The sequence below is a fragment of the Prevotella sp. HCN-7019 genome, from assembly GCF_037890215.1.
In the GTDB taxonomy this organism is placed as follows: Bacteria; Bacteroidota; Bacteroidia; order Bacteroidales; family Bacteroidaceae; genus Prevotella.
In genome coordinates, this window is the sequence record NZ_JBBKBO010000003.1 from 1 (window position 1) to 115343 (window position 115343).

A 115343-nucleotide genomic window follows, 5' to 3' on the forward strand; every position below is an offset into this window, starting at 1 on the left:
CAACTCTTACCGCTTCATCTTGATGACTACACGGAAGAAGAATCTGTCTCTGTCCAGGACCGCCGTATCTCTCGGTTCAAAAAGCACCTGACATCTATTCAAATAGACGGTTCGTTTACCTCTGATCCTCAACTCCTGAAAAGAAGAAGAGAACCGTGCTCATTGTACTACTTCTCTGTCTTTTATGTAATCTTCTTCAAAGAACTCTTTTCTTGTTGTCTCAGGACTTACTTCCTGAAAGCGGATGCAAAGGTATACACTTTTTTCACTTATTCCAAATATTTTCGAAAGAATTTTGCAATAATCATGAATTTTTATTGAATAATTGATTATAATCAAGTTTTAGGGCACTATTTGCCATGAAAAAACACGATTTTAGCAAAATCGTCATTTAAGATAAAAATGAAGACTAAACAACAAATAAAGACATAAACAAGAGAAAACTATGAACAAAATTTTATAACGCCACAAATCGATCACAATATAAAAAGGAACTGCATTATTTGTACATATCGCTATAACTGTGTATATTTGTAATGGATTTTCATGAATGGCGGTCTTACAGATTGATAAAAAACCGACACTAAAAATCAAGGCCACATGAATATATGGACAAAGCAATGCCTACAAAACATCACATTATAGCTTATACATTATTATATTATATATGGAATCATTAAAAGAGCTGTACAGAATCGGAAAAGGTCCATCAAGCAGTCACACAATGGGCCCGCAGAAAGCAGCAAAAATATTCAACGAGCACTATCCTGATGCAAAAAAAATAGAAGTCGTACTGTATGGCAGTCTTGCCGCAACCGGACGCGGGCACATGACTGACGTCGCCATAAAAGAGGTATTCGGCGACGATGGTCGACTCAACATCGTATGGCAACCATCCATATTTCTGCCCTATCATCCCAACGGAATGAAATTCACTGCATACGACGAAGCAGGCAATACCTGCGGAGAATGGACCGTATACAGCGTGGGAGGCGGTGCACTGTCGGAAGGTAACAATCCGAAATGGTTGCAGGACTCGCATGAAGAAGTTTACGAAAAAAACTCCCTAAGTGAGATAATGGACTGGTGCAACAATAACGGACGCAACTATTGGGAATATGTAAAAGAAAGCGAGAACAGCGACATATGGGACTACCTGATGGAAGTATGGAAAATGATGAAAGAATCTGTGGAACGAGGAATTGACCACGAGGGTGCTCTGCCAGGTCCGCTCAAGTTGCCGCGCAAGGCACCGACATACTACGTAAAGGCAAGAGGATACAAACAGTCGCTTCAGACCCGCGGACTCGTATATGCATACGCACTGGCAGTGAGTGAGGAAAACGCATCGGGAGGCACCATAGTCACCGCTCCCACATGCGGATCGTGCGGAGTGATGCCAGCCGTACTATATCATCTGTCGAACGGCCACAACTTCAGCGACACCCGCATACTCCACGCCCTTGCCACAGCAGGAATATTCGGTAACGTTGTGAAGACCAATGCCTCCATCTCCGGTGCCGACGTAGGATGCCAGGGAGAGGTGGGCGTAGCATGTGCGATGGCCTCTGCCGCTGCCTGCCAGTTGTTCGGAGGCAGTCCGTCTCAGATAGAATATGCCGCCGAAATGGGATTGGAACACCATCTGGGAATGACATGCGATCCGGTATGCGGCCTCGTACAGATTCCATGCATAGAGCGCAACGCCTTCGCCGCCACACGAGCTCTCGACGCAAACTTGTACGCTGCGTACTCCGACGGCAAACACAGCGTCTCGTTCGACCGCGTTGTAGAAGTGATGAAACAGACAGGTCACGACATACCTTCACTATACAAAGAAACAAGCGAAGGAGGTCTGGCAAAAGACTATAAACTCTGAAACAAAACAACATATACGCCTACCGGCATAATAACCGGAGGCGTATATGTTCCCAACAGCACAACCGGAGTTGTGCAAAATACGACATGTAAAAATCCGGATTTGTTAAAACAAAGTGCTCTGAAAATAGATTTTACAGCAACGACGCTACCGCAACGCAAATTCCTCGAAAATCACAAAACAACGCAAGCACACTGATAGACAACACGTTACATCGTCAGTATATTTTCATATATCATTTCACCAATTACAAAAGAGTGCTTTTTACCATGCGAAACACGCTATTTCACACCATGAAACAGACCAAACCGGCACCCAAAACAGACTATAATAGGAGCCAATAAGGCCTATTTCACACAACAACGGCAAGCAAAACACCCGACAGTCTCCTTTTCCCTAAACCAGAAAAGGCTTTAATGCCTGCTGCGACTTTCCAGAAACAGAATTACTGACGCAGAAAAACATGCGGCAGATTTAACTTAAAACCGTTAAATAAAAAACAACGAAAACAGCGTAGAACGTCTATCTCAACACAGCAACGACATACTCCGAACTCGTGCCGATGCGAAACTTTCCGCCCCAAATGCCAATGCCGCTGCTGACATAAAAATCGGTATTGCCCTTGCGCATCGAACCGTACGCGTTCTCATAGAGAGCATCCTCTATCCAACTGACGGGCCACACCTGTCCATAATGAGTATGTCCGCTAAACTGAAAATCGACTCCAGCCCGCGCACTGCGGTCGAGATGATAAGGCTGATGGTCGAGCAATATGGTATACTTGGTCTTCGGTGCCTCTTTCACAAGCTGTGCCACACTCTTCCGTCCTGCACGCGATCGGTCGTCGCGACCTATTATCGTGAGTTCTCCTCCGATAGTCACACTGCTGTCGCACAGCAAAGTGATGCCCGCCTCACGGAAGAACTTCTTAGCATCGGCAATGCCGGCATAATACTCATGATTGCCAGGACAGGCATACACCGGCGCTTTGATGCGTCTGAAACAGGCAGCCATATTCTCCTCGCGCAGCGGTTTCATACTGCCGTCTATTATGTCGCCCACAATGAGCACCACGTTCGGCGACGCCGCATTTATCATGTCCACCCACCTCTCAATTTCTTTCGCCGTGTTGTGATAGCCGATATGCATGTCGCTCAACATCACAATCCTCAACGGCGAAGCCAACGGACGGGCGGCGCGCAGCTCCATAGTGCGCATCTGTTTGTCACGATAGTTGGCGTTAGCATAAATGAAAAGCACACAGACAAACAACATAATACCCACACTACCCGTCACACTATGATGCAGAAACGACGACGGCACAAGTCTCACCAGACGTCCTAAATCAAGAAACAGGAAAATCATGACAAGATAGAGCAGCACAAAGAGCGAAGAAGTGCCGACCTCATAAACAATACGTCCGGCCACCAGCGGCAGTGAGTCCGGACCTATAAGGAAATGAGAGAAAAGACACACAACGGGCAACGACATCAATGCTACCGCAGCACTCTTCCATACCGGCGACAGCGGCAATATCTGCCAGACATGCCACACGACATAGACAAAGCCCAGCAGTGGAAGAAGGAAAAATATAAAAAACCAAAGTTTCATATATGCAAAATTAAATGACACTGACGAAAGAGGAAAATATTTTTGCATCATTTTAGAAATACACCGATGCCTGAAGACACGTTACGCACCGCACGAAAGCTCCACAAAGAATCAAACAGGCAAATAAAAACAAAAGTGTACATGCATCAGCCATTACGATGCATGTATACTTTCTTATAAACCAAAAGCCTTCCGACGACAGAATAAAATGTGTCACCGGAAGGCTTTATGTAATAAAACAGGCCCTATATATAAACCTTTTTTCAGTTCATTCAGATCCTCATAGCCGTCATTTCACGACCGTAGCCTTTTCTATTCTTATATCCTCCAGAGGTCGGGCATTGGCGTCGGTCTGCACACTCTGTATGGCTTCCACCACATCCATCCCCTCAGTCACCTCGCCGAACACAGTGTATTGTCCGTCCAGATGTGGCGTACCACCGAGAGTCTTGTACGTCTCACGCATCTCCGGCGTCAGTTTCACCTTGCCTCCCGTGGCTACGTCGAGTTTCTGCTGAGTTCTGTCCAACATGGCATCACTGTAGCGTATGCCGTAAACTATGTAGAACTGACTCATCGACGAGTTGCGTTCCGGATTGTCAGCATCGCCCTCGCGCGCAGCAGCCACCGCTCCACGCTTGTGATATATCTGCGGACAACGGAACTCAGCCGGCACTGTATAAGTCTCGGATGTCTCACCGAGGAGTTGCCCAGGCTGAGCATGGCGGCTTGCAGTGTCGCCTGTCTGAATCATAAACTTGCTTATGACTCTATGAAACAACTGTCCGTCATACCATCCCTCACGCACGTTTTTGAGAAAATTGTCGCGGTGGAGCGGCGTCTCATTGTAAAGTGCAATGCGTATGTTTCCCTTGTTTGTCTCAAACAGAACCTCGTGGCGCAGAGTATCCTGCGCCACGGCCGGCATGCCAACAAGCAATGCCACAATACATAATAATATATGTCTCATCATTTGTTTTCTTCAAATGTTATATCGTACACGACTGTATTTCACATCAGCCGTGTACATAATCGTCAATACATCTCGTCGGTTCCAAGCTCTGCCTTGTCTATCTTTTTTCTGTCCATGGCATGCCACACATAGGCAATATAGGCCACAACAAAAGGCACAAGCAGCGACACCACAGCCATGACAGACAGAGTGAATTCACTGCTGCAGCTGTTGGCTATGGTCAGCGAACTCTGCAAATCAGCGTTCGACGGATAGTATGCTGTTCCGTTCCAGCCGGCACATAACAATAGGGCAAGAACCGTCATCACCGTACCGATACCGGCAGGCCATATTCCTTTTATGTAAGTCTTACTTACAATGGTTCTGACAATAGCATAAAGCACAAGCACTACACCTATAAAGAACAGTGCGAAGACATACCACATGGTGATGATGTTGTCGAAATACTTACCCGGCACAACACTTATCACACCAGTCGCGGCATCATAGGCATAGCCATCCTTAATGAGAACATGTATTACAAACGCCACGAAAAACAGCAGGAACGGCACCGCCGCACCCAGAAGTCTGACGCTGCAACGGCAGCGTATGTTCTCGTCGTTCACATTATTCATCACATAGAGAGCTCCAAGCACACGGGCAAGAAAGAATACGGCGAAACCCAGTACGAGGTTCCATACATCGAGCAGAGCGTCCAGTCCACCGCTTCCGTTGGCCCAACGACTTATAACAGGCTGCATGCCGTCGGCTATGTTGTTCTTGTCCACAATGAAGTTCGAGCCATTGAAGAATGTGGCTACAGCTCCTCCGAGAAGCAGCGGACCGATAATGCCATTCAGTACAAGAAACCATCGGAATGTACGCGTACCCAGCATGTTGCCCAGTTTGTTCTGGAACTCATAACTCACTGCCTGAAGCACGAACGAGAATAAGATAAGCATCCACAGCCAGTAGGCACCGCCGAAGCTTGTACTGTAGAACAACGGGAACGAGGCAAAGAAAGCACCACCAAATGTTACGAGTGTAGTGAAAGTCAGTTCCCACTTACGACCTGTACTGTTCACCACCATGCGTCGTTCCTCCTCCGTACGTCCGAGACTGAATATCATGGAGTTGGCTCCCTGCACAAACATGAGAAAGACAAGCAATGCTCCTAGGAGCGACACCACGAACCACCAATAATGTTGCAAAAATTCGTATGACATAATTTTCGTTTGTTTAATGTTTAATATTTTGTGACTCCCCCGCCACAGACACTTTTCTTCCGTTCTGTGGTTTCAGGCGACACATCCGGAATACGTGTATGTATCAACGCGACGTGTATTCCGGACCTTTCTTTATCTGTTTGCAGAGAATGTTCACCTCGACAGCAAGCAATGTGGTGAAGAGAGCAAGGAATATGAAGAACGTGAGGGCAACCGAACCCGAACTTATGTCGGATACTGCCGCGCACGTAGGCATCAGATCCTGTATTGCCCACGGTTGGCGTCCCATTTCAGCAACAATCCATCCTGCTTCGCTAGCGATATAGGCCAGTGGCAGAGAGCACACCCCTATCCACAGCATGTAGCCGTATTTCTGTATGTCACGACGATAGAGCAGGAATATAATTACAGCAAAAAGAAGTATGAAATATGCGCCCAGTCCCACCATGACACGGAATGCATAGAAGCACAGAGGGATATAAGGCACAAGCTCCGATTTGTCTTTGATATAACCATAACCGAAATACGGCATGTTGGCCTGCAGTCGGGCATTCAGTCCGGCTAGCTCACTGCTGTCAGCCGATGCAGCCTTACGTTCCCGATAGAGCGCAAGCGTGTTTATCGCAATTCTGCCCTTCTCCATCTTCTCTTCAGCCGACAGTTCTTTGGTTCCGTCGGGGCGGACATACCCGTTAAGTATGTCGTTAACTCCAGGAACATAGCCCTGCGGATCGTGTGTGGCAAGAACGGAAAGCCCGTATGGTATGCCTATACGCAATGGCGGTTCACCACCCTTGGCATAATCGGGTTGCTCAAATGGATTTACAGCCGCTATGGCAGTGAGGCTCACACCGGTACCTCCGTCGTAGAGCGCCTCCATGGCTGCCAGCTTCATCGGCTGTACCTTGGCAACCTTCACAGCAGAGAGGTCGCCGGTGAACGCAGCTAACAATGAAGCAACAAGTCCGAACACCGCACCTATTTTCATACTCGCACGCGCGAGTTCCTGGTCACGTTTCTTTATCAGATACCAGCAACTTACGGCTACTACAAACACGGCTCCCACTATCCATGAGGATATGACCGTATGGAAGAACTTGTCAATGGCGAACGGCGACAATGCCACGTCGGCAAAGCTTATCATCTCGTTACGCACAGTGTCAGGGTTGAACTCACAGCCTACCGGATACTGCATCCATGCGTTTGCCACAAGTATCCACCAGGCCGATATCGTGGCACCGATACCCGTGAGCCATGTAGAGGCAAGATGAAATCCGGGCGACACTTTTTTCCATCCGAAGAACATCACAGCCACAAATGTGCTTTCAAGGAAAAAAGCCACGATGCCCTCTATGGCAAGAGGCGCACCGAATATGTCGCCTACAAACCACGAATAATTGCTCCAGTTGGTACCAAATTCGAATTCAAGAATAATTCCGGTAGCCACACCCATAGCAAAGTTAATACCGAAAAGGCGCTGCCAGAATTTGGCCACATCCTTCCAGAAAACATTCTTCGTGCGATAATAGCACGTTTCCATGATTCCCATCACGACGGCAAGCCCCAGAGTCAGCGGCACGAAAAGCCAATGATAAATGGCAGTAAGTGCAAACTGAGCCCTCGACCAATCGATCGCAGCAGGATCAACAGACATTAAAAGATTGTACATAAGCTTTATTTTTTATTTGTTTTTAATTCATTTATGATGTATTCCCCTTACCGTCCCGTGAGTTGTCCTGACACAAATTCGGCCTCCTCACCCGGAGACGAATGTTCTCCTATAAAGTCCGGAAAGAAAAACAGTTTGAGTATAACGAATATAATGAACAGCTTTATCAGTATGACAAGCCATAAAGTACGGCCGAGCCTCATGTTTCTGAAGCCGTCGTAATAAAGATCGAACACCTTATATAAAAATTTCCTCATAAGTAGTTGCTACAACAAAAACAATATTGCACGCCCTTCATAAACATAATTCCAGACAAATGCAAATATACAATATATATATCATCGATTTTTATTTATCTTATTGTTTTTTATGTAAAAATCCTGCTAAAAGACTTTTTCTACAAACTTACGCCATTACAGAACACTTCTGACGGTATGAAAACTCGATGTCATAAAAACAGACAAAGAGTCATAAACGGTGATTGTCAATCATTTAAAATGCCGTCCAACTCTCCTGTTTTTCGGCAAATAGCATCTTTTTAGATATATTAAGAAATGCAAGATGAATTTTGTTGCTTATTTAAGATAAAAGGCATAAATTTGCAGAATATTTTTCAACTGTAAAATAAAAAATATACATACATGAATAAGAAAACCTGGATAATATTAACAATAGCCGGAATCGTACTCATCGGAAGCATCGCATATCTCGTAATATCACTGCAGAAACAGAAGCAGGAAAACAAAGCCATGCTCGAACTTGCCGAACTCGACAAGAAGGAAATGGAAAACGAATATATGCAGTTTGCCAATCAGTACAGCGAGATGAAGACTCAAATAAGTAATGACTCCATCGTCGCACAACTTACGGCAGAACAGGAAAAGACACAGAAACTGCTGGAAGAACTCAGGCAAGTGAAAAGCAGCGACGCAAGAGAGATAGCACGTCTGAAAAAAGAACTTGCCACTGTAAGAGCCGTCCTGCGCAGCTATGTTCTGGAAATAGACTCCCTGAACAGACTGAACCAGAATCTGATGGAAGAAAACTCAAGAGTTAAGAGTCAGTATTCTGAAGCTACCAGACAGATCGAAGGCCTGAGCTCGGAAAAAGCATCGCTCTCTGAGAAAGTGGCAATAGCGGCACAGCTCGATGCCACAGGCATAAGCATGACATTGAACAACAAACGTGGAAAATCCACAAAGAGCATAAAGAAATGTAAGACTGTACAGGTGAACTTCACCGTAAGCAAGAATGTCACTGCACAAAGCGGCATGAAGACATTCTACGTAAGAATAACATCCCCTACCGGCGCACTGCTCGGTAACGCAGGCTCTTTTGCTTACGAGAACCGCAATCTTAACTGTACAATGAAGAAGACCGTTGAATACGGCGGTCAGGAACTTGCGCTCACGACCTACTGGGACGTAACGCAGACACTCGTTGCCGGCACATATCAAGTCAGCATATTTGCCGATGGAAACATGATTGGTTCAAGAAGTTTTACATTTAAATAAATGGTAAGATTATCCAACATAATATTCTTCCTATGCATTGCATCATCTGCATCAGCACAACAGGTACTTAGTCTTGACAGCTGTCGGGCTATGGCAATCCGTAACAACAAACAACTCAGCATATCGAGACTGAAACAAGAGGTTGCCAAAAACACCAGAAAAGCCACCAAGACAAAGTATCTGCCAAAGATTGACGTGCTCGGCGGCTATGAATATACAAGCAAGGAAATATCCCTGTTGAGCGATAAGCAGAAATCAGAAATAAGCAATATCGGCAATAAGGCGAACGGTATAATAGGCAACGAGGTGACACCTATTATATCAAGCCTCACACAACAAGGCATCATTACACCCGAACAGGCCACTCACCTGGGCAATTTCATTTCACACTTCGGTTCTTCCATGGGTGAGGTTTTGAATCATGCCGGCCAGAAAATAGTGGATGCCTTTGAGACAGATACAAGAAACATGTTCATGGCTTCCGTCATGCTGAAACAGCCCATTTACATGGGCGGTGGCATAATTGCGGCAAACAAGATGGCCAGAATAAATGAAGAGCTCACCCGTAACAGCACAGAAACGACAAGACAGAAAACCCTCTATGACATCGATCAGGCCTATTGGACCGTCGTTTCGCTCAAACACAAACAGAAACTGTCGCACAGTTATCTTGATCTTGTGCGCAGATTGGACGATGATGTGGCAAAAATGATACGTGAAGGTGTGGCCACACGTGCAGATGGACTGAGGGTCAACGTCAAAGTGAATGAAGCGGAAATGATCGTAACACAAGTGGAAAACGGTCTGTCGCTTGCAAAAATGTATCTTTGCCAGTTGTGCGGTCTGCCTCTCGACAGCGACATCACTCTTGAAGATGAAAGCAGAGAAAACATCATAACAGAAAACATACAGGAAGACGCCGACACGCAGACTGCCATAAGTAACCGCCCGGAACTGAAAATGCTTGAGAATGCTGTAGGCATCAGCGAGCAGTCAACCAAGATCACAAGAGCCGCATATCTGCCGCAGGTAGCCCTGACAGCAGGATACACCACAACCAATCCCAACATATACAACGGATTTGAAAACAAATTCTCCGGCGTATGGAATGTGGGCGTAATTGTAAGAATACCCGTATGGAACTGGTTTGAAAGCGAATATAAAGTCAAATCGAGCAAGATTGCAACAAGCATTGCCCGAATAGAATTAAGCGAAGCTCAGGAAAAAGTAGAGCTTCAGGTAAGCCAGAGCAAATTCAAGATAAAAGAAGCCAACCGCCGTCTAAGCATGGCAAACAAAAACATAAAGAGTGCTGAAGAAAACCTCCGCAGTGCAAACCTCGGCTTTAAGGAAGGTGTGATGCAGACCACAGACGTGATGGAAGCACAGACGGCATGGCTTCAGGCTCAGTCGCAAAAGATAGATGCAGAAATAGATGTCAAACTAAGCCAAATCAATCTCAAGAAGGCACTTGGTATATTAGAATAAAATCGTTATGTCAGAAAAAACACAGAGAAAAAATATAATCATAGCAATTGCAATAAGCGTTGTTGCAATTGTGATAGCTGTAATAATTGGCACCATTGCCATGGCAAGAGAGCCGGAAATAATTCAGGGACAGGTCGAAGTGTCTGAATACAGGGTTTCGAGCAAAGTGCCAGGACGTGTACTTGAGCTACGCGTGAAAGAAGGCGACTATGTAAAAGCCGGAGACACACTGGCCATTATTGATGCGCCAGACGTAAAAGCCAAGATGATGCAGGCAGAATCGGCCGAGAACGCTGCCGCAGCCATGAGCGAGATGGCCAATAAAGGTGCACGCAAGGAACAGATACGTGCTGCATACGCACTGCTCCAGCAAGCAAAGGCAGGACTTGACATAGCGAAAAAATCATACGAACGCGTACAACGTCTGTTCGACGAAGGCGTGATGACAGCTCAGAAACGCGACGAAGCCTTCGCAAACTACAAAGCCCTCGAAGCACAGACAAAGGCTGCACAAAGCCAGTATGACATGGCTGTGAACGGTGCACGACTCGAAGAGAAGAAGGCAGCCGCAGCACAAGTGAACAGAGCCAAAGGTGCTGTAGAGGAAGTAAACTCATACATAAACGAAACGATGCAGATCGCCCAGATGGAAGGCGAAGTGAGCGACATATATCCCAAGACCGGCGAACTGATTGGTGCCGGCTCACCGATTATGTCAATATCTCTCCTAAACGACATGTGGGGCACATTCAACATACGCGAAGACCAGCTTGAAGGCATGAAAGTAGGAAGTGTGTTCAAAGCATTCCTGCCTGCATTCAACAAGGAAATCAGAATGAAAGTGTACTACATTAAGGACCAGGGTTCGTACGCAACATGGAAAGCTACGAAATCAAACGGTGAGTACGACCTGAAAACATTTGAAGTGAAAGCACGTCCTTTGGACAAGATAGACGGTCTGCGTCCGGGCATGTCCCTGATAATAAAGAAAAAGTAAGTGCAGAGTGACAGATTCATAGACCGTGTTTACCGCCTTGCAGCAAGAGAATGTTCCAGACTGAAATCAAATCCGGTTTATCTCTTGTGCATGGTCGTATTCCCTTTGTTCGTGACCATATTCTTCACCTCGCTTATGAACGAAGGACAGCCGCAGGATCTTCCTGTAGGCATTGTCGACCTTGACAACACCTCCACAACGCGCAAACTTGCAAGAACACTCGATGCATTTTCCGGCACAAGAGTAGCGAAACACTACAAAGACTTCAACGAAGCACGCCGGGCGATGCAACATAACGAGATATACGGTTTCATGCTTTTCCCAGAAGGCACTACCGACAAACTACTGTCGGCACGCCGTCCGGAGATTTCATTCTACTACAGCAACACCTCTCTCACGGCCGGTTCGCTTGTGTTCAAGGACATGAAAACCATATCGATGCTCGGTTCGGCATCGGTCGGTTCGGCCACAATGTCGGCAAAAGGATATACAGGTGAGCAGATAAGCACTTTCCTGCAACCTATAACACTCGACTTTCATGCAGTGAACAATCCTTGGGTGAACTACAACATATATCTCAGTACGACACTTATCCCAGGAAGTTTCTTTCTGTTCATTTTTCTCATAACGGCCTACTCCGTCGGCTATGAGCTGAAACAGGGCACAGCCCGCAAATGGCTTGCCGCAGCCGGAGGAAACATAATGACAGCCATATTTGGAAAGATGCTTCCACAATTCATCATCCATCTTGTCATGATATATGCCTACATGTTCTATGTATTCGGAATACTTGATTTTCCACATCCCGGAGGCATTCTGCCCATGGCCATACTCGGTCTGCTAAGTGTACTATCGGCACAAGGACTGGGCCTGTTCCTCTTCGGCATATTCCCATCCATGCGTATGTCAATGAGCGTGTGCTCACTCCTTGCAGTCATCGGTTTCTCGCTCGCAGGTACGGCATTCCCGACATTTGCCATGGACCCACAACTTGAAATGCTCGCAGCCATATTCCCGCTGCGCCATTTCTTCATGATATATCAGATAAGCATCTTCAACGGTATGCCTATGGCCGATGTATGGCCAAATATCGTTGCTCTCATCATATTCGCGGCACTGCCCATTTTTGTACTTCCACGCCTCAATAAGGCCATTTCGGAATACGTATATATTTCATAACTTCTATGAAAGGACACATGAACAAGATAAGCGGCACCATAAACGACATATGCACAATATGGATAGACGAGACAAAGAAAATCTTCAGAGACGAAGGTTTGCTCATATTCACAATATTGCTGCCTCTGCTTTATCCGCTGCTCTATTCATGGATATACAACAACGAAGTAGTGCGTGACGTTCCGTTTGCCATAGTGGACAAGTCAAACAGCGAGTTGAGCCGCAAACTGATAAGCAGGCTTGATGCATCGCCCGACGTAGAGACGGCCTACCGCTGCGGAAGTCTTGAGGAAGCACAACGCCTTGTCGGTCTGCAGGAAGTTTACGGAATTGTATATATACCAGAAAACTTCGACACACGCATCAACCGCATGGAACAGTCGACCATAAGTCTTTACTGCAACATGGCACTGATGCTCACATACAAAGCCATATATCAGACGTCAACAGCTGTCATCGCAGGAATGAACTCCGACATACAGAAAAGCCTGACAGGCAACTATACCGACCGCGAAGACGAGATAACTACAAGTCCCATCGACATTGAAGAAGTGGCAATGTTCAACTCAACCGGCGGCTACGGAAGCTTTATTCTCCCCGGTGTGCTCATACTCATCATACAGCAGGTGTTGCTTCTTAGCATAGGCATGCGCAACGGCACAATAAACGAAAGACGCCCGTCAAAGCAGCGTCGCGACTTCACTCCCAAACCCACAGGGCTTGTTCCGGTAGTGGCAGGTAAGACAATGTGCTATCTTGCACTGTTCACCATTCTTGCCACATACGTGCTGCTGGCCATCCCACGTATCTTCAACTTTGTACACATACTTCATGCCGGCGATTTCGTCATGTTCCTCCTGCCCTATCTTCTGGCATGCATATTCTTTGCAATGACAGTCTCCGTATTCATCAAAGAACGTGAGAACGTCATGCTGCTGGTTGTGTTCACATCAGTGCCGCTGCTTTTCATCTCCGGCATATCATGGCCAACAAGCAACATACCCGAATTCTGGAAATACGTGTCCTACATATTCCCTTCCACATTCGGCATACAGGCGTTTATCAAGATGAACAGCATGGGAGCGACATTCTCCGACATAACGTCAGAATATGTCTGCCTATGGATACAAGCTGCCGTATATCTCATCACGGCATGCCTGGTATACAGAAGAATGGCAGCAGCTCCGAAAGACAGCCAAGGCCATAAAAAGGCAACACCGGAAACTGCCGACTGACAAACGCCCAAAACAACCCGACAGAACACAAACACACGTGCATAAATATGCAATCACACATTATGCCGCCGCATATTTATACACCCATAACGTCAATATACCGCAACACATCCATACAGCAGACCTTATACCACCAGCCCCACAATTCTCGGACTGTTTTGCAAAGACGCCACCATTCAGCACACTAAACAATACGCTACGTCACAGCTGTCTCCTCCATCACACAGAACAGCCATTCCCGTCATGCCATAAAGCCTTTTTCATCCGTTGGAAAGAGGCATGCCGCCAAGCAATAAGCATCGCTCCGGAAGACCAAAGCACACAGAACGCATACGAGACAATACTCTTTCATACAAGTCTGAAACGCAGAAAAGCTTTCCGACATCATACGTGGCAAGCACAATCAACATGTCCTTATATTTCCGAAAGCCGGTCCACAACCTGCAGCTTGTCTGTTTTGCATTTTCCCTATGTCAGACTTTTTACCGCTAACAATGTTCTGTAAAAATTCAGCGACGGTTGATTTCAAAAAAAAGCCTGCGTCTTCAATTCCTTATCTACGTTGCTGTCTTATGCTGAAAGCTAACCGATATGGGCCACTTTCAGTTTTTCTGAATTCTGTGATTTTTCATCTGAGTTTTCTGTTCTACCCCAAACAATAAGCAAGTATTTGCGCATAGACACTCCTTCTGACGCAAATACGCAAGGGATAAGAGTCATATTCAAAATACTGAATATCAAAGACTTACAACAAAGAAGATTTTCTTTGTCATGCAATAAGCACCATTTCAGCATGTGATATGGCCCGTTTCAGGGGCTGAAACGCACCATATCACACCCTAAAATGGACGAGAACACAGGCTGAAACGGGCATAATCGGAGTGCATTATCAACCAGTCGTCACTCTACCGCAGGGTATATGACAAGACGATCGGGCCGGGAAAGACCTCCGATACGTCTGATTTAACATTCCTTCACATCTCTTTTGCGATTTTCTTTTGTCAAAAAAAAGTCAAGAAAATCTGTAAGTTCTCCGCCCGAGTTTTCTTTCAAAACACAGATTTGAGGCATAAGGAAGAATACAGAAGAAATGCATCATTCCTGCGGTGACGACCCACCGATTATGGCAACACGGATCTGTCAAATATGAAGCAATGCCTCTCACAGTTTATCCTCTCATATATTGTACGTAAGTTTTACGTTATTATATTTCACACCATTAATAAAACTGATTCACATAGAATTCTTCCAAGACCCACAGACTCTGCATAAATATAAATTGTAAACAATGCAGACATGCATAATACTGATTACACGGGTTTGAGCCAAATATCAGTCATGTACCGGAAATAAAACGGATAACGCATTTGATAAATGAAAAGAAATATATAACTTTGCCATAAAGCAAACCTGAAATCTATGAGAGCCTACACAAATAAAATGTTCTTACTTTTTGTGTTCACGCTATGGACACTCCACCCTCTGTCACTCCCGGCCCAGTCTATTTCGGTATTGAAATTCGGAGCTGTGCCCGACGACGGCAAGGACGACACCCGAGCCCTGCGCCGAGCAGCCGAATACTGCCGCAAACATCCAGGCACCACCCTGACCATACCGCCGGGCACATACCGCCTGCGCGACTCCAAGGCCGAACAACTGAAACATGAAGTATTGCAAGGAAAAATGGGCGGCGACCCGGAGAAAGTGATCTTCACTCCGTATTATCCATACGTACGCGGTCTCGATTTCGACGGCTCTGACTCCGTGACAATAGAGGCTTCAGGTGCTACACTGATGTGTGAGGGATGGATGGAACCTCTGTCCATAACCAACTGCCGCAACGTCACCGTCCGTGGACTGACTATCGACTACAAGCGCAAACCTTTTTCGCAAGGCACGGTGCTGGAAGTGAACGAAAACTCCTTCGTAGTACAATTTGACGACAGACGCATAATAACCAACGAGATACCCATAACACGCATCACGCTATGGGATGACGCCATAAGCGGATTCTACGCAGAACCGCTCTATTTTCCCAAACGCAGACTACTTGGCGGCAACCGCGTGGAGTTTGAAGGCCGTATCCCGAAACGTCTGCAGGGCACATACATGGCCGCCCTCCATTCATTCCATTTCCGTCCGGCCATATTCATAGGCAACAGCATTTCTACAAAACTCGACGGAGTAACCATACACTCGCAACCGGGCATGGGCATAGTAGGATTCGACAGCACCGACATCACCATATGCCGACTGTCTGTCAGTCCGGCTCCAGGATTTCTGTTCTCCACCAATACTGATGCCACGCACTTCGCATCATGCCGAGGAAAGATAAGTTTCGACCAATGCTGTTTCCGCGGACAGGGCGATGACGCCACAAATGTGCACGGATACTATCACAACATTGCCTCAGTAACAGACGGCACTGCCACACTGCAACTGCAATCGCCTACATTCACCCATGCACAGATGGCAGACGTTCCGTGCATAGGCGACAGTATGGAACTTGTGCGCATAGCTACACTTGTGCCTGAAAAAACATTTGTGGTAACGGCCGTGGAACACAAAGAGAAGGAGAAAGACGTGAGGATAAGACTCGACGGTGAGCTGCCGGAAAACTACGGCGAGTATTATCTTCTGAACGCATCAAAGCTTCCACAACTCAGTTTCTGCCGCTCCACGGTGTGGGGACAGCTGGCACGCGGAGTGCTTGTGAAAACCCGTGGCGTGGAAATAAAAGGCAACACATTCCGCGGTTGTACTGGCACAGCCATACATGTGGGTGCAGAATCAGGATGGAAAGAAGGCAGCCACGCAAAGGACGTAACCATATCTGACAACGTGATAGTGAACTGCGGCCTCGGTGCAGGCACACAGTTCGGTGCATCAGGCATTGCTGTTGTGATAGACGCACCGGAGACTGACAATACATTCCTGCATGAGAACATACGCATATATGGCAATACCATCATTGGAAACGGATCAAACGGATGCGGCATAGCCATACGCAACGCCAGACACGTGGAGCTTGCAGGCAACCATATAGAGGGATGCGACAAAGCTGTAATAATCCACTCTACTGACGACATAAGTATAAAATAGTAAATCAAAAGAACGGACACAACAGCAACATCTATCACTGCATCGGGCAATATTTCCTGTAAACCAGATGCGTCACCTATCTTTCTATCTCCCGGAAAAAGGACCACAATGCCTTCCATACCCGTTAATACGCACAAAGACCGCGTATTTAATATTTATTTATATTGCTTTAAGAAAATATACATATATTCAAAATAAAGCCGTAACTTTGCAATACATATACCAAAACATTGGAATATAATACTAATACAGAAACAAACAGCCCAATAATACTGACATTTATCCAAACCACAGATACGGTCTGAACAAATGAATAGAAGTCGGACAACTCATCTTAAAACTAAGTGATGTAACAAAATAACGGACAGTACACACTGTAAACATATTGAAAGACGAAAGCAATGGCATAAGAAAAGTACGTGATATTTTCAACAATGGCATTACACACAAGAATTCTATAACAAACAAAAATAAATAATCTTTACACAAAGAATCCCACTCTGTCGATACAGCAAACAGGATTCGATTATCAAAGAAAGAATATGGTAAGAAAATTTTTTTACTTTCTTCCCCTCATACTGCTGGCAATGAGCACGTTGTCGGGATGTACTGAAAGCGAAGAGGACAAAGCTCCTAAAGTTGAGAAAATTGATGACGAGGATTTGGTGAACTATGGATGGAAATGGGCCATCAGGTTTGACAACTATCTGAGGATGCAGGCCTCGCCCGACATACGCAATGGAGGGTATTTCGCACAGATAGACGACATGGACAGCTATGACGCCATATTCATGTTCGACGACAAATGCCGTTTGAGCCAGGCATGTATCAACAGAGTGTGGTACTACTTCTTCACTCAAGGCAGCAAAATGTATGTGTCATACTGCAACGACACATGGACCCACAGTTCTTTTGACTTTCAATACACAAACCCTACAGGCACAAACGCTTTTGAGAAAATGGCAGCATACCTCAAGGCTGTGTATAAGACTGTGTCTTTCCTGCCGAAACCCGCTACAAGCAATCTCAACGATATATTCGCAGGCGTGAGTCGTGGTAAATACAACACTTCTTCCGCATCGGACAACGATGAAGCCATGCAGCAGTTCTGTGAAACCGCTTACTATTATGAAGATGCAACTCCCACTCTGCGTAAAGACCTTTTCTACACATACATGTTCGTACACTATGCACATGAACGCACAGGAGACTACAATCAGATCGGAATAATGGCATCGCCTATACATAACACAACATTCATCCGCGATTATAATGTAGGAAATTATGGCGATGAGATTGAGAATAAAGTGTATTGCGGATTGGTTTTCGGAACATCACCTGAAGTGACACTCAATAATTGTGAATATGTATCTAAGTTGGTTCCGCTGGATCCGGTGGACGATTATGTATGGGTGGATGTGCCGGAAAATATGGAGCACAAAACATATTATGTGCGTGCATTCATGGTGTCTGAACAGGAAAAGAAGAAAGTGGAACAGGGCGAATACATCCATCCTCACCTTGTATATTATGAGCAAGGTTGTCCTGACAGTATGGAAAAGTTCTACAACAGCGAAATGCAGATAGACAATATCAACGTCACTATCGAGTCTGTCATAAACAGAGTATTGACAGTAAATCTTACAGGCGAGTTGTCATTACCGGGAGAACTTTCCGGAGAATTTCACGAGGCACTCTATCTGAAGACAAAACCTTTGGGAGAGAAATCATACACTGAAATCGGCATGGTGGATCCGGGAAACTTTAATAAACATATTTATGTAGATAGACGTGACTTCAAGGAACTGGACACGGAGAACTTCGTAGCCCGTGGAGAATGGGAACTTGCCGTATATGCCGGATGGGTGTGCATAGGAAAAGTACCCTTTACCATAGTTTATGACAAAAAGCCCTCCATACGCTATACTGATTTCAGCTCTGACGGAACAAAGGTGAAATATAAGAGAATATACGAAGGCGCGTTTTGGTTCGACGATAATGTACTCGGTATGATGGAATACAGCAAAGGCTCTTTTGAATATTTCTCATCCTTCGCCATTGATACCACATACGACGACGAAGAAGATATAGACGACACCGGCCTTATCTCACACCAACTTAAAACAACCGGAGCATACATGCAGACCACTGTCAACGGTAAAGTTCTGAAAAGCAACCGGCTTGTGTATGTAAGAGATGCCGATGGCAAACGAATAAATATCTATCTGGAATAAATGATAAAACAGACGGACCGACCACTGCGTGATTGCAGCAATATTATTACGCCGTACATCAGTCCGATGAAGAGACGTTAATTAATAATAAAAGAAAACTCCGTGGTGATCATTTCACAGATCGGTCACCACGGAGTTTTTCATATCGGGTATTACACGTTTGTATTTCAGTTCTTAACTTCCACTATCTTAGTCGGCCCCATTTCCTTGTTCCTGCGATTGACAACTGTCACCACAGCCTGGGCCAGATTAAGGAATACCTGTCCGAGAATAGAGTCACTGTTGAGAGCGGCAGGTTTGCCGTCATCGCCACTTTCACACAATCCCTGTACTATAGGAATCTGAGCGAGCAGCGGAATGTTCATCTCCTTGGCCAGTTTCTTGCATCCTTCCTTACCGAAGATGAAGTATTTGTTTTCGGGAAGTTCGGCAGGGGTAAACCATGCCATGTTCTCCACAAGACCGAGAATAGGCACATTCACCTTATCATTCGTGTACATGTCAATACCTTTGCGGGCGTCGGCCAAGGCAACATCCTGTGGTGTGCTGACTATTACAGCGCCGGTAATGGCGAGTGTCTGCAACAGTGTGAGATGGATGTCGCTTGTTCCCGGCGGTGTGTCGAGAATGAAATAGTCGAGTTCGTCCCAGTCGGCATCAGCTATGAGCTGCTTCAAAGCGTTTGAGGCCATACCGCCACGCCAGAGCGTTGCAGTATCCGGATTGACGAAAAATCCGATGCTGAGCAGCTTTACTCCGTATTTCTGCAGAGGCTCAATAAGTGTACGACCGTCTTTCTCGACGCTGTATATACGTTCTTTCTCCACATCAAACATCTTAGGCAGTGACGGACCGAAGATATCTGTATCGAGTATTCCGACCTTGTAGCCGAGTTTTGCCAGCGCTATGGCAAGATTGACTGCTACGGTACTCTTGCCCACTCCGCCCTTACCGGAGCTCACAGCAACCACATTCTTGACCTGCGGCAGCATCTTACCGGGCTTCGGACGTGCCTTCGATGTGAATTCAGTGTCTATCGTCACTTCCACTTCTTCTGACACATAGTAATGGATTGCATGCTCGGCTGCCTTGACAACTGATTTGAGAAAAGGATCTGTCTCGCGCGGAAAAATGAGCGAGAACGACACCTTCATGCCGTCTATTCTCAGGTTGTCGGCAAGCATCTCACTCTCCACGATGTTCTTTTTCGTACCTGGATAGATGACGGTTGCCAGCGCCTTCTTTATCATTTCAGGATATAATACCATAAATATCTTGTTTTTTTGATTAATATTCGTTGCTTATAATTATTCTTATCAACTGCAAAAACCGTGCCCTAAAACGCTATTTCTTCCGCATTACTCGGCAGCATTAAACCAATACTTCGGTCTGAACCTAAACACACGGCTTATAAAGAGCCGATTGCAACGGCAAAGTTACAACAAATATTATAATGCCACAAACCGCATGAAACAAAAAGCGGGAAGGAGGATAAAACATAACAAAAACGTGGTTCTCACCAATTCATGTAATATTAAAGCCTATATTGGGTTGTAATAAAGCCCATATCGTCCCATGAAATAGGCCGTTTTGCAGTCTGAAACAGCCCATATCACAGCCTGAAACAGTACGTTTCATAGCTCAAAAAGCACCAAATCAGAACCGGCGCTGCCAAACATTACAGTTAGAACAATAAACAAGGGCAGGTTATGATTCCCGCAACATTATGTCAGAATCATTTATGATACAATACCGATATTTTAATCTTACACGGCATATATCTGCCTACAAAAAAGGAGAACAGCCATCAGCGGGCCGTCCTCCTTAGAGTATAAAAATAATGAATGAATCAATCTTAAAGTTGCATGCCGTGCTTGTATGCTACGGTCTTGCCGTCAGTCGAAACCGAAGGAGCAATATCTTCCTTGGCGACGGCCCACTTCTTGTTAGGCTTCTTGCTCATGACAAACTCTATGTCGATGCCGTTCTTCACATCGTCCCATGTCAGATACGACTTGGTGTAGAGATTTCCGTTAACATATACTTTATTAATATATACGGCATCCTTGCTCCAGTTCTTGGTTGTCATTCTGATATGGCGTCCGTTGCTCATCCTAACGTCAACAGCAGGCAGTGCCGGTGAACCGAAGTTATAGTATCCACTGCCCGGACATACAGGATAGAAACCGAGACAGTTGAATATATACCATGCCGACATCTGACCACAGTCGTCGTTTCCGCAAAGCGAGCCCGGCTTGTTGCCATAGAATCTGTCGACAACCTCACGCACCCACTTCTGGCATTTCCAGCCTTCTCCGATGTAATTGTAGAGATAGGCCACGTGGTGGCAAGGCTCGTTTCCGTGCCAATAAGCACCTATACGTCCGTGAATGTCGTGAGCTCCCGGGATGTTCTCCGGCAGCTCATAAAGGAACAATGAGTCAAGACGTGAACGGAATAGGTCGCGTCCCATCAGGTTGATAAGTCCCTGAACGTCCTGCGGAACAGTCCAGTGATACTGAACAGTAAAACCTTCTGTGATGTCACCCCAGCCATTTACTGAACCAGGTCCCTGATAAGCCACAGGAGCAAACGGTGTGCGCCACTTGCCGTTTATGTCCTTACCACGCATATATCCGGTCTGGCTGTCGTAGAGATTCTGATAGCTCATGGCACGGTTCATGAAATATTCGTACTCCTTGTTCTTGCCGAGTTTCTTTGCTGCCTGAGCGATGGCGTAATCGTCGTAAGCGTATTCCAATGTCTTTGATACAGATTCCGCCTCCTTGTCGAACGGCACATAACCGAGAGAGCGGTATTCCGGCAGACAGTCGTAGTTATTGTTCATTGCAGTCGTGACCATTGCTTCGAAAGCACGTTCGTAATCAAAACCTTTAACGTCCTTGCATATCATGTCGGCCAGTATGGCTGCTGCGTGATAACCTATCATACACCACGTCTCGTTGCTGGCAAACGACCAGTAAGGCAGCATCTTCTCAACACTCTTGTCGTAGTGTGCAAGCATAGAGTTGGCCACGTCGGCCTGTATGTCCTGATGCACAAGATTCATCAGCGGATGGAATGCTCTGTATGTGTCCCAGAACGAAAACTCGGTGCGGTTTGTAAAGCCGCTCTCCTTCTCAACGTTCTTGTCAAGTCCGAGATAAGAACCGTCAGCGTCATTATATACAAACGGACACAATGCGGCATGATATGCCGATGTGTAGAAAGTTTCCTTCTGTTCCTGTATTCCCTTTATGGTATATGTGGAGAGTTCCTTCTCCCATTTCTGTTCGGCAAGTGCCTTAACACTGTCGAAAGTCATGCCGTCGAGCTCACGCATGTTGAGAGCCGCACCGTCGGTACTGATGGCCGAGATGGATGTCTTCACCGTAACCACCTCATTATCGTCAGTTGCAAACGACGCAGTAAACATAATGTTAGGTCCCCAGGCCTCACGGTTGCTGCGGAAACGTGATGTGTTGTATATCACCGGTTTCTTGTCCTGATATATCATAAAGTTCTTCAGAGGCTTTGAGAATACTGCTCTGAAATATATGTGACGCTCCGGTCCCCATCCCTTTACGAGCTTATATCCTGTCACAACACTATCATTCTCTACGCGAATGTTCGACCAGATACATTTCTGCCACAACGTATGGTTGAAATCAATAAGGATGAATGATTTGTCTGATTTCGGATAGGTGAAACGGAAAATGCCGCTTCTCACTGCCGAGGTCATCTCTGCCTTCACGCCATAATCCTTGAGCATCACACTGTAATAACCCGGAGTGGCTTTCTCCTCTTCGTGAGAGAAACGGGAGCGATAACCTTCATCAGGATTCTCGTCTGTGCCTGGATCGAGTTTTATGTCCCCGGTACCGGGCATGAAAAGGAAGTCACCAAGATCAGGAATACCTGTTCCACTAAGATGGGTCAGCGAGAAACCTTGTATAGACTGACGGTTCCACTTGTATCCGGAAGCGCAGTCGTAGAAATGCTCATCTGTGTCCGGACTTATCTGTATTCCGCCGAAAGGAATCTGCGCGCCCGGATATACATTGCCGTATCCGTCTGTTCCGACAAACGGATTGACATAATCTATCAGCCGTTCGGCCTTATCCTGTTTTGCATAAACAGTCATGGACAAAGCCATGACTGCCATTAAAAAGTATTTTCTCATTCTGATTAGTTTTTTATTCCTTTATGTCGCCAACAGCAACCTGATATTCGTGCCACAGTCCGTCGATAGTATATTTATCGCCAAGAATGTGTTTTATGGCTCCATCCCATGACCATGGAACGATCTCAAGAGTAGAACGGTTGAACTTGCGCAGGAAATCAGGATCCTTATGATCTCTTATCCATACGAAGAAATATCCAGCATGACGATATCCGTCCATATAATTGCCGCCTTTCGGACGATCCTGTTCACCATGGAAACCGCCATTGGCAACACGCACAGCGTCGGCCATTCCCTCGATGAATGCCCATACGGTCTTGCTGTTTCCGTAATTACCTATACCCTGCGGTTCAAGCTGGAAGGCATGTGTTAGTTCATGAAGCAGCACACCTCTTGTCTCGAAATCAACACGCGCAGTATCATTGTTGGCGAACGAATGTTCTACATGGCGGGTGCTGTAGAAGATGTCCACGAAACCGTTGCCACCACCTTTAGCTGAAATACCGTCTGTATCCTCAAGTTTGTAATGCAGTCTGTCCAGAGCGGGAATACTGTCTTTCGGAGAGAAATACAGTGTATTGAGAACCTCACGCGATACTTTGTTTATGTATGCTTCGGGATCAGGTATTATGGCATGATAAATCTTAGAACCCTTGCTGTCCGGAGTCTGATCATCAAAATAGATGTCCTTTATCTTAAAACTTTCCCACTGATCGGCTGAAGCAGCCTTTTTGGATGTTCCGCACGCAGTGAACATCATAAGGCCACAAGCAAGAGCAGCCACTGTAACTGTTTTTCTGATTTTCATAGTTTTCTGTTATTAATGTTCTTTATTTATCCTTTGAATATCTCTTCTTAAGATTGATAAACCATTATTCACCCTTTGTCATAGAATAAGGCTTGTCTGTTGCAGCCAATCCGCGCTTTTTATTCGGCTTGCTACTCATGACAAACTCTATATCACAACCATCAGTAAACATCTTATGAGTTACGTACAACTTCGAATATGGTTTGCCGTTTATCTTCACACTTTGCACATATCTGTTCTTGTCGCTTACCTTCGGGGCCTTTATAGTTATGTGCTTTCCGTTTGAAAGAGTAACGTTCATATAAGGAAGATAAGGTGCGCCAAGCACATACTGGTCACTGCCGGGACATACCGGATAGAATCCCATTGCAGAGAATATGTACCATGCTGACATCTGACCGCAGTCATCATTTCCTCCAAGACCACGTATATGGTTACGGTACATCTTGTTCATGATTGTTCGCATCCATGTCTGTGTCTTCCATGGCTGTGATGTCCACGCATAGAGATAAGGGATGTGGTGGCTAGGTTCATTGCCATGAACATATCCGCCGACAAGACAATCGATGGTAACATCTTCGTTGTGTTCATAATATTTCGCAGGAAGATCCATTTCAAAGAGCTTATCCAATTTTCCGACAAATGCCTTCTCGCCACCGAAAAGATTTATAAGTCCGAACACATCCTGAGGTGCCTGGAAAGAGAAATTCCATGAGTTGCCTTCAATGAATCCCTCACCAGATGTCTGATAAGGATCCAAGTCTTTTTTGAAAGAACCGTCAGAATAACGAGGACTTGCAAATCCTACGTTCTTATCAAATGTATTGCGATAATAAAGTGCGCGTTTCTCAAACTGTCCGGCAACATCACTCATACCCAGTTGCTTTGCTGCATTGTATATGGTCCAGTCGTCAAAAGAATATTCCAATGTATTTGAAGCCGCCGTACCATTTTTGTCAAACGGAGCATAACCGAGCTTCATATAATCTCCCAGACTCTCATAATAAGGACATGTTGCCGTTTCCACCATTGCCTTCATCGCAGCATCACGATCAATGTTAGCACCTTTCACAAGCGCATCGGCAAGAACTGTAACAGCATGATAACCGGTCATACACCATCCCTCATTTGCCATAAGACTCCATATAGGCAACATATGATGAACACTTTGCTGCTGATGGGCAATCATTGATTTCACCATGTTTGTATTACGGTCCGGCTTTATAAGTCCGAGCAACGGATGTAACGCACGGTATGTGTCCCAAACTGAGAATATTGTATAATTGTCAAAATCTTCGGCTACATGTATATTACCATCAAGTCCGCGATATTTTCTGTCCACATCCATGTATATGGACGGATTTATCATTGTGTGATAAAGTGATGTATACAACATTGCTTTCTGATCATCTGTACCTTCACACTCTATCAGACTTAACTCATGATTCCACAATCCTTCTGTCTCCGTACGTATCTGATCAAACGATTTTCCTCCTACTTCTGCACGGAGATTCTTCAAAGCACCGTCTGTTCCTACGGCAGACAAGGCTACCTTTATAGTAAGCTGCTGAGAGTCGCTATTGTCGAAATTGAAATAGGCAACGATATCTCGTCCTGCAATCTCCGGGAAATTACGATTGACATTAAACTTCCGCCAGAATCCCTGATACTTCGGAGTCTTCATGTCCTTATAGCCATAATCCTTTATCGGTTTGCTGAGCGATATGGCAAAGTAAGTATAGTTGCAGCGTGCCCAGCCGTTAGTGATGCGATAACCAGTTATCAACGTATCATTCTCAACTCTCAAACTGCTCCAAAGCACTTTACCGTCATAATTGTAAATACCGTGCAGCAAGTCAAGAATAATGCGACAATCGTCGCCTTTAGGGAATGTGTAACGATGCACACCGACTCTCTGTGTGGCTGTCATCTCGGCTTTAATATTATAATCACTGAGAGTAACACCATAATATCCCGGTTCTGCAACCTCCGTATCATGCGAGAAACGCGAACGATAACCGTTTTCAGGTTTATCAGCCATACCAGGATTAAGTTTCAACGCACCCGTCTGAGGCATTATCATGATGTCTCCGAGATCAGAGTGTCCGGTTCCGCTCAAGTGTGTATGACTGAAACCGACAATTGTCGGATCCTCATGCTGATAACCAGCGCAATAAGCATAGACTTTTCCGACATATCGGCCGTTGATATTTTGGGGGATAGTGTCTGTCTCCGGACTGAGCTGCACAATTCCGAATGGAGCACACGCTCCAGGAAAAGTATGTCCCATGCCACTTGTTCCAATCATAGGATTGACATACGACACAGGTTCCTTTTTCGTGTCTGCCCAAGAACCGGACAATCCGGTCAATAGCAATAGAGATGCAATAAATAAAAATTTCCTGTTCATGCCGTGTAAGAATTTAGCTTTTACTTTATTAATAACAATTCAATATTCTTGATAATCAAACCAAATGTCACTGTATATCACGCTTGCAAGTTTATTATGCAGAAATACAGTGACACTGTAATATTATATTAAAAATAAATTCCTGAATATAAAATATAAAGAATTATTCCAACTTAATGCTGTCATTTCGCAACAGTGAGACTACTGCGTTTGGTACGTTTATAGCTGCGGTACTCGTCAAGTGGGATTTCCACATCCGGTTCATGCAACTCACCTTCATGCGGGAGTCTGAATTTCATATATCGAATATTAAGGCCACGCTCAATCCACTGGCTCTCATAATATGTTTTTATTCCCAGAATACTCTGTGTCTGTTCGTCAAGTCCATCTGTATGGTACAGGTCTTCAGTGGAGAAAAGCAATTGAAGACTATTTCTCTGAACCATATATGATGTATACGTAAAAAGGAAATTTGAATCCGTCTTCAAATGTATCAGCCCTCCATCCGTGAGAAACTTGCGATAACGTTCCATGAAATACGTACTCGTAAGACGTTTTCTGACGCTCTTCATCTGAGGGTCACTGAATGTCAACCAAATCTCCTGCACCTCATCAACATCAAAGAAACGGTCTATTATCTCAATATTGGTACGCAAAAATGCCACATTCGGCAGCTTCTCTTCAAGCGCCTGCGTTGCTCCGCTCCACATTCTTGCACCCTTTATATCAACACCAATAAAGTTTATCTCAGGAAAACGCTTTGCCAGTTCAACCGTATATTCACCGCGTCCACAACCAAGTTCAAGCACTATAGGACCATCATTCTTAAAATACTGCTCACGCCAATGTCCTTTCATATCAAAAGGTTTCTGCTCCACAACGGAATACGGATATTCGAACACGTTCTCATATCGTTCCATATCAGCAAACTTTGCTAATTTTCCCCTGCCCATATTTTCGTATATAATTTTGTTGGCAAAGTTACTGTAAATCGAACACAAAACAAAACAAAAACAATCCGTTTTCACATTCATATACATTATTAATATCAATAGTTGGTATCAATGGCAAGGAATATAACACATCGCACCCATTTACTAAAAATAAAAGTTAAATTCCATCGTTTACTAAAAATTTAATAGATGGTTATTTGTCCTGTGTTTCCTTAATATCTATATTTGTAAAAAAGTTTCACACAAACAATCTTACTTATGGACAAAAACAGAAAGATGACCCAACATGAAAAGCAGATAATGGGGATGTTATGGAATTCGGAGAAACAAAAAGCCACTATCAGTGAACTTCTCGAAATGTTTCCCGAGCCAAAACCGGCATATACAACATTAGCCACATTTTTGAGAATCATGACACAAAAAGGATTTGTCAAATACGAAAAACACAAAGGAATGAAAAACTTTGTTTTCTATCCATCCATAAGTAAAAGAGAATATCTGAAGTTTGAAACCAATGAAATGAAGAACACCTTTTTCGGAGGATCATTCAAATCGCTTGTTTCATTTTTTGTGGAAAACGAAAATCTTAGTAATGACGAATTACAAGAGATTATCGAACTGATAAACAGTAAATAAAAAAATCCACGCGAACCTGTAATTAAAAATAAGAACAATCATTATCATTTTGCCTATGGTGTCTCTTATTATTTATTCGATAAAATCGGCATTTTGTCTAACCCTGCTATACCTTCCGTTTTCTCTATTCCTACGGAATGAAACAAGACATCGTATGAATCGAATTGTATTGCTTTCAATACTTGCAGCATCGTTCATCATACCCTCAATCCGCATAGCATGGGGAAATCCGTCTGCGATGAACATCAGTGCAAACAGCGCAAGATTAGAAGTAATCACATCCGGTTATCTTGACCAGGCTTTATTACGCGAGCCTATAATGTCACAGGAGAATGAAATCTCCAACACCCAAACACACATTGAATACGAAAACACAATAACAACAAACATTCAGAATACAAACACTCATATCGCTGCATCATCAGAACGTCATGATAATAAAAGTCTATGGCCGACAATCCTGCTTATAATGTATGCAACCGGCACATTCTCTATTTTTATCCTACGCACTGTACAAATAATATCGCTGTATCTTTACATACACCGAAACTGTGTCTGGAAGCGCAAACTCAACAACACGACAATATATTGTCACAAGGGCGACATTCCCCCTTTCAGCTGGATGAAAAGCATTGTAATCGGTGAGACTGACGCAGCCCGACCTTCTTACAATGCTGTGATAGCTCATGAGCGTGCACATGTGGCTTGCCGCCATTCGGTGGATATTATAATCATTACATTCGCCGAGATTCTGCAATGGTTCAACCCCGTACTTTGGATGTTACGCCACGACCTATGTGCTATACACGAATACGAGGCAGATGAATATGTTCTACGCCAAGGCACAGATATGAAAACATATCAGCTCCTGCTTGTATCGCGTCTTGCAAAGCCACATTTCCTTAATGTAGCAAACGGCTTCTCACACACATCGCTCAAATCACGAATAATAATGATGTTGAGAGATAAATCCAAAAGATGGACTATCTGTAAATACTTTTATATCATACCGGCAAGTGCATTTGCACTGATAGCATTCGCCAGTCCGAAAATAGAAGAGGTGGCAAACAAAATGGACGAAAGCAGAAAGGAGATAATCGAAAAAATAAAAGACAATATAGATATTCCCGTATTCAGAACCGACAGTACGGCAAACAAAAATACAGAAGACATAGATCTCGACAAGCTGAAAAGCGTAAAAACCATAAGAACCATAGACACAGGCAAAGGACGTCCGGCCGAAGAAGCACAGAAAATGACACTGCGCGGCGGTTACATCGTGACATTCACCAGTAAACAAAATGAAGCATCAACAGACTATTATCTGACCGTCATCGATAAAAAAGGAAAACTGACAGACAGGAAAAAGCTCGGTATAGACGATAGCAAAACCGTATTCGGCATAGAAAGCAGATTATGCGACGAAGCCGATACACTGCTTACGTTCGACATTTCAGAAGCACGCGATGTGGATAACTGGGAATTCAACAAGCACAATAATGCGTGGAGCAATTCATGGCTGATAGAAGCGAAGGAATGTCATATAGATAAAAACGGGAAAATACATACAGGGAAATCATACATGACATCAATTAGCGTGAATAATTACACTGCAAATGAGAAAAAGCAAAGCGCATGGCCTGCCCGGTTCAGGTCAATGGCAAGTATATATAAAAGCATGGCCGGAGATAAGCGTTACAGCATTGTTACCGATGAAAAACGCGGTATAGCTAATCTGCTATCACAAGAACTGAGAAACGAGAAGGTTTACACACATGCTGACAAACTGCCTGTCTATAATGGCTCAGAACGCGAGCTTCAGGAACGCATCGGCAACATACTACGTGCAGACAACCGGACTATAGTGCGCTTTATAGTGAGAAGCGATGGCACCGTGACCGATGTACACAGCATCGGCACGCTTACAGCCGAACAAAACAAGCGCGTGGAAGACATGTTCTACACAATGTCCAAATGGCAGCCCGCACAGATTAACGGCAAAGCCGTAAGCATGATAATGACAATGCCATTGAACTGGATGAACAACAAAAAAGCAATCACCACTCCGGAACGCATGCTATACAATCTGTATTCCTCATGCATATCGGGCCTCACACCGCATGGCATAAAGATTGAAAACAGCAGCATAAACAAATATTTCACTGACAACATGATGTCACGTATGGGAGACAATATTGAGAAAGCGCTACTCGGCGACAGCGAAATAGACCATTGGGCAGAACGAACGCTGAAAATACAACCACTCGAAATGAACTGGTACATAGTGGAATATGCAAAGGCACTGTTTACTCCCGAAGCCGAATACAAGCATATAGCCGTCCATCTGTCAATAAGCGGCGGCCGTTATGTGGTTGACAATATAAACACATCACCGTCAGATGATCCGAACATCAGAAAATACATGAGTGGACTCATATTCAACTCCGACGACATGAAACAATACGAACTGCCATCCTTCAAAACCATGGCCGACGGTACAGAGAACACTGTCATGCGCAACATAAAAGGTCTGGGCGACCGGATGGCAATGATAACATTCATGGTATATGCCGACGGCAACATAGATAAAATCAACATAATCGATATCGCCGACAGAAACAGCGAGCCAATAGAAAACGAAGTTAAGCAACGTATGAAAGAAAAACTGAGAAACATAAAATGGGAAGCAGGCACGGCATACGGCATGAAAACAAACTACCGCATGTCAATGATTGCGACAAACACAAACGCGTTCCTCATAAAATAACAAACAACAAACAAGCATTAAACAGACAATTATCATAAAACACTAAAACTATGAACACAAAAAGATTAGCTGTAGCAGTAATAACATTGTTACTGACTACCGGATGCACTATTGCACAGGAAACAGACAAGACCGCACAACGCAAGTCAAAGATGGCACAGATAGAAAAAGACGCCGTCGGCATGTGGCAACGTGTAGGCAAATACATAGGTCATACCATTTACATACCGGAGTTCAAGGTATATAACGAAAACCACGAATGGTACAGCTTCCGTACAAATATGGAAAAGCCCGGGATATTTGCCGGCGGCACATGGGAGGTGGTATCACCCGACAGCATTGTCGAACACAACGACTACTCCATCGATCCTGCCTACGACGGAAACGTGGACGTTTATCTCAAAATAAACACATTCAGGCCGAATTTCCACGGCATTTCATTCGTCCCGCGCGGATACAACCAGGTTGTTTTCATGGATTACGAGAAAGTAGAGAAGAAATCTGCCGGATCAAGAGGTTTGTTTATGGGACGCGACGAAATACACTTCAATACAATGAAAGATTATCCTCACGTCGGCAATTCCATAAGATTCTTCAAAAATCACGACGACTTGTCCGAACAGATTACGCTCGCACAGATGCCGGCAAACACAAAAGAAATACTGCAACGCGTCGCCTCACAAATATCAATAAATAAAAAATGCAATATGATACTGCGCATTGCATTGACCGAAGATGGCGAACTGGCAATCTGCACACCGAAAAGTCTGTTCCAACGAATCGGCTCATGCTTCATCTGTGTTTACCATGAAGACGAAGACGCGGAAGCTGCAGAAATACTTTACAAACAGGTGAATGCCCTGCCACAGCAGCAAATTTCACCTGATGCGACCTTTTACACAGTTGACATTCCAGTCAATATTACACAAGACAACTCGACAAATCAGGGCAACCGACTTGACTTGGAGAAAGGCATATCGCTCTGAACAGAATATTCATACATAAAAAATAAGAGAAAACATAAAAGCCTGTCTTTGCACGGAAAATCCAATGCCGGAGTCCTTGACAGGCTTTATGCGACTCTGTATAAATTCTGTATGAAACAGGTTTTATTCATGAATTAACACAGAGTGTCGGAAAACTTACAGACAGCACGGGGTGATATGAACAATGACCGTTCGGGGTTAACGTGAGGATGAATCCACGTTGCGACTACAATCCATTCACGTTGATACAACCGATAAATCGTCACCGCAACCGGGAAGCATGCACCCCGTACTTTTTCTCATGCCTGATATCGGCTTTCTTAAAGAAAACTCAGGCTATGAACTTACGATTTTTCTTGACTTTTTTTTGACAAACTGAATTCGGGAAAGAGGTGTAAAGGAATGTTAAATACCGCATAAGAAAGGCTTGTTAAGGCCTTACAACCATGCGGTATATCCTATCGTAGAATGCAGAACAATCCGTCCTGCGTTCCGATAATGCCCATATCAGCCTCTGTTTACGCCCAGATCAGGGTGTGATATGGTGCGTTTTATGCTCTGAAACGGGCTGTATCACGTGTCAATATGGTGCCTATTGCGTGGCCGGAAAATCTATTTCACATATAAACTACTAATATTCAGTGCTTTACACGAAACTCTTATTTTTCGCATATTTGCGTCCGAGGAAGAGTCCGCGCGCAAATATTCGTTTATTTTTCGGGGTAGAACAGAAAACTCAGACAGAAAAACCGCAGGATACTGAAAATCTGTAACTGCCCTCTTTTGCTTCTCTTTCAACAGAAGTCAGAAATGCGGATACAGGATTGAAACCGCAGTATTCCGATTAACCTCCACTGAATTTCTACAGAACAGAAATAATAGTTAAAAAACAGGACTTCGCACAAACATTCACGACAAATATCTTGTCAAAAATCAGATTATTATTTATTTTCGCACAATGCCCTGTATATACTGATTCAAACCGGTACAGAAACAAAAGGGATTTCATATAAAACAACAGACTACCACTATTATATCTATTAACATTAAACACTAAGAAATATGAGAAACACCATCATTGTATTCGCACTTGTTTCTTCATTAAGTGCAGAATCAAATACGACTTTTACCACAAAACAGGAACCATTCCTCATAACAAACACCGTCGTCGGTCCGAACAAAACGGATGATGCCGAAGCCAAAGAACGGATATACGAGTTCTACAGACGTTATATCGCCACATTCATGGATTCCGGCGAATCTCCGGAAGAAATAAAAAAAGAATATCTCACCCCTGAATGTATAAAACAGATTGACAATGTTTCAAAGCAATCCATGGCCGACGAAATAATCCGGGCGCAGGACAGCGGCGAGGATGCACTAAAAAGTCTTGAGGTGAAACATATGGGCGACAACAGTTATATTGTGACTTACACGTTCAATCCTGGTCTGGAATATGAAACAACGACGTCCATCCCTCTTGAAACCACAACTGTGAACGGCAAGACATACATCAGCTACATCAAACCGACATACGACTACAGTGTCAAAGAGCAAGACGTTGTCATGCACGCTGATGTTCTGCCGGAGTTTCCCGGTGGCATCAGTGCATTAATGGATTTCATCAGACAAAACACCAGATATCCCAAATATGCGTGGAAAAACAACATCGAAGGACGGGTTCTTGTGAGTTTCGTAGTAAAAAAAGACGGGACCGTATGCAACAGTAGCGTGACCAAAAGCGTTAATCAATGTCTCGACCATGAAGCAGAACGTGTGATAGATATTCTTCCGAAATTCACACCGGCAACAAAGGATGGCAAACCCGTAAACATGAAATACAACCTCCCCATCACGTTCAAAAAGAAAAAATAGACTTCTGCGGAAATAACAGACAATAAACAAAGACTGACCGGCAGGAAAAAGTCACAGTATAGAATGACTTACCTGCCGGTCTGTTTTTGTATATCACGACATCACGCGTCCTTCATAACGCGGTGTCATCAGCATACCGATACATTATTTGCCTGCCAGCGGCGATGCCTGTGTGTAAACACGTGCGCCGAGTTCTTTGTCAAGCATATAGAGTCCGTAACCATTGTCCTTTATCATCTTCAGATTGTCGATAATGGTCTGTGCGGTCTCCTCTTCCTCCACCTGCTCATCGATGAACCACTTCAGCATGCTCTGTGTGGCATAGTCGTTCTCAGCCGTTGTCAGTGCGAAAAGATTGTTGATGAGCGATGTCACCTTCTGTTCGTGAGCGAGTGTGCTCTCGAATACATCCAGAATGGAGTTCCACGTTGTAGGAACCGCCTCGATGGGCGAAAGAGTCACATTGCCGCCACGTGAGATAACGTAGTTGAAAAGAATCTTGGCATGGTCCTGCTCCTCCTGGAACTGAACCTCAAACCACTTGCCCATGCCGGGATTTCCCTGCGAATGGCAATAAGCAGCCATTGACAGATAAAGATAAGCCGACCACATCTCCGCATTGATCTGTGCGTTGATTGCTTCTTCTATTTTCTGATTCAACATAATTCTTTTATATTTTTAAAATTAGACTTTATTTCTTTCCGTTTTCTGCATCAGCCTATCACGACAGTTGTCCAGTCGTGCTTGTCCTCTTCAGTGCCGTACTGTATGCCGCGCAGATGGTCGTACAGCTTCTTTGAAACAGGTCCCGGCTGGCCGTCCTTGCTGAATACGTAGCGCTTGCCTGTGTCCAGATCGTCAATGTAGGATATAGGACTGATGACAGCAGCTGTTCCGCATGCTCCTGCCTCCTCGAATGTCTCGAGCTCCTCTTCCGGTATCTGACGCTGTTCAACGGTCATGCCGTAGTCGCGTGCCAACTGCATAAGACTCTTGTTTGTTATGCTCGGAAGTATGGATGTCGACTTAGGTGTGACATACGTATTGTTCTTTATACCGAAGAAGTTGGCCGCGCCACACTCGTCCATGTATTTCTTCTCCTTAGCGTCGAGATAGAATTCGCAGGCATATCCCTTCTCATGTGCGATGGCGTTTGCCTTCAGCGATGCCGCATAGTTGCCGCCAACCTTATATATACCAGTGCCGAGCGGAGCTGAGCGATCGTAATCGCGTATGATGACATAAGGATTGGTCGAGAATCCGCCTTTGAAGTACGGACCTACCGGAGTCACGAATATCAGGAACATGTATTCCGTTGCAGGATGCACGCCCACCTGGGCTGTGGTACCGATGAGCAGCGGACGAATGTAGAGCGACGCACCGCTCTCGTATGTCGGGATGTATTCCTGATTGAGACGCACCACCTTCTTCACCATCTCGCAGAACAGTTCTGTCGGCACTTCCGGCATCATGATTCCACGGCATGTGCTCTGCAGACGGGCAGCATTCTCTTCCATACGGAACACTCTCACTTTTCCGTCCGGGCAGCGGAAAGCCTTCAGACCTTCGAAAGCCTCCTGTCCGTAGTGGAGGCAGGTGGCTGCCATATGCAGTTTCAGATATTCGTCTGAACAAACTTCAATCTCTCCCCACTTGCCGTTGTTATAGCAACAACGCACGTTATAGTCGGTCGGAACATATCCGAACGACAAAGATGACCAATCTATATCTTTCATAACAATGAATTATTTATATATCTCATATAATGAAATAACAAAAAGACAAAATTAGCAATAAAAATATTCTTCTGCAACAAAATGTCACACAAAATGGCCGGATGCTATAAAATAGAGCCGATCCGGTCTGTATTCACTGATTGTCTGTCAGTATTTTCTTTATCTCCTCGTCCGTACGGGTGAGCTTGTCGCGACACATCTTTATGAGTTTCTGCGCGGTCTTCACCTTCTCGCAGAGCGAATCCATGTCGAGATTGCCGTTCTCCATGTCCGAGACAATATTCTCAAGGCGTGCCATCGCCTCCTCGTATTTCAGTGTTTCCTTTGCCATAAAATTCTATCTTTTGTTTTTTGAAATTCTGTCAACCTTGGATATCACACGCCCGTCGGCCAAAAGCGTCTCAAGCGTATCGCCCTCACGCAGCGCCGATGCAGCTGTCACAGCCCGGCCATCGTGCAGAGTGATACTGTAACCACGCGACAACATGCGCTGCGGATCGACCGCCGCCGTACGTTGTCCGAGCATTTCCAGACGATGACGCTCTGCCGTCAGATTCTGACGTACGGCACCGGCCAGACGCATGGGCATGGCATCAAGAGCGGCTTTTGCGTCAGCCGTAGTCTGTCTCACGGCCACATAAAGACTGTCGCGCAACTGCGTGATCCGCGACATTTCCCGGCTTTTCACCGCCGCATAAAGCGAGGGCAGCACCGTGGAAAGATACTTCATGCGACTGTTCTCACGTTCTATCCTGTCCAGCGCATATTTTGAGACATACGACGCCACGCTGTCCACACGCGCAGCCACCGCAGAAAGACGGTCCACAAGGAAAGTAGCAGCCGCCGTGGGAGTCTTCACGCTCTGGTTGGCCACAATGTCCAGCACACTCTCATCTCTGTTGTGACCGATGCCTACTATTATCGGCAGGGGGAAGTTGGCTACGTTCTCCGCAAGACTGAGCGTATCGAAACCCGACAGATCGCTTGTGGCACCGCCACCTCTTATTATAACCACCACGTCGAACTTGTCGACCTGTGAGTATATAGCGTCCAAAGCTCCAATGACACTGCTTTCCGTTGCCTCTCCCTGCATCACTGCGCGGAAAAGCTTTACGGAGAAAGCAAGTCCCTTGTCGTTGCCATGCAACTGGTTACAGAAATCGTCATATCCTGCCGCATTGTCGCTCGAGATGACGGCAACACGCTGCGTAAAGAGTGGCAACACGAGTTCTTTCTGCAACTCCAGCACACCTTCCTCTTTCAATTGTGCTATTATCTCGCGGCGACGGCGCGCTATGTCACCAAGCGTATATTCGGGGTTTATGTCGGTGACAATCCACGAAAAGCCGTAAGCCTCGTGAAAGTCGGCATGCACACGCATCATAACCTTCATTCCGGCACAAAGTTCGCGTCCTGTGACACGTTCGAAAGCCGTACGTACAAGTGTCCAATAAGTGCGCCAGCATTTTGCCGACGAGCGGGCAACAGGCGTCTTCGTGTCCTCCGCCTTCTGCACAAGTTCCATGTAGCAGTGGCCGTGAACCACGCGCAGCTCCGAAATCTCGGCCTCCACCCAATATTCCTCGGACATCACCGAACTGATGACTTCCGACACAATATTGTTCAACTCATATAAGGTAAGAGCACTTATCATCTGGCAAAACGTACTTTTCTGTTTGTCTGTTTTATATGCAGGCCGTGCTTTCATCTGTCTCTGCAGAAGACGGCTCATATTATGCAAAAGTATAAAATATTCTCAACTATCGGACTTTTCCGTCACATTTTATAGTTTCCACACTTGTTTTTTCTCATAAAACAATGCCTTGTTCCGCACCGCTACACGCCCGTTCACATTTCTGACTCAAGACAGAACGCCACAGGAGAAGACTCCCATACAATGAATATTTATTCATTCCGAAAGTAAAAAATACGGACATATAGTTTTTGCAAGATAAAAAACGATAAGCAACGAAAAAAAACGGATAATAAAACAGGAAAAAGATATCCGGCCGCACGTTTTTCTGCTCCATACAGACAATGGTCCGGCGGTCTGGCATAATAAAGGCTATTCCGATATGCCATACGGCCTTCTCCATCACTCCATACAGCCCATATCAGCATGCGAAAAAGGCTTTTGCACGATGCAAAACAGCCTTTTCCACAAAGCCACACGATGTCAGACGCTCTTTTAACGCACTCAAATCTCAGACTTTCAACCAAGCATATAACATCTTAAAATTCGAGTATTTGCATCCGAATGGACCTCCGTACGCAAACACAGCTTCAATTTGAAATTCGTATTGCATATGTACGCAATAGTCAACACAATTTTCAATATATTTATGCAACGCACTACCGTTGTCACTTTCCGGCTTCACACAACCACAAAACACACATACACTATACGCAGATACCCCCGGAATGTATCACGAAATGAGCGGAACAGGCCGAAAAAACAACGCTTTTTTGTTTTGTATCTCTCCAATTTGAAGTAACTTTGCATCGGATTTTTAATTATGGATAATAAACAAGCAACTTTAGAATTAGGCACCAAACCAGTCGGCAAACTGCTCATGCAGTATGCCCTCCCTGCCATCATAGCAATGACGGCAGCCTCGCTCTACAATATGGTTGACAGCATATTCATCGGGCAGGGCGTGGGAGCCATGGCCATATCAGGACTGGCTATTACATTTCCTTTCATGAACCTCACAGCAGCCTTCGGCGCTGCCATAGGTATCGGTGCATCAACTTATCTGTCTGTAAAACTCGGCCAGAAGGACTACAAGACGGCAGAGCGCATTCTCGGCAACAACGTGACACTCAACACGGTCATCGGTATTGCCGTAGGACTGGTGAGTCTTCTGTTCCTCGACCCTATTCTTCGCTTCTTTGGCGCAAGCGCTCAGACACTTCCTTATGCTCGCGACTACATGACTGTCATTCTTGCAGCAAATGTCTTCAGCCAGATGTTCTACGGCATGAACGCCATTCTGCGCGCCATAGGCAAGCCCAAACAAGCCATGTACATGACAATTATTACCGTGGTACTGAACGCGATTCTCGACCCGATTTTCATTTGGGTGTTCGAACTCGGAATACGCGGAGCAGCCTACGCCACAATCCTTTCACAGATAGTAGCGTTAGTATGGCAGATGCGTATACTGAGCGATAAGAAAGAACCGCTCCATCTGCACAGAGGCATATACCGTCCCGACCACGACATTGCAAGGAATATCATAGCCATAGGTCTGTCGCCATTCTCCATGAACGTATGCGCATGCATCATCGTGATATTCATAAACAACAGTCTGGTGAAATACGGGGGTGACCTTGCAGTAGGAGCCTACGGCATTGCCAACCGCGTGGCCTTCATCTTTGTGATGATCAACATGGGCTTGAACCAGGGCATGCAACCTATCGCCGGTTACAACTACGGTTCGCAGCAGCTCGACCGAATGTTGCGTGTTCTCAAATATGCAGTGATAGCGGCGACCATCATCATGACCACCGGATTTGCCATTGCAATGATAATACCAGAATTGTGCGCAAGGCTTTTCACCACAGACGCCACACTCATCGGCATGTCGGCACGAGGCATACGTACCATCATGATGATGTTCCCGATAGTAGGTTATCAGATGGTGGTGACCAACTTCTTCCAGAGTATCGGAAAAGCCAAGATAAGTATATTCCTTTCACTGTCAAGACAATTATTATTCCTGCTGCCGCTACTAATTATTCTGCCTCCTATATTCGGAATAGACGGAGTATGGTACGCCATGCCGGCGTCTGACGCACTGGCCGCAGTAGTAGCTGCATGGATAATGGCCGTATATATGAAAAAATTCATGAAACAACATAGAGAGCTCACAAATGGATGACAAAAAGATAATAATAAATGTTGGCCGTCAGCTCGGAAGCGGCGGACGCATCATCGCTTCGATGCTTGCCAAAGACTTCGGATGCAAGTTCTATGACAAAGAACTGCTGAACCTTGCAGCCAAAGAGAGTGGCTTCTGCGAAAAATTTTTCGAACAGAACGACGAACAGAAGGGTTTTCTCAAATCATTCTTCTACGCACACATGCCCTTCCTCTCAGGCTCAAGTTTCTACAACAACCGGCTGTCTCAGGAGAGTCTGTTCCAGTTTCAGAGCGATGCAATACGCAAGGCGGCGCAGGAAAGTTCGTGTGTCTTTGTAGGACGTTGCGCAGATTATGTGCTGCGTGAATTTGAAAACACCGTGAACATATTCATAACAGCCGATCTTGACGAAAGAATAGAGCGCGTGGCAAAAAGACATGGATGTGGGGCTGAAACTGCCATGAAAATAATAAATGACAGAGAAAGCGAACGCTCCACATACTACAATTATTACACTGGCAAGAAGTGGGGTTACTGCGCGTCGTACGATCTGTGCATAAACTCAAGCATACTCGGAATGGAGAAGACCGAGGAACTGATAAAGGACTTCATCAAACAGAAACTCGGACTGTAAGATTCTGCCTTTTCCTTACGGAAAGAAAAGAATGTTTTTTGTCATCCGCTCCCGCTTATGCCAGAACGACACAAAACACCTATCTGCAGCAACGAGCACAATTTGCTGGAGAAAAATGATACCTATGCATTGAGAGGTGTGTGCATGATAATGATAATCGTGCACCACACATATCTCAGCGCCATAGACATGCCGCAATGTCACACAGACAGTTGGCTCAGATTTCTCGACATAGGATGGTCGTGGGGATATGACGGCACCGGTGTCTTTCTGTTTCTTTCCGGCTTCGGAATGTTTTTCTCATTGTTACGCAACCGACCTATCAGCAAAACATACATAAGGAACAAGGTAGTAAAGCTGTTCATACCATTTCTGTGGTTATGGGCAATAAGCCTTGCTGTATACATACTGTTTGACGCAAAACAACTGACACCACAGCTTTTCACTTCGTTTCTTTCACTTGACATACCACCCGACAATGAGGCATGGTTCTATAAAGTCATAATAGGACTTTACACCGTTTCTATGCTCATATTCAATACATTCAGAAGTCCACGCACATGCGTAGCTGTAGTCACGGCAGTGTGTGTAGCATATTATTGCGTGGCGAACTTCATATTAAATGCCGACCTCTGGTGGTTTATCACAGTACTCAACTTTCCGTTCGGGATGCTCGTCGCCATCTCTTACGACAAACTAAAGAATATCCGGCCGATATATCTCATATTGCCATGCGCCATATTGTTCGCATTGCTGCAGTATTTCCATCCCAATCCGACAATATCAAGCCTGCTGTTCACTGTCATCGCAATAAGCATCATACGATATGTGAACATCGACAACCATCTGCTCAGATACATCGGAACAAACAGCATACTGTTCTATTTTCTTGAGGAGCCGGCGATAAACTATCTAAGCCAATTCGCCGGTTTCAGCTTCTACACCTACTCACTCACGGCCATTGCGATGACTCTGCTTCTCGTTTTCCTTTGCCAGAAGGCCGAGAAAGCATTGCAAGGAACATGATCCAAGATGCGTTTCCATCGGATAGCCATGACAACGGGGATAAAAACAAAATACATGTTTGCTACATTTAAATAATATCACTATCTTTGCATTGTAAGATACAGAACCGTGTCATGACTGTTTTCCAAACAGTCCGATTGCAATGAAAAGGATAGGAATAATCAGCGACACCCACTCATATTGGGACGACAAATATCTGGAATACTTCGAGTCGTGCGATGAGATATGGCATGCTGGAGACATCTGCTCTACCGAGCTTGCAGAAAAGTTAGCCGCCTTCCGCCCGCTACGTGCCGTATGCGGCAACTGTGACGGAGGCGATCTTAGACGTATGTTTCCGGAAATTCTCAGATTCAGATGCGAAAGTGTCGATGTTCTGATGAAGCACATCGGCGGATATCCCGGACGGTATGATCCGAGCATAAGAAGTAAAATATATGCTTCTCCGCCACAGCTGTTCATAAGCGGCCATTCACATATACTGAAAATAAAATACGACAATACTCTCGGGCTGCTACACATCAATCCCGGAGCTGCAGGACTGCAGGGATGGCACGTGGACAGAACACTCATAAAGCTGACCATAGACGGCAGTAAGTTTAAAGATTGCGAAGTCATCACACTGGCAGATCCGCGTAAAAAGATACAAAACGGTTATGATGAATAAGATATTAAAATACGCTTTGCTCTTATTATTGTCCACAGGAGTACTTATTTCAATACTTGCCGCAATCGGACATATATGCGGATGGCAGACTGACGCCGACACATGGACAGAAATAATCGTTTACTATATAATTTTCCAGTTGTTATTGTTCTGGAGACACGAACGTAAAAAGCAAAATCATTAAAAACATATATAACATGAAGACTTATCTTGTAACAGGAGCCGCAGGATTCATTGGTGCAAACTTCATCAAGTACCTGCTTCACAGAAAGTACAAAAACGAGGACATCAAGATTATTGTACTAGATCTTCTGACTTACGCAGGAAACCTCGGAACTATAAAGGACGACATCGACAACGAGCGTTGTTTCTTTGTACGTGGTGACATAAGAGACAGGGAGCTCGCAGACAAACTCTTTGCCGAAAACGACATCGACTATGTTGTAAACTTTGCAGCCGAAAGCCATGTTGACCGGAGCATCGAGGACCCACAGCTGTTCCTATCGGTGAATATCCTTGGGACACAGAATCTTCTGGACGCGGCACGCAAAGCGTGGGTTACAGGAAAGGATGAGACCGGATATCCTACATGGAAGGAAGGAAAACGATTCCATCAGGTCGCAACCGATGAGGTTTACGGTTCACTCGGTGCGGAAGGCTACTTCACAGAGGAGACTCCGCTATGCCCGCACAGCCCGTACAGTGCATCAAAAACAAGCGCCGATCTTTTCGTAATGGCCTATCATGACACTTACCACATGCCTGTCACCATAACACGTTGCTCAAACAACTATGGTCCTTACCACTTCCCGGAGAAGCTCATTCCGCTTATCATCAACAACATATTGGAAGGAAAGAAGCTCCCTGTTTACGGAAAAGGAGAGAATGTACGCGACTGGCTATACGTGGAAGACCACTGCAAAGCCATCGACCTCGTGGTGCGTGAAGGACGTGACGGACAGGTTTACAACGTAGGTGGACACAATGAGATGAAAAACATCGACATCGTGAAACTCACAATAAAGACCATCCACGACATGATGGAAAATGAGCCGGAACTTAGGAAAGTACTCAAAAAACAAGAAATCGACAGGAACGGCAACATAAGAATAGACTGGATAAACGACGATCTCATCACATTTGTGGCCGACCGACTGGGACACGACCAGCGCTATGCTATCGATCCGACAAAGATAAAGAACGAATTGGGATGGTATCCGGAGACAAAATTCGCCGACGGCATTGTGAAGACAATACGCTGGAATCTGGAACACCAGGACTGGATAAAGGACGTGACAAGCGGCGACTATCAGAAATATTACGAACAAATGTACGGCAACAGATAATATCCCAGCCACATCCATGGAATTTCATCATGCGACACAGGTAGAACGAATCGCATGATGAAATTTCGATAATATGTCTGTCTCCACGTTGAAGGCATTTATAATACAACTGTTATAACTAGAAATATTTAATAAAACTATCCACCAGCATACCGGCATTGAATATGGATACTCTTTCTGAAGAGCTTCAAAATTTCCTTATACGACTTGGCAAAGAGCCCAACTGTGTCAGCAAGAAGGTTGAACATTACATCAAGCATCTCATACGTCTGCTTCCCGTCAACGACGAGAAAGCAATGAAAGATTATTACGGACTGTTTGGCAGTCCGGTAAAACCACTTTGCGACGTCGCACACGAACGCAAGGTGTCGGAGGATATAATGCTGAAAATAATGGAAAACAACCTGCGCAAAATCGCAGTAACGCCGGAATGGCAGATGATAAAGCAGATAATAAAATAAACGTAAACAATGAAGAAGATACTGTTATTGGGTTCAGGAGAACTCGGAAAAGAGTTTGTCATCGCAGCAAAACGCGCAGGACAATATGTAATAGCATGCGACAGATATGCCAACGCACCGGCAATGCAAGTGGCAGACGAATGCGAAGTATTCAACATGTTGGACGGTGACATGCTTGACAATATCGTAAACAAGCACAACCCGGACATAATCGTTCCGGAAATAGAGGCCATCCGTACAGAACGTCTGTTTGACATTGAGAAGCGTGGAATACAGGTTGTGCCAAGCGCAAAAGCCGTGAACTTCACAATGAATCGCAAAGCCATACGAGATCTTGCAGCAAAAGACCTCGGTCTGAAAACAGCAAAATACTTCTATGCAAAGACTCTCGACGAACTGAAAGAATACGCGAAGGAAATAGGTTTCCCGTGTGTCATCAAACCGTTGATGTCTTCATCAGGACACGGACAGACCGTAGCAAAAACTGCTGACGACCTGGAAAACTCATTCAACGAGGCAATGGCCGGCAGCAGAGGAGACGTGAAGGAAATAATTATTGAAGAGTTCATCCACTTCGATAGCGAATTCACCCTTCTCACAGTGACACAGAAGGACGGCCCGACACTGTTCTGTCCGCCGATAGGACACGTTCAGAAAGGCGGCGACTACCGCGAAAGCTGGCAGCCGTTTGCCATCAGCGACAAAGACCTGAAGGAAGCACAGCACATGGCTGACGCCGTAACAAAAGCCCTGACAGGAGCCGGAATATGGGGTGTTGAGTTTTTCCTGACACACGACAAGGGCGTCATCTTCTCCGAACTGTCTCCACGTCCACACGACACAGGCATGGTGACACTCGGCCATACACTCAATCTGAATGAATTCGAGCTTCACTTCCGTGCTGTAATGGGCCTGCCTATACCGGCCATCCATCTTGAGCACGCAGGTGCAAGCGCAGTCGTTCTGGCAAAAGAAGAAGCTGATCATGAACCGGAATACAACATGGTTGAGGCACTGAAAGAAGACAAGACACGACTGAGAATATTCGGTAAACAGCAGCAGCACGTCAACCGACGCATGGGTGTAGTACTCTGCTACGGTGACACAAACGAGGATACAACAATCTTACGCGACAAAGCCAAGCGCCTTGCATCGACAATAATAAAATAATAAAATATAATGAACTGTCCTGAAGGAAGAATCATTGAGCTGCCCAAAATAACGGATCCACGCGGCAATCTTACTTTTGCCGAGAGCACAAAACATATACCTTTTGAAGTGAAAAGGGTGTATTGGGTTTATGATGTGCCGTCGGGAGAGAATCGCGGAGGACATGCTCACAAGAAATGCCGGGAATTCATAATAGCCGTAAGCGGCTCATTCACAGTAACACTAGATAACGGACACGAGAAAAAGACTTTTCTCCTTAATCATCCTTATCAGGGATTACTTGTGGAGACAGGCACATGGCGCACACTCAATGATTTTTCCTCAGGCTCTGTATGTCTTGTACTTGCCTCAGACTTTTTTGAGGAAAGCGACTACATACGCAATTACGAAGAATATCTGGAATACATAAAATGATTCAATTTCTCGACTTAAAGAAGATCACAGCCTTACATTACGAAGAACTGCACGAAGCGCTTGAGCGGACACTAAAAAGCGGATGGTATCTGAAAGGTGAAGAAACAAGGAAATTCGAGAGTGCATATGCAGAATTCACAGGTACCGGCCACTGCATCGGATGCGGCAACGGACTTGACGCACTCACGCTTATTCTGCGTGCATACATTGAGTTGGGAATAATGAAAAAAGGCGACGAAGTAATCGTTCCTGCAAATACTTACATTGCATCTATCCTTGCCATAAGCAGAAACGAACTCAAGCCGGTGTTGGTGGAAGCCGACATCAACACTCTTCAGATGGACGACAGCAAGATTGAAGAAGCCATAACACCGCGTACTAAAGCCATTATGATCGTGCACCTTTACGGTAAATGTGCATACACCGACACTATCGGACGGCTCTGCAAGCAATACGGACTGAAACTGATAGAGGACAACGCACAGGCACACGGTTGCAAATATGATGGCAAACGCACAGGATCGCTCGGCGACGCAGCCGCTCACAGCTTCTATCCGACAAAGAACATAGGCACACTTGGCGATGCTGGAGCCGTGACAACAGACGACACAGAACTGGCAGACATGATAAGAGGACTGGCAAACTACGGTTCCGCAAAGAAATATATATTCGACCATATAGGAATAAACAGCCGAATGGATGAGTTGCATGCTGCCGTATTGTCTGTAAAACTGAAATATATTGATAAGGAAAACGAACGCCGCCGCGAAAACGCAAAATTCTATATAGACAATGTCAGGAACAATAGAATAAAACTTCCATCGCAAGAATATTGGGAAAGCAGCGTATTCCACATCTTTCCTGTCTTGTGCGAAAGACGTGATGAATTAAAAGAATATCTTTCACATAACGGTGTTCAGACTGACGTACACTATCCTCTTCCACCTTATAAGCAGAATTGCTACAAAGAAATGGCCGGTCTGTCATTCCCCATTACAGAAAAAATACACAAGGAAGAACTGAGCATTCCTGTAAGCCAGGTTCTTGAAACGGAGGAACGAGAAACCATCGCACACCTTCTCAACCAATTCGAGTGAAATGAAAATAACAGAAACAACTGCCGCCGAATATAAGGAAGTCTTCAAAAGAACCCAACATATTTACAACAGTGTGGAGTTTTCCGAACTCAACAAGTATAAAGTGAAAAAACTTCATTATCTTTTTTTTGAAGATACAAAAATCAGATTCGGAATAGTTCTGGGAGAAAACGCAGACAATCTGTTGTCACCTTTCTCTGCACCTTTCGGCGGCTTATGTTTCAACAAGCCACAAAACATTGAGCTCATAGACGAAGCTGTACTGCAGTTGAAATCGTTTGGAGAAGAACATCATAAAAAGACGATTATAACACTTCCGCCAACGATATACGAGCAATGTCAGACAGTACAATGCATCAATTCCCTTTCAAGAGCTGGAAAAATAAGTTATAATGAAATAAACTATCACTTCAATATACCATACTTCCATAATTACGAAAGCATAATTGAACGTAACGCAAAAAAGAACCTGCATAAGGCTTTGAAAGAAGAATTCACGTTCACTCATGTATGCAATGACAACACGGAAGACATAATACGTGCCTATAACGTAATAAAAGCCAATCGGAAAGAGCATGGATATCCGCTCAGAATGAGTGTGGAGAATGTTCTCAGTACAATAAAAATAATACCTGCCGATTTCTTCATTCTCACACATTCAGGATGTGATGTTGCCGCTGCACAGATATTTCATGTGGCCGACGGTATCTGTCAGGTGATATACTGGGGTGATCTCCGACAGTATAACAGCATCCGTCCAATGAACTATCTTGCGTACAGAATATTCGAATACTATTACAAAGAAGGTATCAGAATATTGGACATAGGTCCTTCAACCGAGCACGGCATTCCAAACTACGGTTTGTGTAATTTCAAGGAAAGCATAGGATGTTCTGTTTCATCCAGATTCACTTTTGAATTATAATAAAAGGTATATGTCCAGAAACAACCCGTCAAACATAAGAACCGAATATCCGTTCATACTGTATATATTCTTTGTCATCATATATTTAGGCATCCAGATGTTCCAAGGTTTTTCCCACCTTGACATCGGTTTCTACATGTCCAGTTATCAACACTTCAACGAAGAACCTTATGTTTCATATTTTCTCGGGCAGTGGCTTCTCAGCTTTCAGCTGACATCATTCCTTTGCGACCTCTTTTCCATCAACTCATATCTTGGACTGAGAGTGCTCCATCTGGTGTTTGTCATATTGTCACAGACCGTCATATATCTCTATCTGAAACAATACATAAACCGCCGCATTATAATCTTCGGACTGTTGCTCGCCACTTTCGCCCACTTCGGAAGCTATACGGAGATAAACTACAACGATTATTCCGTCGGCCTGCTTACACTTGCTGTCATGGCATATCACCACGGTTTTGCCAACAACAGTGCGAAAGCAATTCTCCTAAGCGGTCTTTTTGTCGGAACAGCCTTCTTTTTCAGAATCGTCAATATTACATTTATCGGCATACCTTTTCTTGCCTGGCTTGTTTCATATAAATACACAAGCAGACTGAAGACATCACATCAGTTTGCCGCGTTCTTCGCCGGAACAGCCATAGCATGCGCAGTTGTCACCATAATATTATACGCAACCGGCATGCTCGAAGTGTTCACCATGAACCTGCAGGACATCTTCACACGCGGCCACGATCCGCAAGACCCGCATGGAGTAAAGACAATAATAATATGCCTTTACGGTTTGTACAAAGGCCAGATACAAGGTTTCTCCGTCATCGCACTTCTGATATTCCTCATCGCTGTCAGCTATTTTAATTTACACGGCATAAAGAGAAACATCATGACAGCAGTCATGGCGCTACTCATCATACCCAACATATATCTGTGGGAAGCGCCATCCAACATCACAGTAGGTATCTGTCTTTCCGCATCAGCATTTCTTTTTATCAAACCGGAAAGCGAAAGCAAGACTGCTTCATTATATCTACTGTCACTGTTCATTCCTGTTGTTTTCCCAGTAGGAAGCAACGCCGGAGCCGATTTCTATGGGAAAGACATGTGCTTCATGACTCTGCCTGCGGCGCTCGGTATTATATACGAAGGTATTGGAAAGTTGAAACCAGAGTATAGAAAAGCAACATATCCGGCAATGCGAATAGGATATGCTTTCATATGCATAGCGATGATATACACAAACATTCACCGTCCGATGATGGAAGAAAGCGCACGTACGGAATGCCATTACACGATAAACAGCCCTTTGACCAAACATATTTATACATCAAAAGAAAACGCCGACATCAATAACTATATCATACAAAAGGTGAAACCTCTTGTTCCAGACAACAGCTATATGATCTGCGACTTCTCTATTCCGGTCATATCACTGCTCGATTGTAAACCTTTTGCCGTATATTCAACGGTTTTCACCAGCGACATGATGAACAGACGCTACATTGATGTGGCCTACCGGTACAGCGGACAACTGCCTTATCTGCTTACGGATAAAGAAAACAGGAACGAGAAAGACAGATTTGTAGAAGAATGTCTTTCACAAATAAAACCATACCGTACAATATGGACAGACGGCAGGTTCGCTCTGAAAGCGCCCGCCGTCCGCACACATATAAATCATACCAAACACTGACTATTTTATATTTAGTCTCAATCCGACCTGCAGACTGAAACTCACAGGCTTATCCTTGAAATAATTTTCAATTGCACTGCCATTATCAATATAATATTTCACACCGGGTTCCACATACACACCAAGCTGCGGTATGACGTCATACTGCGCACCGGCAGCAGCATTTACAGACCACTGCACGTCGTCTCTGTCCATCTTCCTCTTCACACCTTCGGTCTCCACCCGCGCCGAGACATTGAAATCAGCCTGGCCGCCGGCTGTGACATAAGCCTTGAAACGGCCCGTGCTCCATACATTATAATTCACATTGAGGGGAACACCTACATAATGAAGCGTCTGGCAGTCTTTGGACTCCTCACCGTTTGAAGAACGTATGAAATCAGACGATAACTTTGAATATACCACACCCGAAGTCAAAGAGATGCGATCTGTAATAGCATAAGCCGCTGTCAGACCGAACGACACAGGCAGATAATGCTTCTTGTCTTCCTTATAATTTGAGAAAGTCGTCGAGCTGGCCTTCAGCATGTTCTCTGTCATTGCATACTTCGCCGTCACACGGCTTATCACATTTACACCATTTACAGAATTGACATTGCCAAACATATTTGATGAATAGGCACTGACAGCCCACCCGCCTCCGCGTTTTCTTCTATTATAACTGCCATACGAATCTGTCTGCGGGAACAACTCATCCACACTTACATCATGTCTGTCAGGATTTTCCTTGTCGTTTTTTTCTATCCTTATTTCCTCCTCACTTCCAGCAGTATTTTCCGCAATCTTGGTTTCGTTATCCTCAGGTTGCTGTGCTTCCGGCACTACTGCCTCCGGTTTTGAGATATCCGATGCCGTCCCCGTGAGCGTACTTTTTGCACTATTGGCCGACAACATTTCCGACATCCGGTCTGTCCTTATCGCCTCAGAAGGCATATCTGCTGTAGTTTTCAGCATACCTGCCGTACGTCCTGCGGCATTATCTCTTACGCTTGCGTAGCTCTTCTCCATACTGTCAAGCTGCGAAATGGTCTTTTTGTTGAGCAGATAGCCCACTCCTGTTATAAGCAGAAGCACAGCCGCAGCGGCAGCCGTCCACACACGCATGCGCACAATCTTTGCTTTCTTCTCTCTGCTGTCAAGAGAAGTTTCTATTTTGTCCCACAAACCGACGGGAGGTTCGGCTTTATAGTCTGAAAGCCGGTCATGCAATTTGTCTGTCCAGTCGTTATGTTTCATATTATTGTCGTTTGTTATAATCGTTTATCATTTTCGCAAGCATCTTTTTGGCATGGAAAAACTGCGATGCGGATGTCCCCACCTTGATGCCTAGCTTTTCTGCAATCTCTTTATGACTCATCTGGCCGAATACATACATGTTCAGTACAACCCTGTAGCCATCAGGCAGACGTCCTATCATCTCCATCAGCACATCGTCCGGTATAGAGTCAATCTCCGGTTCCTCTTCCTCCACACCGTCCGGTATGTTGTCGGTGAAAGAGAACTTGCCGTTCTTGCGGATAAAGTCGAGCGACTCGTTCACTACTATTTTCGCAATCCACGACTTGAGCGACCCTTCTCCGCGAAACTCGAAACTATCCAACGAGGTGAATATCTTCACGAAGCTGTCCTGCATCACGTCCTGCACTTCATCCCTGTTCGGGATATACCGCAGACAGACAGCTGTGGCATATCCCGAATAGCGGTCATACAGTTCACGCATAGCTGATCTGCTGCCGTTCTTTATGTCGTTAAGAAGACGCTTCTCCGATTTCAACTCATTACTGTTTTTGTTTTCAGACACACTATCCGGCACGTCGTGACGTCCGTTATATTTTTTTCTTCGTTACGAACGTCAGTTTCATATTTCTGTCCTGCTCATACGTTCCTTCTTCCACGCTGTCGCCATATATCTCAATTCCACGCATGTGAAGCACTATCTTGTATACGCCTGACAGTTTGGAATAAGTGGCAATCGAATTAAACGCATAATCATCGTCATGGCTTACAAAATGTATTACTACGGTGCGCTCCACCCCATCTATGCGTGCCTTCACTGTCCACTGCTCCGGATGCACCGAATAGTACATTGCCTGTTCGGTATAGCCCGTCTCGTCATAAGGCACCATGTAGCCCACTTCTTCTGAAGGTTTGATATCATGTCCTGGCAGCATTGCCTTGAGCACAGCCTCAACAGGAAGCACCTTGAAACTGAATCCGGTGTCATACACTGTAACCTCCGACGGTATATTCTCCTGTCCGTCTATGCTCCACACGCCCTGATAAGAACCTTTCAATCCTCCGTTATCTATGAAGTCATTCTCCATATAGAGGGATCTGTCGTTCTCCGTACACGAAAACAGAACGAAAGCGGCCATCACCGGCAGTATATATCTCAAGAATCTCATATCTCAGTTTTGTATATGTCTGATGTTGTATGTATAATATCACAGTTCTACTATGTAAACTGCAAAACTTCAAAAATCTTGCATCACATATACATATAAATATAAAAATACTCTGTAAAAATTCCATGGAGATTGGTTTTATTCAAGAAGAACCATGGAACGAAGGAAAAATTCCGGACAACACCGTGCGTTATGAACTGTAGCAGTACTTCTCCGACGTAATAATAAATTCACATTGCCACAACCGATAAATCCCCACCACAAAAAAGATGCATGCTTCCCTCGCGTATCGTCACGCCTCATATCGGCGTTTTTCAAGAAAACCCGAGCGACGGACTTACAGTTTTTCTTGACTTTTTTTTGACAAAATAAAATCGCAAAAGAGATGTAAAGAAATGTTAAACACAGCATTGAAAAGCCCCGTTCGGACTTTACTGACTTACAGTATACCCTGCTTAGGATGCCCGGATAATTTATTTTGAGTTCCGGTTATGCCCGTTTTAGGGTCTGGTTTCGCCTGTATCAGGGTGTGATATTGTGCGTTTCAGCCCCTGAAATGGGCCATATCACATGCTGAAACGGTGCTTTTTGCATGACGGAGAAGTCTCTTGTCATTGTAAGTATTTGATATTCAACATTTTGAATAAAACTCTTATTTTTCGCGAATTTACGTCCGAAGGAAAGTCAGCTCGCAAATACTCGCTTATTTTTCGGGGTAGAACTGAAAACTCAAATGGAAAAACCGCAGGATACAGAAAATCTGTAAGTTGCCCAGATCGCTTCCCTTTCAGCTTAAAGCAACAATACAGATACACGATTGATGTCACTGTTTTTTCATTGCAACCAATCCCCACTGTATTTCTACAGAATAAAAAAATCTCTCTGCCTGATGCAAAGAGATTTTAATTACCTGTATATTCTGCATTAAAGCGTAGTCAATTTAAGATTGCGCCACACTACTTTTATTCCACCGCCATCGTGTATCTGAAGCGCTATACGTCCTTTTCCTGCACCTATCTTGGCGTCGTTTATGTTAACCATCTGCTCGCCGTTGAGCCATGTCTGCACGTTGTCGCCCTTCACTCTGATACGCATCGTGTTCCATTCGCCTTCTTTCAGAATGTTCTCCCGCTCATCAGGTATCTGTATAAGCCATCCTCTGCCGTACGATTCGTATATGCCTCCGGTGTCGTATCCCTTCGGAGCAACTTCCACCTGCCAGCCGTTCACCTTTGCTCCTTCCTCTACAAACGAACGGATGAATACTCCCGAATTGCCGTCAGCCTCCTGTTTGAATTCCAGCGTGAGGTCGAAGTCGTCGTAATAATTGCGTGTAGCCAGATATCCGTACTGCTTGTCGGGGCCGCTCTCACACACGAGCAGTCCGTCCTCAACATACCAACGCTCTGTTCCGTAAGCGTCCCATCCGTCGAGGTTCTTGCCGTTGAACAGTGTCACCTTCTTGCCACTCTTGCGCGGAAGCTCCTTTATCTTGATGTTGCGGAACGATGCCGGATAGCCATGATCCTGCAGACATATCACACCCTTGTGCGCCAATCCGTACTCAGGAGCATCTGCCCACTTGCCGCTGTTCTTCAGTTTGTGCCAATCGTCTGTCCATGCCTCAAACTCGAGTATCTTCTTTCCGTTGAGCCAATGCTCCACATGGCCGTTGTCGAACACTATCTTCGAGTTGTTCCACTCGCCGTAAGGTCTTACCTTCATCTTCGACTTGTCGGGCACATGCATGGCATAGTCGGCGCCCGTCTTCTGCCATTCTTCGAGCTTTTCGGGGAAGTTCGGCTCGTCTATGAGCTGATATTCCGGACCGGTGACATAAGGCACTGCATACTGCGGACGCTCCACCACATGATACAGCATACCGCTGTTGCCGCCCTTCGACAGTTTCCAGTCCCACGACAATATGAAATTCTCAAACTCGCGGTCGGTCACCATATATCCGCTTGCGTCGCTGCCGTCGCCCTTTGCCTGTATGCATCCGTCCACGACGTGCCACGGTTCGGTGAGCGTATTGCCGTTGTAGTCTCTCCATCCGTTCAGAGTCTTGCCGTCAAACAGCAGTTCCCAGCCGTCGGCCTTCTCCTTGGCAGTAAGCACATTGTGCTTCTGTGCCATACATTCCACACCTGCCAGCAATGCAGCTGCCAACAGAACAGACATCTGTCTTGAAAGTGTTCTCCATCTAAAATACATATACAATCAGAATTTAGGTTTATAATAGAATTCGGTATTTATTCAGATAATTGTCAAGATTAATACTTCCCTTTTTCTCACAACATTTCTATCAAGGACAAATATACGAAATAACATTCGATTATCAAACTAAACATACCTATTAGTTACATAAATTTAATACATCACAAGGCACTCATTCTATTACATATCATGGACACAGCAATTATGTTTTCCGGTGTAATAAATTTATCATAAAATTTGCATACTCAGGAGTTTTAGCCTACCTTTGCACCAACATAACGAGAAAAAGCGTTTTGTAATCCTCATCGGAGGGCAACAGTGAGTGCCGGACAAGATGACTGGGTAAAACCAATCACCTTGTCCGGCATTTTTATTTGCAACAACAATATAATGTAAAAACAGAGTACAATGAAAAGAGATGCTATTGATTTAGGAACAGTAAAAATATCCACACTGTTCAGAAAGTATTTTGTCCCCACTCTATTAGGCATGCTGAGTATGTCGGCTGTCACAGCCGCCGACGGCATATTCGTAGGTCATGGTATCGGAAGTGACGGCATAGCCGCCATCAATATATGCATTCCTCTGCTGATGCTTTTCACCGGTATCGGCCTTATGACAGGAGCAGGTGCCTCCGTTGTCGCGTCCATACAACTCTCACGTGGAAAATCAAAAGCGGCACGCATCAATGTGACACAATCAATAATATTTGTCACCATTGTGGCATCAATTCCCTCTATTCTCATGATGATCTGGCCATCTGCCACAGCCCGCTTGCTGGGTGCGTCCGATCATCTTACTCCCCTGGTCAGAGAATATCTGCTTTGGTTCGTACCTTCACTCATGTTCCAGATGTGGTGCTCTGTTTGTCTGTTCGTGATACGTCTGGACGGTTCGCCACGTCTCGCAATGATGTGCAACGTCGCTGCAGCCCTTATCAGCGTAGTGCTGGGCTGGCTGTTCATATTTCCCCTTGACTTGGGTCTGATGGGCGCAGCCTTTGCGGCAACCATCGGACTTTTCATCGGTGGCCTTATCGGTTTGATATATTTGTTCCGCTTTGCTGAGAAACTTCGTTTTTATCCTATAAAATGGAGCATCAAGAGTCTGCGTCTGTCTCTTCGCAACATCGGTTATCAGTGCCGAATTGGTTCTTCAGCCCTTCTTACAGAAGCCACACTTGCCACTCTCATGTTTGTTGGCAACAACGTATTCATGAAATATCTTGGTGACAACGGTGTGGGAGCGTTTGGCATTGCATGCTATTACATTCCTTTTGTATTCATGGTCGGCAACGCCATCGCACAATCCGCCCAACCCATCATCAGCTATAACTTCGGCCTTGGCTATAAAGACCGTGTTTCTGCAACCGAACGCATTGCGATACTTACATCTGTTGTATGCGGCAGCATAATCATGGCAATATTTTTCTTCTTCCCACATATACTCGTAGCGCTGTTCATCAGTCCTGACAACGAAGCCGCACGCATTGCCATCGACGGTTATCCATATTTCTCCACTGCGTTTGTTTTCTTCATATTCAATCTCACTGTCATAGGCTATTATCAAAGTGTGGAACAGGTAAGGCCGGCAACCATACTTGCCGCGCTCCGCGGATTCATCTTTTTGATTCCTGCATTTCTGCTTCTGCCCGCGATTGTCGGAACCAAAGGCATATGGCTTGCTCTTTGTCTTTCAGAATCAATGACTACAGTAAGTATTATAGTAATGTATTTCATAAAATCAAGAAGAACCCGGTCCTTGCAGACAACCGTATGATTATGGTTACCGACAGTGCACAGGAACAACATGGCCGGAGGAAATTATGCAATGTCCAGCGCATGACATGAAGACATTGCTCTGCCATTGTTGTTTCTGTCACACTATTTTTTCGCATGCAAAACGGCGACGTATGAGATTTTTCTTGTAATTTTGTCTGCAATTTCATTCACGCATAACAACATCCAGACATACAACATATATAAATGATAGTTTGCATCGCCGAGAAACCAAGCGTTGCCAAAGACATAGCGCGCATCATCGGAGCCAACAGCTCAAAGGACGGCTATATGGAAGGCAACGGATATCAGGTGACATGGACATTCGGACATCTGTGCACCCTGAAGGAACCGAACGATTATACCGAGAACTGGAAGCACTGGAGCCTCAGCGCCCTGCCGATGATCCCGGCAAAGTTCGGCATAAAGCTCATCGACGACGCAGGCATCAGGAAACAGTTCGCCGTAATAGAGAAACTCATGCAGGCCGCCGATGGTATTATCAACTGCGGTGACGCCGGCCAAGAGGGAGAGCTGATACAGCGGTGGGTCATGCAGAAGGCAAAAGCCAAGTGTCCGGTGAAGCGTCTGTGGATCTCGTCAATGACCGACGAGGCCATACGCGAGGGCTTCAACTCTCTGAAAGACCAGTCAGAGTACAATCCGCTATACATAGCAGGACTGAGCCGTGCCATAGGCGACTGGATTCTGGGAATGAACGCCACGCGACTCTACACGTTGAAGTATGGCCAGAACCATCAGGTGTTGAGCATAGGCCGTGTGCAGACGCCTACACTTGCACTGATAGTTAACCGTCAGAAGGAGATAGACAATTTCAAACCGGAGCCTTACTGGGTGCTGTCCACCATCTACCGCGACACACTTTTTACTGCAACAAAAGGCCGTTTCGCCTCTAAGGAAGAGGGAGAAAAGGCTTTCGAGACCATTGCAGGCAAACCGTTCAGCGTCACTGATGTACAGAAGAAGAACGGCACCGAGGCGCCGCAACGCCTGTTCGACCTTACATCTCTGCAGGTGGAATGCAACAAAAAGTTCAGCTACAGCGCCGAAACTACACTCAACCTCATACAAGGACTGTATGAACGCAAGCTCACGACATATCCTCGTGTTGACACACAGTTTCTCAGCGACGACATCTATCCCAAGTGTCCGTCCATCCTCAACGGTCTGCGCGGCTATCAGGAACTCACACAGCCGCTGCTGGCCAAGGCCCTGATAAAACCCAAACGCATATTTGACACATCCAAGGTGACCGACCACCATGCCATAATACCCACCGGTGTGCCGGCCGTCAACCTCACCGACATGGAGCGCAACGTCTACGATCTGATAGCCCGACGCTTCATTGCCGCATTCTGGCCCGACTGCAAATTTTCCACAACTACCGTACTGGGCAAAGTGGAAGACGTGGAATTCAAGGTGAGTGGAAAGGAAATACTTTCACCGGGATGGCGCACAGTATATGCCAAGGAAGAAACCCTTGCACAGGATGATGATGCTAAAAAGGGTGACGACGAGCGGACACTGCCTACCTTTGTCAAGGGAGAGAGCGGGCCGCACGAACCCACTCTGAGCGAGAAAAGCACGACACCGCCCAAATACTATACCGAAGCCACACTGCTGCGTGCCATGGAAACGGCCGGTAAATTTGTGGAAGATGAGACGCTGCGCGCAGCACTCAAGGAAAACGGTATAGGACGTCCGTCCTCACGTGCCAACATAATAGAAACTCTGTTCAAGCGCCGCTACATCAAGCGTGAGCGTAAAAACCTCGTAGCAACACAGACAGGCATTGAACTGATAGACACCATCCACGAGGAGCTGCTCAAGAGCTGTGAGCTCACCGGCATTTGGGAGAAGAAGCTGCGCGACATAGAACACAAAAAATATGACGCCGCACTGTTCATCAACGAGCTGAAAGCCCAGATCACAGAGATTGTGAACGACGTATTGCGCGACAACAGCAACCGGCGCATCACCACTACAACCGATGAGGATCTGAAGAAAAAACGGACCACACGCAGTGCACCGAAAAAGAAAGCCTCATCCTCCACAAGCGGAAAGACACAAACTGTCGCTAAACCAACCAAGGCCCAACCAACAGCCGAGGACAACATCATCGGAAAAAAATGTCCGTTATGCGGCACCGGCACAATAATAAAAGGAAAAACCGCCTACGGATGCAGCAACTGGAAAAACGGATGCAACTACAGAGTGGCTTTCGACACAAAAGACAAATGAATGAACATTTGATATACCTAAAAACCGTTGCTTCGCAATAAAGCGGCGGTTTTTTCGTTTCTTAATGAAAGAAGAAAGACTGACCGGAAATGAAAAAATACGCATATATAGCCGCAATCGTCATGGCGTGTGTCATGATTTGTTCGTGCGGAGCTGAGAAAAACCTGAAAAAAGCAGAGAAGTATCTCGCACTCGGCGAATACTATGATGCTGCCACACAATTCAAGCAGGCATACACCAAGACGTCGCCGAAGGAGCGCGAGAAAAGAGGACAGTATGCGCTGAAAATGGCTTTCTGCTATGAGAAAACAAACTCTGTGCAAAAGGCAGTAGCTGCATACCGAAACGCCATACGCTACAACCAGGCCGACATCAACAACCGTCTGTCATACGCACGTCAGCTACTCAAGGTGGCCGACTACAAGCAGGCAGCAACAGAATTCAAAGCTGTACTCGACTCCATGCCCGACAATCTGCTGGCCAAAAACGGTCTCATCTCCGCACAGAAAGCTCCGCAATTGAAGAAGGACGGTTCGAGATACACCGTGAAGCGCATGGATGTGTTCAATTCGCGTCGCGCAGAATTCTCACCGGTTCTTGCAGGCGACCAGTACGAAAAACTATATTTCACATCTACACGCAACGAAGCACAGGGCAACGAACTGAGCGGTATCACAGGCACTAAGCCCGGAGACATATTCGTATCTGAAAAGGACGACAAGGGCAAATGGGGCAAGCCGGAGGCAGTGGAAGGCGGACTCAACACTGAGTTTGACGAAGGTGCCTGCGCACTGTCGCCCGACCAGCGGGAGATGTATCTCACACAATGCCTGACAGATCCGTCATATCCACGCTATGCACAGATAGTCACATCGTCAAGAGCGGACGCATCGTGGGGAAAGGCTTCGCTGCTTGAAATCACTCGCGACACTCTATCAAGCTACGCTCACCCCGCAGTGTCGCCCGACGGACAATGGCTCTATTTTACATCGGACATGCCGGGAGGAGTCGGCGGACTCGATATATGGAGGGTGAGGCTTACGTCTGCCGGACTGGGCGGAGTGGAAAATCTCGGTGAACCGATAAACACGCCGGGCGATGAGATGTTTCCTACGTTCAGACCTAACGGCGATCTGTACTTCTCGAGCAACGGACATCCGGGCATGGGTGGCCTCGATATCTACATTGCCAAACCTGACAAGAGCGGCCGTTACGTATTGGAGCATCCGGGTTATCCGCTCAACTCACAGGCCGACGACTTCGGAATGACATTTGAAGGAGTGCACAACCGTGGCTATTTTTCCTCAAACCGCAACGACGGACGAGGCTGGGACCACATATACAGCTTCGAAAATCCTGAGATAGTACAGAATGTCAAGGGCTGGGTTTACGAACAGGACGGTTACGAACTGCCGTCGGCACAGGTTTACATGATAGGCGACGACGGCACCAACCTGAAACTGAGCGTAAAAGGCGACGGCTCATTCGAACAGGTGATAAAACCTGACGTGCAATACATATTCCTCGCCACGTGCAAGGGCTTCCTCAATCATAAAGAAGAACTGAAGGCTGAAAAGACTGAGGAATCAAAAGAATACGTACTCCAGTTCCCGCTGGCATCAATCACGGCACCCGTACTTATCGACAATATATTCTACGATTTCGACAAAGCTACGCTCCGACCGGAATCCACAAAGGCACTCGACGAACTGGTAAAATTGCTGAACGAGAACCCCAACGTCACCATAGAGCTGAGCGCACACTGCGACTACAAGGGCTCGTCTGAATACAACAAGGGACTGGCACAGCGCCGTGCCGAATCAGTAGTGAACTATCTTACAAGCAAAGGCATCGCCGCCGACCGACTCAGTCCGGTGGGATATGGCAAAGAGAAACCGAAGACCATACGCAAGAAACTCACTGAGAAATATGACTGGCTGAAGGAAGGCGACGTGCTGACTGAGGAATTCATAAAGAAACTCGACGAGGAAAAGCAGGAGATATGTAATCAGCTCAACCGCCGTACAGAGTTCATTGTGCTGCGCACCACCTACGGTATGTTCGACGAGAAAGGCAACCTGAAGACACAGCCTAAGACTCAGTCAACCACGACAGAAGACAAAGAAGAGGATGACTTCGACATTTTCATCGAATGAAAATGAGTCGAAGCCATCCGCGGCAAATATACATTTCTATTATGTAAAAATATTATGCACAATCTTCGAGTATCGTATATAATTATACTAATGTCTTCTATGAAATCATATCAGACAGATTAGTATTCCTTCATACAGCATCTGCATTTTTCCATTTTCTTATATGTTGTATCAAGCAGTCCTTTCTGATTCATCATAACATAAATTGACTTTGCCCTCAAATACGACGGACTAAGATAATAGCAACCGTCTAATCCGAAATCAACACCCCAGGAATTTTTGCACTTATAATATAAATTACCATCCTTATCTCTCACTTTACCAATAATATGCATATTGTGATCGTCCGTCGTAATAAAATTTTCAAAATCGCGTTGACGCGTTTCAGGAGAAACAACACTATCTGAAGTCATACGTGCAAATCCTTGTATTTCCGATAATTCAGGACCAGTAAGATCCATTGCGACAGCAAGCGAAAATCCCTTAGACAGCGCATTATCTATATTTTCCATATATTCGTCCAAACTGATATTAAAATACCTCATACTTGTCCAGTTTGCCGGAATCTGCAATATGACATATTCGTTTAAAGGTTCATGAATAAAGGACGTGAGATTAACATAATGTTCTTTATTTAATTCTGTAAATTCCCAAAATTGTTTTGGAGTAAATTCCGTGCCCTTATAAATGAATTTTGTGGGAGGACAGCCCAAATACGCATCCAAAACATGCTTTATCTTTCCACGCCAGTTACCTTCAATTTTTCTGTTTGCAAAAGCATTTACAAGCGGCAACATTTCAGCCATAAGTTTCTGATGTGACGGAACTGTATCACCATGATATATTCCAGACGGCATAATCCCGACAAAATCGACATCGATCAAAGGATCATAATTACAACCGCCTTCAGAAAAGCGTGCCGTTCCCTGTCGAAGAATAAAGTTCTCCGATTTTCGGATATAAGCATTATATACAAAATACATCGGAGAAAGTTCAATGAAATATCCTTTAATACGATATATTTCTGATTCAAGGAAAGATGCAGTGGAGTATGCCCAACAAGTTCCGGATATCTGTTGTTTTATTGGAGTTGCCGGTATTTCATAAATGGTAGAAAAATGGAAAGTATCCTTTAACTCCACAGAAACATCTGTTTTCGGATTTGCATTGTTACATGAAACCAAAGAAAATAATAAAGCGAATAATCCTATACCGAACAGTAAAATATGAATGATAAAATTCCTTATAATAACTTTTATCTTCTCAATAACACTACAACCAGTGCCCTCCTGTCGTACAAGATCTGTGTCCAAATGCTGATGATAATGGCTCTGTGTTATATCCATGGGTACAACATTCAATGCTGAAAACATCATCACCACCGAAAATAGCTGTTTCATTGTTTTATCTTTTTCTTTTAATTATCACTATTGATTAGACACATCACCCTGCCATTTCGTTGCAAATAAAATGATTTTCTGCTCTGATATAAAATACAATCTATTTGGAATGTTTTACATCTGAAGACAAATTTCACAAAGACAATAGGCAAAGAAGAGGATGACTTCGACATTTTCATCGGATGAAAATGAGTCGAAGCCATCCGCGGCAACTATACTTTCTATTATACAAAAATGCTAATTGTCGGACGTTATCATGTTGTATATGGCCACATATACAAAGGTGAGGAACATCATGGCCAGCATCACAAACGACACACCACTCACATCTATTGATATGGCGGAGGTGAATACATCAACCACAAAATTGGCAGCGAGATGTTTCAACACGGCAACACTGTCAGTCAAGACAAACAGTGCGATGCCCGCAATGGCGCATACGGCAGTCCATATTCTGTTGAGACGCTGTTTATAAACATAGTCCGACGACGGAAGTCCGCGCATAACACGCTGCGAAAAACCGTCATCCGGTATTTCATTCCGGCCATATTCCTCAAAAAAAGATATTATCCTCTTATCTTCGTTTTCAGTCATATCCGTTCTGCTTTAAATAGTTCGACAATTTCTTCTTTCCCCTGAAGATGTGCGATTTCACCGTTCCCTCAGCCATTCCGGTGATTTCCGCAATGCGGTTTATCGGATATCCGTCTATCAGCTGAAGGCTTACACAGGAACGTTCACTGTCGTTCAGGCGTGAAAGCGCATCGTATATATCCATCTTCAGATTGCTGTCACCTGTAGTCTGACGCATCTTTACACCCAGCACACCATCAATGTCGCATGCGGTCTTCGACCTTCTCCTGTAATCATACAGCACATTGTATGCGATCTTGTAAAGCCAGGTGGAGAACGCTGCCAGCCCGCGGTACTTCGTTATATTCACGTAGGCTCTGATGAACGTGTCTTGAGCGAGATCATCACTCAGCTGTTTGTCACCCAAGGTCTGGTTCATGAAAAACCGCCTTATAGGTGACTGATATTTCACCACAAGGCGATCGAAAGCACGCCTGTTATGAAATACAGCCACCTGAGTGACAAGAGAGATGTCGTTCAAATTGTTCACGGCCGGCCAGCTTATTGATTATCCTTTGTTTCGTCCTGCTTACCGGCAGATGCGTCCGGTCCGACCGGAGTGTCAGAAGGCTTCTCATCCTTCATATTCTGCCCGGGAATATAGCTGTCCTGCTTCAGTCCGGAGCCACGATAATAACCACCGGCCTGCACATTCTGTCCGTTCGGTGCGTCATAAGGGCGGTCGTTTCTTCCAGAATTCTGTCCAGGGATATAGCTGTCCTGTCTCAAACCGGAACCACGGTCCTGCTTGCGGCGTCCACCCGGCACAGTACGTGCGATGACCATCTGTCCGATACCAAAACACATCACGAGCAGACCTACACCGACAAGAGCCTCTGCGCCCCAACAACCGAACATCAGTACAAGGCCAAGACCAAGGGCAACGTTCTGTATTCCACGCTTCCACATGTAGTCGTCACGTACTTTCTCATAATCCACCTGACGGTATTCTTTATGTTCATAATTACGTTCCATCTCCTTCTCTCTGAGCAAGACTCTGTCGTTATGACGCTTGAAAAGATATCTTATCAGCAACACTACGATAACGATCGGAGCCAAGATGAAAATAAGGAACAAAAGCGTAAGCAGTATGGCTATAATCACTCCACCGGCACCTACCGTCCACAAGGCATTATAGAAAGTGAACGGATCACCGTAATCCGCCGGATTGACACTGTTTGCAGGAATACTTACAGTCGGTGTCGTTGCGTCGTTATCAGCCTCATAAGTTGTTGTGTCCGAGTAAGCCTCAACCGCTTCGTAAGCCGTATCCACCTGCTGAACCTGTACAGCATCATCTACATGCTGGTGACGATGACGCGGAGTAGTGTCCACGGCTACTGCATTCAATGCAGAAAACATCACCAATCCCAATAATAAATGTTTCATTGTTTTATCTGTTTTTTAATTGTTTCTGTTGGTTAGACGCACCGCGTTGCCGTTTCGTTGCAAAGAAAATGATTTTTTTCATAACCACTGTATATTTTTAAGACAGATTGTCTTATTCCAGACTCCAACCACCAATATATTTCATGGAAAGTGAACACGATCTGCTTCAGTTGGATGAATATAAAACAACGTATCCAATAAAAACATCATATAACAATAAATATACTCCGTCATACTATCATCTACAACGAACAATGAAACAGAAACCCTATGTAGATATGTCCTTTTCGCATTCCACACGGCATGTGTATAAAATGATACATATCACGATTATTTTGCATATTTATGCAGTTTTCACAGTAAAAAATTTTGACAAAAATTTTTCTCAAAATAGAAAAACGGAGGACAACGAAAAAGGCTTTATCACATGAAGACGGTCATGTTGTCCGACCACTTTATCAGCCACAGCAAGCGTTTCCGGCGACGGACTGAAACAAAAGAGTCCGAATCGAGTCCTGATATAGCCCGAATCAGCACACGATATCGCCTGTTTCAGCCCCTGAAATGGGCTGTTTTGCCCCCTGAAAAAGACTGTTTCGCAACACAAAATAAGTCGGTCCGCGATGCGATAATCCGTAAGCTGTTGATTGTCAGACAAATGCGCAAAGTGCTCAAAACTCGCGTATTTGCGACCGAACGACCTGTTGCTCGAAAATATTCGAGTTTTGAGCACTTACGCTGAATATTTATGCATTATGCGGAACGGATAATTGTATATTTATACATAAATGTAGAGGAGACACGAACATGCGAATATTACAGAGAATATGAACTGTGCACAGCAGTCAACAACCTGTGACCGGACATACAAAAACAGGATGATGACATCACTATTGCATATAATGTAAATCCACGACATACCAGTTATGTCGTGGATTTATGTTATATTTTGATTTGCATGTCATGTCACGTTACTGTTGTATCCAAATAGTTGCGTACCTTTCATTGACACCTAAAAGAAACGAAGACTGGCATTATATACATACCTTACTTCTGTCAAAACCAACGTAAACTACTATTTGTCGCGTATGACCACGACGGGAACGGTCTTTGTAAGATCGTTTCTTGCAACATATCTGTATGTGCCCACCTGTTTGACACATTGTCCCGGAGCAACATCAATCGCCTGACCGTCGTAATAAGTCTGGCCGTCCTCGCAAAGAAACAGCACCAACAGGCTTGAGATACCATCTTCGTAAGCCAAGGCATTGCCGGAATCGAGAACACTGAGCACGGTGAACGACCGTTCACTTATGACCGGGCCATCCTCTTTCAGCATGGTTATGTCAGCTGTGGGAGACGACTGTCTGACTACAGCAACGATGAAAGAAAGCGCAAAAATGAAAACCACACCGCACACCACACCGGCAAGAAAAATCCAAATCTTTTTCATATCACCAAACGTATTTAAAGATCTTCGCCGTCAGACTTGTTGTATTCGTTATCGTAATACATAAGTATGCGGTATCTGCCATATTCCTGGTTTATCATAAACCATACAGGCTTTGATTTGGTGTTTTTAATATAATCCAACCTAAAAATCAGTTCATCGCATGAAACCTTTCCCTGCATCACCTGTGACGTATCGGCAAGCTGTTCCGCAGTATATTTCTCGAGAAGCCGGTCTCTCACGTATTTTTCCTTCTGTTCCTCGTCTGTTTTTTGGAAAAATATGGCCTCATAACGTTTATTATTTACCGTGATCTCATAACTAATGTCCTCGTCATCAGATAACGTCTGATCATTATCGCCCAGATATTTGTCATTGTTCTCGAACTGGCGGCACAGATTATTAAACCTTATTTTTATATAACCCTCATCACATGCGTACTTGTCGGCGACATAAATACGATATACCTTGTTTCTGTTTGTGACCACCGAGATCCGCACTTCCGAGCCGTTGAACTCACCTTCCAGCATATCTGTCACACTATTATAGGTAAAACCTTTTGCCTTCAGTTTCTGTATCATGGCATTCTTTGTTCCGTCAATAGGAATGCCGAGAAACTTTGTGACATCTTTCTGTGCATACATTGCAACAGACAATGTAAGCATCAGCACAACCGATAAAAATTTTTTCATGTTTAGAATACATTATGTCCTGTCACCCTGTGGGACGTTGATGTATGCGAAAGGCGTGGGTGCCGTATGCCATATCCTAATGTGAAGGTGCTAGGAAAACCTTTGTGAACAGATACAGATAACAGCTCCCACGCCTATATACACGCAGGAACCATCACGTCGCCTCTTGTTCACAGTGAGTAAAGTTTCCTAGGCTTTTCACATACAAGATGAAGACATAACGCCTCTAATTTTCCAATAAGTCGGACAGAATACTTCCATCCTGCTACAAAGATAAGATTTTTATTTATAAATAAAACTGAAAAACATAAATATCTTATTATATCGGACACGATAAAACATCAGAACATCATACAGTATAAGCGGAATGACTCAAAACATGGCACTACAGCAATCAGCCGGAGAGAATATACCGATTGTAAAATATATTTACTACATTTGCACATAAATTAATAATACAGACATGACACTGCCCGAAGAATTCATAAAATATACGCGGGAGCTGATGGGCGACGACAGGTTTGAGTCGCTCGCAACCGGCCTGAAGGATGAAGCACCGGTGAGCATCAGACTGAATCCGCTGAAGTGTGACATCGCCCACACCGCAATAACCGGAAAGAGGAGCGACGTGGCATGGTGTCCTACGGGAGTGTATCTGAACGAAAGACCGAACTTCACGTTCGATCCGCTGTTGCATGCCGGGGCATACTATGTGCAGGAAGCATCGTCGATGTTTGTTGCACACGTGTTGCGACAGACGGTGAGCGACAGTGTAAGAATACTCGATTTGTGTGCCGCTCCGGGCGGAAAATCAACAGCGTGCCGCACATTTCTGCCTGAGGGCAGTCTGCTCATAAGCAACGAACCCATGAGGATGAGGGCCAACATTCTGAGTGAGAACATGCAGAAGTTCGGCCATACGGACGTGATAGTGACCAACAACTATCCACGCGACTTCAGAAAGTCGGGGCTCATGTTCGACATCATACTGGCCGACGTGCCGTGTTCCGGCGAGGGAATGTTCCGCAAGGACGAAGGCGCGATAAGCGAATGGAGTGTGCAGAATGTGGAGAACTGCCGCCGTTTGCAGCGCGAGATTGTGAGCGATATATGGCCATGTCTGAAGCCGGGCGGCCTGATGATATACTCCACATGCACGTTCAATGCCCACGAGGACGAGGAGAACGCAGCATGGATAGCCGAAGAGCTGGGGGCGGATTTCGTTGAGATAGCCGTCAGTCCGGAGTGGAACATCACGGGATCGCTGGTAGGCGACAATCCGTCATACCGCTTTCTGCCGGGCACGAGTGAGGGCGAAGGACTGTTCATGACAGTATTGAGAAAGCACGGACAATATGACTCACCGACCAAGGTACCTGCAAACAAAAAGCAGAACAGAAAAACAGACAAGGCTGTGAGCCTTCCACTGACCGGCAGCGACGACTTCGAGACAAGAGAGAGAGGCGACCGTCTGGTGGCAATACCGAAGAAATGGGCCGACGTGTATGACGCCGCTGCAAAAAGTCTGAACGTGATTCATGCCGGAATAACCATCGGAACGCGCAAAGGAAAGGACATGGTGCCCGACCAGTCGCTGGCTCTTTCGACACGGCTCGACCGCAACAGGTTTGCCAGTGTAGACATAGACTACACGCAGGCAATAAACTATCTGCGCAAAGAGGCGGTGGCTCTACCCGACGGCACACCCAAGGGCTTTGTGCTGCTCACGTACAAAGGCTTGCCGTTGGGATTTGAGAAGAACATCGGCAACCGCGCCAACAATCTGTATCCGCAGGAATGGAAGATAAAGAGTGCGCACATTCCGGAACAAAACGAAATCATCACTGAAATAAAATGAAACAATATCTTGACCTGCTCAACCGCATCATGACGGAGGGCACAAAAAAGACTGACCGCACGGGAACGGGGACACTGAGTGTGTTCGGACACCAGATGAGATTCAATCTGGAGGATGGTTTCCCGCTGCTCACCACAAAAAAACTGCATCTTAAGTCGATAATATACGAGCTGTTGTGGTTTCTCAAAGGCGACACCAACGTGAAATATCTTCAGGAACACGGTGTGAGAATATGGAACGAATGGGCCGATGAGAATGGTGACCTCGGACCGGTATACGGCCATCAGTGGCGTTCGTGGCCCGACTACAACGGCGGAACGATCGACCAGATAAGCAATGTCATAGACCTGATAAAGCATCATCCTGACTCACGGCGCATGATGGTGAGTGCATGGAATCCGGCTGAGGTAGACCAGATGGCGCTGCCACCGTGCCACTGTCTGTTCCAGTTCTACGTGGCAGACGGCCGCCTTTCGCTGCAACTCTATCAGCGTTCGGCCGACACGTTCCTCGGTGTGCCGTTCAACATCGCCTCATACGCGCTGCTGCTTATGCTGATGGCACAGGTGACGGGACTGAAAGCCGGCGACTTCATACATACAACCGGCGACACACATCTGTATCTTAACCACCTTGACCAAGCCCGTCTGCAACTCACACGTACACCGCGACAGTTGCCGAGAATGATTCTGAACAAGGACGTGAAGAGCCTGTTCGACTTCAAATATGAAGACTTCCAACTGGAAGGATACGACCCGTGGGACCACATAAGCGCGAAAGTGAGCGTATAACATTAACAAAAGAACATATAGAACAATGAGCATAAGCATCATAGCTGCCGTGGCGCGCAACCGTGCCATAGGCCATAACAACAAACTGCTGTACTGGTTGCCCAACGACCTCAAGCGTTTCAAGACACTCACCACAGGCCATACCATAATCATGGGACGCCGCACATTCGAATCATTACCTAAAGGTGCACTGCCCAACAGACGCAATGTGGTACTGAGCCGCGGCGACGGCGAATTTCCGGGATGCGACAAATACTCGTCGCTGGAAGAGGCTCTGAACAACTGCAAGGAGGACGAGGACGTGTTCATCATAGGCGGAGCGAGCGTTTACGAACAGGCAATGAAATTTGCAGACAGACTCCTGCTCACCGAGATTGACGACACTCCGCAGGAAGCCGATGCCTTCTTCCCCGACTACTCTGACTGGACTCTCACAAACAGAGAGAGCCATCAGAAAGACGAAAAACACTTGTTTGAATATTCTTTCGCCGATTACGAAAGACCATAAAAAATTTGTCCGGCCATGAGCAGCGCCAGATGTGCATGCTGCTCTAAGGTCGGACATTTGTCAAAATCTGAAACAATACAGTTCAGCCTTATTCTTCCTCCTCTTCCTTCGATACAAGAATGTTTGATATCGGCACCTGACGGTTGATTGCAGCATTGAATGATATTATTGTCTCGCTGCGTGCCAAGCCCAGAGGTTGAAGCTTGTCGTGAATAATATCAAGCAGATGGTGGTTGTTGAAAGCATAGATTTTGATGAACATGTCGAAACCGCCTGTGGTGTAATGACACTCCACCACCTCCGGTATCTTTCTCAGTTCGTCAACCACTTCGCCGAAACGTTCAGGATCCTTAAGACACAATCCGATGTAGGCACATGTATCATAACCTATCATTTCCGGATCGATGATGAACTGCGAACCCTTCAGAATGCCAAGACTTGTCAGTTTCTGAATGCGCTGATGTATTGCCGCACCGCTCACATTGCATACCCTCGCCACTTCAAGAAACGGTATGCGGGCATCATCGGCAATAAGTTTCAGGATCTTTTTATCCAATAAATCTAAACTGTGATATGCCATTTTAATTTATATTTTGCGCAAAGATAGGATAAAATGATGAATATAACAACAAATTCATATCATTTTTCTGTTAATTTATCATTTACGCCTGTGGCAGAGAAACTGACTCTGCGCACGCCTGCCTCGCGCAAAGCCTGACGCACATCGCTGATTATCCGCATGTGTGTGGAGCGGTCGGCCTTGACCGAAACCATGACGCGGTCGCGCTCGGATGGCATCATTGATGCCATCTCATACGTCATATAATCTGTTATGTCAGCCGGTGTGACAAACTTGTCATTGAGCTGTATACGAGTCACGCCGCCATTGTCAGAATCTGAGACAGACTTTTCGGGCACACCTATATATATATAATAAATGATGTTTTTCTTCGAAAGGCGCGTCAGTTCGCTACCGTTCGGAACGTGGTATTTCACTTTCGGTGTGACAGTCCGCATGTGTGTGACCATCATAAAGAAGAAAAGAACGGTGAATATAAGGTCCGGAAGCGATGCGGTATTCAGCATCGGAACTTCAGGTCTGCGGTGTCGCCTAATCTGCATGCTGCGTTCCTCCTTCCTTATCGTATATTTCGATTATGCGTTGCGGGCAACGGCTTCTCACATAATCGCGTTCGTCCTGATTGCAACGACCGTAAACGCGGCCGAAATGTTTGATTGCCACGTCGTTGCGCACCATGGCATAGGCGGCGGCAATCTCATTCTGTAGTCTGAAGTAAGTGTCGTAGGACGACGCGGGATCTGCATCTATGCCGATGGAATGATTGTCGCCGTGGCTTACAATGAACTTGCGTATGTCGTCACGAAGATTGTCTGTAGATACCGCAGTGTCGTTAAGAAGAAGCTGATCGGCCGATGTTATTCTAAACATCATCAGATTCTCGCGGGCCACAACAGGGGCCTCGGTCTGGTTTTCAGTGTCGGCGGGAGGGAGCTGACGTATGAGTCCCTTGTCCGAATCCATGGAAGTCGTGACAAGGAAAAACGTCAGCAACATGAAAGAGATGTCGGCTGTTGACGTGGCATCGAGCTTCGGAACCGTATGTCTCCTTCTTCTTATCAGCATTTATGGTCTTTTTTTCTGAGATAACGCGTCGCTCCAAACACAACGGCTGCAACCGAAAGAACTAGCATCACAATGATGGAGCTGACGAACATGTCGGCAATTTTGAGCCAAAAGGCGTCCTGATACTTCTCGCCATTGATATTAATAGCATCGCCGGAACCCAATATAAAGGTGACAATGAGAAGTAACGCAGTGAACACAGTAATGACCGAAGCGATGCGTGCGACATATATGCCGTTGACAATGCCTTCAGAACCGCCGCGCTTACGAATGCTTATGACAAGCGCAGCAAGGCCGGCCACCACTGAAGCCACAACGAAAAAAACGACAAAACCCACAAGCATGCCCGTAAACTGCGGGGCATTGTATTCCGGATTGTCTTCAAACGGTTGGTCGTATCCGACAAAATAGAACAGACAGAACACAACCGCTATCACAGCTGTGAGAACATAGAGAACCCGATGTGAGAGCTTCTCTGTGGAATATTGCCGCATACCTTGTTTCATTTCTTCAATTTGTATTTCGCAATCGCATCAAGAAGTGTTATGGCACTTTCTTCCATCTGCGATACTATATGGTCGATTTTTGAAATGACGTAAGTATAGAACAGCTGCAGAATCAAGGCAACGATTATACCGAAGATTGTTGTTATGAGCGCAACCTTCATACCGGCGGCAACTGCAGTGGCACTTATATCACCCGCCTGCTGTATGTCACCGAAAGCCATAACGATGCCGATCACCGTACCGAGGAATCCGAGTGACGGAGCCATGACAATGAACATCGTGATCCACGAGCAACCTTTCTCAAGATTGGCTGACTGTACCGAACCGTATGAAGCGACCGAACGCTCTACATTCTCGATTGATTCGTCGATACGCAGAAGGCCCTGATAACAGATGGAAGCCACCGGACCGCGTGTATCGCGGCACTGGCTCTTGGCGCCCTCAATATCGCCCGACTCCACTTTCTCGCTGAGATCGGCCATGAACTTCTTGGCATTTATCTCCGACAGACTGAGATATATGATGCGCTCGATGCAAAAAGCCAGACCAATGACAAGCACAAGTGCCACAAGCGACATGAACGCTGCGTCGCCCTCAATGAACTTTGTCTTAAGCACTTTGTGGAAACCCTGACTTTCGACAGGCACAACAGCCGATGCGAGCAATGCACTGTCTGACTCACTCAACAAATCGTCTGACATGCCTGAAACACTGTCGGCAGCAACCGCTGTAACGGATTTGGCTGAAGCACTGTCAACCGGTGATGCAAGACAAACGACATTAAGAAAGAATACGGATAAAAAAGCTATTGCAAAACGTGCAATGATTGTTTTCATACGGACGTATTTTTGTGAAGCGGAAAGAGGGGGATTCGAACCCCCGGTACGCTTTTGACGCACACACGCTTTCCAGGCGTGCCTCTTCAGCCACTCGAGCACCTTTCCATTGAAACCGACTGCAAAAGTATTGTTTTTTTGATTATTTCAGCAGTTTCTCCTTGTATTTTAAAGTTCTTTAATGTTTTACAGATTAAAAACAGCCCTTACATTATCATTTGTCTGCCGCATAACCTCATCGTCAGAAACATTATAGCATCCGGCGAGCATACTTATAATATATGTTATGAAAGAACTTTCGTTACGCTTGCCACGCATAGGTACAGGTGCCATATAGGGCGCATCGGTCTCGAGAACGATGCGGTTGAGCGGTACCGTTGCCGGCAGTACTGTCGGCAGATTGCTCTTTTTGAATGTCAGCACACCACCTATGCCGAGCATGAAATTATCGAACTCGAGCAGTTCGGCTGCCTCATGCTCATTGCCGGTGAAGCAATGGAACACACCGCCAGGCAGTTCTTTACGGTATCTGCGCAATATTTTCACCATTTCATTCTGCGCCTTGCGACAGTGAATCATAAGGGGCAGGCGCGTTTCGACAGACCATTTCACCTGCTCTTCGAAAGCCGCGAGCTGTTCGTTCTCAAACTCACGCGACCAGTAAAAGTCCAATCCCACCTCACCCACGGCAATGAACGGCGACTCCGGACTGAGCTGCTGTCTCATCGCGGCAAGCACTTCCTGCCAGTCGGAACGTACCTCTTCCGGATGAAGTCCTATCATTGGATAAGCATAACCTTTATGGCGGGAACATACGTCGAGCACATCAGACAGATGCGCAAGGTCTATAGCCGGCACAAACATGGCCGAACAGCCCGCCGCCCTGGCGCGGCTCACCACCTCGTCACAGTCAGCTGCGAACTCCTCACCGTCAAGATGAATATGTGTATCAATAAATGTCATCAATTTGATTCAATATAAATGTTTCTCGTTGCGCCTGTAATAATACACCACCCCGAGCTTGCGGCACTCGGCATAGCGCCGTTCAGGCGGTTCGTTCTCGTAGTGATGTTCTATCTGATTCCAGATGTCGAGCAGCAAAGCGTCTATCTCCTCGCGCTGTGCCTGCACTGCCTCAAGTGCCTTCTGAGTCTTCTGCACACTTGCACGGTGCTTCTCGTACATCTCACGGAATATCTCATAATGAGTCGCAACCATGCCTATCGTCGGATTGTAAATAGGACGTCCGCCCTTCTTCAGGCGTGCCTTCTCGCCCTGTATTATCTTGGGCGCCCACTCCAGCAGACCATCCGGCGACTTGATGTTGGGCAGAGCTGTGGTCTCCGAAGTCAGACCATAGAGTTCAAGGCTCTGTTTCTTTATCTCCTTACGCTCGACAGCGAGGAAAAGAACCTGAAGAAAATGGCTGACATACATCGACGCATTGCGCATCAGCTTGTCTATCTTTGACGTGTGACGCTTCTGCGCTCCGAGCATAAGCTTGTACTGACTGCATGCAGTATAAAGTCTGTCGTAGACAGTCTGCGCACGGTTGAGCGATTTCCACCCGACAAAATTGTTTCTGACAGTGTAGATATCGTTGTTGTCCAACAATATCTTCAAAGCCTTGAGCCTTGCAGCGTCTGTCTTCGGCAATCTTCTGTATGGCATGTGTAGTGGTTTTCGCTGTATTTTAAAGGAAACTTATCAATAATTTCTTTTCATCATTCTGGAGACATAGCTCATCAGTTCCGCCTTGCGCTCCTCGGCCACATTGACGGCATCGATGTATTTTCTGCTCTGCTCGAAATAATAGTTTATCTTCTCCTGAGCCAGACGGTCTATGCCAATCTCGTCGTAAAGAGCCCTGACAGCGGCAATCTTCTCGCCGGCATCAAACTCACGGGCGTCAATCCATCCGGAAAGTCTGGCGCGCTGTTTCTCGTCGGCACGATTCATGGCATTGATGAGCATGTATGTCTTTTTGTTTGAAACGATGTCACCGCCTATCGCCTTTCCGAATACGGAAGGATCACCATACACATCAAGATAATCGTCCTGCAGCTGGAAGGCAAGGCCCACCTGTTCGCCGAACTTGTAGAGATTCTCGGCGTCACCGGCAGGAGCATCGGCCAGAATGGCGCCTATCTTCATTGAGCATGCAAGCAGAACACTTGTCTTGAGACGTATCATCTCGATGTACTCAGCCTCGGTCACGTCGTTGCGGTGCTCAAAGTCCATGTCGTACTGCTGGCCCTCGCCTATTTCGAGAGCAGTCTGTGAAAACAGGTCGAGCACGGGTTTCAGCTTGTCGGGGGCACACTGCGCCATGCGCTGGTATGCCAGCACCAGCATGGAGTCGCCCGAAAGGATGGCCGTGTTGGCATCCCACTTCTTGTGAACAGTCTGATGTCCGCGGCGCAGATCGGCATTATCCATGAGGTCGTCGTGCAACAGCGTGTAGTTATGATAGGTCTCTATTGCGCAGGCCGGCATCATTATCTGTTCCGGATCGTCCCTGAACAGTTCATAAGTAAGCATCATGAGCACCGGGCGGATGCGTTTTCCACCGATGGACAACACGTATCTTATAGGCTCGTAAAGCGTTTCCGGCTCGCGGCCCCGTGAAATAATGTCAAGACACTCGTTTACCTTCTGCAATATTTCGTTTGCGTTCAACATAACATTGATGTGTTTTATATTTTGAAAACTATAGGTATGGCGAATAAAGTGCGGCACGGTTTGTCGTTCTCCACTCCGGGTTTCCACTTCGGCATGAGCTTTATCACGCGCAACGCCTCGCGGTCGAGAAGCGGATTTATGCCTTTCATGACCTTCTCGTCGGATATGGAGCCGTCCTTATTGACAATGAACGACACGACCACCTTGCCCTGTATCTTACGGTTCTTTGCCGATTCCGGATATTTCAGATTGGCCGACAACCACTTTATGAAAGCTCCCATGCCGCCGGGAAACTCCGGTATCTGTTCCACCACACGGAAACTGAGGGGTTCTTCTTCCGTCCCGTCAGACTCTTGGTCTGCACCTTCTATGGTTTCATTTCCCGACGTAGCGGCATCTTCTGAAAATTCAGATGTTTCCACATTTTCGTCCGGTATGTCAGCCTCGGAGCTCTTCTGCTCCTCGTTCTCTACTATCTTCAGTTTGTCGTGCGAGCGTTTGTCTTCCGACGAAGCCATGAACGCCTTGAACGATTTTATGTCCATCGAAGGATAAATCTCCATGTCCAGAGACATGTCCTCGAGCAGTTCCTCATCGTCTGACGCACTCCCGTCAGACGCCGTGTATTCAAGAACGACGAACAGCAACGAAAGCACAAACACCAGACCGAGCAGAAACCACGTGGCTCTGTTATTGTTTATATCCGCACTTTTTGATTTCTTTACTTCCACTATCCTACAAACAGACCTTATTATATAATTGCAGTCGCGCATCAGAAGCGGCGGCACTGCATGTAGAGACAAAAGCCATACGTCTGCAGCCGTCGTTATGGCATATAACGATACAAAGATAACACAAATATAATACAGAACAAAATCTATCGCTCCATTTTTATCCCGGCCGCCAATCCGCAACAATATGACTACGGACACACGCTGACACAACAGCCACAGACGGCACACAGCGACAAGGCATGCACGAACCGTGACACGCCGGTAGTGCCGACAATGAATATTCTGCCGGCATTGTGCCGGCGCGGGCTGTATGGGAATGAACACCACATGGCACGGACACGGGTATACAGGATGCCGATGTATAAATAAACAAAAAACGGTGCGTGAATTGTTAAATATTTCGCGTCGGAAGTTCTGAAAAATCGCATCGGAGCGGGCTGACGGCCGGTTGACGCGAAATATCGCGAAAATACGAAACGTCCATAACACATTGATAATAAATCATTTACACAGCACCAACTTACACACGGAATTTAATCGCCGTGCGAAACGGCCCGTTTCAGGCTCTGAAATAGGCCATAGTACACGCCGAAAAAGACCAAACCATGCCCTGAAACAGACTTTACCGCACCATGATATAGGCAATTTCGCAAACCGACGGACCGGCAACCGGTTTACGGTCAGAGCGAAACGGTGCTTTAGGATGCCATATTGTGGTCTGTCATCTCCTGGAAATGAAAAAATGGAATGTTAAATCCCATCAGCGAAAAGCAAACAGATGTTAAATAAAATTTGCATCTACAGGCGCGACACTGAGAACATACGGACGGGCGCAAAAGGCTTTGGAACGTACGTTTAACCAACAACGGTAGTATGAAAAGAACAATGGCAAACAGGCATGGAAAGCACACGGTTTACACCCTGCGGGCACATGACACCAGTGCGGAGCCATAGCAGCTGTAATACGGACACTTATCAAAAAAATAAATGAATTTATTTTATTCTGCTCGTACTTTGCTGTATCTTTGCAGAAGATATGCTGTGCTCGGGAAATTGAAAGTAAGTTTTCTTTCCACTCGCTTGCACTATATTTACAGAAAATAGGCGGCGCTCGGGAAATTGAAAGCAAGTTTTCTTTCCACTCGCTTGCACTATATTTACAGAAAATAGGCGGCGCTCGGGAAATTGAAAACAAGTTTTCTTTCCACTCGCTTGCACTATCTTTGCATCATAATTGGTTCTGCAGATGAAGAAAACATCATTTATCATCATATTGACAATCATGGCCATCGCTGCCAAAGCTCAAGACAGCCGCACGGGATACAACTTCCTGAGACTGCCTGTAAGTGCGCATGCCGCGGCTCTGGGAGGCGACAACATCAGCATCATCGAAGACGATGAGTCCATGATATTCAATAACCCTGCACTACTGTCGTCGGTGAGTGACAAAACGATAAACCTCAACTACATGAACTACATGTCCGGCGCCAACACCGCAAGTGCGGCATTCAACAGAATCATAAAGGAACGCGCGTCGGTGGCCGCATCGGCACAGTTCATCGACTACGGAAAAATGAAAGAAATGGACGAGAACAATGTGCAGACAGGCGAGTTCTCGGCTAAAGACATTTCCATAGCAGGCTATTTCTCATACATGCTGACCGAGCGCATCGCCGGAGGTATAACCGCGAAATTCGTGACTTCATACATCGGCGACTACAATTCGATAGCCATGGGCATTGACCTCGGACTGAACTACTACGACCCGGAGAAGGAATGGTCGGTGTCGCTCGTGGCGAAAAACCTCGGTGGTCAGATGAAGGCCTACGACGACCAGTACGACCGTATGCCTATCGACGTACAGCTCGGAGCAAGCAAGCGCTTCGCACACATGCCGTTCCGCTTATCGGCAACACTTGTCGACCTGAACCATCTGGATTATAAATTCATAAACCATCTGGTGATGGGAGCCGACATTATCATATCTCCTACAATATGGGTGGGCGTAGGATACAACTTCAGACGCGCCAACGAAATGAAGATAACCGAGGCCGACGGCTCGAGCAGCCACGGAGCCGGACTTTCGTTCGGAGCGGGAATAAACCTCGAACGCTTCAAGCTGAATCTGGCTTACGGCAAATACCACGTCTCGAGTTCATCCATACTGGTAAACCTGGCATATTCTTTATAAATCACATAACAATGAGAAAGATTACGATAGCCATCGACGGTTATTCCTCATGTGGAAAGAGTACGATGGCAAAAGACCTTGCACGCGAAATAGGATACATATATGTCGACACCGGCGCAATGTACCGCTCGGTGACGCTCTTCGCCATGCGCAACAGTCTGTTCGATGAGGACGGAAGCATAAAGACCGACGAGCTGAAAGACAGAATGGGCGAAATAAACATTTCGTTCAGACTGAACAGCGAAACTGGACGCCCGGACACTTATCTCAACGGTGAACTGGTAGAGAAAGAGATACGCACCATGGAGGTGTCGGCAAACGTAAGCAAGATTGCCGCCCTGCCCTTTGTTAGAGAGGCCCTCGTGGCACAGCAGCAGGCAATGGGCAAGGAGAAGGGAATAATAATGGACGGCCGCGACATCGGCACGGTGGTTTTCCCCGATGCAGAACTCAAGATTTTCGTAACTGCATCGGCAGAAGTGAGGGCGCAGCGCCGTTACGACGAACTGAAGACGAAGGGCATGCCGGCCGATTTCGACGACATTCTGAAAAACGTGAAGGAGCGCGACTACATCGACTCTCACCGCGAAACATCGCCTCTGCGCATGGCTGACGATGCGCTGGAGTTGGACAACAGTCACATGACGATAGAAGAACAAAAGGCGTGGCTCATGGCGCGCTATAAGGAGAAAGCCGAGGCATAAGCAGCCGGGACTTTCCACTGATAATATAATACGTTAAAGCCGCAGACACTACAAGGGGTGTTCTGCGGCTTTAATGCTTTCTGAAAATATAATACTGATGACTGTATGGCTAATCCATAGACATCATATCGGGAAATGGGATGGAGACATAGGAGGGCTCGAATAGAGGAGCATGTAATTGGGATAAGAACGGTATTGCAAGAAATGGTACTTACCTACTTATATCGGCATGTAATCACGACACCGTCCATACGATGTTTTCCTCAACAAATCGTATGATACGCCACAGCTGTAGAGCGGATTCATCTATCGTCGGGATATTCTCGGACGTTGCCCAAACGTATGTTCTGATATGGAAACTTTATTTGTCAGACTGTCCGGAGCCATCATCTTTTGGGCTATTCCATGGTTTATTACCGTATTCTGATTTAGTCTTTCCAGTTACAGGATTATAACGCTTCAGTATATTTCCGTCGGTATCCGTCCAATGAAATTCATCCTTATGATAATTGTTATTATAGAAACAATAATTTCTTTTCATGCTGCACTCTTTGTCATTATAACGTCTTACTGACTTAAGTTCAACTTCATCGCATTCTTCTTTTTTCTCTATAGTAGGGAAATTCCCTTCGGATGTATAATTGAACAACGCATCACGACAATCCCATGGACCGGTGACAACCATCATAGACTTATCCTGCGATTCGATTCGGAGCAGTGAACGGAGTAATATTCCACCGCCATAAAGGAACTTGTCATCACCAGAAATTTCGCTCTTAAAGCAAATGTCAAGTCCACTCGAGTGTATAAAGAATGCTCCTGTTTCGCTGCATTGGCGCGGATAGACGAACGGTTGGCCTGTCTTTTCCTTAACATCCTGATGCAAATGACTATAATAATAGAATTCAACTTCGAGAAAGCGGTATTCTATATTTTTCTGTTTGATACAGCAATTTCCAAGTAAGTATTCTGCTATATTACGAAACTCTTGCTCTACACACTGTTCATCTAAATTTTCATTCAGTTTTGATAATCTTGCAACTAACTCATTTTCCATTGTATTTTCAAATTTAATCATTAAAATATTAACAATATATCATGTCTGCATAATGTCTCCATTAGCTGGAGAGTATCCAATATATTAAAAACGTAAATGTTCATACACTGTGCATACGTAGTGCATGAACATTTACAGAAAAACTATTACCTTGTTTAAAGACCTTTCATAATCCTATCCCGGCACTGCTCCATAAGCCATTTAGGCGTGCTCGTCGCTCCGCAGATACCCACAGTAGTGACACCTTCTATCCATGAGCTTTCTATCTCGTCGGGACCTTCTATGAGATAGCTGTTTGGATTGACACTCTTGCATTTGCTGAAAAGCACCTTGCCGTTGCTGCTCTTCCGTCCACAGACAAAGAGAATGATGTCGTGACGGGCGGCGAAAGCTGCAATGTTAGGCATACGGTTTGCCACCTGACGACATATAGTATCGAAGCTCTTGAAAGTGGCATCCGGCGATATGTGGCTTTGTATATAATCGATGATACGACGGAATTCGTCGAGGCTCTTCGTGGTCTGCGAATACAGATATATGTCGCGGCTGAAATCGAGAAGCCTCACATCTTCGAGCTTTTCTATCACGATGGCCTTGCTGTGTGTCTGTCCCACGAGTCCGAGAACCTCGGCATGGCCGTTCTTTCCGAATATAACAATCTGTGCCTCGGGGTTTGCGTCGTACTGCTTTTTTATGCGTCTCTGCAACTGCAACACCACAGGACACGTGGCATCTATTATCTCGATGTTGTTGCGTCGTGCCGTCTCATAGGTCTCGGGAGGCTCGCCATGGGCTCTGAGCAGCACTTTCACATCATGCAACTGTTTCAGTTGCTCATGGTTAATTGTTATCAGTCCGCGTGCATGAAGCCGCTCCACCTCCATTCCGTTGTGTACAATGTCGCCCAGACAATAAAGCGTATTGCCCTTGGCAAGTTCTTCCTCCGCCTTCTTTATGGCAGTGGTGACACCAAAACAAAAACCGCTTGAGCTGTCTATTTCAATATGAATCATTTGCCGTTGCCTTTAAATTCCGCTTACTACGACGTTTATTTCCACCTTCGGATTATTCGGGTCGTTGGTTATCATCAGCACCTTCGGCTCGCTTTTCGACTTTTTCATACGTTCCACATTGGCCGTCACTTTGAGCTTTGCCTCCTCACCCGGATCGAGCACCGATTTGTTTAGCGAGACACTCAGGGCCGAAGAGAACATCTGAAGATTGCTTATTCTCAACTCTGATTTTCCGGTGTTCTTTATCATCACAGTACCCTTGAGTTTCTTCTTACCATCAGCCGCACCGAGATTCAACTCTTTCTCCGAAACCTCTATGGCGGGAGCAAGAGCCAGTTCGGCCTCTGTCATATCCTGAAACTGGGGCAGCAGAACGGCAGAAACACTTATTTCCTTATCACTGTCCACCTTGTCACCAGGTTTGTTGCCCAGAAACACCTTTGTCTCTGTAAGTCCCAGATCGTCAAGCTTTCTTGAGTCGAGTGTTATTGTCACAACACCTGCACGACCGCTTTTTATCTTCGACGGCGACACGTCGGCTTCCAGATAGTCCGGTAGGTGCATAACCACCGGTTCGGCAGTTTCACCTCCAGTGTTACGGATGTGTATCTTCAACTGCGGAGTCTCACCGTTGTTCACATCATTAAACTCGAGAGTGTTTCTGTCTGCAAGCAACGTACCTATTTTATAAGGATAATCACCTGAATAGTCTTTCACTTCTCTAACCACAACCCCCTTCATTCTGAGCATCAGAGGTTCATCACTGCCTTCGACACACACATCGGCATATTTGTCGAAATGTCCCATCTGCTTTGAGTCGAAAGTCATTCTGACCATGAATTTCTCACCGGCCTGTATATCCTTTTGTGGAAAATCAGCAACCATACACCCGCAACTCGTCTGCACTTCGCTTATGCGCATACTCCTGTTTCCATTGTTAGTCAACTCAAATTCAGCCGTCACCGGCACGTTGTATTCCACTTGTCCGCAGTCTACCACATCGTTGGCAGCCACCATGTCCTGCGCCCGCAGTTCGGCAGAAAGCGCGGCAAGCACAGACAGTACGATTATATTTTTATTCATCAATTATGTTTTGCTTATTATATTATGGTGTTATACATTTTCATTATTTAGCTTCCGACACATTTATATTCATGGCAGCTGTACGGGCTGAATATTCCGGACTGTACGCACACTGCACTGTACATGTGCCAGTGCTGTATGTTCCTGCACGGTCAACGTAATATTCGGTCTCGATGACATGACTGCCTTTGGCCATTCTGTCGAAGTAATAGCCGGTGCGATTGTCACCCTGTGCATAATAGCATCCGCCATGATAACCACTCATCTGCATCACCGGCTCCATGCAGGCAGCTCTCTTATCGACTACCTGAACGAAGTCATAGTCGCGTGCGGCAGTAACGGTGATTCTCACCTTTATCTTATCACCAACGGCCAGCTGTGCTCCATCGGACAGCACTTTGCCGTCCTTCATTATCTCACGCTTGACCGTCATGCCTTCAGAAGCACCGGCCACGTCGGCCACATCCTGCATGAACTGTGCGTAAACAGCACCCCATGACATACCGTCGGACGACTTCTCTACAGTGAATGTCTTCATGTTGTCACCGGTACGCGATGTCTTCACATAACCCAGACCGGCCGTAGCCTTCGGCAATTCAAGCTTAGAGCCGTTGACCTTCAGCACAGGCAGATGCTTTTCTGTCGGGAACAGATTGTCCTTGTTGCCATTCATGAAGGCATATACAGCGTCAACATTGTTCATAGGTGTGTCCCATCCTTGCGTGCGTTTCGACTGCAACAGCCAGCGCTGCATCTCTCTTATGGTAGTGACATCTTCCGGAGTAATGGCCTGCAGAGCTTCGATGACTGCAGTCTGAGTAGGAATGCGATAGTCGTACCATGAATAATATGCCTTCGGCGTATCGAAGTAGCGTCCCATTTCCTCATTGAAGACAGTGTATTCCTTCACACTACGCAAAAGTTCGGCCGCTTTCTCTCTACGTCCACTGCCAGACATTATCACAGCGACATTGGCCTTTCCTGCTATTGTGAGCTGACCATTCTGCTTCTCGAGCAACTTAACAAGATATTCATATTCAGCCTTTCGCTTTGATGAAAGTTCGCGTCCGTCGAGCGCACATATATAAAGATAGGTGACAGCCATCTCGCTCGGGCGCAGATTCTTCTCACCCTTACTTTCTGCTTTCTTAAGATTCTCCACCTCGACAGACATCTTCATGCCCAGATAATCGATTGCCGAAGTAAGCATTCCGGCAGTTTCCTTGTCAGTACCGGTCATGGCATTGAGCCTTACAAGCATTTCTGCAACAGCTGATGTCATGTAAACGTTTCCGCCCATACCCGGCCACCATGAGAACGAACCGTCACCGTTCTGCAGTTTCTTAAGCTTTGTCAGAACATCATTAAGTCTGTATTCCATCGCCGACTCGTCAAAGAAACCTGTGAGCAGACGTTTTTGGTCTGCCTCTTTCTCAGCTTCCATAAGCCACGGAGTCTCACTGAGCACCACAGACTTGAGTTCCTCATTCTTCTGCAGACTGCTCATCAAAGATGTCTCATCGCCGCTCTCCTGACTCCACAAATCCAGAACGCGCTTGAAGTCCGGCACATTCTTTACAATATTACGTCCCAGACTGCCGGCATAATAAGCAGCGGCAAGACTAAGAGCATTGTTTTCACTAGTCTCTGCAATAGTAGGAAGTGTCTGTAGAATGAGCCATGAAGGATTGTCGGTGTATTCAACAGTCAGTTTATTGTCCTTATCATTCACCGCAAACATCTGCTTGAGATCTATCGTATGTTCGCCCGCACCGTCCCAGGTGAATGCCTTTGTATTTGTGACAAGTTCACGGTCGGGCATCACGGCCAGATAATGCTGCTCTCCATCGCTGTATCCACGACCAGAAGCTGTGACACGGCAGATAAGCAATCCATCGTTATCCACATCGCTCATATCGAAACTGAAGCTTACAGCCTCGGTCTCTCCTTTCTTCACAGCATACTTCACTGTCTGATGGAAAATCTCTTTCTCATTCTCTGGGTTGAGCAAAGAGAGACGTGCAGTACCAGTGACGTCCTTCTCAGACGTATTGAACAGACGGGCAGAAATGCTCACCTTGTCACCTGTACGTACGAAACGCGGCACATTAGGCTGCACCATCACCGTCTTCTGCGCAACGATTTCGCTCTCAAGCATTCCACTGTTCATGTCCTTGTCGTGCGCAATACCCATGAACTTCCATGTTGTTATGCTTTCCGGAAGTGTGAATTTTATGTTTATATTACCGTCAGCGTCGGTTGTAAGTCCCGGATAGAAGAATGCTGTTTCGTTGAAGTTCTCACGCACCTGAGGTTTCTGTTCGGTACCAGTCTCGAGTGTAATAGTAGATAATGCTTCTGTATCTTTGACGGTACCAGCATCAAGTGTAACGGGAGATAATGCTCCAGTAATATTGAGTTTCTTATTTGAATTTTCACCCGTTGGTCTTCCATAACCAACCTTCACTACACGGTCCATTGCTAACGCAGGTTGGGCTACCACAGGTTTCGCTTTGAGCACATCACCTTCAGCCGCACACACTTCTTCTACAGCAAACATACCCATCAGAGATAAATCATAATGCCCGAAGTCCAAACCGCGCTCATCAAAAAGTTTCAGAGGCATCTCACCATAAACACCAAGATTAGATATGTAACGTCCTGTCCACATTGTGAATGGCAGACTGTAATAAACCGGCATGGCAAGAGTCCACGAATGATTGCGCAACTGGTCGAGCGACTTGTCGTAGAGTGTGGCCATGAGCTGGGCAGCAGCAGGTGTTCCGTCCGGACGGCTCACGCTGAGCGTCCATTCCTCTTTCTGTCCCGGAGTGAGTCTGTCGCGGAATGTGGTCCACTTCATCTGCAGACGTGTGTCTTCCTTTGGACGACGCAAAGATACATTATGGCGGTAAAGGATACCATCCTTCACCCATGCATAATTAAGCAAAATACCGTCGCCATACTCTGGTTTATAAGTCAGTTCACGCGTATGAAGCTCGTCGCGCAGCGTCATTGTACCGTTCTCAAGTATGCGGTCACCGGCAAACACCGTGTAGAACACGTGCAGCAAACTGTCGGAAGCACCGAGCTGCACATACACCGGACGACCATCGGCACTGAACTCCTCTGCAGAAGCATAGAACCAGTCGTGTGTCTCAACCACAGCTTTCTTGTCCTGCATGGTGAATACCACGAACTCACGGTCTATAGTGTCGTTGCCGCAATATGCTCTCAGTCGGTGTTTCATCGACTTGAACTGTGCGGAAGATATTTCGGCAGGCACATTTGCCTTGCATGTATATTTCTGATCGTCAATATAGAAAGTGACATCGCCGTCAATCTTCTCGCCGGCATTGTTGCGGTATAAGAATGTCACTGTCTTCAGACTGTCGCGCTCCACTCTCTCGGGCATGTCGCATGTGAGTGACGTCGGACGGTCGCTCAGCGGTATGCTCGTCTCGCCATTGTGTGTCTCGCCGGCCATATCAGTGACGTCAGCCTTGATATCAAAACTGTAAAAACGGTTGGGGCGCTCATCCATTGTCTCGGGCAACGCAACCGGTACTTTTATACTGAACGTACCATCAGTGCCGGTGGCTATGGTATCAGAGAGTATCTGAACCGTCTCGTCGCCTCCTCCGTAGTATCTCCAGAGCATAGACGGGCGGCGTGTGACGGTATAGACAACGCGTGCTCCCTGCACAGGCACTCCGGCATATGTCTTGGCCGAACCTTTCACTGCGACGGTATCGCCCGAGCGATAATTGGATGTGAGCTTGTCAAACTGTACATCGAACGTCGGGCGCTTGTACTCCTCGACAGAGAACGATGTGTAACCATTATTTCCGAAATCGCATCTCACGGAGAAACTACCCGGCAGACACGCGGCAGGAAGAGCAAAATCAGCCGAAGCCATACCGAAACCATCGGTCACAACCTTCTGCTTCGCCACTTCCTTATAGTTGGCATCGTGCAGCGTAAGCGTGACAGTCTTGCCGGAAAGAGCCACCGAACGTTTGGTCTCACTGTTGTGATTGTATGCCAGGGCAGCCACATGCACGGTCTGTCCAGGGCGATATATGCGGCGGTCGGTATAGATGTTTACATAATCTACCGAACGCTTGTTGTCATAATAAGAATAATTACCTATCGGCGAAATCTCCGGATATGCCTTATCGTCATCAGTATATATGTAAAACTGCTGTATTCTGTCATTCTTGACTGTATAAAGAGTCTCACCAGCATTATTGCACGTAAGCGTCTCCACATCCCGGTTGTCCGCATTACGATGATCGATAGACGTGATACGGATCTTGGCTCCCGGCACCGGCTCGCCTGTCGTAGCATTGACCACAACCACACGCACGTTGTCGCTAGGCAGTTTCTCTGTTATGAGCATGAGGTTGCTCACACGCAGCAAAGCACGCTCCACCGGCACATTGACATTGTCAGTTGTGAACTCAACCAGATAGACACCTTTCTCCAGACCGTCGATCTGCATGCTGTCACTTACAATCTTGTATGGCGGCAAACCTATATAGCGACGTGTCTGGGTAAACACATCACCCGGCACGATGAGTTTGCGCAGTTCGTCGTAGTCGCCCGGATTGAGCGGATCCTTATATGTATCACCACTGATATTGACACGACGCACCGTCATCGTCAGTTCGCTTATGTTGCACAACGAAGCAATAACCACCTTGCGCGGCACACCAGGTAAAGAAACCCTGTCACCCAGCGAGACATTGAAATATGGCATGGTCAGCCTCTTCACAGCATTGCGCAGGATGTTCATTCTCGGCCATGCGCCCCACTTGACCAAAGCGTAGTCGATGTAGTTCATCTTGTCTTCTGGAGTGGCATCTTCCGATGCATCCATGAAGTTGTAGCGCTCGATGGCCAGCTCACCGGCCACTGTCAGGTCGCCATATTTTGCAATGAGCGAGTCGATGGACTGCAGATACTTCGACTTCTGCATTTTCAGTGTATTACCCTTGCGGTTCTGCTGTATCATCTTCAGCGCGCAGAAACACGTAGCTGCACGGTTACCGGCTTTCTCATAGTAATCGTGCAGAAAATCGTAACGGCCGGCTTCCATTCCGAGCACGTGCAACACGTCGTCGCCGAAAAGCCGACTGTCAACGCCGTCCTCGATGAAAGGGGCATAGCCTGTGGCGAAAGCACGAGCCAGGCGGTCGGGATTGCGTAGCGACAGATCAAAGAAAGCCTTGCTGCGTTCGGCTGCATCGTCGCTTAGATGCGGCCGGTCTCTGTAAACGGTTCCGAGCACGGAGTTGTAGATCGCCGCCAGAACCACATCTACACCCTCGGCCTTCTTTGCCGCAGTCTCAAGTCTGCGTACGGCCGGAGCCAGCGAGTCGGGAGAGACAGTGGCGCTTGCCCCCATCCTGCCCACCTGTGCCTTGAGCAGATGACCATAAGCCTTGTCGGCCTCGGCCTTGGCTATTATTCTGTCGAGTATCTTTATCCGAGTCTGTGGCAAATCCTTTTTTCTTGCCTCCGCCTCCTTCTTCCACAACGTGGTGTAACTGTCGGCAGACACCATCGCAGGCATCATTATAGCTGCGAACACGACAAGTAACAATCTGTGTTTCATAATTCTGATTTTTATGATTTTATTTTCATCCGTTTGCCCATGCCGCCCAAACGGGCTGTACAGCATGTACGGCCATCACACTATATTATTGCAAATATACGAATATTACGGACAACGAGCAATCAAAATGACAAACTTTTACTTATGTTTCCGTTTTTTTATCGCAAATGAAACGTGTTTGAAGACAACAGCAAGGTATGCAGGAGAAACATAAACGGCATTACGGAAGGAAAAAGAAAACGGCTGAAGAGGGGAAAAACATAAATCGCGTATCATCGAAGGCTGTCAAAAGCAACACGTTATGATAATGCGGAAATGAGAAAACCGACATACAAGCAACACGAATATTGTAAAAATAATTTACCAAAACGGTATCGACAGAAAACGCAAAAACAGAAAACTTGAAACAGGAAAAACAATACCTTCTGATGGCACTGCATGGTATGACACGTGACAGCATGAACCTCGCGTAATAATAAATTCACGTTGTCACGACCAATGAATAATTCCTGCAAGACAGTCTCGTGCTTTCTATACTTTTCCTCACTACTGATATCTGCTGTTTTAAAGAAAACCCGGATGAGGAAGTTACAAATTTTCTTGACTTTTTTTTAACAAAAAGAAATCGCGAAAGAGATGTTAAGAAATGTAAAAACAAACATAATAAAGGCTCTTTCTGGTCATACCGTCATGTAGCATACACAACCTTGCAGTACCGGATAGTCTTCCTGACATTCCGATTAAGGCCGTTTCACGCCATGATTACGCCCATATTATGGTGTGATATGGAGCATTTCAGGGCCTGAAACGGGCAATATCACAAGCCAAAATGATGCTTATTGCAGAACGAAAAAATGGATGTAAAAATAAGTTATTACTGCTCAATGACTTATGTAAAGTCCTCATAATTCGCGTATTTGCGTCCGACGGAGAGTCAGTCTGCAAATTCTCGCTTATTTTTCGGGGTAGAACAGAAAACTCAGACGAAAAAATCACTGGATACTTAAAATCTGTAAGTACCACATATTGCATTCCTTTTCAGCAGACAGGAACAACAATGATTAGGGATTGAAGCTGCTATTTTTTTGAAACCAGACTCAACCTGATTTCCATATTACCGTTCGTGATGCTACAAAAAATACAGAACAAATATAATACATATGATATAAGCATCCACAGCCACAAATATTCTTTTCGACAATATGGTCTTCCGTTGATAATCAGACGGAACACAAGCGGCATAATGTCAAAATTTTTTACCATTCGTAAAGCAGGGAATATTCTCACTGAGAAGACAAGAACATACCCGCAAATCATAACCACAGCACATCACTCTCAGGGACGGCACAACATGATGACCGTGGAAAAAAGAAAGAAACGGATATGTATGAAAATGTGAAGATTTGCCGATTTTAACATCATTTTGCACAAATGGATGCAAAACAGGAACAATTTGTGCATTATATCTACAGAAAAAGGACATAACACGATAAAAAATGAAGAATATGAAGAAACTGAAATTATCACTGCTTTTTTTAAGCATACTATCCGTCGGAATGACATTCCAATCGTGTGACGACGATGATGAATACTACTATTATTATCCGATAAACAGACCTAACGCAGTAGTGACAGTAAAACCTGAGACTGCCGACAGCAAGTTCTTCCTGCAGCTCGACGACTCAACAACACTCACTCCGCTCAACATGAGAACGTCTCCTTATGGTGACAAGGAAGTAAGAGCATTCATCAACTTCAGCTACGCCGAACAGCAGAACAACAAACGCAACTTCAATGTTTACGTGAACTGGATGGACAGCATACTGACCAAGTCGACTGCAACAAACCTTGGCGTTGAGGAGAACATAAAGAAATACGGTCAGGATCCGGTGGAGATAGGCACAAGCGACTGGGTGACCATAGCCGAGGACGGATATCTCACACTGAGCTTTAAGACAAAATGGGGCAGCCAGAAACCGCACTACGTGAACCTCGTGGCAGGAGAGAATCCGAACGATCCGTATGAAGTGACATTCTATCACAATGCCGATGGCGACGTGAACGGCCTATGGGGCTACGGCATCGTGGCATTCAAACTTGACAAACTGCCTGACACAGAAGGCAAGACTGTGGACCTGACACTGAAATGGAAGTCGTATAACGGCGACCGCAAGGTGACATTCAAATACTGCACACGCAAATCCACAAACGCTAACGCCGAGACCGTGGTAAAGGCTTCGGAATATATGAAGACCCTGAAATAATAGAGACATGCCGGGACCGGGGCGGCACGGCACAACAGCCTGCTACAACCTGCTGTTCCGGCATACTCCCGACAACGGGGCACAACCTCTGGAAAATATCAGCAACAATAAATCATAATATTTTCATAGGCTTTAAACTTTGATTCATCTCTCAGTGGGATGTCTTCTCTGGATGAAGAGAGGACATCCTCTTTTTTTGTACCATGAAAAGCAAAGTCTGGATGACGCTACGCGAAGCAAGATAGACTATAAAGGCAAACCAAAGGGCATGATTGCCCCACAACACACGGAGCGACAGATAAACACCGAAAAACAAAAGAGCTGAAACTATGGAGGAAAGCATCATGCCACGTGTAGCCGTGACGCCTATAAACACTCCGTCCCACACAAAAGCAGCCATACCTGCTGCAGGTATGGCTACAGCCCATGGGAAATAAGCCGCAGAGGATGCTATGACGGAAGCATCATCGGTGAGCAGCGAGAGGAATGCACTGCCACCGGAAGCATATAAGGCTGTGTAAGCCACTGCGAGAATAAGTCCCCACATGAAAAGATGGCGCACCGTGGAGAGGAACATACGTTCGTTGCGGGCACCGTAATAGCGGCCGCAGAGTGCCTCGCCGGCATAAGCAAAACCATCCATGACATAGGAAAAGAGAGTGAAGAGCTGCATGAGCAGAGTATTGACCGCAAGAACAACAGCTCCATGTGACGCTCCGGCTGAGAGGAAAAAGAGATTTACGGCCACAATGAACAGAGTGCGGATAAATATGTCGCGGTTGACACTGAAGAACCTGCACATGGCCTGAAAATCAAACAGTCCGACGGCGGAATAATGATTGCGGATCCGTCCATAACTAATGAACAGAAACAGCACAGCGGCAAACAGACCGGCATACTGGGCAATAAGCGTTCCCAAGGCAACACCTTCGACTTTCATACCGAACACATACACCAGGCTCAGACTTGCGGCTATGTTCACCACGTTCTGCATAATTGAAATGAACATCGGTATGCGTGTGTTCTGCATGCCGATGAACCAGCCGGTCAGTCCGTAAAGACACAACATGGCAGGAGCACCCCATACGCAGATATCGAAATAGGTATGCACAAACACAGTGATGTCCGGCGACGGACTGACAACAGCAAGTGCAAGGCTGAGCAGCGGATGTCGGAACAAGATTATCAGTGCTGCCACAACAAGAGCCACCGTGAGCGAACGCAGCAACAGACGCACAACGTCAGCCAGATCGCGGCGTCCGAACGACTGTGAGGTCATTCCGCTCGTACCCATACGCAGAAATCCGAATATCCAGTATATCACATTGAATATCATCGAACCAACGGCTATCGCACCGATATAAACCGCATCGCCCATATGTCCCACTATCGCCACATCCACAAGACCGAGCAACGGCACTGTGATGTTGGAAACTATGGATGGAAGAGCTATGCGCAGTATCTGACGGTTTATCTGTTTCATCTGCTGAGGTATATATGTACTGTTGTTTTCACAGCGCAAAATTATCTGTTTAATGACAAACGTCAAGCACCGTGTTTCCGTTTTAACATTTATTCGCTTTGAGATTCAAACACCATGCGTTATCTTTGCATCCACTGGCATTATCTTTGTATAAGATCAGAAAAAGAAGTTATAAACAACAAAAAGGGAATAAGATTATGGAAATAGGAAACAAAGCTCCGGAAATACTGGGCGTTGACCAGAACGGAAAAGAAGTGCGCCTGAGCGACTACGCCGGCAAAAAACTCGTACTGTATTTCTACCCAAAGGACTCCACTCCGGGATGCACAAGCGAGGCATGCAGCCTGCGCGACAACTACGAAGAACTGAAAGCGAAAGGCTACGAGGTTGTTGGCGTGAGTGTGGACAGTGAGAAATCTCACCAGAAATTCATCGAGAAGAACCAGCTGCCGTTCACCCTTATAGCTGATACAGACAAGAAACTCGTTGAGGAATTCGGCGTATGGGGCGAAAAGAAAATGTGTGGCAGAACATACATGGGCACATTCCGTACAACATTCATCATAGATGAGAACGGCGTAGTGGAAAATATCATTGGTCCGAAACAGATAAAGGTGAAGGAGCACGCAGGACAGATTCTCAGTCTTTAAGACAGAAACATGACGTGTCTGAGGTGTAACCTTCATCTCAGACACACACATAAAAAAGCGTGGTGGTACATCCGGCCGACAGAATTAAAACCATACTGTCATTAGCGGAACGTACCACCACGCTTTGTTTATTTATTTTCTATACGACGGTATCGTGCCATACTGAGAATCAGTCGGCCTGTTCTGCGTCGATAGCCTTGATCTTCTGTTTTACGAGTTCCATATCGTCTTTCAACTTCTGAACCTTTCTGTTCATCTCGTCTACAAGACTATTGCCCTTCTTGCTGCTTGCTGTGAGGAATCCGAGGTTGTTCTCGTATGTCTGGATTTCCTGACGCAACTGGTCATAACGGCGCATCAGACGACCGCGTTCGTTGTCGAGAGCGTCCTCGCCACGCTTTGCAACATTCTTCAAATTTGTCTTGAAGTTGTCAAGCTTACGGCGTGTGCTTGATATGTTAAGCTCCTTATACAACTTGTCGAGCACTGCATGATATTCGTTGTAGACATTGTCTTTCTCCTTATAAGGCACGTGTCCCACAGAGTTGTATTCCTCAACGAGCTGCTGTATCTTTTCCTGTACGTTCTCAACACCTTCGGTTGTAAAGTCGCGAAGTTTTGCAATGATAGAACGTTTCTTCTCAAGGTTGGCACGTTCTTCATTGTGTACACCGGCATTTGCGGCATTACGGGCAGCGAAGAACTTGTTACATGCCTCCAGGAAATCGTTCCACAACTGATCGCCTATCTTCTTAGGCACACTGCCTATGGTCTTCCACTCTTTCTGCAGAGCTATGAACTTGTCACCGGTAGACTTCCAGTCAGTGCTGTCAGACATTGAACGCGCTTTCTCTATAAGAGCTTTTTTCTTCTCCACGTTAGCGGCAAAAGACTCCTTGAGTTCCTTGAAGAAAGCAGCCTTGCGCCCAAAGAAATCATCGCATGTGCCGCGGAAACGCTCGAATATCTTGACATTCATCTTCTGCGGAGCAAATCCGATGGTCTTCCATTCTGCCTGAAGAGCTATTATTTCCTTTGTATGTTTCTCCCAATCGCTTGCACCCTTGTTTTCTTCTTTGGCAATAGCCTCAGCCTTCTCACAGAGTTCCGTCTTGCGTGCAAGATTGTCTTCCTCCTTGGCACGGAGGCTCTCAAAGTGCTGCTGATGGCGTTTGTTTATCACAGTTGATGCAGCCTTGAAGCGTGTCCAGATGCTTTCGCGCAGGTCTTTTGCCACAGGACCAATCTCACGGTACTGCTGATGAAGTTCCTGCAACTGGTGGAATGCACTGATTACATCCTGTTCTTCAGCCAGTTTTTCAGCCGACTCGCACAGTTTTGTCTTCAGTTCAAGATTCTTCTTGAAATCATATTCGCGTGCTTCGATATTAAGTTTGAGCAGATCATAGAACTGTTCTACATAAAGCTGATAGCTGCGCCACAACTCACTGGCCTTATTTGCCGGAACAGCCTTTATCTCCTTCCACTGCTGCTGCAGCTCTTTGAATTCAGCATAAGATTTATTGGCTTGCTCTGGCGAGGTGGCCATAGCTTTGATCTTATTTATAATCTCAAGCTTCTTTTCAAGATTTTCCTGTTTTTCAGCTTCCTGCTGCTGGAATATTTTTGTGCGGTTCTCACGTATTACAGCCATTTCTGCCTTGAAGATATTCTCATCCTCATCGGGCACAATCTGATATTTCTCCGGATCACCTCCATCGTTGAGGTATTCCTTCAAACGGGCTTCACGTTCCGCAATATGTATTTTATAGAAAGAGGTTTTAAGATGATCAATCTCTTCCTTGTTTGAAAATTCTTTATTGGCAACGATTTCCTTCAGACGCGCAAGAATTTCTTTCTTTGTTTTGTACGTCTGCAACAAAGGTGCTTCTTCTGTCATATTCTCATCAGAACAGACATTTTCGGTTTCCGCTATCAGGCTTTCCGGTTTGTTTTCATCCTGGTTTACTTGAGCAACAGACTGCTCCATGCCTTTTTCGTTTTCATTCACTCCATTCTGAAGAGCATTTTCTTGAGAATCCATCATTTCACTGTTTTAAGTTTATGACACGGTTTTTCCACAATATCCAAGCAAATATCAAAATGCCTTTATATTCAAAGACATTAACATTTTGCATGATATTTTAAATTCAAATAATTATTGATGCAAACTTAAATAAAAAAAAGTAATTCCGCAAAAAAACTTATGTATTTTTTACATTTTTCCGTCAAAGTAATCTTTTGTGGCGCAAAATAAACCATGACAGCCCTGAAACACATACGGAAATAACCAATGCCACAATGAATCCATAACTGGTTGACTCCATGCCATTGATAAGGTTCATTCCGAAAAGCGAGGCTATAAGCGTCGGGAACATCATTATAATAGAAACCGATGTGAGCGTACGCATCACGGTGTTCATATTATTGTTGATGATGCTCGAATAGGTGTCCATCGTTGATTCGAGAATGTTGGAATAGATGTTTGTTGTTTCTCGCGCCTGCGACATCTCGATATTGACGTCTTCAATAAGATCAGCGTCAAGTTCGTCGACCTGAAGTTTGAACTTCAGTTTCGCAAGAAGAGTTTCGTTGCCACGGATTGACGTTATAAAATATGTAAGAGAATCCTGCAGACGACTGAGTGCGATAAGCGATTCATTGTTCACCACATTGTCAAGATTATGCTTTGCCTTCTCTATGAGAGTGTTTATCTGCTTCAATCGTTTCAGATACCACACTGCGGAAGAAAGGAACAAACGGAATATCATATCCACATAGTCGGTGAAGCCCTCGCCGCGTTTCTGCTGGTAGCTCACAAAATCAATCATCATGTTTGTCTCATAATAACAAACAGTGATTGTGACATCACCTTTATGAATAATACCAAGCGGAACAGTGGTGTACGGCGTACGCGAACGTATCTCCTTCACATAAGGAATACGAAGGATTATAAGCATCCAACCGTCATCATATTCGTAACGGGCACGCTCATCGGTATCGCTTACGTCGGAAAGGAAATAATCGGGTAAATTGAATTTATCTTCAAGCCACTGCTGATCTTCTTCAGTAGGACATGTCACTTGTATCCAGCAGTTGGGTTGCCACTCAGCTATCGCTTTCAGGGCACTGTCAGTATTCCAGAATGTTCTCATAAAGCTAATCTCCTTAGATTTCTCGTCTTTTGATTTGTCGGCAGGAGACAGTCTCTTTGCTTAGAGTAACACTCTGTCACCAGCCTCAGAAAGTAATATTTTCCGCGTGATAATCGTCCATAAATTCGTTTTAATTGTTGCGGATGCAAAGTTACAGAAAAACTTTGATTATGCAAACTCTTTTTTGAAATTCGTGTATGCATGCAAAAAGTTAACAAGAATGTAACATTGTTTACAATCATTAAAATTTCAATAATCTCTATTTTATAGTTGTTATAACAATTATATAGTCTAATATTATATTTTTAACAACCAAACAAAAAAACATTAAGCATGAAAAAGACTTTACTATTACTAAATTCATTTTTTCTTGGCATGTTGCCATCATTCGCCCAGCAAGAGGGACAAATCAGAGTTAAAAGCGGATTTACGGCAGACGTAGTTGCTGAAGGAGTACCTGTGGAAGAACACCTTGTACTTGGAATTGACAACGGAAGTGTTGGACTGTTCAGCAAGAAACTGGACTTTGTCAATAACGGATTACCATCTGAAATGCCGATGAAGGCATTTGAAAGCGGCAACCTTTACAACATTGACTATACAACGAACAACGCTCTCAGACTGGCAGGTCCCCAGGATCCGGCAGGCAGCAATTTTCCAACAAACGGAGAACTCATGCTGAGCACTCCCGTAAAAACAGACAAATTGTGGTTGCTCTGCATCTGCGGAAACGGACCGACAGATTTATATGTAGAAGTTTTCTATAAAGGAGGAGATTATACATATGCCAACATCACAATAGAAGACTGGTGGAACGAAAGCAAGGATCCGGAAGAACACAAAGGCAAAGACGAGGCTTTCTGGGGATTCGACCGCATAGACCGTGAGACAGAAAATCCGCAGGGCGTAAGTGCTGTGCGCCTTCTCGAAAAATCAATAGCAACAGACCCCAACAAGGAAATTCAGTCTGTGTACATTGAAAAGACCAACGTAAGCAACGGATATCCCACAATTCTCGGATTATCAACAGGCAGTCAGCCCATTGAAATAGCAGAAGGTTTCAATGCAGACGTTGTTGCGGAAGCAAGACCTATAAGCGAACACTCCAGCGCTCCGCTCGACAGAAACGCATGGGTGCTTTATTCCCAGTCTCTTGGTGAGATAGAAATGACAACCGAATACGGTCTTCCTGAAGACGGAAACATTGTAACAAAAAGCAACAGGACATATAAAGTGGATTATAGCGCGCTCAATGCCACACGACTCATTGCCGATGATATGGAAACACCCGACGTAGACGAGTCAACCACTACACTCGAGTTGGAAGACAAACCTACGGTAAGCGACTATGGTTCACTTGTTTATCTTGCAACTGCAGGAAATGGTCCGGCCGTGATAGACGTAACATATAATTATACAGACGGTTCCAACAGCACAAGCTTTATCGAAATACCCGACTGGTGTAACAACCAATCATTGGCTGCCGTACAGACAGGCCGCTATTATGGTGGCGTTGACGACAGAGATTATGTCGGTCTGTATGAAATCGAGGATTATCCGCAAAGCAACAAACAGATAGAAAGCATCACCCTGAACAATTATACCGGCAACAATGACAAAGGCATAATAATGGGTATTTATCTCACTGACGGAACTATAGCAACAGCCATCAAAGACATCAATGCCGATAAGGAGACAAAGGACGGAAAGACCTTTAACGTAAGAGGACAGATAGTTAACGATTCTTACAAAGGCATTGTTATAAAGAACGGCAAAAAGCAAATCACCAAATAATAATACCTTGTACCAAAAGCTGGAATCTGCACCTAATTTCGGGTGCAGATTTTTTTGTACCTGTAATTTCTTTAAAACTGCACCGGGCAAGAGTCAGGACAAAGCACCGGCACACATCCGCATCCGGAAAAAGGCTCAATAGAAAGAATTATGTGGGATATTGATTTCAACGGGAAGAGTGAGACTTCAATAGTGAATCAGCTGTGTTTCATTCCGCTGGAATAAAACAAAATGGGGCACTTACAGATTTTCAGTTTCCTGCGATTTTTTCGTCTGAGTTTTCAGTTCTACCCCGAAAAATAAGCGAGAATTTGCAAACGGACATTACTTCGGACGCAAATACGCGAATTATAAGAACTTCGCATAAGTCATTGAACAGCAACAGCTTATGTATGACATTCATTTTTTCGTCCTGCAATAAGCACAGTTTCGGCTTGTGATATTGCCCGTTTCAGGCCCTGAAATGCTCCATATCACACCATAATATGGGCACAATCATGGCGTGAAACGGCCTTAATCGGAATGTCAGGAAGACTATCCGGTACTGCAAGGTAGTGTATGCTACATGGCGGCATGACCAGAAAGAGACTTTATCGCACTCTATTTCACATTTCTTAACATCTCTTTCGCAATTTTATTTTGTCAAAAAAAAGTCAAGAAAAATTGTAAGTACGCCAGCTGAGTGTTCTGAGAAAATGCTGATATCAGACATGAGAAAAGACGCGGGAAGTATGAGCAAATCTTGTGTTTATGGTTCCCCGGACGAATCGTTATTAACGATAGGATTCTTCCTTTTCGGATTTTCCGGAATTTATACGTAAATTCTCTTCCCCTACTATTTATAGGTTGAGCAGGAAAACTGCGCCATAAAAAAATTACAAACACTGCATCCGCACTTATATTCCTATACATCAGCAGATTGACTGAGACACGCATTAATAAAACAGCATTCTGTAGTGTTTTTTGTAAATAATTCGTGCTACACCATAATAGAAAACATTACACTAAATATCATACGATTTTTTTTGATGCAATAAAAATTTAAGTTATATTTGCATCAACAAAATACAAATATGAATATCATGAACATTAACAACAAAGCCGCCAAATATAGGGTAAAAAAACAGCAGTGGAAGGATCTGTTCTTCATCTTTTTAGGCATACTGCTCTACTCAATAGGTTACACAGCATTCATTCTTCCTGAGAAAGTGGTTATGGGAGGCGTGGCCGGTATATCAGCTTTATTATACTATGCATTCAAGTTCCCAGCCGGAGCATCCATTTACATTCTCAATGCCACAATGTTGCTTATAGCCTTCAGGGCTCTCACCAAACAATTCAGCATACGCACTATCATCGGCGTAACGATAATGGCAGTGCTTGTCGGTGCGCTGCAACCCATTTTTGAGGCATTCCCAATCATCACCGCAGGAAAGGACACATTCATGCACGTACTCATCGGAGGTGCGATGGCAGGAGCGGGCCTTGGCCTTGTGTTCTCGCACAACGGTTCAACCGGAGGCACCGATATCATCATAGCGCTGCTCAACAAATACTTCCGAATGAGTTTCGGACGGGCCATGCAGTTCATCGATATCACCATCATCAGTTCGTCATACATCCTGTTCCACAGCTCTGAAAAGATTGTCTATGGTATTGCTTTCACTCTGGTAGCAAGTTTCGTATGCGACTACGTCATCAACGGAGCACGCCAGACTGTGCAGTTCATCATCATATCAAAAGAATACGACAAGATAGCCGATGTGATAAACCAGAAGCTCCATCGCGGTGTCACGGCAATAACAGGAAAAGGCTGGTATTCAAAGAAAGAGGTCGATATACTTATTGTTCTTGCACGCAAATACGAGTCACAAGACCTTTTCAACTACATCAAAAGCATCGACCCTGACGCTCTCGTATCACAATCCTTCTGTCACGGAGTGTTCGGCGAGGGTTTCGACAAGATAAAATAAACTACACGCAACATAAAAAACAGGCAGGACATTCGCCCTGCCTGTTTTTGTATCCACTACTTATTGTTCTGTATTTTCTCAATGCTCTGCCGTAGTTTCCTACTGTTACAGCAGAGCATCATATTTATTACAAATCACCCTTTGTTAGTTCAGCCAACACCTTCTGATATCTGTTTTCAAGTTGCATCTGCGTCTGCAGATTCTTGTATATGGCGTCAGCCTCAACATAATAATCAATAAGCGAAAGCTCACCGCCCTCCACAGCCTTACGCAGGAGGTCGAGCGTTGAATTGAGCAATGCCGTATCATAGGTGTCCGCAGCCTTGCGCAACTGCTTCATCTCATTCACTTGCGAACGCACATTGTTCTCTGTCTGCACCTTCACATTGTCCAGCTGCAGCGTGGATTCCTGCAGTCTTGCCTTGGCCGACTTCAGTTTGTTGCGTCCCGAGAACAAAGGGAACGACGCGCCGACCATGAAACCGTTGCTAGCATCCGAACCGTCGGTGTTTCGTCTGTAACCCAACTCCAGCTTAGGCAGCCAGTTCTGTCTGTTCACTTTCACTTCCTGAGCCGAAGCCTTTACCTCCGCACGTGCCGAACGAAGCGTCAACTCGGAAGACACAGCCTTGTCATAAAGAGCCTCATAGTCCACCAAGGCCTGTCCGGAAGGATAATCCTTCAGGCTGAATTCAAGAGGCATATTGCCATTCAGTGCCAGAAGCGACTGCAAAGCCGTCTGATGCGCCACCTCATTCTGCGTCACTTCCGTCTGTACATTCATCCTGTCCATCTTCACTTTGTTCACCTCCAGTATGGTGGCATCACCATTCTTCATTCTCGTTTCATACATGGTGAGCAGTTCCTCGGCGTTCTTGCGGCGCTTCTCGAGCAGTTCACGCTCCTGATTCAGAAGTATCAGGTCAAGACACAACTGCTTTGCCGAAAGCAGAATATTGCATCGCGAAGTCTGATAACCCAGATCAACAACTTCTTTCTGCAGCTTTCCCGACTTGCTGCGTGCCGCATACACCGTCGGAAAATCGAAACCCTGCTTCACAACAAGTTCCGAAGTAGCAATGCCGTCAACACCTTTGGCAAAAAACGGACTGTACTCCACGCTGGGATCCTCCAGATTGTTCTGGGCCTCGATATCAAGCGCATCCGCCTTGCCCCGCTCGCCCAGCGCCTGCAGTTCCTTGTTGTTCTGCTCCACACTTCTCAGTATCTCGTCTATGCTCTGCGCACCGGCATTCAGTCCGAATGCCAGTACCGCAGCAACTATAATAACCTTTTTCATCGTCATTTCGTTTTATTTCGTTTCATCTTTTCTTCCTTTCCCTGCATCCACTCATACACGACGGGCAATATAAACGCGTTGAGGAAAGTGGACGTAAGCAGTCCGCCCAATATAACCTTTGCCATCGGACTTTGTATTTCATTACCAGGCAGACCGCCTCTCAATGCCAGAGGCACAAGTGCCAAGGCCGATGTTAGCGCTGTCATAAGTATGGGGTTAAGTCGGTCGAGCGAACCTCGCAGCACACTCTCGCGTACAGACAATCCGTCTTCATTGCGCAGCGCGTTGTATCGGGTTATGAGCAGCATACCGTTTCGCGTGGCAATACCAAACAGCGAAATGAATCCGATGATGGCCGGGATGCTCACCTCGCCCGTCGTAAACACCAGTGCGAACACACCTCCGATGAGTGCAAGTGGCAGGTTAAGCATGATGACACCGCTCTCAAAAGAGTTCTTGAACTGCATATAAAGCAACAGGAATATCACCACTATACTCATCAGCGATGTTATCATAAGCGTACGGCTGGCCGCCTGTTCGCTCTCGAACTGTCCGCCATATTCTATATGATAACCTTCCGGCAGCTTTATCTGACTGTCAATTCGTTTCTGTATATCGTTCACAACGCTGCGAAGGTCGCGTCCGCTTGTATTGGCAGAGATGACAATCTTGCGCTTAACATTCTCGCGGTTGATGGTATTCGGACCCTTGGCCGACACTACATCAGCCACCTCCGTAAGCGGAATACGCTGTCCGTCGGCCGTGTCTATCATCATGTCCTCTATGCGTTCCATTGTCTTGCGGTCATCTTCGTCCACACGCACCACAAGATTGAAGCTCTTACCACTCTCATACACCTGTGACACAGTCTCACCGGCCATGCACACCGATACGAACTCCGCAAACTCAGGAAGCGATATGCCATACTTGCGCAACATGTCTCTGCGCGGCACAATCTTCAGTTCCGGACGTTCTATCTGCTGCTCCACGTTCAGGTCAGCTATACCTTCCACCGACTCAATCGACTCCTTTATCTCGTTACCTATGAGGAACATGCGGTTCAAGTCGTCGCCGAAGAGCTTTATAGCAATATTGGCCTGTGTACCACTGAGCATTGCATCGATGCGATGGCTTATGGGCTGACCGATCTCTATGTTCACACCCGTGAGCACAGACAGTTTCTTTCGCACGTCGGCAAGCACTTCCTCATGCGAACGATCCTTCAGTTCGAACGGGGCCTCAATCTCCGAAACGTTCACTCCCAAAGCGTGCTCGTCAAGCTCGGCACGTCCTGTCTTGCGCGCCACTGTCTTTATCTCGGGCACAGTCAGTAAAAGTTTCTCCGCACGGCGACCTATGTTGTCCGATTCCTCAAGCGAAATTCCGGGCAGCGAACTGATGTTTATCGTGAACGAACCTTCGTTGAATCCCGGCAGGAAACTGTGGCCGAGCGTGAAGAAGAAGCCTATGGCCGCTACGAGCAACACAGCCGTACCACCCACCACGGTCTTCTTATGCCCCAACACCCAAAGCAATGCCGCCTCATAATATTTCTTCAACCACACTGCCACAAAAGCCTCCTTTGGCAATCCTTCACTACCCTTGCGGCCGCCGAGCAGATAGCTGCACAGCACCGGTGTGAGTGTCAGCGCGACAATAGTCGATGCAAACAGTGCCACAATGAATGCTATACCGAGCGGAATGAGCATCTTACCTTCCATACCACTGAGGAAGAACAACGGCACAAAACTTACAACTATTATAATAGTGGAATTGAGAATAGGCATACGAACTTCGCGCGAAGCATCGAACACAACGTCGAGCACCGGCCGACGTTCCTCTGCCGGCAGCATGCGGTTCTGGCGCAGATGCTTCCACACATTCTCCACATCCACTATGGCATCATCCACAAGTGAGCCAATGGCAATGGCCATACCTCCGAGGCTCATGGTGTTGATGCTAAGTCCCATATAATGGAGCACAAGCAGCGTTATGAGCAAGGATAGCGGCAGAGTGACAAGCGATATGACTGTCGTACGGACGTTGGCAAGAAACAGAAACAACACTATCACAACAAATATGGCACCCTCGATGAGCGACTCCTGCACATTGTCTATCGAGCTGTTTATGAAGTTGGCCTGTCTGAATATATCTGTAGACACGTGCACATCAGACGGCATGTTCTTCTTAAGGTCCTTTATGGCCTCCTCCAGTTTTTCTGTCAGTTCAATCGTTCCCGTGTTGGGCTGCTTCGTTACAGTGAGCAGTACCGCCGGTTTGCCTTTCTCCGAGGCCACACCCAGCTTGGGTTGCTGTGCACCTATCTTCACATCGGCCACGTCGGCCAATGTCACCGTTGTACCCGAAGCCGTTCTGAGAGCCGACTGTGACAACTTCTCCACATCGTTCTCCGAAACTATTCCGCGCACGATGTATTCATTGCCATACTGATATATCACACCTCCACTGGTGTTCTGGTTCATTCCTCGCGTTGCGGCCATCACCTCCGAGAGACTCACTCCGTAGTGTTTCATCCGGTCGGGATGTATCAGTATCTGATATTCCTTTATATCGCCGCCCAGCACTGCCACCTGTGCCACACCGCCAGTAGACAGCAAACGCGGACGCACGGTCCAGTCGGCAAGTGTGCGAAGGTCGAGCATCGACGTGCTGTCTGACGTCAATCCCACGATGAGTACCTCACCGAGAATGGACGATTGCGGCCCCAGCACCGGCTGACTGACATTGTCTGGCAGACTTCCACTCACTGTAGAAAGTTTCTCAGACACTATCTGGCGCGCCAGATAAATGTCCGTGTCCCAGTCAAACTCTACCCATACTACAGAAAATCCGGTTGTTGACGACGAACGCACCCTGCGCACATCGGTCGCTCCGTTGACGGCTGTCTCAATGGGGAATGTCACAAGACGCTCCACCTCCTCGGCTGCCATACCGCCGGCCTCGGTCATCACAACTACAGTCGGAGCGTTCAGATCGGGAAAGACATCGACCTCCGTATGAAAGGCCATGTATGCTCCTCCCACCATGAGCAGCACTGACGCCACAAGAACCATAAGACGGTTCTGAAGCGAAAAATGTATTATCTTGTTCAGCATTTCTTTCTTATGTTAAGTTTTATCAGTGTGAATGTGAGTGGGCCGGTATGGCGTTGCTTGCCGAAGCCAGCTTCACATGTATCGCTCCTTTTGTCACCACGGTCTCGCCAGGCTTCAGTCCGCCCAATATTTCTCTGCGAGCACCGTCGCTTGCACCAGTACGTACCTCGCGTTTTTCGTAGCATTCATCATCCAGTCGTACGTAAACATACTTGGTACCTTCCTCCTCTGTCAGAGCCGACTCGGGCACACTCATCACTCCGCTGCGCGTTCCTGTCACAAGATATGCCGTAACGGCCATGCCCGGAAGCAGACCTGCGGTGGCATCAAACTCGAATGTCACAGGTACGTATGAAGACCCGGCGTTCGTCGTACGGCCATAAGCCACAGTGCGGCCATTGAGCGAACTCAGGTCGTAGAGTCCGCCGCCGTATGATGACATGAACCGTGCTGTCTTCACCTGAGCCAATTCCTGCAGATAGCGGCCAGGCACATCAGCCACAAGATAAAGTCGTCTGTTGCGTGTGACGCTCATAAGTGGCTGTCCGGCCGTAACGTAATCACCGTTCTTTACAAGACACTGCATGACATATCCCGTCGCAGGCGACGCCACAGTCACGCCCGCCTTACCCTTTGCTCCGGCCAGAGCCTTCTGTGCTATACGCGCCATATCATAGTTCTCCTTTATGGCGTTGAATTCCTTTTCAGATATTATCTTGTCTTTCACGAGTTTCTGTGCACGTTCATACTCGCGCTTGGCTGTCTCGTAAGTAACTCCGGCACGGTCGGCAGGATCGCCGTCCTGCATGTGTTCAGACGATATACTGAACAGAGCCTGTCCACGTCCTACCTTTGCTCCCTCGGGCATCGGCTTGAGCAAACGCACTATACCAGACATCGTTGCCACCACCGATGCCTCGTCGCCAGAAGCACTCTGCAGACTACCGCTTGTCTGTATGACTGTCTGGAAGTCGCCCGGCTTTATCACTTCGGCCACCACTCCGGCTGCCTTGGCCTTCTCCACCGGCAACACTATCTCGCCGGCATGCGCCTCCTCTTCTTCATGTTTTCCACTCTCCATGTGCTCCTCTTCGGCATGGATGTCCTCATCATGGTCGCCGCTTTTACCGTTATGGCACGAAACAAAAACCATAAGTCCCATAACGCCGGCAATCAATGTTCTTTTATTCATAACGTTTTTAGGTTATTATTTTTTAGTGTATGCAAAATGATGTGCAAATATACAGATAATAACATGCAACTTTGTTGCAATGTTCATCAGCCACCCCAAACAGTCATTGACATATAGTGGTACAGAAATATACCGGAATACACTATGATAGATTATGAGAGCGCAGACGCAGCAATATTCATGTCAGATTATCAACGATATGCTAACGGATGTTAAATGATTAACATTCTGAAATCTACAAACCAGAAAATGAAATTCGGGATAAAGGCTTTTTCACGACAGTCTGGCGGAGTCCGCGAGCTGTTTAAAAACGAAGCACGATGCGAAAGAGCCCATATTGCACTTCAATGAACGCTATTTCATGGGGTGAAACGGCCCATATCAGGGCATAATATGGGCTGTTTCGCAATGCAATTAAGCCCATATTGGAAAGCTAGGACGAGTACATCGTATCACACGCTGCAAACAACTTACTAATAATCAACAATTTAGACACACCCGTCAAGAACTCACGAAAATCCCGTCAGACACCCTTCCAGTCGCAAAAACGCGAAAAATCCGATATTTTTTCACCCTTATTTTTAACACACGCACCACCAAACGAGCACGCGAATTACAAATATTTAACAGGCGATGCACAGCGTTACGCCCATCAAACATATATACAATGTGTAAAACAACAGAAGTTTCCAATACGCCATTTTGACACCACACACATGACATTTTGTCAGCAATCCTCACAGGGCACGCATTTTGTGTTTACAGAAAGCGGAAAACATTAAAGAACATAAAACAAGAAAGGAGAAACAAAACATGACATTCGACAAATTCACAATCAAAGCGCAGGAAGCTGTTCAGGAGGCCGTGAACATAGCGAGCCGCAACGGACAGCAGACCATTGAGCCGGTGCATCTGCTTAAAGGTGTCATGACGAAAGCCAAGGATGTGTCTTCATACATATTCCGGAAACTCGGAGCCAACGCCAATCAGATAGAATCCGTGCTCGACAGCGAAATTGCACGTCTGCCGAAAGTGCAGGGCGGACAGCCTTATCTCAGCAACGACACATCGAACGTGCTGCAGAAAGCCACCGACATTTCTCAGAAGTTGGGCGACGAATTCGTGAGCGTGGAGCCGTTGTTGCTCGCGTTGCTCGCAGTGAACTCCACTGCATCGCGCATCATGAAAGATGCCGGACTTACCGAAAACGACATGCGCAAGGCCATAGAAAACCTGCGTCAGGGACAGAAGGTTCAGTCGCAGTCGGGCGACGAGAATTATCAGTCGCTCGAGAAATATGCCAAAAACCTCGTTGAGGAGGCCCGTCAGGGAAAGCTCGATCCGGTGATCGGACGTGACGACGAGATAAGACGTGTGCTCCAGATACTTTCAAGACGTACGAAAAACAACCCTATCCTCATAGGTGAACCGGGAACAGGTAAGACCGCCATCGTTGAAGGTCTGGCCGAACGTATAGTCCGCGGCGATGTGCCCGAGAACCTGAAGGATAAGCAACTCTACTCTCTCGACATGGGTGCGCTGGTTGCCGGCGCAAAATACAAAGGCGAGTTCGAGGAACGTCTGAAGAGCGTCATAAAGGAAGTGACCAACAGTGAAGGACGCATAATCCTTTTCATCGACGAGATTCACACCCTTGTCGGTGCTGGAGGTGGCGAGGGCGCCATGGACGCTGCCAACATTCTGAAACCTGCCCTTGCACGTGGTGAGCTGCGTAGCATCGGTGCCACGACCCTCAACGAGTATCAGAAATACTTCGAGAAGGATAAGGCCCTCGAGCGTCGTTTCCAGACCGTCATGGTGGACGAGCCTGACGAGCTGAGCGCCATAAGCATCCTGCGTGGTCTGAAAGAACGCTACGAGAACCACCACAAGGTACGTATTCAGGATGATGCCTGCATTGCTGCGGTGAAACTTTCGGAGCGTTACATATCCGACCGTTTCCTGCCGGATAAGGCCATCGACCTTATGGATGAGGCAGCTGCAAAGTTGCGCATGGAGCGCGACTCTGTTCCGGAGGAACTCGATGAGATAACGCGCCGTCTGAAACAGCTGGAGATTGAGCGTGAGGCAATCAAACGCGAGAACGACCAACCGAAGATAGCACAGCTCGACAAGGACATTGCCGAACTGAAAGACCAGGAGAAAGCCTATCGCGCCAAATGGGAAGGCGAGAAAGAACTCGTCAATCGCATACAGCAGGACAAGTTGCAGATGGAGCAACTCAAGTATGAGGCAGAGCGTGCCGAACGGGAAGGCAACTACGAACGTGTGGCCGAGATACGTTACAGCCGTCTGCGCATGCTCGAGGATGACATAAAGAACATACAGAACCAGCTCAAGGGAGCGCAGGGCGACAACGCCATGATACGCGAAGAGGTGACTGCCGACGACATAGCCGAGGTGGTAAGCCGCTGGACAGGAATACCTGTTACACGTATGATGCAGAGCGAACGCGAGAAACTTCTGCACCTTGAGGAGGAACTCCACAAGCGTGTGATAGGTCAGGAGGAGGCCATAACGGCTGTGAGCGACGCCGTACGTCGTAGCCGTGCAGGACTTCAGGACCCGAAACGTCCTATCGCATCGTTCATCTTCCTCGGTACGACAGGTGTAGGAAAGACCGAGCTGGCAAAGGCTTTGGCAGAATATCTGTTCAACGACGAGACGATGATGACACGTATCGACATGAGTGAGTATCAGGAAAAGTTCAGCGTGTCAAGGCTCATCGGTGCACCTCCGGGATACGTAGGATACGACGAGGGCGGACAGCTCACCGAGGCTGTAAGGCGCAAACCTTACTCAGTGGTGCTCTTCGATGAGATAGAGAAGGCTCATCCTGATGTGTTCAACATCCTGCTGCAAGTGCTCGACGACGGTCGTCTGACAGACAACAAGGGACGCACGGTGAACTTCAAGAACACCATCATCATCATGACATCAAACCTCGGCAGCCAGCTCATACGTGAGGAACTGGAGAAACACAATGGAAAGCTCAACAACAGCGAACTCAACCAGCTCAACAACCAGCTGATGACATTGCTGAAGAAGACCATACGTCCGGAATTCCTCAACCGTATCGACGACACCATCATGTTCCTTCCGCTTACAAAGGAGCAGATAGCCGGAGTGGTAAGACTGCAGATGGACGCCGTGAAAAAGATGCTCGAACCGCAGGGATTCAATCTCGAATACACCGATGCTGCCATCAACTGGCTGGCCGACGCAGGCTTCGATCCGGAGTTCGGCGCACGTCCTGTCAAGAGAGCTATACAGGAATATGTGCTCAACGACCTGTCAAAGAAACTGCTCGCCGAAGAGGTTAGCCGCGAGAAACCGGTCATCATCGACGCCAACGGTGCAGGACTTGTGTTCAGAAACTGATTGTAAACTATTTTCAGAAGAATTGATAACGTGCAGGGGGCACAGGCCGGAAAGGCTTGTGCCCCTTATTTTTTTATGTTGCAATAGCATGAGACAAGCTGTTCTGTCATAAGCATACGCATGTTACGCATGCCATATAGAGCAAACCTGTGCAAACAGAAACTGCCGGCAGGATGTGCCGACAGCAGTAAATAAAAACACAGTCAGAATAATCCGACACACGATGTGACGCTTTCACACCTGCATCATAATGCTACATGCTCGTAAAGAATGCGGAATCCGATCAGCAGCAATATGATACCACCGACAAGTTCCGGCTTCAGACGTTTCACAATAGACTTGCCGAACACCACTCCCAGCACATTGCCGAGAACGGACATCACAAACGAGCATACGCCGATGATTATGAGAGGTTCGGACAGTTGTGCCATGTTCTTGTAGCCAAGACAGGCAAACGAAATTCCGACTGCAAGGGCATCGATACTCGTTGCCACGGCAAACAACAGCTGGTTGGTAATCTTCGTCGGATCAAAATGTGCGTCTTCCTCACCGCTGAAAGAGTCTTTTATCATCTTGCCGCCAAGAAACGCCAGAAGTGCGAAGGCTATCCAATGGTCGGCAGATTCGATGTAACTGCTGAAATAGCTTGTCGCCAGCCAGCCGAAGAACGGCATGAGGGCCTGGAAAAGCCCGAAAAGCAAGGCCATTCGCAACGTGACAGACAGAATATATCTGCGTACGATGACACCACTGACGATGGAAACGGTGAAACAGTCCATGGCAAGAGCCATGGCAAGCAGGAAGACATCTAAAAGACTCATTGTGTATACTGATTAAAGTATGTTTGTCTTCGTGACGGCACGAAGAGTATAATGTTATTGCGGTTTGCGGCTGCAAAGGTAACAAAATTATCCGAACGGTATTACGGCTGTTATGAAAAAAACTACAGGACAACGGAACTAAGGCCGCCAACAAAGAGTGGAATCCTGCACGACATGCATCCTTTCCGCTGTGGTCCGACGTATTTTCCTTACGACTGTAGTTGGTTTATTGGTCCTCAGGATACGTACGAATGACGAAATAGTATGTCTGAAAGAAAATAACAAAGGGTTTGATACGTTATAATATCATATCAGAATATTAATGCCATAACTGACATGACAACCACCACTGCCATAATAGGAGGAGGCGCGGCAGGATGTTTTGCCGCCATAAACCTGAAACGGCTCATGCCGGACAACGACATAACAGTGTATGAAAGCGGACACCGCCTGCTGGCCAAAGTGGCTATAACCGGAGGCGGACGCTGCAATCTTACAAACTCGTTTGAGGATGTGAGAAGCACGGACGAGGTGTATCCGCGTGGTGCACGGCTGATGAAGCGCCTGCTGAAGGAGTTCAGTCATAAGGATGCATACAGATGGTTTGAGAGCAACGGAGTAAGACTTGTCACCCAGACAGACAGATGTGTGTTCCCGAAATCGCAGGACGCTATGGAGATTGTGTCAACTCTCACTCGTCTGATGCGCGAGAGCGGTGTGAAGACAAGAATGGCTCATCGCGCTGTTTCCATCAAGAGAACAGACAATGACGGAATGGACGACATACAGAAAAAACGTTTCCGCATAGATTTCGCAAACGGAGAAAAGACTTATGCGGACAATGTTGTGGTGACAACGGGCGGAAGTCCGCGACGCGGCGGGCTGGCAATGCTCGACAGTCTGGAGCTCGACATTGTGGAACCGGTACCGTCTCTTTTCAGCATATGCCTGCCCGGAGACGACATAAGGGAGCTTTCGGGAACGGTAGTGGACAATGCTACGGTGGGTATTTGCGGCACAAAGATTCATGCCTCGGGCGCACTGCTCATAACACACTGGGGAATGAGCGGGCCGGCAATACTCAAACTGTCGTCGCACGCGGCACGTCTGCTCAGCGAAAATGCATATAGGGCGCAACTGACAGTGAACTGGATGGGCAGCATGAAAGAAGCAAAGGTGGCCGCACTGATAACAGACATGGCCGCACGCAACATGCAGAAGCAGACGGCAAACGTCTATCCTGATTGTCTCAACAGCAAGTTGTGGCGCAACATATTGCTGCACAACGGCATAAAACCGGAACAGCGTTGGGCGGAGATCGGCCGAAAAGGACTGAACAAGATAGTTACTGCGCTGACAAACAGCACCTACCGGATGGACGGGAAAAACCGTTTCAAAGAAGAATTCGTGACATGCGGCGGTGTGGCATTGGGCAACATAAATCCCGCCACACTGGAATGCAGGAAGCACGAAGGACTTTATTTCGCCGGCGAAGTGCTCGACGTGGATGCCGTAACCGGCGGATTCAACCTGCAGGCAGCATGGACAATGGGCTACGTTGTGTCACGAGCGATAGCTGCCAAAGCCGGTTCTGAAAAACAATGAATAATCTAAAACATAAAGATATGATAAAGGATATACTGGATTTTAACAAACAGTTTGTTGCTGACAAGAAGTATGAGAAGTACATCACAAGCAAGTATCCGGACAAGAAGCTTGCAATTCTGTCGTGCATGGACACAAGACTCACTGAGCTGTTGCCCGCAGCTCTCGGACTGAAAAACGGTGACGCCAAACTGATAAAGAATGCCGGAGGAACAATACTCCACCCTTTCGACAGTGCAATACGAAGTCTGCTCGTAGCCGTATATGAGCTGGGAGTGACCGATATAATGGTTATTGCGCACACAAACTGCGGTGCGTGCCACATGAACGGCAAGAAAATGACCGAACTGATGATGGAACGCGGCATAAAGAAAGAAACACTTGAGACACTGCGTCACAGCGGAATCGATCTTGACCATTGGCTTGAAGGATTCCATGACACAGAAGAATCTGTAAGGAAGACTACGGAATGCATAGCCAACCATCCACTCATTCCGGACGACGTAACAATCCACGGATACATCATCGACTCAACCACTGGCGAACTTCAGAAGATTGTCTGAAAAACAAAACCGCCAAAACATAAAAAGTTATGTATCGTACTCAGTTTATTTAAGGCCTTTTGAGTACCATAACATTTTTACAGATGGTTGATGTTCAGACTGATATTGAAAATATATATTGAAGAAAGATGATTGCATTTGCAATATGATTATTAAATAAACGTATATCAAAACATACAAAAAGACTGATGATATAGTCTTTTTTAATACGATGATTAATCCACCGATATCCATTCGTGGATTAATCATTTATCTTTTCTATTGAAGCATGAAAGCATTGAAATGAATGTTTTAGTAATATGCATAGAAAGTAAAAATAATACTAATCCTCCAATGGTTGACAGCAAAAAGAATGAGACATCGTGATTGTCGGACACTATTAAGTATAACAGTACAAAATCACAATAAGCAATGATGAAAAGAAAAAGCCAGGATTTAAGATTATTAAGTTTATTTGCCAATAAGAAATGTCTTTTTATGTATGAATACATGAGGAATGGAATGACAAATGAGTAGCATATAAATTCAGATAAATCGTATGCCCATAAGCCCGGATCAGATCGGTAATTGAATGGAAAAAGAATGGTTATGCTTTCTTTTTCATACGTAGATGACTTAACCAATAAAACAGTATTTAGTAATAGCCACAGGGAATATATACTCAAAGAAATAAAAATATATAATGTTTTTTTATTTGTTCTTTGTTGAGTTTCCATGATACCTGATATTTGAATGTATTATACACATATATTGAAAACGGTTCCGCCACACGTCGTCAAACGCTGAAGGCGGAACCGTAACACTATATTTTTATCACTTCACATACTTCTTGCCATTGACAATATAAATGCCATGACCGAGACTGTTGATGTCGCGTCCGAGATAGCGGCCGTCGATGCTGTAAACGCGGTTGTCGGCTTTTTTCACACCGTCTATTGCTACATTCTCTATACCATCCGTTGTAGGAACAGAAACTTTCACGTCATCAATGAAGAAACGCTTTGCTGCAACAAACCTCAGACTGCCTGTTCCTGTCGCTTCAATAGGAATGGTTATCTCGCTCCACTTGCCTTCTTCAAAGGTATATGTGCCCAGATTGGTATCTCCAAAGTATATGTCGAGCGTATTGTCATCACCGGCCCACGGCGCTGCAACAAGTGTGAGCACGGCTCCACTCTTTGCTTCAAAAGCAGGAGATGTGACTATTCCGGCATTCTTGCTGTTGCCGATTCGCATACAGTTATTTCCACCATACATGTAGTTTCCTTCCCAACCGGCAACATCACTTACCAATGCGGCAGAAGCGACATTGCCACTCCACTGGCCGTCATTGCCTCCGGTGCCCAGACACTGATTGAATGTCTCATGGAAAAGTTCGTCTCCTGTAGGAGGAACAACCGGTGTTTCATCCTCACCCTTGAACTTGAACGAAATTGTTCCGTCCTCATTTCGAGTAATGTCATACACCGTCTTGTTCATCAGTTTACTGCCGTCGGTGTTCGTGTTATAAAGCAACGCCTCCGGTGTTGTGGTGTTGCTCAGACTGTTGTTGCTTCCGTATGGGTAAGCATCACCGGCAAGATCGTCTTCATCAATACGTCCCCAATAATCGTAGATACCATCGGAATTGTCGGCATGGAATATAGTACAACGCTGACGTGTCGCCGTGTTGTTCACAGTATTGCTGCTCCATATATACTCATTATAATCCACATGCATTATGATAAGGCCTTCTCCATACTGTGCACGGTCCCATCCTGTAAGCTGACGGTTCTCCAACAGATAGAATTCATCCTTATGATTATCATTATATATAATGTACGCTTCACCGCCTTCACTTATCGGTTTAAGGTTGTTCACCTCAGTTTCTTCTGTCAGCTCAACAGGAGTAATCCATCCGGCAACCCATTTTTCATATGCCGTATAACCGGAAGGAATGAATCCTCTGCCGTTATAATTGCCGTAATCCATCAGGTCCCATGTCGCCATTCCGAAGTTATTGCCGTTTGTATCATACATATCGGGATAACCGAGACAATGAGAGAATTCATGACAAATGGTTCCGATACCGGCCACAATCTCCGGATATCCCGGGCTGTCATAATCAACAGTCATCTCACTACTGCATGCATAAGTGTTTACCATCACTCCATCTGCTGTCACAGGTTTTCCATAATCACTGCTGACCAGGTCCCACATATGAGGCCAGATGGTATTAGAATCATCACAGGCATTCTCACCCAATCCGGCATAAAGCACAAACACCTGATCCACCAAGCCATTGCCATCCCAGTCGTAATCAGCAAAGTTCACCTCACTGTCGGCTGCAAGACAAGCTTCTGCCACCATCTCACCGGGACGGGAATCATTTCCCCAGAAGTTCTGTCCGTAATAAGAATAAGATTGCGGCAACGAAATAGGACCTACAACATCAAAGTCGAGTTCGAACATTCCGTTGCTCTGATCTTTGAAATAGTCGCTCACGCTTCCGCAGAAGCCCTCGTCGTTAGTGAAACCTGCTTCGTTTGCCACTTTCTGATAGAATGCGTTATCGTGTGAATCCTGAAATTTCTTGTCTGAGAATTCCACAAGTATGATCAGACCTTTCTTCTTTCCGGAAAACACATTACCTGTTCCACCGACACGTTTCTTGGCCTTACGGCTGATCACAGAGTTCATTTTGCTGCGTCGTTCAGCCGCACGGCTCTTCAGTGCGTCCATGTCCGCTTCCTGATAAAGTCCGTCCTCTCCGACAACATATTTCTTACCGTCGTCCGTAACAAAATAATGCATGGTTTCATCACCTACCAGCCGGGCCTTTACTTCAGTGCCATCAGCCAGCTTAAGCGTCTTGACAACTCCCCGCTTTGCAGGAACCGCAAAAGACGCAGAAACAAAAACTGTCATTAAAACAGCAAGTAACAATCTTTTCATCTGCTATAAAAACTTTTTAAATCCACATTTCTCTAATGCCTTAAAAAAGGCATGCAAATATAACAAAATTATTTTCATTTGAAACAAAAATAGAAAAATGTCATCATTTTGTTGGCATTTATATCAAATTGGAGTACCTTTGTACAACAAACAAAGCATGGAGATGTTCATGCAAGTCATACATATATAATACCAGAAACTTCTACAACGAATCAAACAAATTACACAAATACAGTTATGACAGAAAAGGAAAAAGAGGCAGTGAAACTGCCGGAGAACGCATTCAGAGAACTAAAGGACGGTGAGGAATACCGTCCTGTGATGAATCCGCAAAGGCAATACCCGGAAGTGAACGCATGGTCTGTGACATGGGGAATACTGATGGCTATCGTATTTTCGGCCGCAGCAGCTTATCTGGGATTGAGGGTAGGTCAGGTATTTGAGGCCGCAATACCTATCGCTATCATTGCAGTCGGAGTATCAACAGCGGCAAAACGCAACAATCCATTAGGCGAAAACGTCATAATACAGAGCATCGGCGCATGCTCGGGAGCCGTTGTTGCCGGCGCCATATTCACCCTTCCGGCCATTTACATCCTGCAAGCCAAGTATCCGGAGATGAGCGCCTCGTTCATCAAAGTGTTCATTTCGTCACTCCTCGGAGGTATTATCGGCATCCTGTTCCTCATTCCTTTCCGCAAATATTTCGTAAGCGACATGCACGGAAAGTATCCTTTCCCAGAGGCAACGGCCACAACCCAGGTATTGGTTAGCGGTGCCAAGGGTGGCAACCAGGCCAAACCGCTGCTCTTCGCGGGTCTCGTGGGAGGACTGTACGACTTCATCGTCGCAACATTCGGGCTGTGGAACGAGAACTTCACAACACGTATCGTAGGCTTTGGAGAGACAATAGCCGAGAAGGCGAAACTCGTTTTCAAGGTCAACACAGGCGCTGCAGTGTTCGGACTCGGATATATCGTCGGCCTGAAATATTCACTCATCATCTGCCTTGGTTCGTTTGCCGTATGGTGGCTCATCATTCCTTTGATGTCTGTCATCTTCCATGATCAGGTTCTGAACGCCTGGAATCCGGCCATAACAGAGACTGTCGGCAGCATGAGTCCTGAGACAATATTCCGTGAATACGGCAAAAGCATAGGTATCGGAGGCATCGCCATGGCCGGCCTTATAGGTATAATAAAGTCGTGGGACATAATAAAAGGTGCAGTGACACTGGCTGCCAAGGAAATGAAAGGCAAGAGCACAGACGACAAGAAACAGCTCCGCACACAGCGCGACCTGTCATTTAAGGTCATCGCAATAGGTTCTGCCGTAACTCTTCTTGTTACTTTCTTATTCTTCTGGTTCGGCATCATGGACGGCAACCTCATGTTTGCGGTTGTCGGAATCCTGCTCGTTGCAGTCATAGCATTCCTCTTCACCACCGTCGCAGCCAACGCCATAGCAATCGTAGGCAGCAATCCTGTATCAGGAATGACACTCATGACGCTCATCCTTGCGTCTGTCGTGATGGTGGCCGTAGGTCTTAAAGGTGTCAGCGGAATGGTTGCCGCACTCATTATGGGCGGCGTTGTCTGCACGGCATTGTCAATGTCGGGCTGCTTCATTACCGACCTTAAAATAGGTTACTGGCTCGGAACTACACCAAAGAAGCAGGAGTCGTGGAAGTTCCTCGGTACGCTTGTCTCAGCAGCAACCGTAGGCGGCGTGATGATATTGCTCAACAACACTTACGGATTCTCCAGCGGTCAGCTCGCAGCTCCGCAGGCCAACGCCATGGCTGCCGTGATAGACCCGCTCATGAACGGCATCGAGGCACCGTGGATTCTCTATATCATCGGTGCGATAATCGCCATTGTGCTCACTCTCCTCAAGGTTCCTGCCATAGCATTCGCGCTTGGAATGTTCATCCCTATAGAGCTTAACACTCCGCTACTTGTAGGTGGTATCGTAAGCTGGTACGTTACATCACGCTCCAAAGATCCTGAAGTGAACAGCAAGCGTGGCGAGAAGGGCACGCTCATTGCCAGCGGATTCATTGCCGGTGGTGCGCTTATGGGTGTACTGAGTGCTCTGTTGCGCTATCTGGAATTCAATCCGATTAACGAGAACTGGCTTGCCAATCCGCTGTCTGAGGTATGCTCTCTCATTGCATACGCACTGTTGATAACTTACTTCATCAAGGCATCAAAGGCAAAATAACATTTCAACAAGACACATAAAACGGCCCGGCAGGGAAACGTCAACAGCATCGGAATGATGCAGAAGAGACGCTCCTGCCGGGCCGTTCTGTATATATTGACTTCCGACACGAGGAAAACACCACAACAATAAAGCACCTACAGACACCCGGTACGAACACGCGTTAAAACTGTATAAAATGATATTCAGCAAGTATTATTGGCTTAATGTAAATTCTGCGTGTAGAGGTCTTGATAAAAACAACGGATTAAATTCCGGATAAGCGTTGTTTTCTTCTGTTCAGATGAAAACAATATAGACCACTTTCAAATTGTAACCGGATTTTTATTTTTCCGTCTGAGTTTCCAGATATACCCCGAAAAATAAGCGAGAATTTGCGGACCGACTCTCCGTCGGACGCAAATACGCAAATTCAGAGAATTTCATATAAGTTATTGAATAGTAATGACTTATGTATGATATTCATTTTTTCGTGCTGCAAAAAGCACCATTTCAGCATGCGATATTGCCCGTTTCAGG

The 115343-nt window shown here is 46.0% G+C and carries 85 protein-coding genes and 1 tRNA gene; 40 read left to right on the forward strand and 46 right to left on the reverse strand.

All coding sequences use genetic code 11. The features are described from left to right. The first annotated feature begins 667 nt into the window (after nt 1–667). Complete coding sequence (locus tag WKT13_RS05135) at nt 668–1879, forward strand: L-serine ammonia-lyase (protein WP_298619953.1); 1212 nt, start codon at nt 668–670, stop codon at nt 1877–1879. A 522-nt stretch (nt 1880–2401) separates the two neighbouring features. Here the strand turns inward: WKT13_RS05135 and WKT13_RS05140 are convergent. The 5 genes from WKT13_RS05140 to WKT13_RS05160 all read right to left on the reverse strand — a co-directional run bounded on the left by WKT13_RS05140 (nt 2402) and on the right by WKT13_RS05160 (nt 7594). Continuing rightward, a complete protein-coding gene (locus WKT13_RS05140; RefSeq protein WP_340323116.1) occupies nt 2402–3490 on the reverse strand; it encodes a metallophosphoesterase in 1089 nt (362 codons plus the stop codon). 289 nt (nt 3491–3779) lie between these two features. Further along, complete coding sequence (locus WKT13_RS05145) at nt 3780–4460, reverse strand: peptidylprolyl isomerase (RefSeq protein ID WP_340323362.1); 681 nt, start codon at nt 4458–4460, stop codon at nt 3780–3782. A gap of 65 nt (nt 4461–4525) precedes the next feature. After that, nucleotides 4526–5668: a cytochrome d ubiquinol oxidase subunit II gene (locus WKT13_RS05150; protein ID WP_340323117.1), complete on the reverse strand. Its 1143-nt coding sequence runs from the start codon at nt 5666–5668 to the stop codon at nt 4526–4528. Between the two features lie 103 nt (nt 5669–5771). Then, the gene (locus WKT13_RS05155) at nt 5772–7337 is read right to left on the reverse strand and encodes a cytochrome ubiquinol oxidase subunit I (protein ID WP_340323118.1); all 1566 of its coding nucleotides are present in this window, start codon (nt 7335–7337) and stop codon (nt 5772–5774) included. Between the two features lie 47 nt (nt 7338–7384). After that, nucleotides 7385–7594 carry a DUF4492 domain-containing protein gene (locus WKT13_RS05160; RefSeq protein ID WP_340323119.1) on the reverse strand — a complete coding sequence of 70 codons (210 nt, stop codon included), beginning with the start codon at nt 7592–7594 and terminating at the stop codon, nt 7385–7387. A gap of 384 nt (nt 7595–7978) precedes the next feature. On the opposite strand from WKT13_RS05160, the gene WKT13_RS05165 reads away from it, so the two are divergent. The 7 genes from WKT13_RS05165 to WKT13_RS05195 all read left to right on the forward strand — a co-directional run bounded on the left by WKT13_RS05165 (nt 7979) and on the right by WKT13_RS05195 (nt 19086). Then, nucleotides 7979–8851, forward strand: a complete 873-nt coding sequence (locus WKT13_RS05165; protein ID WP_340323120.1) for a hypothetical protein — start codon at nt 7979–7981, stop codon at nt 8849–8851. Continuing rightward, on the forward strand, nt 8852–10339 hold the full coding sequence (locus WKT13_RS05170) for a TolC family protein (protein WP_340323121.1): 1488 nt from the start codon (nt 8852–8854) through the stop codon (nt 10337–10339). A gap of 7 nt (nt 10340–10346) precedes the next feature. Beyond that, complete coding sequence (locus tag WKT13_RS05175) at nt 10347–11336, forward strand: HlyD family secretion protein (protein ID WP_340323122.1); 990 nt, start codon at nt 10347–10349, stop codon at nt 11334–11336. Beyond that, nucleotides 11337–12515: an ABC transporter permease gene (locus tag WKT13_RS05180; RefSeq protein ID WP_340323123.1), complete on the forward strand. Its 1179-nt coding sequence runs from the start codon at nt 11337–11339 to the stop codon at nt 12513–12515. Between the two features lie 5 nt (nt 12516–12520). Beyond that, nucleotides 12521–13750 carry an ABC transporter permease gene (locus tag WKT13_RS05185; protein WP_340323124.1) on the forward strand — a complete coding sequence of 410 codons (1230 nt, stop codon included), beginning with the start codon at nt 12521–12523 and terminating at the stop codon, nt 13748–13750. A gap of 1440 nt (nt 13751–15190) precedes the next feature. Next, a complete protein-coding gene (locus WKT13_RS05190; protein WP_340323125.1) occupies nt 15191–16852 on the forward strand; it encodes a right-handed parallel beta-helix repeat-containing protein in 1662 nt (553 codons plus the stop codon). A 542-nt stretch (nt 16853–17394) separates the two neighbouring features. Then, on the forward strand, nt 17395–19086 hold the full coding sequence (locus WKT13_RS05195; RefSeq protein ID WP_340323126.1) for a hypothetical protein: 1692 nt from the start codon (nt 17395–17397) through the stop codon (nt 19084–19086). Nucleotides 19087–19253: 167 nt separating this feature from the next. On the opposite strand, the gene WKT13_RS05200 is transcribed toward WKT13_RS05195, so the two are convergent. The 5 genes from WKT13_RS05200 to trmB form a co-directional block, all read right to left on the reverse strand. Beyond that, the gene (locus WKT13_RS05200) at nt 19254–20354 is read right to left on the reverse strand and encodes an Mrp/NBP35 family ATP-binding protein (RefSeq protein ID WP_298619923.1); all 1101 of its coding nucleotides are present in this window, start codon (nt 20352–20354) and stop codon (nt 19254–19256) included. Nucleotides 20355–20941: 587 nt separating this feature from the next. Then, nucleotides 20942–23269, reverse strand: a complete 2328-nt coding sequence (locus WKT13_RS05205; RefSeq protein WP_340323127.1) for a GH92 family glycosyl hydrolase — start codon at nt 23267–23269, stop codon at nt 20942–20944. Nucleotides 23270–23282: 13 nt separating this feature from the next. Next, nucleotides 23283–24077 carry a basic secretory protein-like protein gene (locus WKT13_RS05210; protein ID WP_445323580.1) on the reverse strand — a complete coding sequence of 265 codons (795 nt, stop codon included), beginning with the start codon at nt 24075–24077 and terminating at the stop codon, nt 23283–23285. 64 nt (nt 24078–24141) lie between these two features. Further along, complete coding sequence (locus tag WKT13_RS05215) at nt 24142–26487, reverse strand: GH92 family glycosyl hydrolase (RefSeq protein WP_340323128.1); 2346 nt, start codon at nt 26485–26487, stop codon at nt 24142–24144. 182 nt (nt 26488–26669) lie between these two features. Continuing rightward, nucleotides 26670–27440: a tRNA (guanosine(46)-N7)-methyltransferase TrmB gene (gene trmB, locus WKT13_RS05220; RefSeq protein ID WP_340323129.1), complete on the reverse strand. Its 771-nt coding sequence runs from the start codon at nt 27438–27440 to the stop codon at nt 26670–26672. Between the two features lie 258 nt (nt 27441–27698). On the opposite strand from trmB, the gene WKT13_RS05225 reads away from it, so the two are divergent. The 4 genes from WKT13_RS05225 (at nt 27699) to WKT13_RS05240 (ending at nt 33704) form a co-directional block, all read left to right on the forward strand. Next, complete coding sequence (locus WKT13_RS05225) at nt 27699–28076, forward strand: BlaI/MecI/CopY family transcriptional regulator (RefSeq protein WP_340323130.1); 378 nt, start codon at nt 27699–27701, stop codon at nt 28074–28076. A gap of 154 nt (nt 28077–28230) precedes the next feature. After that, nucleotides 28231–30843 carry a M56 family metallopeptidase gene (locus WKT13_RS05230; protein WP_340323131.1) on the forward strand — a complete coding sequence of 871 codons (2613 nt, stop codon included), beginning with the start codon at nt 28231–28233 and terminating at the stop codon, nt 30841–30843. A 50-nt stretch (nt 30844–30893) separates the two neighbouring features. Then, nucleotides 30894–31829: a hypothetical protein gene (locus WKT13_RS05235; protein WP_340323132.1), complete on the forward strand. Its 936-nt coding sequence runs from the start codon at nt 30894–30896 to the stop codon at nt 31827–31829. 1062 nt (nt 31830–32891) lie between these two features. Further along, the gene (locus WKT13_RS05240) at nt 32892–33704 is read left to right on the forward strand and encodes an energy transducer TonB (protein ID WP_340323133.1); all 813 of its coding nucleotides are present in this window, start codon (nt 32892–32894) and stop codon (nt 33702–33704) included. Nucleotides 33705–33848: 144 nt separating this feature from the next. Here WKT13_RS05240 and WKT13_RS05245 read toward each other — a convergent pair whose 3' ends face one another. The 4 genes from WKT13_RS05245 to xseA form a co-directional block, all read right to left on the reverse strand. Next, entirely contained in the window at nt 33849–34367 is a 519-nt protein-coding gene (locus WKT13_RS05245; RefSeq protein ID WP_298619913.1) for a ferritin, read from the reverse strand. A 50-nt stretch (nt 34368–34417) separates the two neighbouring features. After that, on the reverse strand, nt 34418–35440 hold the full coding sequence (locus tag WKT13_RS05250) for a branched-chain amino acid aminotransferase (RefSeq protein WP_340323134.1): 1023 nt from the start codon (nt 35438–35440) through the stop codon (nt 34418–34420). Nucleotides 35441–35573: 133 nt separating this feature from the next. Continuing rightward, nucleotides 35574–35771: an exodeoxyribonuclease VII small subunit gene (gene xseB / locus WKT13_RS05255; protein WP_340323135.1), complete on the reverse strand. Its 198-nt coding sequence runs from the start codon at nt 35769–35771 to the stop codon at nt 35574–35576. A 6-nt stretch (nt 35772–35777) separates the two neighbouring features. Beyond that, nucleotides 35778–37094, reverse strand: coding sequence for an exodeoxyribonuclease VII large subunit (gene xseA, locus WKT13_RS05260; RefSeq protein WP_445323587.1), 1317 nt, complete (start codon nt 37092–37094; stop codon nt 35778–35780). Nucleotides 37095–37956: 862 nt separating this feature from the next. On the opposite strand from xseA, the gene WKT13_RS05265 reads away from it, so the two are divergent. The 11 genes from WKT13_RS05265 to WKT13_RS05315 all read left to right on the forward strand — a co-directional run bounded on the left by WKT13_RS05265 (nt 37957) and on the right by WKT13_RS05315 (nt 48739). Then, nucleotides 37957–39324, forward strand: a complete 1368-nt coding sequence (locus WKT13_RS05265) for an MATE family efflux transporter (protein ID WP_340323137.1) — start codon at nt 37957–37959, stop codon at nt 39322–39324. After that, nucleotides 39317–39940, forward strand: coding sequence for a cytidylate kinase-like family protein (locus tag WKT13_RS05270; protein WP_298619902.1), 624 nt, complete (start codon nt 39317–39319; stop codon nt 39938–39940). The genes WKT13_RS05265 and WKT13_RS05270 overlap by 8 nt, the downstream gene beginning before the upstream one ends. Before the next feature lie 57 nt (nt 39941–39997). Beyond that, a complete protein-coding gene (locus WKT13_RS05275; RefSeq protein WP_340323138.1) occupies nt 39998–40966 on the forward strand; it encodes an acyltransferase family protein in 969 nt (322 codons plus the stop codon). 142 nt (nt 40967–41108) lie between these two features. Continuing rightward, nucleotides 41109–41633: a metallophosphoesterase family protein gene (locus WKT13_RS05280; protein WP_340323139.1), complete on the forward strand. Its 525-nt coding sequence runs from the start codon at nt 41109–41111 to the stop codon at nt 41631–41633. 197 nt (nt 41634–41830) lie between these two features. Then, nucleotides 41831–42979, forward strand: coding sequence for a dTDP-glucose 4,6-dehydratase (rfbB, locus tag WKT13_RS05285; protein WP_340323140.1), 1149 nt, complete (start codon nt 41831–41833; stop codon nt 42977–42979). Nucleotides 42980–43143: 164 nt separating this feature from the next. Beyond that, nucleotides 43144–43440 carry a hypothetical protein gene (locus WKT13_RS05290; protein WP_340323141.1) on the forward strand — a complete coding sequence of 99 codons (297 nt, stop codon included), beginning with the start codon at nt 43144–43146 and terminating at the stop codon, nt 43438–43440. A 9-nt stretch (nt 43441–43449) separates the two neighbouring features. After that, nucleotides 43450–44610: a formate-dependent phosphoribosylglycinamide formyltransferase gene (gene purT, locus WKT13_RS05295; RefSeq protein WP_340323142.1), complete on the forward strand. Its 1161-nt coding sequence runs from the start codon at nt 43450–43452 to the stop codon at nt 44608–44610. Nucleotides 44611–44619: 9 nt separating this feature from the next. Beyond that, nucleotides 44620–45024 (forward strand): sugar 3,4-ketoisomerase, encoded by a 405-nt coding sequence (locus tag WKT13_RS05300; protein ID WP_340323143.1) that lies wholly within the window; start codon nt 44620–44622, stop codon nt 45022–45024. After that, nucleotides 45021–46121, forward strand: coding sequence for a DegT/DnrJ/EryC1/StrS family aminotransferase (locus WKT13_RS05305; RefSeq protein WP_340323144.1), 1101 nt, complete (start codon nt 45021–45023; stop codon nt 46119–46121). The genes WKT13_RS05300 and WKT13_RS05305 overlap by 4 nt, the downstream gene beginning before the upstream one ends. Nucleotide 46122: 1 nt before the next feature. Further along, entirely contained in the window at nt 46123–47046 is a 924-nt protein-coding gene (locus WKT13_RS05310) for a hypothetical protein (protein ID WP_340323145.1), read from the forward strand. Between the two features lie 10 nt (nt 47047–47056). Then, nucleotides 47057–48739, forward strand: a complete 1683-nt coding sequence (locus tag WKT13_RS05315; RefSeq protein WP_340323146.1) for an ArnT family glycosyltransferase — start codon at nt 47057–47059, stop codon at nt 48737–48739. Here the strand turns inward: WKT13_RS05315 and WKT13_RS05320 are convergent, their stop codons facing one another. The 4 genes from WKT13_RS05320 to WKT13_RS05335 all read right to left on the reverse strand — a co-directional run bounded on the left by WKT13_RS05320 (nt 48740) and on the right by WKT13_RS05335 (nt 53325). Beyond that, nucleotides 48740–49975 (reverse strand): outer membrane beta-barrel protein, encoded by a 1236-nt coding sequence (locus WKT13_RS05320; protein WP_340323147.1) that lies wholly within the window; start codon nt 49973–49975, stop codon nt 48740–48742. Nucleotide 49976: 1 nt separating this feature from the next. Continuing rightward, entirely contained in the window at nt 49977–50513 is a 537-nt protein-coding gene (locus WKT13_RS05325) for an RNA polymerase sigma factor (RefSeq protein ID WP_298619879.1), read from the reverse strand. Nucleotides 50514–50565: 52 nt separating this feature from the next. After that, nucleotides 50566–51144: a hypothetical protein gene (locus WKT13_RS05330; RefSeq protein ID WP_340323148.1), complete on the reverse strand. Its 579-nt coding sequence runs from the start codon at nt 51142–51144 to the stop codon at nt 50566–50568. A gap of 924 nt (nt 51145–52068) precedes the next feature. Then, nucleotides 52069–53325, reverse strand: coding sequence for a 3-keto-disaccharide hydrolase (locus tag WKT13_RS05335; RefSeq protein WP_445323581.1), 1257 nt, complete (start codon nt 53323–53325; stop codon nt 52069–52071). 444 nt (nt 53326–53769) lie between these two features. Between WKT13_RS05335 and WKT13_RS05340 the strand changes: the two genes are divergently transcribed. The 3 genes from WKT13_RS05340 (at nt 53770) to porE (ending at nt 59557) form a co-directional block, all read left to right on the forward strand. Next, nucleotides 53770–55140 carry an MATE family efflux transporter gene (locus WKT13_RS05340; RefSeq protein ID WP_340323149.1) on the forward strand — a complete coding sequence of 457 codons (1371 nt, stop codon included), beginning with the start codon at nt 53770–53772 and terminating at the stop codon, nt 55138–55140. Nucleotides 55141–55346: 206 nt separating this feature from the next. Then, on the forward strand, nt 55347–57401 hold the full coding sequence (locus WKT13_RS05345; RefSeq protein WP_340323150.1) for a DNA topoisomerase 3: 2055 nt from the start codon (nt 55347–55349) through the stop codon (nt 57399–57401). 89 nt (nt 57402–57490) lie between these two features. Then, nucleotides 57491–59557 carry a PorE family type IX secretion system protein gene (porE, locus tag WKT13_RS05350; protein ID WP_340323151.1) on the forward strand — a complete coding sequence of 689 codons (2067 nt, stop codon included), beginning with the start codon at nt 57491–57493 and terminating at the stop codon, nt 59555–59557. A gap of 119 nt (nt 59558–59676) precedes the next feature. On the opposite strand, the gene WKT13_RS05355 is transcribed toward porE, so the two are convergent. From WKT13_RS05355 to WKT13_RS05370, 4 genes are all read right to left on the reverse strand, one after another. Further along, on the reverse strand, nt 59677–60957 hold the full coding sequence (locus WKT13_RS05355; protein ID WP_340323152.1) for a C1 family peptidase: 1281 nt from the start codon (nt 60955–60957) through the stop codon (nt 59677–59679). Nucleotides 60958–61194: 237 nt separating this feature from the next. Beyond that, complete coding sequence (locus WKT13_RS05360) at nt 61195–61551, reverse strand: DUF5056 domain-containing protein (RefSeq protein ID WP_340323153.1); 357 nt, start codon at nt 61549–61551, stop codon at nt 61195–61197. Next, nucleotides 61544–62080, reverse strand: coding sequence for an RNA polymerase sigma factor (locus WKT13_RS05365; RefSeq protein ID WP_340323154.1), 537 nt, complete (start codon nt 62078–62080; stop codon nt 61544–61546). Before WKT13_RS05365 ends, WKT13_RS05360 begins: the two co-directional genes overlap by 8 nt. 11 nt (nt 62081–62091) lie before the next feature. Next, a complete protein-coding gene (locus WKT13_RS05370) occupies nt 62092–62979 on the reverse strand; it encodes a DUF6249 domain-containing protein (RefSeq protein WP_340323155.1) in 888 nt (295 codons plus the stop codon). 427 nt (nt 62980–63406) lie between these two features. Here WKT13_RS05370 and WKT13_RS05375 point away from each other — a divergent pair, with 427 nt between their 5' ends. After that, nucleotides 63407–63721: a hypothetical protein gene (locus WKT13_RS05375; RefSeq protein ID WP_340323156.1), complete on the forward strand. Its 315-nt coding sequence runs from the start codon at nt 63407–63409 to the stop codon at nt 63719–63721. Nucleotides 63722–64054: 333 nt separating this feature from the next. Here the strand turns inward: WKT13_RS05375 and WKT13_RS05380 are convergent, their stop codons facing one another. Together WKT13_RS05380 and WKT13_RS05385 are read right to left on the reverse strand one after the other, a co-directional pair. Further along, a complete protein-coding gene (locus WKT13_RS05380; protein ID WP_340323157.1) occupies nt 64055–64432 on the reverse strand; it encodes a hypothetical protein in 378 nt (125 codons plus the stop codon). A 14-nt stretch (nt 64433–64446) separates the two neighbouring features. Next, the gene (locus WKT13_RS05385; protein ID WP_340323158.1) at nt 64447–65121 is read right to left on the reverse strand and encodes a hypothetical protein; all 675 of its coding nucleotides are present in this window, start codon (nt 65119–65121) and stop codon (nt 64447–64449) included. A gap of 463 nt (nt 65122–65584) precedes the next feature. Here WKT13_RS05385 and WKT13_RS05390 point away from each other — a divergent pair, with 463 nt between their 5' ends. The 3 genes from WKT13_RS05390 to WKT13_RS05400 are packed head-to-tail and all read left to right on the forward strand — an operon-like array spanning nt 65585 to nt 68278. Further along, nucleotides 65585–66979 carry a methyltransferase RsmF C-terminal domain-like protein gene (locus tag WKT13_RS05390; RefSeq protein WP_340323159.1) on the forward strand — a complete coding sequence of 465 codons (1395 nt, stop codon included), beginning with the start codon at nt 65585–65587 and terminating at the stop codon, nt 66977–66979. Continuing rightward, entirely contained in the window at nt 66976–67770 is a 795-nt protein-coding gene (locus tag WKT13_RS05395; protein ID WP_340323160.1) for a thymidylate synthase, read from the forward strand. Before WKT13_RS05390 ends, WKT13_RS05395 begins: the two co-directional genes overlap by 4 nt. Nucleotides 67771–67795: 25 nt before the next feature. Then, nucleotides 67796–68278: a dihydrofolate reductase gene (locus WKT13_RS05400; protein WP_340323161.1), complete on the forward strand. Its 483-nt coding sequence runs from the start codon at nt 67796–67798 to the stop codon at nt 68276–68278. Nucleotides 68279–68366: 88 nt separating this feature from the next. Here the strand turns inward: WKT13_RS05400 and WKT13_RS05405 are convergent, their stop codons facing one another. From WKT13_RS05405 to WKT13_RS05450, 10 genes are all read right to left on the reverse strand, one after another. Continuing rightward, nucleotides 68367–68858: an Lrp/AsnC family transcriptional regulator gene (locus WKT13_RS05405; protein WP_298619853.1), complete on the reverse strand. Its 492-nt coding sequence runs from the start codon at nt 68856–68858 to the stop codon at nt 68367–68369. Nucleotides 68859–68917: 59 nt separating this feature from the next. Beyond that, on the reverse strand, nt 68918–69400 hold the full coding sequence (locus WKT13_RS05410) for an ExbD/TolR family protein (RefSeq protein WP_298619851.1): 483 nt from the start codon (nt 69398–69400) through the stop codon (nt 68918–68920). Then, on the reverse strand, nt 69390–69923 hold the full coding sequence (locus tag WKT13_RS05415) for an ExbD/TolR family protein (RefSeq protein WP_340323162.1): 534 nt from the start codon (nt 69921–69923) through the stop codon (nt 69390–69392). Before WKT13_RS05415 ends, WKT13_RS05410 begins: the two co-directional genes overlap by 11 nt. Further along, entirely contained in the window at nt 69917–70429 is a 513-nt protein-coding gene (locus tag WKT13_RS05420) for a hypothetical protein (RefSeq protein ID WP_340323163.1), read from the reverse strand. The genes WKT13_RS05415 and WKT13_RS05420 overlap by 7 nt, the downstream gene beginning before the upstream one ends. Beyond that, on the reverse strand, nt 70426–71265 hold the full coding sequence (locus WKT13_RS05425; protein WP_340323164.1) for a MotA/TolQ/ExbB proton channel family protein: 840 nt from the start codon (nt 71263–71265) through the stop codon (nt 70426–70428). The genes WKT13_RS05420 and WKT13_RS05425 overlap by 4 nt, the downstream gene beginning before the upstream one ends. A gap of 20 nt (nt 71266–71285) precedes the next feature. After that, nucleotides 71286–71373: transfer RNA gene (locus WKT13_RS05430), tRNA-Ser, on the reverse strand. 78 nt (nt 71374–71451) lie between these two features. After that, on the reverse strand, nt 71452–72228 hold the full coding sequence (locus WKT13_RS05435; RefSeq protein WP_340323165.1) for a TatD family hydrolase: 777 nt from the start codon (nt 72226–72228) through the stop codon (nt 71452–71454). Between the two features lie 9 nt (nt 72229–72237). Then, nucleotides 72238–72936, reverse strand: a complete 699-nt coding sequence (locus WKT13_RS05440; RefSeq protein WP_340323166.1) for a hypothetical protein — start codon at nt 72934–72936, stop codon at nt 72238–72240. Nucleotides 72937–72972: 36 nt separating this feature from the next. Next, a complete protein-coding gene (locus WKT13_RS05445) occupies nt 72973–73947 on the reverse strand; it encodes a polyprenyl synthetase family protein (protein ID WP_340323167.1) in 975 nt (324 codons plus the stop codon). 14 nt (nt 73948–73961) lie between these two features. After that, nucleotides 73962–74678 (reverse strand): energy transducer TonB, encoded by a 717-nt coding sequence (locus WKT13_RS05450; protein WP_340323168.1) that lies wholly within the window; start codon nt 74676–74678, stop codon nt 73962–73964. A 1249-nt stretch (nt 74679–75927) separates the two neighbouring features. On the opposite strand from WKT13_RS05450, the gene porQ reads away from it, so the two are divergent. Both porQ and cmk read left to right on the forward strand, forming a co-directional pair. Further along, a complete protein-coding gene (gene porQ / locus WKT13_RS05455) occupies nt 75928–76872 on the forward strand; it encodes a type IX secretion system protein PorQ (protein WP_340323169.1) in 945 nt (314 codons plus the stop codon). 11 nt (nt 76873–76883) lie between these two features. Then, nucleotides 76884–77576, forward strand: a complete 693-nt coding sequence (gene cmk / locus WKT13_RS05460; protein ID WP_340323170.1) for a (d)CMP kinase — start codon at nt 76884–76886, stop codon at nt 77574–77576. A 361-nt stretch (nt 77577–77937) separates the two neighbouring features. On the opposite strand, the gene WKT13_RS05465 is transcribed toward cmk, so the two are convergent. From WKT13_RS05465 to WKT13_RS05480, 4 genes are all read right to left on the reverse strand, one after another. After that, a complete protein-coding gene (locus WKT13_RS05465; RefSeq protein WP_340323171.1) occupies nt 77938–78633 on the reverse strand; it encodes a hypothetical protein in 696 nt (231 codons plus the stop codon). A 155-nt stretch (nt 78634–78788) separates the two neighbouring features. After that, nucleotides 78789–79646 (reverse strand): 4-hydroxy-3-methylbut-2-enyl diphosphate reductase, encoded by an 858-nt coding sequence (locus WKT13_RS05470; RefSeq protein WP_340323172.1) that lies wholly within the window; start codon nt 79644–79646, stop codon nt 78789–78791. A gap of 12 nt (nt 79647–79658) precedes the next feature. Then, complete coding sequence (locus tag WKT13_RS05475) at nt 79659–80729, reverse strand: DUF1573 domain-containing protein (RefSeq protein WP_340323173.1); 1071 nt, start codon at nt 80727–80729, stop codon at nt 79659–79661. Nucleotides 80730–80772: 43 nt separating this feature from the next. Next, the gene (locus WKT13_RS05480; protein WP_340323174.1) at nt 80773–86349 is read right to left on the reverse strand and encodes an alpha-2-macroglobulin family protein; all 5577 of its coding nucleotides are present in this window, start codon (nt 86347–86349) and stop codon (nt 80773–80775) included. A gap of 1505 nt (nt 86350–87854) precedes the next feature. Here WKT13_RS05480 and WKT13_RS05485 point away from each other — a divergent pair. After that, nucleotides 87855–88613: a NigD1/NigD2 family lipoprotein gene (locus WKT13_RS05485; protein ID WP_298619826.1), complete on the forward strand. Its 759-nt coding sequence runs from the start codon at nt 87855–87857 to the stop codon at nt 88611–88613. A 151-nt stretch (nt 88614–88764) separates the two neighbouring features. Here the strand turns inward: WKT13_RS05485 and WKT13_RS05490 are convergent, their stop codons facing one another. Continuing rightward, nucleotides 88765–90096 carry an MATE family efflux transporter gene (locus WKT13_RS05490; RefSeq protein WP_340323175.1) on the reverse strand — a complete coding sequence of 444 codons (1332 nt, stop codon included), beginning with the start codon at nt 90094–90096 and terminating at the stop codon, nt 88765–88767. 197 nt (nt 90097–90293) lie between these two features. Between WKT13_RS05490 and bcp the strand changes: the two genes are divergently transcribed. Further along, on the forward strand, nt 90294–90746 hold the full coding sequence (bcp, locus tag WKT13_RS05495; RefSeq protein WP_340323176.1) for a thioredoxin-dependent thiol peroxidase: 453 nt from the start codon (nt 90294–90296) through the stop codon (nt 90744–90746). Between the two features lie 169 nt (nt 90747–90915). Here the strand turns inward: bcp and WKT13_RS05500 are convergent, their stop codons facing one another. Together WKT13_RS05500 and WKT13_RS05505 are read right to left on the reverse strand one after the other, a co-directional pair. Then, nucleotides 90916–92793, reverse strand: a complete 1878-nt coding sequence (locus WKT13_RS05500; protein ID WP_340323177.1) for a DUF349 domain-containing protein — start codon at nt 92791–92793, stop codon at nt 90916–90918. Nucleotides 92794–92974: 181 nt separating this feature from the next. Next, nucleotides 92975–93901, reverse strand: a complete 927-nt coding sequence (locus WKT13_RS05505) for a magnesium transporter CorA family protein (protein ID WP_298619819.1) — start codon at nt 93899–93901, stop codon at nt 92975–92977. Between the two features lie 333 nt (nt 93902–94234). On the opposite strand from WKT13_RS05505, the gene WKT13_RS05510 reads away from it, so the two are divergent. Beyond that, nucleotides 94235–95695 carry a hypothetical protein gene (locus WKT13_RS05510; protein ID WP_340323178.1) on the forward strand — a complete coding sequence of 487 codons (1461 nt, stop codon included), beginning with the start codon at nt 94235–94237 and terminating at the stop codon, nt 95693–95695. Nucleotides 95696–96777: 1082 nt separating this feature from the next. Beyond that, nucleotides 96778–97668: a YitT family protein gene (locus WKT13_RS05515; protein WP_298619817.1), complete on the forward strand. Its 891-nt coding sequence runs from the start codon at nt 96778–96780 to the stop codon at nt 97666–97668. 127 nt (nt 97669–97795) lie between these two features. On the opposite strand, the gene WKT13_RS05520 is transcribed toward WKT13_RS05515, so the two are convergent. Genes WKT13_RS05520 through WKT13_RS05530 form a run of 3 tightly spaced genes read right to left on the reverse strand, consistent with a single transcriptional unit; the run spans nt 97796 to nt 103276 of the window. Continuing rightward, nucleotides 97796–98968 carry a TolC family protein gene (locus WKT13_RS05520; protein ID WP_340323179.1) on the reverse strand — a complete coding sequence of 391 codons (1173 nt, stop codon included), beginning with the start codon at nt 98966–98968 and terminating at the stop codon, nt 97796–97798. Nucleotides 98969–98970: 2 nt separating this feature from the next. Then, nucleotides 98971–102084, reverse strand: a complete 3114-nt coding sequence (locus WKT13_RS05525; protein WP_340323180.1) for an efflux RND transporter permease subunit — start codon at nt 102082–102084, stop codon at nt 98971–98973. 22 nt (nt 102085–102106) lie between these two features. Then, nucleotides 102107–103276: an efflux RND transporter periplasmic adaptor subunit gene (locus tag WKT13_RS05530; protein WP_298619813.1), complete on the reverse strand. Its 1170-nt coding sequence runs from the start codon at nt 103274–103276 to the stop codon at nt 102107–102109. Between the two features lie 813 nt (nt 103277–104089). On the opposite strand from WKT13_RS05530, the gene clpB reads away from it, so the two are divergent. Continuing rightward, the gene (clpB, locus tag WKT13_RS05535) at nt 104090–106678 is read left to right on the forward strand and encodes an ATP-dependent chaperone ClpB (RefSeq protein WP_340323181.1); all 2589 of its coding nucleotides are present in this window, start codon (nt 104090–104092) and stop codon (nt 106676–106678) included. A gap of 245 nt (nt 106679–106923) precedes the next feature. Here clpB and WKT13_RS05540 read toward each other — a convergent pair whose 3' ends face one another. Next, nucleotides 106924–107499 (reverse strand): manganese efflux pump MntP, encoded by a 576-nt coding sequence (locus WKT13_RS05540; protein WP_340323182.1) that lies wholly within the window; start codon nt 107497–107499, stop codon nt 106924–106926. Nucleotides 107500–107835: 336 nt separating this feature from the next. Between WKT13_RS05540 and WKT13_RS05545 the strand changes: the two genes are divergently transcribed. Together WKT13_RS05545 and WKT13_RS05550 are read left to right on the forward strand one after the other, a co-directional pair. Continuing rightward, complete coding sequence (locus tag WKT13_RS05545; protein ID WP_340323183.1) at nt 107836–109104, forward strand: aminoacetone oxidase family FAD-binding enzyme; 1269 nt, start codon at nt 107836–107838, stop codon at nt 109102–109104. 20 nt (nt 109105–109124) lie between these two features. Further along, nucleotides 109125–109667 (forward strand): beta-class carbonic anhydrase, encoded by a 543-nt coding sequence (locus WKT13_RS05550; RefSeq protein ID WP_340323184.1) that lies wholly within the window; start codon nt 109125–109127, stop codon nt 109665–109667. An 813-nt stretch (nt 109668–110480) separates the two neighbouring features. On the opposite strand, the gene WKT13_RS05555 is transcribed toward WKT13_RS05550, so the two are convergent. Continuing rightward, on the reverse strand, nt 110481–112601 hold the full coding sequence (locus tag WKT13_RS05555) for a M6 family metalloprotease domain-containing protein (RefSeq protein WP_340323185.1): 2121 nt from the start codon (nt 112599–112601) through the stop codon (nt 110481–110483). Between the two features lie 237 nt (nt 112602–112838). Here WKT13_RS05555 and WKT13_RS05560 point away from each other — a divergent pair, with 237 nt between their 5' ends. Further along, nucleotides 112839–114824 carry an OPT family oligopeptide transporter gene (locus tag WKT13_RS05560; protein ID WP_340323186.1) on the forward strand — a complete coding sequence of 662 codons (1986 nt, stop codon included), beginning with the start codon at nt 112839–112841 and terminating at the stop codon, nt 114822–114824. Nucleotides 114825–115343 lie beyond the last annotated feature (519 nt).

Excerpts from the sequence above, each read along its gene's own strand:
- WKT13_RS05135 (WP_298619953.1), top strand. The coding sequence starts at position 668 with ATGGAATCATTAAAAGAGCTGTACAGAATCGGAAAAGGTCCATCAAGC.
- WKT13_RS05140 (WP_340323116.1), bottom strand. The coding sequence starts at position 3,490 with ATGAAACTTTGGTTTTTTATATTTTTCCTTCTTCCACTGCTGGGCTTT.
- WKT13_RS05145 (WP_340323362.1), bottom strand. The coding sequence starts at position 4,460 with ATGAGACATATATTATTATGTATTGTGGCATTGCTTGTTGGCATGCCG.
- WKT13_RS05150 (WP_340323117.1), bottom strand. The coding sequence starts at position 5,668 with ATGTCATACGAATTTTTGCAACATTATTGGTGGTTCGTGGTGTCGCTC.
- WKT13_RS05155 (WP_340323118.1), bottom strand. The coding sequence starts at position 7,337 with ATGTACAATCTTTTAATGTCTGTTGATCCTGCTGCGATCGATTGGTCG.
- WKT13_RS05160 (WP_340323119.1), bottom strand. The coding sequence starts at position 7,594 with ATGAGGAAATTTTTATATAAGGTGTTCGATCTTTATTACGACGGCTTC.
- WKT13_RS05165 (WP_340323120.1), top strand. The coding sequence starts at position 7,979 with ATGAATAAGAAAACCTGGATAATATTAACAATAGCCGGAATCGTACTC.
- WKT13_RS05170 (WP_340323121.1), top strand. The coding sequence starts at position 8,852 with ATGGTAAGATTATCCAACATAATATTCTTCCTATGCATTGCATCATCT.
- WKT13_RS05175 (WP_340323122.1), top strand. The coding sequence starts at position 10,347 with ATGTCAGAAAAAACACAGAGAAAAAATATAATCATAGCAATTGCAATA.
- WKT13_RS05185 (WP_340323124.1), top strand. The coding sequence starts at position 12,521 with ATGAAAGGACACATGAACAAGATAAGCGGCACCATAAACGACATATGC.
- WKT13_RS05190 (WP_340323125.1), top strand. The coding sequence starts at position 15,191 with ATGTTCTTACTTTTTGTGTTCACGCTATGGACACTCCACCCTCTGTCA.
- WKT13_RS05195 (WP_340323126.1), top strand. The coding sequence starts at position 17,395 with ATGGTAAGAAAATTTTTTTACTTTCTTCCCCTCATACTGCTGGCAATG.
- WKT13_RS05200 (WP_298619923.1), bottom strand. The coding sequence starts at position 20,354 with ATGGTATTATATCCTGAAATGATAAAGAAGGCGCTGGCAACCGTCATC.
- WKT13_RS05205 (WP_340323127.1), bottom strand. The coding sequence starts at position 23,269 with ATGAGAAAATACTTTTTAATGGCAGTCATGGCTTTGTCCATGACTGTT.
- WKT13_RS05210 (WP_445323580.1), bottom strand. The coding sequence starts at position 24,077 with ATGAAAATCAGAAAAACAGTTACAGTGGCTGCTCTTGCTTGTGGCCTT.
- WKT13_RS05215 (WP_340323128.1), bottom strand. The coding sequence starts at position 26,487 with ATGAACAGGAAATTTTTATTTATTGCATCTCTATTGCTATTGACCGGA.
- trmB (WP_340323129.1), bottom strand. The coding sequence starts at position 27,440 with ATGGGCAGGGGAAAATTAGCAAAGTTTGCTGATATGGAACGATATGAG.
- WKT13_RS05225 (WP_340323130.1), top strand. The coding sequence starts at position 27,699 with ATGGACAAAAACAGAAAGATGACCCAACATGAAAAGCAGATAATGGGG.
- WKT13_RS05230 (WP_340323131.1), top strand. The coding sequence starts at position 28,231 with ATGAATCGAATTGTATTGCTTTCAATACTTGCAGCATCGTTCATCATA.
- WKT13_RS05235 (WP_340323132.1), top strand. The coding sequence starts at position 30,894 with ATGAACACAAAAAGATTAGCTGTAGCAGTAATAACATTGTTACTGACT.
- WKT13_RS05240 (WP_340323133.1), top strand. The coding sequence starts at position 32,892 with ATGAGAAACACCATCATTGTATTCGCACTTGTTTCTTCATTAAGTGCA.
- WKT13_RS05245 (WP_298619913.1), bottom strand. The coding sequence starts at position 34,367 with ATGTTGAATCAGAAAATAGAAGAAGCAATCAACGCACAGATCAATGCG.
- WKT13_RS05250 (WP_340323134.1), bottom strand. The coding sequence starts at position 35,440 with ATGAAAGATATAGATTGGTCATCTTTGTCGTTCGGATATGTTCCGACC.
- xseB (WP_340323135.1), bottom strand. The coding sequence starts at position 35,771 with ATGGCAAAGGAAACACTGAAATACGAGGAGGCGATGGCACGCCTTGAG.
- xseA (WP_445323587.1), bottom strand. The coding sequence starts at position 37,094 with ATGATAAGTGCTCTTACCTTATATGAGTTGAACAATATTGTGTCGGAA.
- WKT13_RS05265 (WP_340323137.1), top strand. The coding sequence starts at position 37,957 with ATGGATAATAAACAAGCAACTTTAGAATTAGGCACCAAACCAGTCGGC.
- WKT13_RS05270 (WP_298619902.1), top strand. The coding sequence starts at position 39,317 with ATGGATGACAAAAAGATAATAATAAATGTTGGCCGTCAGCTCGGAAGC.
- WKT13_RS05275 (WP_340323138.1), top strand. The coding sequence starts at position 39,998 with ATGCCAGAACGACACAAAACACCTATCTGCAGCAACGAGCACAATTTG.
- WKT13_RS05280 (WP_340323139.1), top strand. The coding sequence starts at position 41,109 with ATGAAAAGGATAGGAATAATCAGCGACACCCACTCATATTGGGACGAC.
- rfbB (WP_340323140.1), top strand. The coding sequence starts at position 41,831 with ATGAAGACTTATCTTGTAACAGGAGCCGCAGGATTCATTGGTGCAAAC.
- WKT13_RS05290 (WP_340323141.1), top strand. The coding sequence starts at position 43,144 with ATGGATACTCTTTCTGAAGAGCTTCAAAATTTCCTTATACGACTTGGC.
- purT (WP_340323142.1), top strand. The coding sequence starts at position 43,450 with ATGAAGAAGATACTGTTATTGGGTTCAGGAGAACTCGGAAAAGAGTTT.
- WKT13_RS05300 (WP_340323143.1), top strand. The coding sequence starts at position 44,620 with ATGAACTGTCCTGAAGGAAGAATCATTGAGCTGCCCAAAATAACGGAT.
- WKT13_RS05305 (WP_340323144.1), top strand. The coding sequence starts at position 45,021 with ATGATTCAATTTCTCGACTTAAAGAAGATCACAGCCTTACATTACGAA.
- WKT13_RS05310 (WP_340323145.1), top strand. The coding sequence starts at position 46,123 with ATGAAAATAACAGAAACAACTGCCGCCGAATATAAGGAAGTCTTCAAA.
- WKT13_RS05315 (WP_340323146.1), top strand. The coding sequence starts at position 47,057 with ATGTCCAGAAACAACCCGTCAAACATAAGAACCGAATATCCGTTCATA.
- WKT13_RS05320 (WP_340323147.1), bottom strand. The coding sequence starts at position 49,975 with ATGAAACATAACGACTGGACAGACAAATTGCATGACCGGCTTTCAGAC.
- WKT13_RS05330 (WP_340323148.1), bottom strand. The coding sequence starts at position 51,144 with ATGAGATTCTTGAGATATATACTGCCGGTGATGGCCGCTTTCGTTCTG.
- WKT13_RS05335 (WP_445323581.1), bottom strand. The coding sequence starts at position 53,325 with ATGTCTGTTCTGTTGGCAGCTGCATTGCTGGCAGGTGTGGAATGTATG.
- WKT13_RS05340 (WP_340323149.1), top strand. The coding sequence starts at position 53,770 with ATGAAAAGAGATGCTATTGATTTAGGAACAGTAAAAATATCCACACTG.
- WKT13_RS05345 (WP_340323150.1), top strand. The coding sequence starts at position 55,347 with ATGATAGTTTGCATCGCCGAGAAACCAAGCGTTGCCAAAGACATAGCG.
- porE (WP_340323151.1), top strand. The coding sequence starts at position 57,491 with ATGAAAAAATACGCATATATAGCCGCAATCGTCATGGCGTGTGTCATG.
- WKT13_RS05355 (WP_340323152.1), bottom strand. The coding sequence starts at position 60,957 with ATGAAACAGCTATTTTCGGTGGTGATGATGTTTTCAGCATTGAATGTT.
- WKT13_RS05360 (WP_340323153.1), bottom strand. The coding sequence starts at position 61,551 with ATGACTGAAAACGAAGATAAGAGGATAATATCTTTTTTTGAGGAATAT.
- WKT13_RS05370 (WP_340323155.1), bottom strand. The coding sequence starts at position 62,979 with ATGAAACATTTATTATTGGGATTGGTGATGTTTTCTGCATTGAATGCA.
- WKT13_RS05375 (WP_340323156.1), top strand. The coding sequence starts at position 63,407 with ATGAAGACGGTCATGTTGTCCGACCACTTTATCAGCCACAGCAAGCGT.
- WKT13_RS05380 (WP_340323157.1), bottom strand. The coding sequence starts at position 64,432 with ATGAAAAAGATTTGGATTTTTCTTGCCGGTGTGGTGTGCGGTGTGGTT.
- WKT13_RS05385 (WP_340323158.1), bottom strand. The coding sequence starts at position 65,121 with ATGAAAAAATTTTTATCGGTTGTGCTGATGCTTACATTGTCTGTTGCA.
- WKT13_RS05390 (WP_340323159.1), top strand. The coding sequence starts at position 65,585 with ATGACACTGCCCGAAGAATTCATAAAATATACGCGGGAGCTGATGGGC.
- WKT13_RS05395 (WP_340323160.1), top strand. The coding sequence starts at position 66,976 with ATGAAACAATATCTTGACCTGCTCAACCGCATCATGACGGAGGGCACA.
- WKT13_RS05400 (WP_340323161.1), top strand. The coding sequence starts at position 67,796 with ATGAGCATAAGCATCATAGCTGCCGTGGCGCGCAACCGTGCCATAGGC.
- WKT13_RS05405 (WP_298619853.1), bottom strand. The coding sequence starts at position 68,858 with ATGGCATATCACAGTTTAGATTTATTGGATAAAAAGATCCTGAAACTT.
- WKT13_RS05410 (WP_298619851.1), bottom strand. The coding sequence starts at position 69,400 with ATGCAGATTAGGCGACACCGCAGACCTGAAGTTCCGATGCTGAATACC.
- WKT13_RS05415 (WP_340323162.1), bottom strand. The coding sequence starts at position 69,923 with ATGCTGATAAGAAGAAGGAGACATACGGTTCCGAAGCTCGATGCCACG.
- WKT13_RS05420 (WP_340323163.1), bottom strand. The coding sequence starts at position 70,429 with ATGAAACAAGGTATGCGGCAATATTCCACAGAGAAGCTCTCACATCGG.
- WKT13_RS05425 (WP_340323164.1), bottom strand. The coding sequence starts at position 71,265 with ATGAAAACAATCATTGCACGTTTTGCAATAGCTTTTTTATCCGTATTC.
- WKT13_RS05435 (WP_340323165.1), bottom strand. The coding sequence starts at position 72,228 with ATGACATTTATTGATACACATATTCATCTTGACGGTGAGGAGTTCGCA.
- WKT13_RS05440 (WP_340323166.1), bottom strand. The coding sequence starts at position 72,936 with ATGCCATACAGAAGATTGCCGAAGACAGACGCTGCAAGGCTCAAGGCT.
- WKT13_RS05445 (WP_340323167.1), bottom strand. The coding sequence starts at position 73,947 with ATGTTGAACGCAAACGAAATATTGCAGAAGGTAAACGAGTGTCTTGAC.
- porQ (WP_340323169.1), top strand. The coding sequence starts at position 75,928 with ATGAAGAAAACATCATTTATCATCATATTGACAATCATGGCCATCGCT.
- cmk (WP_340323170.1), top strand. The coding sequence starts at position 76,884 with ATGAGAAAGATTACGATAGCCATCGACGGTTATTCCTCATGTGGAAAG.
- WKT13_RS05465 (WP_340323171.1), bottom strand. The coding sequence starts at position 78,633 with ATGGAAAATGAGTTAGTTGCAAGATTATCAAAACTGAATGAAAATTTA.
- WKT13_RS05470 (WP_340323172.1), bottom strand. The coding sequence starts at position 79,646 with ATGATTCATATTGAAATAGACAGCTCAAGCGGTTTTTGTTTTGGTGTC.
- WKT13_RS05475 (WP_340323173.1), bottom strand. The coding sequence starts at position 80,729 with ATGAATAAAAATATAATCGTACTGTCTGTGCTTGCCGCGCTTTCTGCC.
- WKT13_RS05480 (WP_340323174.1), bottom strand. The coding sequence starts at position 86,349 with ATGAAACACAGATTGTTACTTGTCGTGTTCGCAGCTATAATGATGCCT.
- WKT13_RS05485 (WP_298619826.1), top strand. The coding sequence starts at position 87,855 with ATGAAGAAACTGAAATTATCACTGCTTTTTTTAAGCATACTATCCGTC.
- WKT13_RS05490 (WP_340323175.1), bottom strand. The coding sequence starts at position 90,096 with ATGAAACAGATAAACCGTCAGATACTGCGCATAGCTCTTCCATCCATA.
- bcp (WP_340323176.1), top strand. The coding sequence starts at position 90,294 with ATGGAAATAGGAAACAAAGCTCCGGAAATACTGGGCGTTGACCAGAAC.
- WKT13_RS05500 (WP_340323177.1), bottom strand. The coding sequence starts at position 92,793 with ATGATGGATTCTCAAGAAAATGCTCTTCAGAATGGAGTGAATGAAAAC.
- WKT13_RS05505 (WP_298619819.1), bottom strand. The coding sequence starts at position 93,901 with ATGAGAACATTCTGGAATACTGACAGTGCCCTGAAAGCGATAGCTGAG.
- WKT13_RS05510 (WP_340323178.1), top strand. The coding sequence starts at position 94,235 with ATGAAAAAGACTTTACTATTACTAAATTCATTTTTTCTTGGCATGTTG.
- WKT13_RS05515 (WP_298619817.1), top strand. The coding sequence starts at position 96,778 with ATGAACATTAACAACAAAGCCGCCAAATATAGGGTAAAAAAACAGCAG.
- WKT13_RS05520 (WP_340323179.1), bottom strand. The coding sequence starts at position 98,968 with ATGAAAAAGGTTATTATAGTTGCTGCGGTACTGGCATTCGGACTGAAT.
- WKT13_RS05525 (WP_340323180.1), bottom strand. The coding sequence starts at position 102,084 with ATGCTGAACAAGATAATACATTTTTCGCTTCAGAACCGTCTTATGGTT.
- WKT13_RS05530 (WP_298619813.1), bottom strand. The coding sequence starts at position 103,276 with ATGAATAAAAGAACATTGATTGCCGGCGTTATGGGACTTATGGTTTTT.
- clpB (WP_340323181.1), top strand. The coding sequence starts at position 104,090 with ATGACATTCGACAAATTCACAATCAAAGCGCAGGAAGCTGTTCAGGAG.
- WKT13_RS05540 (WP_340323182.1), bottom strand. The coding sequence starts at position 107,499 with ATGAGTCTTTTAGATGTCTTCCTGCTTGCCATGGCTCTTGCCATGGAC.
- WKT13_RS05545 (WP_340323183.1), top strand. The coding sequence starts at position 107,836 with ATGACAACCACCACTGCCATAATAGGAGGAGGCGCGGCAGGATGTTTT.
- WKT13_RS05550 (WP_340323184.1), top strand. The coding sequence starts at position 109,125 with ATGATAAAGGATATACTGGATTTTAACAAACAGTTTGTTGCTGACAAG.
- WKT13_RS05555 (WP_340323185.1), bottom strand. The coding sequence starts at position 112,601 with ATGAAAAGATTGTTACTTGCTGTTTTAATGACAGTTTTTGTTTCTGCG.
- WKT13_RS05560 (WP_340323186.1), top strand. The coding sequence starts at position 112,839 with ATGACAGAAAAGGAAAAAGAGGCAGTGAAACTGCCGGAGAACGCATTC.